The sequence below is a fragment of the Cupriavidus sp. C2SS-8b genome, assembly GCF_057073745.1.
In genome coordinates this window covers 1,361,591-1,471,101 of the sequence record NZ_CP172717.1, presented here as the reverse complement: position 1 = coordinate 1,471,101, position 109,511 = coordinate 1,361,591, and the positions used below count along the sequence as shown (strand labels likewise).

Sequence of the window (109,511 nt, the reverse complement as noted above, 5' to 3'; positions counted from 1 at the left end):
GGTGCTGCGCTCGATGGTGATGGCGCCGACGGCGTTGACGCCGGCTTTGAGCAGCAACTGCGCGGCGGCATTGAGCAGCACGCCGGTCAAGATAAAGGCAAAAGTCGATAGCGTCATGGCGCCCGGTTCAGTCCTTGGAGGGTTGCAGCCGGGCCTGTGCCGGCAGCGGGAAATTGGCAACGACGATGCGGCGCTTGTCCTCGGCGATCGTGTTCATGGGCACGCCGCGTGCGGTGAGGTCCCTGAACGTGTCGGCCGACATGATGGCGATGGCGTGGGGGCCTTGCTTCCAGCGCTCGACAAAGGCATCGACGGTCGGAATCCATTTCTGCGGTTCCCGGCCGACGCCAAACTCCAGCTCGTCGGGGTGCTCGACAAGGATGGTAGTCCGGCGCAGGTAAAACGGCAGCGTGTGGTCCAGCAGGCGCACGCTGTAGATCGGCATGTCGGGGGTCAACACCGCGTTGATCGCCGGCACCATGTCGGCGCCCGAAGCCGGGCGGCCCATGGCTTCATGCCCGCGGAAGGCCAGCGTCGCGCACAGGAACATGGCCACAGCATAGGCGACGATGCTTGGGAACACGCCGCGCGAGCGCACCAGGTGCCGTGCGAGCAACGTGCCCGCCAACATGCAGGCAAAGGCAAGGCCGATCCACAGCGCGAATTCGCGGTAGACCACGTTGGGCGTGCTGGGCTTGTCCAGGGTTGCCACATAAGGGGTGGCCAGCAAGCCAAGCACCGCCAGCACCAGCATGAAATTCACCTGCCGCAGCCACGAGCGTTCCGTGGCGGTGTCGAGCGCCACGCCGGCCAGGATGCCCAGCGCCGGGAAGATCGGCACGATATAGCCCGGCAGCTTCGAGCCCGACAGGCTGAAGAAGACGAAGATGGCAATGGCCCAGACGGCAGCCAGCATCGCCGGCTGGAATGGCCGCGGGGCGCTGCCGCGCGCCACGCCGGCGCGTTCGCGCACGGCCTGCCACATGCCCGGAAAGGCGCCCAGCCACGGCAGGAATCCGGCGACCAGCAGCGGCACGAAGTACCACAGCGGGCCCTTGCGCGAATGCACGGTCGAGGTATAGCGCTGCCAGTGCTCGTGGATAAAGAAGAAATTCAGGAATTCGGGGTTGCGCTCGGACACCAGCCAGAACCAGGGCACGGTGACCACCAGCATCAGCACGATGCCCGCCACCAGATGCAGGCGGCGCCACAGGCCGAAGTCGCGCGTGACGAGCGTGTAGACCACGAGCACCAGTCCCGGCAGCGCAATGCCGACCAGGCCCTTGGTCAGGATAGCCACGCCCATGGCGACCCAGCAGGCCAGCATCCAGTTGCGGCGCGCGGCCGGCGTGGCCTCCGGGTGCTGAGCCAGCAGCATGAAGGCGAGCACGCAGGCCATGGCGCCCGACAGCGTCATGTCGAGCGAATTGAAATGCGCGGCCACGTTCCACATCGGCGCGGCAACCAGCACCAGGCCGGTCAGCAGGGCCGCGCGCACGCCAAACCAGCGATGCGCGGCGAGCATGGAAACCAGCAGCCCGAGGGCGCCGGACAGCGCCACGCACAGCCGCGCCTGCCAGTCGCCAATCCCGAACAGCGAATAGGACAGCGCGGTCACCCAGAGATGGAAGGGCGGCTTTTCGAAATACTTGAGCGCCTGGTAGCGGATCGTGACCCAGTCGCTGGTGGCAAACATCTCCCTGGCAATTTCGGCGTAGCGGCCCTCGTCCGAGCGCAGCAGGTGGCGCATGTCGAGCGTGCCGAACCAGACCAGCAGGATGCCGAGGCTGATCGCGGCGATCACGCCAACTGACAGCCCGGCATAGCGCGCGGTCGATGAACTACGCATAGAACTCCCTGGAATGATCGACGGATAATGGCTTGCGTCGCGTGGCGCGACAGGCGAAGCCGACCGTTGCGGCCCCTGCGCTTGGCTGGCATCAGCGGTCGGCGCGGGCTCTGCATTCAGTCGCTTCCTTACTACGGTTGGTCCGGTCGAGGATCGCTCCGCCATACAGGCCTGTTGCAGGAGGCCAGGCATGGCGGGAAGTCGTCACAACGCTTGCGGGCGCCCACCGGTGGACAAGGGCCGGCAACAGGCCTCGTTTTCCGGATCAGATTGTGACGCAAGCGTATCTTGTTCGCGGTGCTCGTACCGTCCCTCTCGCGGGCGGCAATGGTAGCACGGGTGAGGGACCCATCCGCCTTCCGGAGCTATCCTGGGGCGCAAGCGACGGGAGACGGAACGCAGACCGGTCCTGTGCTGTCAGGCTGGCTGTGCAATGGGTGTGCGCCGGGCACTGCGTAAGCGGAGCGCCACCCCAAGGAGCAGGATGCCGCACACAATGGCCCACGAGCCGATCATCCAGAGTACGGCGAGCGCCCCGGCCAAGGGCCGCCACAGCACCAGGAATGCGAACGCGATGCTGACCACCCCGGTCAGGATCAGGGACCATTCGTTCGGGATCTCCTTGCGCAGGCGCACGGCCGCAACCATCTGCAGCACGCCCGTGGCCAAGGTCCACGCGGCAATATAGATCAGCAGGGACAACGCAGTAATAGTTGGGCTCAGCCAGGTGAGCGCGCCGACGCCGAGGCCGAGCAGGCCCTGCAGCGCCAGGATCCAGCGGTCGCTGCTCTCGCGGTGCTTGCCGGAGATCGCCATCAGCAGGGCCATCAGTCCGTCGGCTGCCACAAACGCGCCAAAGATGACGATCAGCGCTGCCAGCGTGGCGATGGGGGCGAAGAACGCGCAGATGCCGAAAATGAGCGCCAGCAGACCGCGAAGTGCAATCACCCACCATAATTTCGCGTAGTACTGAAGCATGGAATTCTCCTGCAAGGTACCGGAACGCCGGGCAGCCCCCTCAGGAACCGGACGGGACAGGCGGCAAGACCATTCTAGACAGGGAATCATGTGAAGACAAAGGCGCAACAGCTTCGGCGAAAGGGCGCTGCGGTGGCACTGGCGCTACTGTTGCCCGGTTACGCCTGGTCGCAGGAACGACCCGAATCCCATCAGGTCGCCCCGGCACCGCACGCTTCCTTGCCACCATCGCCCGGCGCCGCGCTCTGCGACGCGCCGTGGTTCCGCTCGGGTTCGCACGTGCAGATGGAGGGGGACGGCGCGCTGCCGATGTCGATCACCATGACCTTGCGCGACGTCGGGCGCAGTGCCTCGGGGTGCCACGCCCAACTCGAGATCAACTCGAAATCGGCCATGTCAGCGCTGATGGGCCCGCCGGTCGTCATGGACCAGGTGCATCAGCTCAATATTGACCGGCGCACGCCTGCCGACCAGACCAGCATTGAAAGCCAGCACGCCGTCATCAACGCGCGGGCGCGCTACGCGCGCATGTTTGGCGAGGCGGCGTTCAAAGGCCGTGGCGTGTTCAACTATGCCGGCATGAACCTGCGCGAAGGGGCCACGCTCGAAGGCGAGACGTTCGAATCGAGCCTGTCGCTCAAGGTCTATCCGCTCGGCTCCGACGAGGTGGTCAGCACCATGCACGTGCCGCACGCCTCCATCCATATCAGTTCGCGCCAGGTTGGCCGCCGGCAGATGATCAATACCGTCATGGGCCGCAAGGAATGCTTGCCGGTCACCTATGACAAGCGCACGTCCCTGGGGCCGCTGCTGGTGGGGGAGGAAGTCGTGCAGGTCGAACCCACGGTCATGCATATCACCGACTGGTACTGTCCGGCCGAGGCCTTCGTGTTGCGTACCGAAGTCATGCAGGACGGCAAGGTGCAGCGCATCGACGTGACGGCGATGGAGCAGGATACGCAGGCGCCGTAGCCTTTCCTGGCAGCATCACCCCCAGATGCAAAAAGCCCGCGCAAATGCACGGGCTTTATTGCGTGGCTGACCGGGTATCAGCTGGCCGGTGCCGCCGGAGCCGCCTTCTTCTTGGCCTTGGTCTTGGACTTCTTGGCCGGCTTCTTGGCGTCCGGCGCCGCAGCGTCGGTCAGGTCGCTGCGCGTGCTCTTGTTGGCGCCCTGGCTGTACGGATCAAACTTGTCACCGGACTTGGCGCCCTCGGTGTACGGGTCGAATTTCTGGCCGGACTTGGCGCCCTGCGTATACGGGTCGAACTTCTTGCCACCCGTTTGCGCCTGGGCGGCCACGGCAGCCGTGCCCAATGCGAGCACGATGGCAGTCGCAACGAACTTGTTCATGATTTCTCCTGAGTCCTGCCTGGGTTATGCCACCCCGTTGGGCGGTTTTTCTCGGTTGCCTCTCTGGCGGGGACAACCGGATTCAGTGTCGCCAAGCTATCGCCACGCTGTCAACTTGGTACCTACCCGGCGGTAAGCACTCATGGAAACCATGGATTGCCGTATCCGCGCACCTGCGCCTGATACGACGGCGTCACTCCGTGGTGGTGTCGGACGGGTGCTTCCATGCCTCCCGCACCTGGTTCGACGGGGCCAGGGCCAGGTTGATGTTGCGGCTGCCGATGGGCTGCTGGAACCAGCGCTTCTGCAGCGACGCGATGCCGGGACCAGCGAACGTGGTGGCCAGGGTCTGGTCGACGAACTGTTTCCACTCCGGATCGGCCTTCGACATCATCAGTGCGTTCTGCTCGGTGGAAAGCGCGGGGCCGACGATCACCCACTGAGCCGGGTCCTTGGCGCGTGCGCGCAGGCCGGCAAGCAGGACGTCGTCCATCACGAAGGCTTGCGCGCGACCCGATTCCAGCAGCAGGAACGATTCGCCATGGTCCTTCGCGTAGATGTCGCGGTAACCGTATTGTTGCTTCATGTGCCGCACATGGCGGTCGCCAGTCGAACCCGCGCTGGTGACCACGGTCTTGCCGCGCAGGTCATCGAAGGATTTGATGCCCGAGTCGGCCCGCACCAGCATGCGCACGGTCGAGACGTAATGCGACACGCTGAACGCGACCTGCTTCTGCCGCTCCAGCGAGTTGGTATTGGGGGCGCAGTCCAGGTCCACCAGGCCATTGACCATCGCGGGGAAGCGGTTCTGCGGCGTGAGCGGCATCCAGCGTACCTTCAGGTCCTTCAGCCCCAGCTTCTGGCGGGTTGCTTCGGCTACGCGCAGGCACAGGTCGACCGCATAGCCGGCCGGCTTGCCCTTGTCATCGGCGAACGAGAACGGCAGGGCGGACTCGCGATAGCCGAGCACGATGGTGCCGCTGTCGCGGATCTTGTCCAGGACCGGGCTTTCGGCGCGGGCGCCAAGTGGGGCGAGTGTGGCCAGCGACAGCAGCAGGGCGGCCAAGGGACGGAACAGCTTGCGAGGAGCGAACGAGCGGGCGAACAACATAGGGTGCGGGGAAGGCGTAGTCACGCCAGTTGCAGCAAAACCGGAAGGGTATACCCGCACTCTCGCCGGTGGAACGACAACTTTTTCATAAGCAAATGCTTCGCCGTTAAGACATTGGACTTCGCCATTCCGAAAAAGGCACACGCCGGTGATTTGTGTAACGATTACTCAGATTGTGACAAATAAGGCGCAAACGGATGCCGGGAAGGCGGTAAAATCGCGCCCATCGCATTTGTAACGTTCTTATAACAATCAATGAGCCCCCGTCCTTCGCGCCTCGCGTGCATTGACGCCCTCAAGGCCGTCAGCTCGCAACTGATCGTGCTCCATCACCTGGCGTTCTACGGTCCCATGTCCGACTCGGCCTATTCGCTGGCGCCGGATGTCTTTGACTGGCTGTCGCAATACGCCCGCATCGCGGTGCAGGTTTTCCTGGTGGTGAGCGGTTTTCTGGCGGCACGCAGCCTCGCGCCGCAGGGCAGGCTGGTGATACGGCAGCATCCGTTGACCGCGGTCTGGCGCCGCTACCAGAAGCTGGTCACGCCGTATGCGGCGGCGATCCTGGTCAGCATTGCGGGGGCTGCCATCGCGCGGACGTGGATGGTCCATGACTCGATCCCCGCGCCGCCGCACCTGATGCAGTTCCTTGCCCATGTGCTGCTGCTCCATAACGTGCTGGATGTCGATGCCCTGTCGGCGGGCGTCTGGTATGTGGCGATCGACCTGCAGCTGTTCGCGCTGCTGGTGACGGCGCTGTGGCTGGCGCGCACCGTCTCGGGCCGGGGCGCCCAGGCGGGCGTGGTCGTGGTGTCGGCGCTGGCGGTGGCCTCGTTGTTCTGGTTCAACCGCGATGCCGGGTGGGATATCTGGGCGGTGTATTTCTTCGGTGCCTATGGCATGGGCACGCTGGCGTACTGGGCTTCCAATTCCGAGCGATCGGCCATTCCGCTGCTGTTGCTGGGGGCGCTCGGGCTCGCGGCACTGATCGTCGATTTCCGGCTGCGGATCGCGGTGGCGCTGGCCACGGCTTTGCTGCTGGCCGTGGCCAGGCGCGGCGGCTGGCTTGAAAGCTGGCCGCGCGCGGCGGTGGTGGGCTTTTTTGGCCGGATCTCCTATTCGGTGTTCCTGGTGCATTTCCCGGTCTGCCTGATTGTGAACGCGGTGGTTTCCCACCTGGCGCCGGGCAACCCGGTGCTCAACGCGCTGGGCATGCTGTTCGCCTGGCTGGCGAGCAACGTTGCCGGAACCTTGTTTCACCGCTATGTAGAAAGCGCCAGTCCGTTCGCCGCGCTGCGTGCGCTCGTGCCGGGCGGCCGCCGTGGCGCGCCGAAGGAATCGACGACCTGACCCTGTCGCCGGATCGCCGCGCTTCCCGCGCGGACCGCAACGGAAATCAGCGGCACGTAGCCACCCCGGCACGTGCCGCTTGTTCGTGGTGCGTGCGCGCCGCGCACGGCGATGCCGTTTGATCGTCCATGGTGCGGCCGGAGACCGTTGCCCGCGTGCGACGGCCCACGCAAGGGATGGCAACGGGCATTGGGGATGGCATGGAGATTGCCTAGTATGGAAGCGTAAACCTGACCGTTTGGTCAGGATTCCATCATGGAATCGAGGGCTGTCATGTCCGACCATATCGTCCTGACTTCACACGCGCGCCGCGACAAACCGGCCGAGCCGATTCACTGGGGGGCGCCGACGGCAGCGGAACGCGGGCCGGTGATTGCCAGCCTGACGGACCCCGAGCGGCGCAATGTGATCGGCACGCATTCGGGCGCCTATGCCATCTACCGGGCGCTGGCAGTGGCGTCGGGCCGCCTGCAGCGCGACCACCGGCCGGACCTGACCGATACCGCGCCGGCCGAGGCGATCGGCCCGCACCCGCAGTGGGCGGACGCGGACAAGATTGTTTCGCTCGACCCGTGGGGCCACCTCGTTTCCAGCGCCTTTGCCGACCGTATCGCCGCGGGCGTGGACATCCGCCCGACCATCGCCGTGACGCGCGCGCACATCAACATGCCGGAGCTGGCCTCGGCGATTGCGGCGGGGCGGCTCAGGCCCGATGGCGACATTCTCCATGCCAATGGCGACGTGAAGGTCACCAAGGCGGCGGTGGATCCGGTCTGGTACCTGCCCGGGCTGGCGCGCCGTTTCGATATCAAGGAATCCGTGCTGCGGCGCAGCCTGTTCGAGCAGACCAGCGGCATGTTCCCGGAGCTGGTGACGCGGCCCGACCTGAAGGTCTTCCTGCCGCCGATCGGCGGCATGACGCTCTATTTCTTCGGCGATATCGCCAAGCTCGGCAAGCCCGACACCCACGTGGCCTGCCGCGTGCATGACGAGTGCAACGGCTCGGACGTGTTCGGCTCCGACATCTGCACGTGCCGCCCCTACCTCGCGCATGGCATTGAAGTCTGCATCGACATGGCCCAGCAAGGGGGCGTAGGCTTGGTGGTCTATAACCGGAAGGAAGGACGCGCGCTGGGCGAGGTGACCAAGTTCCTGGTCTATAACGCCCGCAAGCGCCAGGTCGGCGGCGACCGCGCCGAGACCTACTTCGCGCGCACCGAGTGCGTGGCCGGCGTGCAGGACATGCGCTTCCAGGAACTGATGCCGGATGTCTTCCACTGGCTCGGTATCCGGCGCATCGACCGCTGGGCGTCGATGAGCAATATGAAGCACGGTGCGCTGGTGGCCCAGGGCATCGAAGTGGTCGAGCAGGTGGCCATACCTGAAGCACTGATCCCGGCGGATGCACGCGTGGAAATAGACGCCAAGGTGGCGGCCGGCTATTTCACGCACTACACGCCGCCTGACGCCAACGAACTCGCCCTGGCAAAGGGCAGGGGGTTGAACGAATGAGCACGTATCCCGAAGCGGACCGGCCGGACGGATCGACCGACGGCCATGGCAGCGGCTGGTACAGTCCGGTGCCCGCGGGACATCCGGCTGCAGCACTGCTTTGTGCCGAAGCGGTCCGCACGCATTGCGCGGCCGTTACCGAGCACGTGGCGGCCGGCCAGTCCGAATTGTTCACCTGGCATCCCGATCGGGTCCATGCGATTGCGGACTATGTCGCCAGCACCATCCGCCAGCGCTATCCGGACCTGCGCGTGCCGTACCACAGCCGCTGGCGCCACTTTGAAAGCGGCGGCTCCGGCGAGCGGCTCGACCGCTGGCAGATCCTGTGCGAGCGGGCCGCGCTGAGCGGCCCCGAGCACCGCGAGGACCGCGCCCGGATCGGCATCGACCTGGTCATTCCCAGCGTGCTGCTGGATGCCGGTGCCGGCCCCGACTGGCGCTACCGCGATCCGGCCAGCGACCTGATCCTGACCCGCTCGGAAGGGCTCGGCGTGGCGAGCTTCGACCTGTTCGCGCGCGGCGGCTTTTCGGCCGAGCCGGGCGATCCGCTGCGCGCCGATGCCGAGCGGCTGATGCGCATCGACGCGTCGACCATCGCGACGGCCTTCCAGGTTGCACAGCACAATCCGCTGGTAGGCCTGGAGGGGCGCGCCGGGTTGCTGCGCCGCCTGGGCGAAGTCATGCAGGCCACGCCAGCGGTGTTCGGCTCGCCGGCGCGCCTGGGCAACCTGTTCGACTACCTGAAGGCCAATGCGGTCGATGACCGCATCGAGGCGAGCTTCATCCTGAAGACGCTGCTGGTGGCGCTCGGTCCGGTCTGGCCGGGGCGGGTGGTGCTGGAGGGGGTCTCGCTCGGCGATACCTGGCGGCACCCGGCCGCCCCCGGCGGGCTGGTGCCGTTCCACAAGCTGACCCAGTGGCTGACGTATTCGCTGCTGGAGCCGCTCGAGGACGCCGGCCTGATTGTCACGGGGCTGGAATCCCTGACCGGGCTGCCCGAGTACCGCAACGGCGGCCTGCTGTTCGACTTCGAACTGATGGTGCCGCGCGACCCGGGATTCGCAGCCGTGGCGCACGAGGTGCAGGAGCCGGTCATCGTCGAATGGCGCGCGCTCACGGTGACGGGGCTGGATCTTGTGGCCGATGGGGTGCGCCAGGCGCTCGGACTGACCGAGGCGGCGTTCCCGCTGGCGCGCGTGCTCGAAGGCGGCACCTGGGCCGCGGGACGGCGCATTGCCGCCAAGCGCAGGCCCGGCGGGCCGCCGCCCTTCGCGATCCTCAGCGACGGCACCGTGTTCTGAGCGCCGTGGTTACGCCGTAGCGCTTGCCCGCCGGCCGATGCCGCCGGCGGTGCAATCCCTGATTCCCCGCGATTCCCCGCCAGTCCGATTGCATAGGAGCGTCATCATGAACGACGTGTCTGCCGTCCCCGTGGCACCGGCCGAAGCCGCCAACGCCCCCGCCGTCACCGCCCCCGTACTGGTGGTGGACCACCCGCTGGTCCAGCACAAGGTCACGCTGGCGCGCAGCGAGGAAACCACGACGGACAACTTCCGCCGGCTCGTGCGCGAGATCAGCCAGCTCCTGACCTACGAGGCGACGCGCGACCTGCCGATGGAAACGATCGCCATCAAGACACCGATCGGCCCCACGCGGTCGCCGGTGCTGGCGGGCAAGAAGCTTTGCCTGGTGTCGATCCTGCGCGCGGGCAACGGTTTCCTGGATGGCATGCTCGAGCTGCTGCCCGCCGCGCGCGTGGGCCATATCGGCCTGTACCGCGACCCGGAAACGCTGGAGCCCGTCGAGTACTACTTCAAGATGCCCGAGGATATCCAGGAGCGGATCGTGATCGTGGTGGATCCGATGCTGGCCACCGGCAATTCGGCCATCGCGGCGCTGAACCGGCTCAAGGAGAGCGGCGTGACCATGCTCAAGTACGTCTGCCTGATTGCGTCGCGCCCGGGGCTGAACGCGCTGCAGGCCGCGCATCCGGACGTTGCCATCGTCACCGCGGCCATCGATGAGGAGCTGAACGAGCACGGCTATATCGTGCCCGGCCTTGGCGATGCCGGGGACCGCCTCTACGGCACGCGGTGATGGACGGGCCCGCGACGGCCACGGCGCGACGCCTGCCGCTGGCGCGCGAAGCAAGCGGCGGGCGCATCCGGCAGGAGAACGAGGCCATGATCCTGCGCGCAGCCGAGCACGTGTTCGCACGTGCCGGATTCGCGGGGGCCACCATGGCGGAGATCGCCGTGCGCGCCGGCGTGCCCAAATCCAACCTGCACTACTACTTCCGCACCAAGCAGGCGCTGTATCGCGCGGTACTGGCGCACACGCTGCAATTGTGGCTGTCCGAGACCGAAGCCATCCGCGCCGAGCTGCCGCCGCAGGTGGCGCTGGAAGCGTACATCCGCGCGAAGATGCGGCTGTCCGCCAGCCATCCCGATGCATCGCGCGTGTTCGCCAATGAATTGCTGCACGGCGCGCCGGAGATCGGCGAAGTGTTGCGCCATGCGCTGCGCGAACTCGTGGCGCACAAGGCCGCGGTCATCCGCCAGTGGATCGCCAATGGGCAGATGGCCAGCGTGGATCCGCAGCACCTGTTCTTCACCATCTGGGCGGCGACCCAGACCTACGCCGATTTCGAATCGCAGATTTGCGCGGTGCTGGGTGTGAGCCAGCTGGGCCGGCGCGATTTCGAGCTGGCCACCGAGCATCTGGTGACGCTGCTCTTGCGCGGTTGCGGGCTGGGGCCCGTGGCCGCGCCGCTTGTCCGGGACGTTCCCACACTGTAGCTGTAGGACTCAAAACGAGGGGGAGAGAACCATCCTATGCTGGAACTGATCCTGCGCCACTGCACGCTGCCTGACGGGCGCCATGACATCGATATCGGCGTCGACAACGGCCGCATCGTCGCGGTGGAACCGGCGCTCGCCGCGCAGGCCGCCACCGAGATCGATGCCGCGGGGCAGCTCGTGACGCCGCCGTTTGTCGATGCGCATTTCCATATGGATTCCACGCTGTCCTACGGGCTGCCGCGCGTGAACCAGTCCGGCACCTTGCTCGAAGGCATTGCGCTGTGGGGCGAGCTGAAGCCGCTGCTGACGCAGGAGGCGCTGGTCGAGCGCGCGCTGGCGTACTGCGACTGGGCGGTGGCCAAGGGGCTGCTGGCGATCCGTTCGCATGTCGATGTGTGCGACCCGCGCCTGCTTGCCGTGGAGGCGCTGTTGCACGTGCGCGAGCGCGTGCGTCCCTATCTCGATCTCCAGCTCGTGGCGTTCCCGCAGGATGGCGTGCTGCGCGCGCCGGGCGCGCTCGACAACCTGCGCCGCGCGCTCGACATGGGCGTGGAGGTGGTCGGCGGCATTCCGCATTTCGAGCGGACCATGGCGGACGGCGCGGCATCGGTGCGCGTGCTGTGCGAGTTGGCCGCCGAACGCGGCCTGCGCGTCGACATGCATTGCGACGAGAGCGACGACCCGATGTCGCGCCATATCGAAGCCCTCGCCAGCGAGACCGTGCGGCTGGGCCTGCATGGACGCGTCGCCGGCTCGCACCTGACGTCGATGCATTCGATGGACAACTACTATGTGTCCAAGCTTCTGCCGCTGATGCGCGAGGCGGGCGTCGCCGCGATCGCCAACCCGCTGATCAACATCACCTTGCAGGGCCGGCACGACACCTACCCGAAGCGGCGTGGCATGACGCGCGTGCCCGAATTGCTGGCGGCGGGCGTGCCGGTCGCGTTCGGGCATGACTGCGTGATGGACCCGTGGTACAGCCTGGGCAGCGCCGACATGCTCGAGGTCGCCCACATGGGCCTGCATGTGGGCCAGATGACCGGGCAGGAGGCCATGCGCAGCTGCTTTGCCGCCGTGACGACCACGCCGGCGCAGATACTAGGCCTCGATGGCTACGGTCTTGCGCCCGGTTGTCGCGCGGACCTTGTCCTGCTGCAGGCGCGCCATCCTGTCGAGGCCATCCGCTTGCGCGCGACGCGCCTGCTGGTCGTGCGCGGCGGCAAGACCGTGGCCAGCACGCCGCCGGCCACGGCGACGCTGCATCTGCCAGATCGACCGCCGCAGGTGGACTTCGTCGCCGGGCGCAGCGAGGCGGCGCGCGGTTGCTGACAGGCATAGATTTTTTACGAAAGAGTGTTGACAAGGCCTCTGCTGGTCAGCATAATTGCGTTCTTCGCATCGCAGCAGCAATGCAGCGAAACGAAGCCCAGATGGCGGAATTGGTAGACGCACTAGGTTCAGGTCCTAGCGGTGGCAACACTGTGGAGGTTCGAGTCCTCTTCTGGGCACCAAATTCAGAAAAGGCCCGCAGCAATGCGGGCCTTTTTCCGTTTACGGCCGGCTATCTGTGGCCGGCTGTCTACGGCTGGTTATTGGCCGGTGTCGCGGCGGATGCGGTCGCCGCGCCGGGCAGCGCGGCTGGCGCTCAATCTTCGATGGCCTCCGCAGGTTCATCGGCGCGCCGCACGCCATTGCGGCCATCGGTCTTGGCGCGGTACAACGCGGCATCGGCCGCGCCCTTCAGAACCCTTCAGTTCGACGGTCAGCGTTCCGCGGACAGCACATGGGCCGCATCCAGCAGGACACGGTATTCCGAGGTGTCATAGAGATTCTGTCGCGCCGCGGCGAAAGCGCCATACGTTCACCGAGGCTGTCCGGAACGCTGGCTCATCGGCTGCGTGGCAGCGGACATTCATCGCTTACCCGATGGCGGGCGGATGACCTATGCTCAAACAAATCGGGCAAGCATTGATAACGCCCGAAGGTGCTTGCCATGACCAAGGTCTTGTCATCATCGAGAGAGAGGGAGGCAGGGGCGTACCCCGCGTGGCACGACTGTGCCATCGCACAGCACGGGGCGCGCCATCATCCCTTGCAATGCTGCTGCTTGCTGGCCATGCTGATGTGTGCCGTGGCCAGGGCCGACGACGGTGCTCCGGGCGCCGATTCGATCCTGGGCTGGCAACATGTGCAAGCGGGCGACCTCAGTGGGATGACCGCTACCCGCGGTTCCGTTTCCTCGGTCGATCACAATGGGTCGCCTCCCGGTTACTCCCCGCGCATCGAGGTCACGACAGGTGCCGGGCCGGATGACGACGCGCCCGGTCTCGCGGCCATCGACGTCGATACCGAACGCCTGCGCTACGGCCCGCGGCGGATCCTGGTTCATGTCGACGACATCACCACCGCCAGCGGCTTCGTGGACAGCCGCGTGCGCACCATGGCGGTGGCACTCGACGCCGTCGTGCCGCATGCCGGCGGCCTGACCATCCAGCCGCGTGTGCAACTGGCCTATCAGCCGGGCACCGCGGCCACGGGGACGCAGGCACCGGACATGCTCGGCGATTCGAGTGCCACGGGCTTTGGCGTGCGCCTCTACGGTGCCCAACCGACCCGGCTCGCGGGCGTCTACCCGTTCGTTGAAGCCGACTGGTGGCAGGACAGCCGCAAGCAGACCATCAACATCAACGGCACGAAGATCGATACGGACCTGCTGCGCGGCCTGTTCTCGTTCAATATCGGCGCGCACGGCAATACCGCATCGGGCGTGAAGCTCTGGTTCAAGGTGAAGGCGGGGCGGAATGCCGGAGGCACCGTGGGCGCGCGCTATCGCTGGTAGCCATCATTGCCGCACAGGGTTTGAAAGTTTTTCGCGGAAGGGGCTTGCACAAAACCGAAACTGCGTTACAATCTATGTCTCGCGTGCGGCTGTAGCTCAGTTGGATAGAGTACTTGGCTACGAACCAAGGGGTCGTGGGTTCGAATCCTGCCAGCCGCGCCACCTATGCAGTACGAAAAGGGCTTCCGGAAACGGAAGCCCTTTTTCATTTCCGGCGCCTGCATTCGTTTCATGGTGTCATGCAACGCTTGTCCTGAGCCATGCCACGCGCGCGCGCAATCACGCCCAGCACATGGGCAATGAAAGCGGGGTCGTCGCCACCCGCTAGCAGGCACGCTTCGAAGTACTCGGCGATGTCGTCTTCGGTCTTCAGATGCTCGGCCGAATCCCACGGCCGGGTTTTGATTTTTTCCATGGCCCATTCCCGGTTCACGGTATGCCAACTGTGGTTCACAGATAATTGGTATCACGCTGGGCAGCCACACCGCAAGTTCTCATGTCGCCTGTCGGAATGACTCGGCCTCTTGGTTGATCTTGCAGGGTGGCCCGAGCATTTTTCAAAAAGCCTTCCACGCTTGCGCCGTCCTGCATGGTGCGTCTTTTGGCACTACAGTGAATGAACTTCGGCGATTCAGCCCGGGTTACCATTCAGCCAGTGACGAAGACCTCGCACCGATGCCCGCACCGACTCCATTGCCCTTCACGCCCACCCGCCTGACGTTGCGGGACGGCCGCCATATCCTGCTTCGTGAAATCTGCGAACTGGACCGCTCGGGATTGCTTGCCGCGTTTTCGCGGTTGTCGGCCGACTCCCGCTACACCCGCTTTATGGCGCCCATGCGGGAACTGCCCGAGGCCATGGTCGAGCACGCCACGCACCCGGAACCGGACCATGAATGCGCGCTCGTTGCCTGGAGCGAGGCGCGGGACGGGGAGGGCGGCGGCCGGCTGGTGGGCGGCGCGCGCTTCGTGGCCGCGCCGGGCAGCGATATCTGCGAGTTCGCCATCACGCTCGATGACGACTGGCATGGCGCGGGCCTGGCGCGCATCCTGATGTCGTCGCTGATCGAGACGGCGCGTGCGCGCGGCTATGCGCGCATGGAGGGGTTTGTGCTGGCCATGAACACGCCCATGCGGCGCCTGGCGCGTCGCCTTGGTTTTGCCGACGTCGCGTGCCCCGATGACGCGACCGTGCGCATCGTCACATTGCAGCTGGACCAGCAGGCCGATGCCGCAGACGCTGGATGAAGTGGGATGGTGACGGGGCCGTAGTGAACGGAGGGAGGTCGCGATGTCTGTATTGTTGCTCGGCAATATCGAGCCCGGCACGACCGAAGACGAGATCCGCGCATTCCTGGTCAAGTACGGATTGCCGGCTTTCGATGCCCTGGAGCACGTGCCCGGCGATGGCAGCAATCCCGCCGTCATGCTGACATTCAGCGCACTGGACCCGGCCACCCTGCGCAAGTTGCTGACGCGGATTCACGGCATGTTCTGGAAGCGCCGGCGCCTGAGCGCGCTGGCGATGACGGAGCGCTACATCTGAGCGATGCGCGGCGGCCGCCGCGCATCGCCATCATCGTCCTCGATGCTGCCGCACTGTCAGAGCTGCGCGGCGTGGTGCCGGATGTGGTCGGCGATAAAGGTGCTGATGAAGTAGTAGCCGTGGTCATAGCCGGCATGCCGGCGCAGCGTCAGCGGCTGGCCTGCCGCCGCGCAGGCGGCTTCGAACGCCTCGGGATGGAGCTGGCTTGCCAGGAACTGGTCCGCCAGGCCCTGGTCCACGAGGATGCCGGCCGGGAAGGGCGCTGCCTTCTGGGCCGCCATCAGCGCGCTGGCATCATGTTCGGCCCAGCGGCCGCGGTCCGTGCCGAGATAGCCGGTGAACGCCTTCTCTCCCCACGGGCACTGCGTCGGCGCGGCGATGGGCGCGAACGCCGACACCGAACGGAAGCGCTGCGGATGCCGCTGCGCCAGCACCAGCGCGCCGTGTCCGCCCATGGAGTGACCGAAGATGCCGACGCGCTCCGGATCGATCGGCAATTCGCGGCTCACGAGTTCGAACAGCTCCTGCGCGACGTAGCGTTCCATGCGCCAGTTCGTGTCCCACGGCGCCTCGGTCGCATCGACATAGAAGCCCGCGCCCACACCGAAGTCCCATGCATCCGCCTCGCCCGGCATTCCCGCGCCGCGCGGACTGGTGTCCGGCGCAACCAGGACCAGGCCGTGCTCGGCGGCAAAGCGCTGTGCACCGGCCTTGGTCATGAAGGTTTCCTCGGTGCAGGTCAGCCCCGCCAGGTAGAACAGCGCCGGCAGCCTGGCGCCGGACTGCGCCTGCGGCGGCAGGTACACCGAGAATTTCATCGGTAGTCCAATGGTCGCCGAGTCATGGCGGTAGAAGCGCTGCACGCCGCCATGGCAGCCGTGTTCAGACAACAGTTCCAGAGTCACGGCCGGCTCCTCAGTACAGCACCACCGAACGGATCGACTCGCCGCGCTTCATCAGGTCAAAGCCCTCGTTGATGCGGTCGAGCGGCAGCGTGTGCGTGATCAGGTCGTCGATATTGAGCTTGCCATCCATATACCAGTCGACGATCTTCGGCACGTCGGTGCGGCCGCGCGCGCCGCCGAAGGCCGAGCCTTTCCATTCGCGTCCGGTCACGAGCTGGAACGGGCGCGTGGAGATCTCCGCGCCGGCCTCGGCCACGCCGATGATGATCGACTTGCCCCAGCCTTTGTGGCAGCACTCCAGCGCCTGGCGCATGACCTGCGTGTTGCCGATGCATTCAAAGGAATAATCGGCGCCGCCGTCCGTCAGCTGGATGATGTGGTCGACGACGTTGCCCACGTCCTTCGGGTTGACGAAATGCGTCATGCCGAACTTGCGCGCCATCGCTTCACGCGCGGGGTTCAGGTCGACGCCGATGATCTTGTCGGCGCCGACCATCTTCGCGCCCTGAATCACGTTCAGGCCGATGCCGCCGAGGCCGAACACCACCACATTGGCACCCGCCTCGACCTTGGCCGTGAAGATGACCGCGCCCACGCCGGTCGTCACGCCGCAGCCGATGTAGCAGACCTTGTCGAACGGCGCGTCAGGGCGGATCTTCGCGAGCGCGATCTCCGGCACCACGATGTGGTTCGCGAACGTCGACGTGCCCATGTAGTGGAAGATCGGCTTGCCGTCGATCGAGAAGCGCGAGGTGCCGTCCGGCATCAGGCCCTTGCCCTGCGTGGAACGGATGGCCTGGCACAGGTTGGTCTTGCGCGACAGGCAGAACTTGCACTGGCGGCACTCCGGCGTGTACAGCGGGATCACGTGGTCGCCAGGCTTCAGCGAGGTCACGCCCGGCCCGACGTCGGTAACGATGCCGGCGCCCTCATGGCCCAGGATCGCCGGGAAGATGCCTTCCGGGTCCGCGCCCGACAGCGTGTAGTAATCGGTGTGGCAGATGCCTGTGGCCTTGATTTCCACCAGGACTTCACCGGCGCGGGGGCCTTCCAGGTCCACGTCTTCGATGGTCAGCGGGGCGCCGGCTTTCCAGGCGATAGCGGCTTTGGTCTTCATGGAATCCTCCGGGGGAAAGAGAAAGTGGTCGGCCCGCCTGGGCCGGAGGCATGACTATACGGCCTTACGGGGAGACACAGGCATCACTTCTTCGATGTGCCTGGCCGCTGATCGGCCGCATCGTGCGAGATGCCCTACGAAAGTGGGGTGAGCAATCGCCGGATCGTTCCGTTGCTTGCTTGCTGGAGACATTGGCGCTCGCGGTTGCATCCCGTCCCAATGACCCACCCGTCGCCCCCACATCGCAAATAGTAATGAAGACTCTGACCCTTAACCAACGGCTCTGGATCCCCTTTGGCCTGATCTGGATCGCCATGCTCGGCATCTGCACGTTCGAGGCGTTCGCCACGCGAGCGGAGATGTTCGCCGGCCGCCAACGCGAGATCCAGAGCGTCGCCGAGGCCTCGGTCAGCTTGATCGCGTCCATCGAGAAAGAGGCTGCCAGCCAGGGCATGTCCCTTGAAGACGCGCAGAAGCTGGCCAAAGAGCGCCTGCGCCCGCTGCGCTTCGGAACCGACGGCTATGTCTCGGTCACGGACTTCTCGGGCCGCTCGCTGATGCACCCGTTCAAGCCCGAGAACGAAGGCAAGAACCTGACCGGGATGAAGGATCCCAACGGCGTGGCCATCTACGTGGAAATCGCGAAGATCGCCAGCGGCCAGGGCTCGGGCTTCCTGAACTACATGTGGCCGAAGCCGGGCGCGAGCGCGCCGCTGCCCAAGGTCAGCTATATCAAGGCCTTCAAGACGTGGGAGTGGGCTGTTACCACCGGCGCCTATGTCGATGACATCGAGGCCGCGTTCCGGCAGGCACTGTTCCACTCCTTACTGATGCTCGTGATAGTGGGCGGCGCGGCGACCCTGCTGGCCGCGTGGCTGCTGCGCGGCGTGCGCCGCGACCTGGGCGGCGAGCCGGCCTATGCCGCATCGGTGGCCAACAGCATCGCGGACGGCGACTTCACGCGCCGGATCGACCTGCGCCAGGACGACAACTCGAGCCTGCTTTATGCCATGCAGCGCATGCAAGCCAGGCTGGCCGGCACCGTGAGCGGCATCCGCGCTTCGGTCGATTCGGTCGCCACGGCGACCGCGCAGATCGCCGCGGGCAATTCGGACTTGTCCTCGCGTACCGAGCAGCAGGCGGCCTCGCTGCAGCAGACGGCCGCCAGCATGGAAGAGCTGACGACGACCGTGCAGCACAACGCCGACAGCGCGCGCCAGGCGAGCGGACTGGCCGACAATGCGTCGGAGATCGCCAATCGCGGCGGCGAGGTGATGGACCAGGTCATCACCACCATGACGCAGATCGCGGACAGCTCCGGCCAGATTGCCGACATCATCGGCGTGATCGAGGGGATTGCGTTCCAGACCAATATCCTGGCGCTCAATGCCGCGGTGGAAGCGGCGCGCGCGGGCGAGCAGGGGCGCGGCTTTGCCGTGGTGGCGGGCGAGGTGCGCAGCCTGGCGCAGCGTTCGGCTGGCGCGGCCAAGGAAATCCGCACGCTGATCAGCACGTCGGTCGATCGTGTGCGCAGCGGTTCGGACCTGGTGACGCGCGCGGGCGCGACCATGACAGAGATCACGCAGTCGATCCGCCGCGTGACGGACATCATGGGCGAGATCGCGGCGGCGTCCGTGGAGCAACGCACGGGCATCGAGCAGGTCAACCAGTCGGTCGCGCAGATGGACCAGGTGACCCAGCAGAATGCCGCGCTGGTCGAGGAAGCCACGGCCGCGGCCCATTCGCTCGAAGAACAGGCAGCGGCGCTGCGCGAGTCCGTCGCGGCCTTCCGGATTGCGCAGCAGGACGGCGACAACGCCGCGGCGCTGCGCAGGCCGCTCCCGGCGCCGCGCCAGCCGGTCCGGCAGACGGCGCAGCCAGCGCGCGCTGCGGACAGCGCCGACCGCAGCGACAACTGGGAAACGTTCTGAACGCCGCGCGCTAGCGCGGCTGCGCGGCCGATGGCGACGCGGCGTTGCGCGTCGAGCCGGCCGAGGCGGGGCCCGCCTGCACGAGCTGCAGTTCATGCCGGCGCCCCAGCCACCAACCGAGGAAGGCCCACGCCAGGGCCAGCGCGGCCCCAGTCAGCGCGACCGTGGCGGCGTGGCCAGAGATGGCGTCGACCGCCGTCTTGACCCATGCGCTGACCGCGTCGCCGGCGCGGTACACCGCGGTATCGATGACGTTCTTGGCCTTGTACTTGGTTTCCGGATCCACCACCGTGAACAGCATCTCGCGGCCGGGGCGCAGCAGCGCGTATTCGCCCACGCGGCGCAGGATCATCACGCTCGCCAGCACGCTGAAGGTTGGGAACATGGCCAGCAGCAGGAACCCGGCAAACACGGCGAGCGGCACCATCGTCAGCAGCGCCGAAACCCCGTAGCGCCGCGCCACGCGACCTGAAAAGAACAGCTGGACGATGATCGTCAGGGCCTGCACGACGGCGTCGAGCGCGCTGAATACCTGCGTCTGCCGCGCGCGCTCCGGAAACGCCTCCGCCACCAGGCGTGCCTGCTCGAAATACAGGAAGGTGCTGGCCGTGGCCAGCAGGATTACGAACAGGCTGATGCCAAGCAGGTAGCGCGACCGCACCACCAGCGACAGGCCGGCCCACAGTCCGCCGCCGACGGGCTGCGCCGGATCCGCGGCCACGGCGTCGTCAGCTTTCGCCACACCAGCGCCGGCGCGGCGGCGCCAGCCGAACAGCCAGCCCACGCCGGGCAGCGTGGCGGCCAGCAGGCCCGCGGACAGCAGCATCAGCCCGGTGAGCCCGATATGCACCACCAGCCAGCCGCCCATCACCGGGCCGGCCAGGCCGCCCGCGCTGGCGCCGGCGGCCAGCAGCGCGAACAGCCGCCGGGCCTGCTCGGGCCGGAACACATCGGCCATCAGGCTCCATGCCACGGACACCACGAACAGGTTGAAGACCGACAGCCAGACATAGAACACGCGTGCCAGCCAGACGCTGTCCGGCACCGCGCGCGTGGCCACGGCAAAGCCGGCCAGGTTGGCAATGAAGAAGCCATAGACCCACGGCACGAAACGCCGGCGCGGCAACCACGCGCAGCACGCGCCATAGAGCGGAATGGCGGCCAGCATGACGACGAACGTGGCCGTGAACAGCCATTGCAGGTTCTTGACGCCGCCGGCAATGCCCATGGTCTCGCGCACCGGGCGCAGCATGAAATAGCTGGCAAACAGGCAGAAGAAGAACAGGAAGCCGGCGACGACGGCACCCGTTTCGCCGGGGTGGAGGCCAAGGCCATGGCGCAGCCGGGCAAGGGTCCCGGTGGCGGCCTGGCGTGGAGGGTGGTCCATGGGCTAGGCGAGCAACGCCGCGATGCGCTCGCGCTGGCCGGCATCCGGCATGCGTCCGAGCGCGGCGCCAAGGTTGTCCGCCATGTTCCTGGGCTTGGACGTGGCGGGAATGGCCGCGGTCACGGCCGGATGGCTGACCACGAACTTCAGGAAGAGCTGGCCCCAGGAATGGCAGTCGATTTCCCCGGCCCACGGTGGCAGCGGCCTGTCCTTGACCGCGCGGAACATGCGGCCGTCCTGGAACGGCCGGTTGATCAGCACCGCTACGCCGCGCGACTGGCACAGCGGCAGCAGCGTACGCTCCGCGCCGCGCTCGGCGAGCGAATAGTTGACCTGCACGAAGTCGACGCGTTCGCTGCGCACGATCTGCGCGAGCGTCTCGTGGGCGTCCTCGCGATAATGCGTGATGCCGAGGTAGCGGATCTTGCCCTGTTCCCTGAGTTGCCGCAGCCAGCGCAGGTTCTCGCGCCAGTCGATCAGGTTGTGGACCTGCAGCAGGTCGACCTTGTCGGTATGCAGGTCGGCCAGCGAACGTGCCCACTGTGCCTGGGCCGGTGCGCCGGCGGGGGCCGACACCTTGGTCGCCAGGAAGACCTTGCCGCGCGCGCCGGCGCTGCGCAGCAGGTCGCCCGTCACGGCCTCAGCGCTGCCGTAGCTCGGCGCGGTGTCGATGATCGAGCCCTGGTTCTGCAGCAGCAGGCCCATGACCTCGGCAAGCGGCGCGCGCTCGTCGGCACCGGTGCCGACGTTGAAGGTGTCGGCCGTGCCCATGCCGATGACAGGGAGCGCCTCAGTGCTGCCGGGGATGGTGCGCCGCATCGGCGCCGCGATCGTGGATGCCGCGGCAGTGCCGGCGCTGGCCGCAAAACATGGCACGGCGGCCAGCCCGGCAGCGATCGCAAGAAATGAGCGGCGGTCGATCGACATGGATGGATTTCCCGGCAAAAGGCACTCACTGACCATAATCCTCCGGCTTTGCCTTGTAAAGCATTCGGTCCTCCGTACGCGCCTCATCCCGGGTGGTGCCGGATTGCAAAAATTACCCACAGCCGGAACAATCCGCCCGATAAAGCGAGCCTGCCGCAATGGCGCCGGCGTGGCCAGGCGCGGTCGGGTTTGACCCTTCACCCGGAATTGAACTGGAGAGCCGCAACATGCGTACCGGGGTCGCGATCATCGGCGGGGCCCGTCCTTTCCTTCAACATTGGCTTCCCTGTGCGGGGTATCGACCACGATGACAAGTCTCCTGGGCGTGCTGTTTGACGGCCTGGCCTACGGCAGCCTGCTGTTCCTGATCAGCATCGGCCTGTCGGTGACCATGGGGCTGATGAACTTCGTCAACCTCGCGCATGGCGCCTTTGCCATGCTGGGCGGCTATGTCGCCGTGGTGCTGATGAACCGTGCCGGCGTGCCGTTCCTGCTGGCGCTGCCAGCCGCCTTCGCGGGCGCGGCGGCGGTGGGCTGGGTGCTGGAACGCACGTTGTATCGCCGCCTCTACCAGGCCAGCCATCTCGACCAGGTGCTGTTTTCCATCGGCCTGACCTTTATGGCGATGGCCGGCGCTACTTACCTGTTCGGCCCGGGCCAGCAACCCGTGGAACTGCCCGGGATGCTGCGCGGCCAGGTGCGCGTGGGTGGACTGGACTTGGGCGCATACCGCCTGTTCCTGATCGCCGTGGTGGTGGCGATTACCGCGGCGCTTGGCTGGCTGGTAGCGCGCACGCGTTTCGGCGCGCAGGTGCGGGCGGCCGTGGATAACCAGCAGGCGGCGCGCGGCCTCGGCATCAACGTGGGGCGCGTGTTCAGCCTGACCTTCGCACTGGGCTCCGGATTGGCGGGCCTCGGCGGCGGGCTTGGCGTGGATGTGCTGGGTCTGGATCCGGCGTTCCCGCTCAAGTACATGGTGTATTTCCTGCTCGTGGTTGCCGTGGGCGGTGCCGGGTCGATCCGCGGTTCGCTGCTCGCGGCGCTGGTGCTCGGCGTGGCGGACGTGGCCGGCAAGTACTACGTGCCGGCCGTCGGCGCGTTTGTGATCTACGCAATGATGGTGGTGCTGCTCGTCTTGTTCCCGGCCGGACTGTTCGGGAGGCGTGCATGAAGACGCTGATGCGATCGCTGCGGCCGGCTACGGCCTCCCGCGAGGCCGGCGCTCCGCCCACCCGCAAATTGCCGGACGGGCGCTGGCATCCGGCAGAGTACGTGTTCTGGCTGCTGCCCGTGGCGGCGTTCTTTGCGTTGCCGGACTACCTGATCCTCGGCAGCCAGATCCTGATCACCGGGCTCTTCGCGTTGTCGCTGGACCTGATCCTCGGCTATGCGGGCATCGTTTCGCTGGGGCACGCGGCATTTTTCGGCCTCGGTGCCTATACGGCCGGGCTGCTGGCCGCGCATGGCTGGGGCGAGCCACTCAGCGGCCTGCTGGCGGCCGCTGCCGTGGCGGGCGCGGGCGGCTGGCTCTGCAGCTTCCTGTGGTGCGCGGCGGTGACCTGACGCGGCTGATGGTGACGCTGGGCATCGGCCTGATGCTGTTCGAGGCAGCCAACAAGGCCGCCTTCGTCACGGGCGGCGTGGATGGCTTGTCCGGCGTGGCCATGGATCGCCTGTTCGGCGTATTCGAGTTCGACCTCTTCGGCAAGACCGCCTACCTGTACAGCCTGGCGGTGATGTTCGTGCTGTTCCTGCTGCTGCGGCGCCTGACGCAATCGCCGTTCGGCCTGTCGCTGCGTGGCGTGCGCGAAGGCGTGCGGCGCATGCCGGCGCTCGGTGCGGACGTGCCGCGCCGGCTGCGCGCGGTGTTCACGCTGTCGGCGGCGATTGCCGGCGTGGCCGGCGCGCTGCTGGCCCAGACCACGCAGTTTGTCGGCATGGACGTGCTGGGCTTTCCGCGCTCGGCCGAACTGCTGGTCATGCTGGTACTCGGCGGCGCCGGGCGGTTGTACGGCGCGCTGGCGGGCGCTGCGCTGTTCATGATTGCCCAGGACGTACTCGCGGGCATCAATCCGGTGTACTGGCAGTTCTGGATCGGCCTGATGCTGGTGGTGATGGTGCTGTTCGCGAAGGGAGGCGTCATGGGGGCGGTCGATGCGGCGCGTGCGCGGCTGGCCGCGCGCGCGCCGCAGCAGCCCGAAGGCGGTGCGCAATGACGGGGCTCTTGCGGACCGAAGGCCTGTCGCGCCAGTGGGGCGCGTTCGTGGCGAACAGCGACATCTCGCTCAGCTTCGCGCCCGGCGCGCGCCATGCGCTGATCGGCCCGAACGGCGCGGGCAAGACCACCTTCATCAACCTGCTGACCGGAGCGCTGGCGCCTACCTCCGGGCGCATCTGGCTTGGCGGGCAGGACATCACACGCTTGCCCCAGCATGCACGCGTGCGCCTAGGCATGACGCGGACCTTCCAGATCAACACGCTGTTCCCCGGGTTGACCGTGCTCGAATCGGTGGCGCTGACCGTGGCCGAGCGTACCGGCGCGGCGCGCGTGTGGTCGCGCACGGTGGCGTCGCAGCACGCGCTGGTGGACGAAGCCATGGCGGTGCTGGCCAGCCTGAGGCTCGAGAACGAGGCCGACATCGAGACGCGCCGCCTGCCGTATGGCAAGCAGCGGCTGCTGGAGATCGCACTGGCACTGGCCACGCGGCCATCGCTCCTGCTGCTCGATGAGCCCGCGGCGGGCATTCCGTCAGCGGAAAGCGCCGAGCTGTTCGCCGTCATTGCTGCGCTGCCGCGCGAGATCACGATCGTGTTCATCGAGCACGACATGGACCTGGTGTTCCGCTTTGCCGAACGCATCACGGTGCTGGTGGGCGGCAAAGTGCTCACCGAAGGCACGCCGGCCGAAATCGCCGCCGATCCGCGCGTGAAAGAGGTCTACCTTGGGGAGTCGGCACATGGCTGAGTTGCTGCGCGTGGAAGCGCTGAGCGCGGGCTACGGCGACGCCGTGGTCATCGACGGCATCGACCTCGCCCTGGATGCCGGGGACAGCCTGGCGCTGCTGGGCCGCAATGGCGTGGGCAAGACCACGCTACTCGCCACGCTGATGGGTTTCACGCGCGTGCGCCGCGGCACGCTGTGCTGGCAGGGGCGCGACCTGGCACGGCTGCCGCCGCACCAGCGCGCCCAGGCCGGCATTGGCTGGGTGCCGCAGGAGCGATGGGTGTTCCCGTCGCTGACGGTGGAAGAGAACCTCAGTGCCGTGTCGCGGCCGGGGCACTGGACGCTCGCGCGCATCTACGCGCTCTTTCCGCGCCTGCAGGAGCGCCGGCGCAACCTGGGCAGCCAGTTGTCGGGCGGCGAGCAGCAGATGCTGGCGATTGCGCGCGCGCTGATGCTCAATCCCGCCTTGCTGCTGCTTGATGAACCAATGGAGGGGCTGGCCCCGATCATCGTGCAGGAGCTGCAGCGCGTGATGGGCAAGCTGATCGGGCAGGGCGGGATGGCGGTGATCGTGGTCGAGCAGCACGCGCGGCTGGCGCTGGCCATGACACGGCGCGCCATGGTGCTAGACCGGGGCAGGGTGGCGCACGCGTCGGACAGCGCCGGCCTGCTGGCGGACAAGGAACGCCTGGACCGGTTGATGGGCGTTGGGTAGCGGCTTTGCGGGTGGCCCGGGCGGCCGGCGCAAATGTATCAAGGGCGTTCACGATGGTTTGCGGAAACCCGAACTGCCGCTATGCTCCGCAATCTGTGCCGGCCAGTTCCGTTCAGCGCCCCCGCAAGACCGTGACGCGGCAGCAGATCCGATCCCGAGACCCAATATGACGCTTTACCAGATTAAACCGAAGTTCCAGGCGTGGCTGCGGCCCAATGTGGAGCGGCTTGCCGCCGCGGGCGTGACGGCCAACCAGGTCACGCTGGCGGCGGCGGCCGGCTCGCTGGTCGTCGGCGCGCTGGCCGGCGGACTGGCCTGGCTGCCCGGCGTATTCCTGCTGATGCCGCTGTGGCTGTTCGCGCGGATGGCGCTGAACGCGATCGACGGCATGCTCGCGCGCGAACACGGACAGCAAAGCGTGCTGGGCGCGTACCTGAACGAACTCGGCGACATCGTTTCGGACCTGGCGCTGACCATCCCGTTCGCCTGGGCCATGCCGTCGTCGGGCGGCGAGGTCATGCTGTTCGCCATCCTGGCCGTGGTGTCCGAGTGCGCGGGCCTGATCGGTCCGCTGGCGGGCGCCACCCGGCGCTATGACGGCCCGCTCGGCAAGAGCGACCGCGCGCTGGTTCTCGGCGCGCTCGGCCTCTGGGTCGGCTGCGGCCTGGGCCTCGGGTCATACGGCCATTGGTTCTGGATCCTGCTGTCGCTGCTGTCCGTGGCGACCATCATCAACCGCGTTCGGCGCGGCGTGCTGGAGGCTCGCGAGAGCCAGGCCCGCCAGTCGGCTTCCTGACCTGTGGAGACGCGCCGCGTGGAACGTACCCCGATCGAATCGTGCTTTGCCACCCATGACGGGCAGGAACTGTTCTACCGGCACTGGCCAGCCGCGAGCGGAACGCCGCGCGGGGCCGTGCTGCTGTTCCATCGCGGCCACGAGCATTCCGGCCGCGTCGCGCACCTGGTCGATGAACTGAACCTGCCCGACCATGACTTCTTTGCCTGGGACGCGCGTGGCCACGGACGCTCGCCGGGCGAGCGCGGCTACAGCCCCGGGCTTGCCTGTTCGGTGCGCGACATCCAGACCTTTGTCGACCATATCGAAGCGGCGCACGGCATTGGCGTGGAACGCCTGGCCGTGGTGGCCCAGAGCGTCGGCGCGGTGCTGGCCGCGACCTGGGTGCATGACTACGCGCCGCGCATCCGCTGCCTGGTTGCCGCCTCGCCGGCGTTCAAGGTCAAGCTCTATGTGCCGTTCGCGCGTCCCGGCCTGAAGCTGATGCATCGGCTGCGCGGCAAGTTCTTCGTCAACAGCTACGTCAAGGCGAAGTTCCTGACGCATGATCCGCAACGGGTGGCCAGCTACGACGCCGATCCGCTGATCACCCGGCCGATCGCCGTCAACATGCTGCTCGATCTCTACGACGCCGGCGAGCGCGTGGTGGCCGATGCCGGCGCTATCACCGTTCCTACACAACTGCTGATTTCCGGCGCGGACTGGGTCGTGCATCGCGGTCCGCAGGACGCGTTCTTCGACCGCCTGGGCTCGCGCGTGAAGGAGCGCATCGTCCTCGACGGCTTCTATCACGACACGCTCGGCGAGCGCGACCGGGCATCCGCCGTGGCCGCGGCGCGCAAGTTCATCGTGCGCGAATTCGATACGCCGTCGGCGCCCGTGTCACTGCTGGAGGCCGACCGCCGCGGCCCCTTCAAGGATGAGTCCGACCGGCTGGCCGCGCCGCTGGCGGCGGCAAGCCCCGCCGGAATCTATTGGGGTACCGTGCGCGCCGGCCTGCACCTGGGCGGCATGCTGTCCGAAGGCGTCCGGCTGGGCCACCAGACCGGCTTCGATTCCGGCTCGACGCTCGACTACGTCTATCGCAACAAGGCCACGGGCCGCTTCGGCGTCGGCCAGCTCATGGACCGCAACTACCTGGACGCCATCGGCTGGCGCGGCATCCGACAGCGCAAGCTGCATGTGGAGGAACTGATCGGCGAGGCCATTCGCCGCCTGCACGCCGCGGGTGCGCCGGTGCGCATCGTCGACATCGCGGCAGGACATGGCCGCTATGTGCTGGAGGCGCTGACGTCGCAGCGCGGCAGCATCGACGGCAACGCGGTGGAGAGCATCCTGCTGCGCGACTACAGCGATATCAACATCGAACAGGGACGAAGCCTCATCCGCCGCAAAGGGCTCGATCCGATTGCGCGTTTCGAGAAGGGCGATGCCTTCGATGCCGACAGCCTCGCCGCGCTGGACCCGGCACCGACGCTGGCCATCGTCTCGGGCCTGTATGAGCTGTTCGGCGACAACGAGATGGTCGGGCGCTCGCTGCGCGGGCTGGCGCAGGCGGTGCGGCCGGGTGGCTATCTCGTCTACACGGGGCAGCCGTGGCACCCGCAGCTCGAGTTCATCGCGCGGGCGCTGACCAGCCACCGTGCCGGATCGGCGTGGGTGATGCGCCGCCGCTCGCAGGCCGAGATGGACGAGCTGGTCCGCGATGCCGGCTTCGAAAAGCTCGCCCAGCGCATCGACCCGTGGGGCATCTTCACGGTCAGCCTGGCACGAAGGAAAGGCGAGGGGCGCTGATGCAGGGCGACGGCGCACACCTTGGCCCCGCGGCGCTGGATCGGAGTCCGGTGCCCGCGCCCGGCCGGCCCTGGGCCCTGGCCGTGGGTCTGCTCGCCGGCATGGGTGTGCTGTTCTTCTCCAGCTACGGCCTGGCCAACTGGCTGGCCAGCCAGCATGCGGACGTGCCGTACTTCCACTTCGGCTGGGAACGCGGGATTCCGTTCCTGCCGTGGAGCATCGTGCCGTACTGGTCGATCGACCTGCTCTACGGACTCTCGTTCTTCCTCTGGTCGACGCGCGCGGACCTGCTGACCCACGTGAAGCGGCTGCTGGCGGCGCAGCTTGTCTCGGTTGCCTGCTTTATCGCATTTCCACTGCGCTTCGCCTTTGCACGTCCCGAGGCGGACGGGCTGCCGGGGCAGCTGTTCACGCTGCTCGGCGGATTTGACAAGCCGTTCAACCAGGCGCCGTCGCTGCATATCAGCCTGCTCGTGATCCTTTGGGTGGCCTATGCCGCGCACCTGCGGGGCGGCTGGCGCTGGCTGATGCACCTGTGGTTTGCGCTGATCGGTGTGTCGGTGCTGACGACCTACCAGCACCATTTCATCGATGTCCCGACTGGCTGGCTGGTCGGGTTGCTATGCGTATTTGCGTTTCCGCTTGCGCCGGCAGAGGCTGCCGGCTCACCGGATGCCCGGCTTGCGCGCCGCTACGGGATGGCTGCGGCGATGCTGGGGCTGGCCGCCGCCGCGGCCTTGAGCGTGTCGGTCGTGGCTGCTTTCATGCTGTCGTGGGCGGCCATTGCGCTGGGCTGCGTGGCCGTTATTTACCGTGCCGGCAGGCCGGGAGCATTCCAGAAGCGCGCCGATGGCACGCTCCCGATGTCGGCCTTGTGGGTGCTTTGGCCCTATGTGCTCGGGGCCTTCGCCAACTCGCGCTGGTGGACAAGGCGCCAGCCCGCCGTCAGCCGGCTGACCGACGGCGTCTGGATCGGCCGCCTGCCCGGTGAAGCAGAGCTGCGCGAATCCGGCGCCGATGCCGTGCTCGACCTGACGGCGGAATTGCCTCGGCTGGTGACAGGCGTCTTGTACCGGTGCGTGCCGGTGCTGGACCTGACCGTGCCATCGCAGGCGCAACTGCATGCCGGCGTCGAGGCCATCGAGCGCTGGCGGCAGGCAGGGCGCACGGTGCTGGTCAGTTGCGCGCTTGGCTACTCGCGCAGCGCGCTGGTCGCGGCCGCATGGCTTGGCGCGCACGCGCAGCTGCGTGATGCGCAGCAGGTGCTGGCCCTGTTGCGCCAAAGCCGGCCCGCAGTGGTGCTGGGCCCGCAGAGCGTGGCGGCCTTGACGCGCTTCCTGCAAACCACCGTAGCCGGCCCGCAGGTTTCCGACTCGCAAGGAGCCGACCATGCTGACTGAAGATTCCCGTCCCGATCCCGATCCCGATCCCAGTACCGAGGTCTGGGTGGCGCGTATCACCGCGGGCGCCATGCACGCCGCCGCCCGGCTGAATGGGGCCGGACTGGTCCTGGCGATGGCCAACCTGCTGCTTGCCGGACTGTTCGCGCCCGCCGCGCTGGTCTACCTGATCCTCGGGCTGGTGGTGGCGATCATGGGTGCCGCGCAACTCTGGCTGCTGGTCCGTATCGAGCTGGACCGCCGCCTGTTCGAGGCGCTTGCCGTCGCGGCCGATACCGCCGAACTGGGCGCGCTCGACCAGGCGCTGTCCGCCCTCGGCTGGCAGGCGCCCGGACGCGCGGGCCGCTCGCTGGCGGAGCGCTCGCGCGCGACGCTGCGTTTCCTGAAGTTCGCCGGCGCACTCGCAGCGACCCAGCTGCTGCTCGCGCTGCTTTTGCTGCTATTGAGATGACTTCCCCATGACGTGGCTTTCACGACTGGTGGCACGCGCCATCATCCTGTTTGCACAGATGCTGACCGGCATGCAGGCGCGCTGGAACGGCTGCCTGCCCGCAGCCGTGCAGCGGGTCTACTTTGCCAACCACAGCAGCCATGGCGACTTCGTGCTGATCTGGGGCTGCCTGCCACCGGACCTGCGCGCGGTGACCCGGCCCGTGGCCGGCGCGGACTACTGGGAAGCCTCGTCGGTGCGGCGCTTTATCGGGCGCGACGTGTTCCGTGCCCTGCTGATCGACCGCACCGGCGGCCGCGACGGCACCGGCCCCGACCCGGTGGCGCAGATGGAGCAGGCGCTACGCGCCGGCGCCTCGCTGATCCTGTTTCCCGAGGGCACGCGCAACACCACCGACGACCGGCTCCTGCCGTTCAAGAGCGGCGTGTTCCACCTGGCCCGGGCATGCCCGGACATCGAGTTCGTGCCGGTATGGATCGACAATCTCAACCGCGTCATGCCGAAGGGCGAGGTCATCCCCGTGCCGCTGCTCTGCACCGTGACCTTTGGCGCGCCGCTGCGGCTGCAGCCCGAAGAACCGAAAGAATCGTTCCTGTCCCGCTGTCGGCAGCAACTGCTCGCGCTGGCACCGGTGCTGGAGTAAGACCATGTCCAATATCCAGGTTATCCACGACACCCGCATGCTGTTTGGCGGGGTCCTTTGCGTCTTGCTGCTGGCCTCGCTGGTGACCGCGCTGCTGCGCTGGCGCGTGGCGGGCGGCGCGCCGCATACGGTGATCGACAACCTCGCCGCGCGGGTCTCGGCGTGGTGGTGGATGGTGGCGATCCTCGGCATTGCCTTCGCCATGGGGCGCACGGCGATCATCGTGCTCTTCGGCTTGTTGTCGTTCTACGCGCTGCGCGAATTCATCACGATCACGACGACCCGGCGCGGCGACCATCGCGCCATGGTGGCCGCGTTCTTCGTCTTCCTGCCGGGACAGTACGTGCTGGTCTACATCGGCTGGTACGGGCTGTTCTCGATCTTCATCCCGGTCTATGCCTTCCTGATCCTGCCGATCCTCTCGGCGCTGTCATCGGAGACCACGCGCTTTCTCGAACGGTGCGCGGGCGTGCAGTGGGCGGTGATGATCTGCGTGTTCTGCATCTCGCACGTCCCCGCGCTGCTTACGCTGCCGATTCCGGGCTACGAGGATCGCAACCTGCTGCTGATCGCGTTCCTCGTCATCGTGGTGCAGGGCAGCGATGTGCTCCAGTACGTCTGGGGCAAGCTGCTCGGCAAGCGCAAGATCGCGCCGCTGCTGTCGCCGTCGAAGACGGTCGAAGGCTTTGTCGGCGGCGTGGCCAGCGCGACGGCGCTGGGCGCATCGCTATGGTGGATCACGCCCTACGGCTCGCCGCTGACGGCCGGGGCAATCGCGCTGGTCATCGCGCTGATGGGCTTCCTAGGTGGCCTGGTCATGTCGGCGATCAAGCGCGACCGCGGCATCAAGGACTGGGGCCACATGATCGAGGGCCACGGCGGCATGCTCGACCGCCTGGACTCGGTGGTGTTCGCCGCCCCGGTGTTCTTCCATCTCACGCGCTACTGGTGGGTGCCCTGAGCGGCGCGAAGGTGGCACCGTGGGGCGGAGAGGGGCTTACTTGCCCGAGTCCTTCACGTCGGCGAACTTGTCGAACTCTATGTTGTACAACTCGCTGCCGCGCTTCTCCACCTTGCGGATGTAGACGGTCTGGACGACGTCGCGCGTGGCCGGATCGATCAGGATCGGCCCGCGCGGGCTCATGATCTTCATGCCCTTGAGCGCACCGATGATCTTGTCGCCATCGGCCGCGCCGTTGGTTTTCTTCAGCGCCTCGTAGATCGCGGCCATGCCGTCATAGGCCGCGACGGTCATGAAGTTGGGGCGGCCCGCGCCGGGGTTGGCAGCGGAATAGGCGCTCAGGAACGCCTTGTTCTCGCGCGAGTCGTGCGCCATCGAATAGTGGAACGAGGTGATGACGCCGAGCGTCGCATCCCCCATGGCGGGCAGCACGTGGTCGTCGGTCAGGTCGCCGGTGGCGATCACGCGGATGCCGGCCTCGGCCAGCCCGCGCTCGCGAAAGCCCTTCATGAAGGCCACGCCCTGTTCGCCGGCCGGCAGGAACAGGAAGACCGCTTCAGGCTTCGCGTCCTTGATGCGCTGGATGAACGGCGCGAACTCCGGGTTGCGCAGCGGCACGCGGATCGATTCGATGACCTGCCCGCCGCCGCCCATGAAGTTGGTCTTGAATGCGGTTTCCGCGTCGATGCCGGGCGCGTAGTCGGCCACCAGCGTGACCACCTTGCGCACATTGTTCTTTACGGCCCATGTCGCCATCGGCGCGGAGATCTGCGGCAGCGTCATCGATACGCGCGCAATGTAGTTCGACTTGGTGGTGATGACGGACGACGCCGCATTAAAGATCACCATCGCCTTCTTTGCCTGTTCGGCGACGGGCGCCACCGCCAGGGCTTCCGGTGTCAGGCCGAAACCGGCCAGGATGTCGACCTTGTCGCGCACCACCAGTTCCTGTGCGAGGCGCTTGGCGACGTCGGGCACCGGACCCGTAGTGTCCTTCATGATGACCTGCACCTTGCGGCCCGCGACGGTATCGCCATGGAGCGACTGGTAGGCCTTCACTCCGGCTTCCATCTGCTTGCCGTAGTCGGCGAAGCTGCCGGAGAAGGGGGCGATCAGGCCGATCCTGACGGGCTCGGCGGCGAGGGCGGAATGCGACACGGCTGCAAACATGGTGCAGGCGGCGATGAAGCGAAGCCGGCAGGCGAAGCTCATGACATGGTCTCCGGTATTTTCTGCTTGGATGGGTAACGCCGCAGGGAGTGTAGGAAAGCACATGATGGGCCGCAATGGGGAATTGAGCCTAATTCCTCGCGCGACGCGCAATCGTTCCCGCACCAGAGCCGTTGAACTGCCCTTGCCGCACCCTTACAATGGCAGCCGTGATTTCAACCTGGCTCAGTCTCTTCGCCAAGGTGTCGCTGGCAGCGGCGATGATCGTGCTGCAGGCGTTCACCCCGTTGCTGCATGCCCATCTCGGAAGTTCGCAAATCCATGGGTGGCACATTCATCTGTTGCCAGCACCCGCATTCAATTCTCATTTCACACCGCATGACACCGCGGGCGCATCGTCACTGACGACCGGCGAATCGCCGGAGATTGACGTCGAGCGCGGGATTCCAGCATCCCATCCGACGCAGCCAGAGGCCGGGGACGGGCAATGGATGCTTGTTGCGGTGCTTGCGGTGCTCGCGGGATTTGTGGCCCTGGCCATGCCGGTATTGCGGCATGTTGCTGCAAGTGTCGCTCCGACTGCCCCTCGATGGCGGCCGCCCAATAGTCCTCCGCCTGCACTGGCGCCTCCTCTGCACGCCTGAATTCCGCCCCTTCTCGCGCTGTTGGCCGCCAGGGCCGTCCGCGCCTGTTCCGGATTCACGGAGATAGTCATGAATTGTCTTTCTGCATCACGATGCGTGCTGGCGGCGCTCGGCCTTGGCCTTGGCACCGGAGCCGCATGTGCGGCCCCGACAGCGGCCGCGGCGTCGCGCCCGTCCGCGTCAGTCCCAGGGCCCGCAGCCCCCTTGCCGGCATCCGCGCCCGCGGCCCAGGCCGCCCCCCTGACTCTGCCGTTGACCGCGCCGCAGGCAAGTGCCCTGGGCGTTGGCTATGGCGCGGTACAACCGGCCTCGGCACTTCCGGTCCGTGCGACCGCCCGGGTGGTTCCCGCGCAAGGAACGCAATCGGTGGTGGCTGCTGCCTATCCCGGCATGGCGTCAAGCGTGCTGGTTACGCTCGGAACCCGGGTTCGAGCCGGCACGCCTCTGTTTCGTTTCGAAAGTGCCGAGTACTTCGAGGCACAGCGCGCGCTGACCGAGGCCGATTCACAGGCTGCCGTGGCAGCCGATGCGTTGCGCCGCGATACCGCCCTCTATGCCGAGGGCATCATTCCTGCCGCCCGCTTGCGCGCGACCGAAGCTCGCGCGCGGGAGGCGAGGGCGGCAGCCGGCGCGCGGTCGCGCGCGTTGGGCAGCGCAGGAATTCGCGCTTCCCAGGGAGCGGGTACTCCGGTGATGGTGGCGCCAGCCGATGGCACGGTGACGGCCATTGCCGTTGTGCCCGGCCAGCGCTTCGCCGTCGGCGAGGTGCTGATGCGCATCGCCCGGTCGGACCGCATGGAACTCGAGGCAGCGGTAGCCGCGCCGGCGCCCGGCATTCGCATTGGCGACAAGGCGAGCGTGTCCACGTATGGGGCGCACGGCACGGTGCTCGGTATGGCGCCGTCGATGGACGGCACCGGGGTGCTGCGCCTTCGCATCGGCCTGGAGACGGCGGGGACGTTGCAGATGGGCGCCCAGGTACCGGTACAGGTCGAGGCCAGCGGCGCGGAGGGCGCTGAGCTTGCCGCATGGCGTGTGCCCGCACGCGCTATGTTCCAGTGGCGCGGCAGTCCGGCCGTGTTCGTGGCGCGCAACGGCGCGGTCATGCTGCTGCCGGTCACCCGCCTGGCCGGCGACGATGACAGCGTGGTCGTCCATGGCGCTTTCCGGCAAGGAGAGCGCGTGGTGACGGCAGGTGTCGCGGCGCTCAAGGGCGCACTGCTCGGGGGGGAATGATGCTGTCCCGACTGATCGATTTCTCGCTGCGCCACCGGCTGGCGGTGCTTGCCGCGGCCGGCGCGGTTGCCGCCGCCGGGGTGCTGGCCTACCTGCACCTGCCGATCGATGCATTCCCCGATATCTCGCCCACGCAGGTCAAGGTCATCCTGAAGGTACCGGGCATGACGCCCGAAGAAGTGGAGCAGCGGGTCGTCACGCCGGTCGAGCTCGAGATGCTGGGAATCCCCAGCAAGCGCATCGTGCGCTCGATGGCCAAATACGGCATTGCGGATGTCACCATCGATTTTGAAGACGGTACCGATGTCTACTGGGCGCGCCAGCAGGTCAACGAACGCTTGTCCGGCGTGATGCGGGACCTGCCGCAGACCGCGGTCGGCGGGCTGGCACCGATCACGACGCCGCTTGGCGAGATGTTCATGTTCGTCGTGGACGGCGACGACTACTCGCTGGCCGAGCGGCGGCGCGTGCTCGACTGGGTGATTCGCCCCGCCCTGCGCACCATTGCGGGCGTGGCCGATGTCAATGCGCTGGGCGGAGAGGTCCGCAGCTATGAGGTGGTGCCGGATCCGGCGCGGCTCGCGGCACGCGGGGTGGCGCTTGCCGCGTTGCGCGAGGCCTTGCAGTCCAATACGCGCAATGACGGCGCGGGCCGGCTCGTCAGCGGCGAGGAAGCGCTGGCGGTTCGCGTGGATGCGGGTGTCACCGGCACGCAGGACATCGGGCAGGTGGTGGTAGCCGGCCCGAAGGACGGGCAGGGTTCGGTGGTCACGGTGGCAGACGTTGCCACGGTGCGCATGGGCAGTGCCACGCGCTACGGCGCGGTGTCCTATGACGGCAAGGGGGAAACCGTGGAGGGCCTGGTGCTGGGGCTGCGCGGCGCCAATGCGCGCGATGTGGTGGCGGCGGTATCGGCGCGGCTCGACGAATTGCAGCCGCAACTGCCCAAGGGCATGTCGGTCCGCGTTTTCTACAATCGCGGCGACCTGGTGAGCCGGGCGGCGGGAACGGTACTGCGGGCGCTGGCCGAAGCCGGCGTGCTGGTGGTCATTACCCTCTACGTGTTTCTCGGCGGCATTCGGCCGGCCGTGGTGGTGGCGCTTACGCTGCCGCTGACCATGCTGGCCACGTTCCTGCTGATGCGGCAGATCGGCCTGAGCGCGAACCTGATGAGCCTGGGAGGCCTGGCGGTGGCGATCGGCATGCTGGTCGACGCGGCAGTGGTGGTGGTGGAAAACGTGGAGAGCAGGCTCGCGGGACTTCCCGAGGCGGACGCCCCGGCGCGGCGGCGAGCCATCCACGAAGCGGTGAGCGCCGTGTCGGCACCGGTGCTCTCGGGGGTAGCGATCATCGCCATCGTCTTCCTGCCGCTGCTGTCGCTGCAGGGTCTGGAAGGCAAGCTGTTTTCGCCGGTGGCGCTGACCATCGTCCTGGCGCTGGCCGCATCGGCGGTGGCGGCCTTCACGGTGGTACCCGCCCTGTGCCAGTTGCTGATGCGCCCGGGCAAGCACGACGAGCCATGGCTGGTGCGGCGCCTGCATGCCATCTTCGCGCGGATGCAGGCCTGGTGCTTTGCGCACCAGCGCGTCGCGTTCGCGGCGGCGGGCCTGTCGCTGGCATTGGCCGTGGCGCTCTATCTGGTGACCGGCAAGACCTTCATGCCCACCATGGACGAGGGCGACATGATCGTCCAATTGCAGAAGGTGCCATCGGTGTCGCTGCCCGCGTCAGTCTCGCTGGATACGCGGGTGCAGCAGGATCTGCTGGCCAATGTGCCGGAAATCCGCGCCGTGGTGGCCCGATCCGGTTCCGATGACCTTGGCCTGGATCCGATGGGCTTCAATGAGACCGACACCTTCCTGGTGCTGCGGCCCAGTTCGGAATGGCGGGGCAGCAAGGAGGACATCGCGCATAGCATCCGGCAGCGCATGGAGCGATTCCCTGGTGTGCTGTACAGCTTTACCCAGCCGATCGAGATGCGGGTGTCGGAAATGCTGACCGGCACGCGGGGCGACGTTGCCATCAAGATCTTCGGCAACGATATCGCCCGGCTAAACGACGCTGCACAGGCCATTGCCGCGCGGATGCGGCGCATCGATGGCGTCGCTGAGGTCATCGCGCCGCGCAACGAGGGCATGGAGTACCTGTCGCTGCGGGTGAACCGGCTGGCGGCGGGGCAGGCGGGCCTGAGCGCGGAAGCCCTGCAGCAGGCGCTGCGCAGCCAGATCGAGGGCGAGATGCTGGGCGTGGTGCCCGAAGGCACAGTGCGCACGCCGCTGATCCTGCGCGGCGGCGATTCCGTGCGCGAGGCGCCGCAGGCGCTCGGCGCCTTGCCGGTACGCGCGCCGGACGGCACGGTCTGGCCTCTGGCAAGCCTGGCGCAGATCCGCCAGAGCGGCGGGCCGGTCCGTATCGACCACGAAGACGGCAGCCGTTTTGCCGTGGTCCAGGTCAACGTTGCCGGACGCGACCTGACTGGCTTTGTGCAAGAGGCGCAGGCTGCGGTCGCGGCGCTGCCTGGCGTGGACAGGAGTATGCGCGTGGTGTGGGGCGGACAGTTCGAGAATCAGCAGCGCGCGGCCGCGCGCCTTGCACTGGTGATTCCTGTCGCCCTGGCTGCCATTTTCGGGCTGCTTGTGCTGACGTTCCGTTCCGCGCGGCAGGCGGGTCTGGTGTTTGCAAATGTGCCGTTTGCACTGGTGGGCGGTATTGCCGCGCTGAAGCTGTCGGGCGAGTACCTGTCTGTGCCGGCTTCGGTAGGGTTCATCGCCCTGCTCGGCATTGCGGTGCTGAACGGCGTTGTGCTGGTCTCTTACTTCAATGCCTTGCTGCATGCCGGGGAACCGATGGACCGGGTGGTGCGCGACGGCGCGGGACGGCGGCTGCGTCCGGTGCTGATGACTGCGGCGATTACGGCGCTGGGCATGATCCCCTTGCTGTTCGCAACGGGTCCCGGTTCGGAAATCCAGCGGCCACTCGCCATCGTGGTCTGCGGCGGGCTGGTGACGTCGACGGCGCTGACGCTGTTGTTGCTGCCAATGCTGTTCGAGCGTTTCGGTCGCCCTCGCGCATCGGCCAACGTCAACGAGGAGGCGGTATGAGCCGGATGACCAAGGTATGCTGGCTGGCCGCGCTGGCGGCGTTTTCGACGGCGTCAGGCGCCGCAGACGCATCGGACTGGCTTCCGCCGGAACAAGCGGCGCGGGAGTCCGTTCTCGGACACCCGGCCAATACGGCCGCCATGGCGGCACAGGGCGGCCAGTACGCGCGGGCCGAGGCAATCCGCACCGGGCCCGCAGAGACCCAGTTTCGGCTTACGCCGCAGTATCGCCACGTACGCGATCCGTCCGACAATTTTGCCGAGGGCCAGGTTGGCGTCGAACGGCCGCTACGGCTATGGGGCAAGGCAGGCGCGGATGCCGCACTTGCCGATGCGACCATCCATAGCGCCGACATCGGCCTTCAGGACGCCCGCCATGAATTGTCCAGAGAACTGCTGAGCCTGTGGTTCGGCGCGCTTCGCGCGCGCACGGAGGTTCAGGCCCAGTCGAGCGCGCTGGAGCAAGCCATGGATCTCGTGCGCATCGTGCAGTCGCGGGTCCAGCATGGCGATGCCGCCGTGCTGGACCTGCAGCTCGCGACTTCCGACATGGAGCGCACCCGCGCGGCCGCAGTCGCGGCGCAGGCCGGTGAACGCGGCGCCGTTGCGGCGATGCGGGTCCGCCTGCCGCTGGTCAGGTTGCCGGATGCCTTGCCGCAGCGCCTGCCGGCGGCGATCGAGGGCGACCGTGACGGACTGCGCCAAAGCTATATCCAGGCGAGCCATGAGTTGCGCCTGGCACAGGCGGAAGGCGAACGGGTACAGCATCTGGCGCGCCGCGTTGGCCTGGAGCGTTATCCGGATCCGACGGTAGGCGCCTTTGTCTCGATTGAACGGGGCGGGGCAGAGCGGATCGCGGGCGTCAACCTGATCGTGCCGCTGGGCGGCACCTACCGCCGCGCAAACGCCCAGGCGGCTGCTGCCGATGCCACTCAGGCCGCGGCGCGATACAGGCAGGCGGAACTGAAAGCGGAGTCAGAGTTCGACATGCAGTGGGAACTGATGCGGGGAAACCGGCAAGCCGCGGACGCCATGCTGGCCGCTTCCGCGCAGCAGGAGTCGGCCTATGACAAGGTCAAGAGAGCCTATGCGATGGGGGAAGCCGGTGTTGCGGAAGTGCTGGCTGCCAAGCGGGCGCATGACGAGGTACGGCGCCAGGCCCGGCTGGCCATGATCGATGCGGCCCAGTCCATGTACCGTCTGCAACTGGACCTCCATCGAATGTGGGACTTTGACGATTGAGTCCCCCGCGGGCTGGCCGCGTCAGACCACGGTGGCCAGCGCCAGCGTCAGCAACAGGGCGATGACCGAGATCAGCGTTTCGCAGACCGACCAGGTCTTGAAGGTCTGGGTCACGGTCATGTTGAAGTACTCCTTGACCAGCCAGAAGCCGCCGTCGTTCACGTGCGACAGGATCAGCGAGCCGGCGCCTGTGGTCAGCACCAGCAGTTCGGGTCGGGTGCCCGGCACGCTGGCCGCGATCGGCGCGACGATGCCGGCGGCGGTGGTCATGGCGACGGTGGCCGAACCGGTGGCGATGCGGATCATGACGGCCACCAGCCAGCCCAGCAGCAGCACGGAAACGTGGGCGTTGGTGGCCACGTCGACGATCGCGTTGGACACGCCCGAGTCGCGCAGGATGCGGCCGAAGCCACCACCCGCGCCAACCACCAGCGTGATGATGGCCGTAGGGGCCACGCACTCGTTGGTGAACTTGAGGATCGCCTCGCGGTTGAAGCCGCGCGCCTTGCCGAAGGTGTAGAAGCTCACCAGCGCGGCGATCAGCAGCGCCATGACCGAGTTGCCGATCAGCTTGAGGAAGTCGTTGGCGAAGGTCTTGGGCGTGGTGAAGAGGTCGGCCCAGCTGCCGATCAGCATCAGGATCACGGGCAGCAGGATGGTGAACACCGTAATGCCGAAACCGGGCAACTGGTGCGAGGCCTTGACGCTTTCGTCTTCCTCGGTGAACTGCGCGGCCAGCGGGTTGACGTCGGGCAGCTTGACGTAGCGGTCCATCAGCTTGGCGAACAGCGGGCCGGCAATGGCGGCGGTCGGGATCCCCACGATCAGCGCGTACATGATGGTCTTGCCGATATCCGCGCCATATGCCGTCACGGCCAGGAGAGCGGCCGGGTGCGGCGGGATCAGGCCGTGCACGACGGACAGGCCGGCCACCATCGGGATGCCGACCAGCACCATCGACGTGCCGGTGCGCTTGGCCACGTTGAAGGCAATCGGGATCAGCAGCACGAAGCCGACCTCGAAGAAAACCGGCAAACCGACGATAAAGGCGATGGTCACCATTGCCCAGTGGACGTTCTTTTCGCCGAAGAAGTCGATCAGCGTGCGCGCGATGCGTTCGGCGCCGCCGGACTCGGCCATCATCTTGCCGAGCATGGTGCCCAGGCCGATCACCAGGGCAATATGGCCGAGCGTGCCGCCCACGCCGGCTTCGAACGACTTGATGATGTCGCCCATCGGCATGCCCACGGCGAAGCCGAGCAGGACCGAGACGACGACCAGGGTGATGAAGGGATTGAGCTTGAAGCGCGCGATCAGTATGACCAGGGCGATCACGGCGATCAGCGCGTACACCAACAGTGTGGTTCCGGTGACGGCACCCATGTTGTCTCCTTTGTGGAAAAAGGCCGCTTGTGGCGGCAATATTTGTAGTTCAGTTCATGTCCCGCCCGGGTTGCGGGCGGGGAAAAACGCAATCAGGCAATTAGCAGGCGATCGGCTCAGGCCGCCGGCTTCTTGTACGCAATGCAGTCCACTTCGACCTTGCAATCCACCACCATGCTGGACTGCACGCAGGCGCGCGCGGGCGGGTTGGCGCCGAAGTACTCCTTGAAAATCTTGTTGAACGCCGCGAAGTCGCGCGCGTCGTCCAGCCAGACGCCGCAACGCACCACGTGCTCGGGGCCATAGCCGGCCTCGGCCAGGATGGCCAGCACGTTCTTGATGGCCTGGTGGGTCTGCGCAATGATGCCGCCGTCGATCAGTTCGCCATTGACCATCGGCACCTGGCCGGAAACATAGAGCCAGCCGTCTGCCGCCACCGCACGGGCAAACGGCATGTGCTGGCCGCCCTGGCCGGTGCCGCCTTCTACGCCAAATCGCTTGATATCCATGAGAACTCCTGAAATCGGTGAAACAAAAAGGGGGGGAAGTCAGGCCGCAGGCCGGGCGCCGCGCGGCAGGAACCGGCCGGCGCGCACGCCGGTGGGCTGGCGCTGCTGCCACGACAGCTCGCCGTTGACCCAGACCGCGGCAATGCCTTCGGCGGGTTGCATCGGATCGGTAAAGCTGGCCGCGTCGCGGATGGTGTCGGCGTCGAACAGCACCAGGTCGGCCCAGTAGCCTTCGCGCACGAAGCCGCGGCCGCTCAGGCCGAAGCGCTCGGCCGACAGCCCGGTCATCTTGTTGACGGCCACCGCGAGCGGGAACAACTCGCGGTCGCGCGCATAGTGGCCAAGCACGCGCGGGAACGCGCCCCACAGGCGCGGATGCGGCAGCGGGTCGTTGGGCAGGCCGTCGGAGCCCACCACGGTGGCCGGATGGCTCAGGATGCGGTCGACATCGGCGTCTTCCATGCAGTGGTAGACGGCGCCGGCCGGCATCAGGCGGCGCGCGGCCTCGTGCAGGTCGACCTGCCATTCGGCCGCGATATCGGCTAGCAGGCGGCCGCCCATTTCCGGCGCGCCTTCGGACCACGTCACCATAATGTCGAAATCGCTGGTGACCTGCTTCAGGTCCAGCGTCGACGAACTTGCGGTGTAGGGATAGCAGTCGCAACCCACGGGCTGCCAGCGCTGCGCGGCGTCGAGCGCGCCGAGCACTTCCGAACTGCGGCCCCAGTTGGGCACGCCAGCGCATTTCAGGTGCGAGATCACCACGGGCACGCGCGCGTGGCGGCCAATGCGGAACGCCTCGTCCATCGCGTCAAGGATCTCGGCAAATTCGCTGCGCAGGTGCGTGGCGTAGAGCGCGCCGGCATTGGCGAGCGGCTCGGCCAGGGCCAGTACTTCCTCCGTGGTCGCCGAGAAGGCGTTGGCATAGGCCAGCCCGGTGGACAGGCCCAGCGCGCCATGCTGCAGGGCTTCTTCAAGCTGCGCGCGCATGGCCGAAATTTCGGCGGGTGTGGCGGCGCGGTCCAGCGTGTCCATCTGGTTGCTGCGCAGCGCGGTATGGCCGACGAGTGCCGCGACGTTGACGGCGGGCCGCGCGGCGTCGACGGCTTCCACATACGAGCGGAAGTCCGGATAGCGGAAGGCGTCGGCATGCCCGAGCAGGTTCATCGGGTCGGGGGGATCGCCCGACAGCACCACCGGTGCTGCGCTGATGCCGCAGTTGCCGACGATCACAGTAGTCACGCCTTGCGACAGCTTGGGCGTCATCTCGGGCTGGCGGACCACGTTGGTGTCGTCGTGCGTGTGCACGTCGATAAAGCCGGGCGACAGGACCAGGCCGTGGCCTTCGACCACGTGGGCGGCGGTGTCGGGGTCGATGGCCCCGGCTTCGTCGATGCGCGCAATCAGGCCGTCGCGCAGGGCCACGTCGGCCATGCGGGCCGCGGCGCCCGAGCCATCGAGCAGCGTGACGCAGCGGATCAGGGTATCGAACAGGTGGGGCATAGGTCAGTCTCCAAGCGGCTGGCGGCCGTCCGGGCCGGCGCCTGTGTCCTGGCCGCGCTCGCCGCCGGGGCCGCGGTGCGTGTCGAGCACGTATTTCAGGCGGCGCAGCCGTTCCTTGCTCTGGTCCGGCTGCAGCAGCGCGCACTGCGTGGCCAGCACGTCCAGCACCAGCAGCATCGCGTAGCGCGAGGCCGACGGCTTGAAGATGAAATCGGTCTCCAGCGTTCGCACGGGCAGCAGCACGTCCGCACGCGCGGCCAGCAGCGACCCCAGCGCGGTCACGGCCACGAGCGTGGCGCCGTACTCGCGCGCGATATCGCAGCTCGCCAGCATTTCCGGGACGCTGCCGCTGGCGGAAAACGCAAGCACCACGTCGTCGCGGCTGAGCGTTGCCGCCACCATCTTCTGCAGCAGCGCATCCTGGTAGCTCGCCACTGGCTGGCCAAGCCGCGCCAGGCGGTGGCGCGCCTCGTCGGCCATGAAGGACGAGCCGCCGCCCATGCCAAAAGCGTAGACCATGCGTGCGCCCAGCAACAGGCGCGCGGCCTGATCGATGCGGTCGGCATCGATCAGCTTGCGGTTGACTTCGAGCGCGCCCAGCACGTCGGCATGGATGCGGTCGGCCAGGGTGGCGGGGGTGTCGGCCAGCGCCGGCGCGCCATCCGGCTGCAGGAAACGCATGCCGACCGCGGTAGCCTGCGCCAGCCGCAGCTTGAGGTCGCGCACATCGCGGCAACCGATTGCCTTGGCAAAGCGCGTCACGCTGGCTTCGCTCACGCCGGCCTTGCGCGCCAGCTCATTGATGCTGGCCGCCGCCGCGCCGGCAAGGTCCTCCAGTACGACTTGCGCCACTTTCTGCTCGGCCAGCCGCAACGCGGGGCCGCGCTCGGCAATGCGGGTCAGGATGTCGAAGGGCGCGGTCATGGCTCGGAAAGGTCTTGGGGCTGGCGAAGGGCTATAACTGATAGTGCCCGTCCGGTTGCAAGCCATCAGGCTCACCATCCGCGAACGGTGTGTTACTTTATAACAAGGATGAAATATCGTAATTTCAGGGATATCATTACGTCAATCAGATTTTTTCAGGGTGATGACAGGCATGCGTGAAACAAAGTACCAAGCCGGCACGATCGATCCGCTCAACAAGGCGCTGGGCAGGCTGGAGGCCCCGCTTGCCCCCGAAGACGCCGGCCAGACCGGCTGGAGCCTGCTGCAGGAAGAGCTCAGCCTTCCGGCAGCGGTGCTTTACGAGGAGCGCCTGTCTCACAACCTGCAATGGATGCGCCGCTTCATGGATGAATACGGTGTGCAGCTTGCACCGCATGGCAAGACGACCATGGCGCCCAAGCTGTTCGCGCGCCAGCTTGGCGCCGGCGCCTGGGGCATTACGCTGGCGACGGCGCACCAGACCGCCGCGGCCCATGCCCACGGCGTGCGCCGCGTGCTGATGGCCAACCAGCTGGTGGGCCGCCGCAACATGGAGATCATTGCCGACCTGTTGCGCGATCCTGGCTTCGAATTTTTCTCGCTGGTCGATTCGGCTGACCTGGTGGACCAGCTCGGCGCATATTTCCGCGAACGCGGCCAGACGCTGCAGGTGCTGCTGGAGCTGGGCGTGGAGGGCGGACGCACCGGCGTGCGCGACGCTGCGCAGCAGGCCGACGTACTGGCGGCGCTGGCGCGCTGGCCGGACGCGCTGTCGCTGGCGGGCGTGGAGATCTATGAAGGCGTGCTGAAGGAGGAGGCGGAGATTCGCCGCTTCCTGCAGCGCACCGTGGCGGTCACGCGCGAGATCGCGCAGCAAGGCCGCTTTGGCCGCAGCCCGGTGGTGATGTCGGGAGCCGGCTCGGCCTGGTACGACGTGGTGGCGGAAGAATTCGCCCGCACCGATATCGGCACGCCGATCGAGGTGGTGCTGCGCCCCGGCTGCTACCTGACCCACGACGTGGGCGTCTACAAGGCCGCGCAGGAACGCATCCTGGCAAGCAACCCGGTGGCGCAGAAAATGCGCGAAGGCCTGCTGCCCGCGCTGCAATTGTGGGCCTATGTGCAATCGGTGCCCGAGCCCGACCGGGCCATCATCGGCATGGGCAAGCGCGACGCCGCGTTCGACGCCGGCATGCCGATTCCGGCGGTGATCTACCGCCCGGGCAGCGCCGCGCCGGTGGCCGTACCCGCGCATTGGGAAGTCACCGGCATGATGGACCAGCACGCGTACCTGCAGATCCGCGCGGGCGACGATATCCGGGTCGGCGACATGATCGCCTTCGACATCTCGCACCCGTGCCTGACTTTCGACAAGTGGCGCCATATTCCCGTGCTGAACGGCGATATGCGCGTCATCGACATTGTCCAGACCTTCTTCTGAGGCGAGCGCGCCATGAGCATCGATATCCTGGCCTATGGCGAGCCGCTGGTGGAGTTCAACCAGCAGCCCGACGATCCGACCCGCTACCTGCAGGGCTTTGGCGGCGACACTTCGAATTTCTGCATCGCTGCCGCGCGGCAGGGCGCGGCCACCGGCTATATCACCGCGGTCGGTGCCGACAGCTTCGGCGAACGCCTGATGGCGCTGTGGACGCAAGAGCGTGTGGACACGCGCCACGTTCGCGTCGATCCGGTCGCGCCGACCGGCGTGTATTTCGTGAGCCATGACAACCATGGCCACCGCTTCGACTACCTGCGCGAAGGTTCGGCCGCGGCTCGCTACCATCACGAACTGCTGCCGCTGGCCGCGATCGCACAGGCCAGGTTTTTGCACCTGTCGGGCATCAGCCTGGCTATCAGCACCAGCGCCTGCGATGCGGGACTGGCCGCGATGGAGCATGCGCGCAAGGCCGGCGTGAAGGTGTCGCTCGATACCAACCTGCGGCTGCGCCTGTGGTCGCTGGCGCGCGCGCGCGGCATCATGCGCGAGGCGTTTTCGCTCACCGACGTGTGCCTGCCGAGCTGGGACGACATTACCGTGCTGACGGGGCTCGATGACCGCGACGCCATCGTCGACTTCTTGCTCGGCTGCGGCGTCGGCCTGGTGGCCCTCAAGCTGGGCGAAGAGGGCGCCTACGTGGCCACGCCCGAATCGCGCACGCTGGTTCAGCCGTTTGCCGTCAAGCCGCTCGATGCCACTGGCGCCGGCGACTGCTTCGGCGGCAGCTTCATCGCACGGCTGGCCGCGGGCGCCGATCCGTTCGAGGCCGCGCGCTATGCGAACGTGGCCGCTGCGCTGTCCACCACGGGCTATGGCGCGGTGGCGCCGATTCCATCCGCGGAAACCGTGTTCGCCAGGCTGGCGCAGTCGGTGTCCGTGATTGCCTGATGCATTGATCGACTGATCCACGAATCTGCCTTCATGTCCGCAACCATCCAGACTGCCATGCAAGTTCAACCTTCCCCGCTGCTCGCGCGGCTGGCCAATGTGCCGGTCATTCCTGTACTGGAGTTCAGCTCTGTCGACGAGGCCCTGCACGTCAGCGAAGCGCTGGTGGCCGGCGGCCTGCCGCTGCTTGAAATCACGCTGCGCACGCCGGTGGCCATGGACGCCATGCGTGCCGTGGCGGCGAAGATACCGGGTGCGTGCGTGGGCGCCGGCACGGTACTGACCGTGGACCAGCTCCATGCCGTGCGCGATGCCGGCGCGCAGTTTGCCGTGTCGCCTGGCCTGACGCCCGCGCTGGCGGCAGGGGCGCAGGGCGCCGGCATTTCGCTGCTCCCCGGCGTGGCCACGGCCAGCGAGGCGATGGCCGCGCTGGAAGCCGGCTTCTCTTTCCTGAAGTTCTTCCCGGCACAGGCCGCCGGCGGCGTGCCGATGCTCAAGTCGCTGTACGGACCGCTGTCGCAGCTGCGTTTCTGCCCGACGGGCGGGATTGATGCGGCGCTGGCGCCGAGCTACCTCGCCTTGCCGAACGTGGCGTGCGTGGGCGGTTCCTGGGTGGTGCCCAAGGACGCCGTCGCCGCCGGCGACTGGGGCCGCATCCGCAAGCTGGCCGAACACGCCGCGTCACTGCGGCTGCCCTGAGATACCGGACGCCATCGCCGTCCGGCATGACGTCCGGTTGAAAAGCAAAACGGCACGCAATGCGTGCCGTTTTGTCTTGTGCGCCGAGCCCTTCCAAAAGGGCTTGGCCGCTTACTTGTGGCTGTCTGCCGCGCCTTCCAGTTTCTGGCCGCCGCGCTGGAGATCCTGGCCGAGTCCGGCCATGGTATTGCAGCCAGCCAGCAAGGTCGCGAGCAGTACGCACCAGATCCAACCTTTTTTCACGCCGGGCTCCTTTGAGTTCATGAATATTGCGCGGCAGATTTTACTCGCCAGCCGGGTTTGGCATCACATGTGATGTGTCGCAATTTGTAAATCGTACCCGGGCCGCCACACTCGATGGCATCATGCCGCCGGCCCGAGCAGCTCCCCGGCGCGCTGCTGGATCGCCCAGTGCGTCTGGGTCAGCCAGTTAGCCGGAAACGGCTGGGCCAGCAGATAGCCCTGGATGCTGTGGCAGCCCCAGCCATGCACCTGTTCCAGCTGCTTGCGTGTTTCCACGCCCTTGGCGCAGACCATGGCCCCGGCCTTGCGCGCTACCGCGCAGGCGGCCCGCAAGCCGGGCGCCGCATTGGCGGGCTGGTGGGCGTGGCCAAGGCTGCGCACGTCCAGCGTGACACGGTCGGGCCGCAGGCGGGCAAACGTTTCCAGGCTTTCCGGATGATCGTCGAAGTCGCCGAGCGAAAGTTGCAGGCCGCGCTCGCGCAGCGCTTCGAACCTGGCAATCAGTTCGGCATCGTCGGGAACGTTGGCGGACGGCACTTCGATGCAAAGCTGTTGCGGTGCGATGGCCCCGGTATCGAGCGTGCGCGCGAGCGCATCGACCATGTCCAGTTGATGCAGTTGCGCGCTGGAGGCCAGCAAGGTGAACTGCAGCGGGCCAATATCCGCCGCCGCGCGGGCCAGCGGAGCCAGGCTGCGAAGCAGCCAGTTGCCCACCGGTCCCATCAGCCCGAGACTATCCAGCGCTGGCAGGAAGTCCTGCGGCGCGACCCTGCCGAGTGCGGGATGGCGCCAGCGCAGCCGCACCGAGTAACCGCTGATCCGTGCGCCCTCGAAATCGGCGCGGGGCTGCAGGTGCAGGCCCAGTTCGCCGCGTTCCAGCGCGTACGGCAAGGCCGTGAGCACCTGATCCTCCGCGGGTGGCCCGGCCCGCGCGGCGCTGGCCAGCCCGTCTCCCCCCTGGCGGCAGATCCGCAGCATGGCGTCGATGGCATGCTGCAGGCTGCGTTCGGCGGCTACGTCGGGGTGGTCGAGCGACACGCCGACGCTGCAGGACAGGAACGGCTCGGCGCCGTCCAGCGTGAAAGGGCGGGCCAGTTCATCGGCCAGGCGCTGTCCCAAACGGACCGGATCCGGCGTTGTGGCCGGCAGCAAGGTAAGGACGGCAAGATCGGCCGAACCCAGCCAATACACGCGGGCTTGCGGATGAAGCCAGCGCGTCAGGCGCGCCAGCACGAGCTGGCGCAGCCGGGCCGCCCCTTTGGGGCCGAGCGATTCGCACGCGCTGGCAAAGCGATCGAGTCGAATGGCGAGAATGACCAGTTGCGCGCCGCCGGAAGATGCGCGGCAATCCGCCAGCGCAGCCACGAAGGCGGCCGGCTGGACCATGTCGTACGCATTGCCGGCACGTTGACCGGCGCTGTTGTCGGCGTCGTCTTGGCGCATGCGATCCATATGCCGGCGTCAGCCGGTGGTGTCTTCTTCGGGGCCTTCGGATGGCGGCACGCGCGAGGCCAGGACCTTGTCGATGCGCTTGCCGTCCATGTCCAGGATTTCAAAGCGCCAGTCCTGCCACTGGACGCTGTCCGCGGTTTGCGGCAACCGGCCGAGCAGCAGCAGGAGCATGCCGGAGAGCGTGTGGTAGCGCTCTTTCTCTTCCTCGGGCACCTGGCGCAGGCCGATGCGGTCCTTCAGTTCGGGAATGGGGATCAGGCCATCGAGCAGCCAGGAGCCGTCTTCACGCTGGATCGCCCATTCCTCGTCCACGCTATCGGGCTTGAATTCGCCGGTGATGGCTTCGATCAGGTCCTGCAGCGTGACCAGCCCGAGCACCTCGCCGTACTCGTCGATCACGAACGCAACCTGGCCGCCGGAGCCGCGGAAGTTCTCCAGCAGTTCCATGCCCGTGACGCTCTCGGGCACGAACACCGCCGGCTGCACCACGGTCATCAGGTCGGCTTCCTCGCCGCGCAGGCGGCGGGCCAGCAACTGGCGCGCACTCACCACGCCAACGATGTCGTGCATGCCGCCGCGCACGACCGGAAAGCGGGAATGGTCCGATTCCTCGATGCGCTTGAGGTTGTCTTCCAGCGGCACTTCGACGTCCAGGTAGACCACGTCCCCCCGCGGCACCATCAGCGAAGCCAGCTGGCGGTCATCGAGGCGGAACACATTGCGTACCATGGTGTGCTCGTGATGCTCGATGACGCCGGCCTCCGAGCCCTCGACCAGCAGTGCGTGGATTTCTTCCTCGGTCACGCCCGGACCGCGATTGGTATTGACGCCAAGCGCACGCAGGACCAGGCGTGTCGACCCGGACAGCAGCTTGACGAACGGCGTGCTGGCCACGGCGAGCCAGGCGATCGGCCGTGCCGCCAGCCGGGCGATGGCCTCGGGGGCCAGCTGTCCCAGGCGCTTGGGCACCAGTTCACCCAGCACGATCGAGAAATAGGTCAGGCCAGCCACGACGATGGCCGTGGCCACGTAGCCTGCAGTGGGCTGTGTCAGCCCGAAGCCCTGCAACCATACGCCCAGCGGCTGCGCCAGCGTGGATTCACCCACCACGCCGTTGAGCACGCCAATCGACGTAATGCCGATCTGGACGGTGGACAGGAAGCGGGTCGGGTCTTCGCCAAGCTTGACAGCCTCGATTGCTCCGCGGTCGCCTTCTTCAATCCGGCGCTGCAGACGCGCCTTGCGGGCGGTGACCAGCGCGATTTCGGACATGGCGAACAGACCGTTGAGCAGAATCAGCGCCAGCAGTATGGCAATTTCCATCAGGGTGCGCGCCCTTCGCGCGCGGGAATCAAAAGGTCAAGCATACCATTCGCCTGTTACAACCTGTCTCGGGGTGATGTGGACTGCGCCCATGCAGGTGTGGCAAAAATCGTGGCTATTTGCGATTTGTTACTGGCGCAAGCAAGCCGGTCCGTTATCCTCTGTCTGACAATAATCTCCACAAAAGGGAAAACATAATGTTCCGAGGACTTGCGCTGCTTTTGGCGAGCACGGCTTTGCTGGCCGGCTGTGTGGTTGCGCCATACGACGACGGTTACGGTGCCGGGCATGGTGGCTGCCCGCCTGGCCAGGCCAAGAAGGGAAATTGCAGGGTGGATCAGTACGGCAACCAGAGCTTCTGTCCGCCGGGTCAAGCCAAGAAGGGCAACTGCTGACGCGCGGTTGTCTCCCTGCGGTGGTCGGGCGTTGGGGCGTCGCGGACATGCCGCCTGACCCAGGGTGTCGGCTGATGAGGTGGTTCCGCATTGGCATCGGGCCTCCGTGAATCTTGCTGATTACCTTCAAGGTAGTCGCCGGGCAATGTGTCTCATGCTGTAATACGCGACATGGAGACGCTGACGCCCGGTTCCGAAACCGCCCTCGATTTTCCCGGCCTGCTGCGATACTGGCGCGGCAGGCGCGGCTATAGCCAGCTTGCGCTTTCGCTGGCAGCGGGGGTGTCGCAGCGCCACATCAGTTTCCTCGAGTCCGGCCGCTCCAGGCCTAGCCGCGAGATGGTGCTGGCGCTGGCCGAACGACTCGGCGTGCCGCTGCGCCAGCGCAACCGCATGTTGCTGGCGGGCGGGTTTGCTCCGGGATATAGCGAACACACGCTCGTCTCTCCGCCTCTGCAGATGGTTCAGCACGCCATTTCGCTGATTCTCGCGAAGCAGGAGCCGTTCCCTGCCGTGGTGCTCGACCGCTTCTGGAACCTGGTCGACGCCAACCCGGCTTATCGGCGCATGTTCGATGTGCTGCTCGACGGCAGAGTGCCTGCGGCGCTGGAGGAGGGCGGCGAGCGCATCAACCTGATGCTGACCGTGTTCGATCCGCACGGCTTGTGGCCGGTGATCGAGAACGCCCGGCAGGTTGGCCGCTACCTGCTGCGGCGGGTCTGGCAGGAACTCCAGGTCCAGGCGAATGACCAGTCCGCGCGCGAAATCTTCGCGCGCATCGCGGCCTGGCATCCGGATATGGTGAGCCCGGCCGGTGCGCTGCTGCCTGATGAGGACGCGGCCGAGGGACCGCCACCGCCAGTGCTGCCGGTCACGCTGCGTGCCGGAGCGTTCCGCGCCTCGTTGTTTTCCACCATTACGACGCTTGGCATTCCGCAGGACGTCACGCTGCAGGAAATGCGCATCGAGTGTTTTTTTCCGGCCGACGAGGCCACGCGCGAGGTGTTCGAGACGCTGGCGCACGATTCGCCTCCGCGGCGTCAGAAGCGGTAGCGCAGGTACACCGTGCTGAAGCCGGTGCCGGGATTCGGCTCCTTGATCCCGCCATTCGAGATGTGCTGGTAGCGGTAGCCGACCGCGAACTGCTGCGCCTTGCCGAACGCCACGCCGACACCCGCGTATTCCGAAAACTGGAAGGCGGTGGAATACGCGTGATCGTCGGAAGTTCGGGTCTCGGTCAACAGGCGCACGCCAAGCGACAGTTCCAGGAACGGCACCCAGCTATAGCGCTTCCACTGCAGCCTGGCCACCGGCGAGAAGCCGAATTCCCAGGGGTTGCGGGGGTTGTTGCTGCTGGTGCTATGCCAGCGTGCAACATTGACCTCCCAGAGCACGTCGGCCAGCAGGCCTTGCGGGTTGCCCCAGGCAAAGCCGGAGTCCCACAGGAAGGCGGCTTCGATTTTCTGGATGTCATGCTTGTTGTCGACCCCGTAGCCGATCTGGACCGCGGGGATCGGTGGGGCCGCTTGGGCCAGGCCGCTCCCCAAGGCTATGCCCGAGACGACGGCGACCAGGGCCGCCCGCCTCAAACATCGCGTCCGTGAAGTCTGGCGGAGCAGGGGTGCAGTCGCGGAACAGCCGGGCCGGGCGTCGGGCAGCGGTCGCATAGGTTGGCTCGTTATTGTCGGGGGAAGACCCGGACCGTGCCGCATGGGCGCGTCCGGGACCGGGCGGTGACGCGCACAGTCCCTTTTTCATCACACCTAAGGTAGTTGTAGTACACGGCGGGCCACGTTGCACGCCGAAGAAAAAAGCACAGTCGTGCTACCATCGCCCCGCCGGCACTTTGGGCCCCTTGTTATCGAAGCACGGGCGCAAGACGCCGGCACCGTTACGTCTTCAGGGCGGGGTGAAAGTCCCCACCGGCGGTATGCCGCAGCGTATGTTTCCGTACGATGCGGCGAGCCCGCGAGCGCCTGCACATTGCGTGCAGGGTCAGCAGACCTGGTGCGAGGCCAGGGCCGACGGTCATAGTCCGGATGAAAGAAGATGGGCGGAAGCCTGCCTGGCCGGCTCCGGTGCAGGGCATCGATGGTCATGCTTGCCGCGGCCGGACGCATGAGTCCGCGCACGGGTGCGTGCCGTCATGCCATGTGCCTGCCCGGGTTGCCTGCGTGCTTCCGTTGATCCTCCCCTGAAACGCCCACTGATCAGCAAGCAAGGAGCGTTTCATGTCAAACCTTTCCAACGAATCCGATTCCATCACGCTCGCGTCCGACGTGGACGAGCGCCCGTTGGCCCTGCGCATTGCTCAGGCGCTCGACGCCATGCGCGAAGGCCGCCCGGTTGTGCTGCTCGACGACGACGATCGGGAGAACGAGGCCGATCTCATCCTGGCCGCCGAGTGCCTGACGCCCTCCAACATGGCCATGATGATCCGCGAATGCAGCGGCATCGTGTGCCTGTGCCTGACTGCCGGCAAGGTGCGCGAGCTTGGGTTGCGCCCCATGGTGGAAAACAATCGCAGCCAGTACGGAACGGCGTTCACCGTGTCGATCGAGGCGCGCGAAGGCGTTACCACCGGCGTGAGCGCAGTGGACCGCATCACGACCATTCGCGCGGCAATCGCGGACGATGCCGGGCGCGATGCCGTGGTCAGCCCGGGCCACGTGTTCCCGCTGGTCGCCGTGGATGGCGGTGTCCTGGTGCGGCGGGGGCATACCGAAGGCTCGGTGGAACTGGCCCGGATGGCCGGCCTGTCCCCCGCCGCGGTCCTATGCGAATTGATGAATCCCGACGGCACCATGGCGCGCCGGCCCGAGGCGCTGGCGTTTGCTGAAATGTACCGGCTGCCGGTGCTCACGATCGCCGATCTGGTTGCCTGGCGCGAGATTCACGGCTGACGCGTGGTTGAATTCGCGTCGCGCGGGTCGGCAAGCGCGGCGGCATATGCGACAATGCGGCTCGTTTTTCCCGTCAATTCGAGGGTGATTCAATGATTTTCCGCATTGTCCGATGCGCTGCCGTGCTGTGCGGCTGCGCCATGGGCCTGAGCGCCCACGCTGAATCCGGGATGGGCTACGAGAGCCGTCCCGCCGCTGCCGCCGGCCTGTACCAGTGCCAGCTGGCGTCCGGAGACACGGTCTTCCGCGCCACGCCACGCGAAGGCTGTACCGTTGTCGCCGCGCCGGAAGCGGCGGCGCCGGATCCCCAGCGCTGGCTTCCTCTGATGGGCGCCAACGGCGTGATTTCGTACTTCGACCAGGTCGCCGTCAAGCGTGCCGGGCCGGAAGTCGGCGTGGTGGTGATGCGCAATGCGCCGACCGGGGTGATCCGTACCGCGAATGGCGAACCGATCCGGTCCTCGCTCAAGCGCATGGTACTCAACTGCGCATCGTCGATGGTGGCCGTGGTGGAGCAGACGCTCTACAGCAAACGCTTCGCCCGCGGCGAGGCGCTGTACACGATCCGCGCGGCGCAAGCTTCGCGGTTCCAGCCGGCGGCCACCGGGTCGGTGGCCTCGGAGCTGATGCGCCGGCTGTGCCGTTGACGACCTGGCGGCCCTTATTCAGCGACCTGGCGTGACTTCCACTGGCCGTCCTTCTGCTTGCAGAACCAGCCGCTCCAGTGCTCTTCGGCGGTGCCGCGCTTGAGGTCGGTCTTGAGTCGCCGGCACGACTGGCCCTGGTCGGTCTTGCTCGTGACCGGCGTCAGCGTGCCGTCGACGGGCAGCCGCTTGCCGCTGGCCGGAAACTCCCAGGTGATCGACTGACCGTCAGCGGTGTCGTTCAAAGCCTTGCCGATCGACTTGGCGAACGACGCCGCTTCATCCTTGTTCAGCTTGCCGATGATGGTGCCGGACAGGTAGTTGTCGAAGTACGCCTGGGCGGGAGCGGACACGGCGAACATCAGCGTGGCGCCCAGGGCGCTGACCAGGGCAACGGTGGGGAGGCGGCGGGCTTGCCGAGACAGCATGGTCGTTCCTTTTCGGTTCGTTGGCGCGGCGTGCCGTCGCGCGGGCCAGTGCATTGTAAGCCCAACCAGCGCGCCGATGACGGCACGCGGCGCCTCTCGCGCCGCATGCGCGGTGGCGTGGTTGACAGGCGATTTTCACTGGCCTAGCGTTGATTGTTGCCACTGGTGCTTGCCGCGATGTCATCCGCATTGACAGGCAACGGGGCACAACGCGCAATCAGCGCGAGAGGAGTCCCCATGAAGCTGCGCCACCTTACCCTCGGCCTGGCCTTCGCCGCCGCGTTCGGCGTCGTGCATGCCCAGTCCCCGGCTGCCAAGAGCGGAAAGTTCGATCCGTACACGGACGGCGCCAAAGCTGGCAAGTTCGACACCTACACCGACGGCGCCAAGACCGGCAAATTCGATGTCTATACCGAAGGCGCGAAGTCCGACAACGTGACCTCGCTGGCCCCCGGCGCGCGTACCGACCAGCTCCAGCCGATCGACGATGCCAAGCGGGTCGGCAAGGCAGACCCGTACACGGACGGTGCCAAGGCCGGCAAGGCTGACCCGTACACGGACGGCGCCAAGGCCGGCAAGTTCGACACCTACACCGACGGTGCGAAGCAGTAGCGCCTCGTAGCTGGCCGGTCCCACGCCGCGCGGTAGTTGCTGCTGTCTGCGCGGTGTGACGCGGACGTCCGCGGCAGCCGCGCGATGCGCCTTTGCCGCGGCAGGGTTTCATTTTGTTGCAAACCTTGCGTGATCGAAACGTGACTTTCTCGTCTCGAATTGTTAAGGTTTATTGCACTTCGCACCCAAAGCGAGACCGGGCCGGCTGGCTCGGTTTTTTTCGCGCCCGGGCCGGCCATGACCGTCATGTCAGGTCTGTCTCTTGCTTGGCGGACCCCTGAGTCGTCCGCCAGGCTGTCCGCCATTCCGGCCGCAAGAGCCGGTTGCACCGTCCACATTTCCAATCTGGGCATTCATGTCATCAAACGCCACGCTACGCCTGTCCGAACCTTTGCTTGCACGGCCTTCCGACCGTGCCCGCTGTCGCGGGGCATCGGCCAGCACGCGCGTGCGCGTGGCCCGGTGGCTGGGTGGCGGCGCGCTGGCCGTGCTTGCCATGACGGCACATGCCTTCGATTTCGATACGGTGGCGGCGCGGGCACGCCAGCTGGCGGCGTCTCCCTATAAGGCACCCGCACAGAACCTGCCGCGTGAACTGCGCGAGCTGTCCTACGATCAGTACCGCGAGATCGAATACAAGCCCGAGCGCTTTGCGTGGCGCAATACGCGCCTGCCGTTCGAGCTGTCGTTCTTCCATGAGGGCATGGTGTTCGACCAGCCCGTGCGCATCCACGAAGTCGTCAGCGGCAGCGTGCGCGAGTTCCGCTTCGATCCGGCCGCGTTCAACTACGGTCCGCACAAGGTCGATGCCGCGCGGCTCAAGGGTTTGGGCTTCGCCGGTTTCCGCGTGCTGTATCCGCTCAACCAGGGCAAGCGCAAGGACGAGCTGGCATCGTTCCTGGGCGCGAGCTACTTCCGAGCGCTCGGCAAGGATCAGTGGTACGGGCTCTCCGCGCGCGGACTTGCGGTGGACACCGGGCTCAATTCGGGCGAGGAGTTCCCGCGTTTCGTCGAGTACTGGATCGAGCGGCCCTCGGCTTCGGACAAGCAGCTGACGATCTATGCGCTGATGGATTCGCGCCGCATCAGCGGTGCCTACCGCTTCGTCATCAAGCCCGGCGAAGAGACCACGATGGAGGTCAAGTCGCGCCTGTTCCTGCGCGAGAACGTGACCAAGCTTGGCCTGGCGCCACTCACCAGCATGTACCTGTACGGCGAGAACCAGCCATCGTCGCAATCCGACTTCCGCCCGGAAGTCCACGACTCCGACGGGCTTTCGATTCATCTCGGCACCGGCGAATGGGTCTGGCGGCCGCTGGTCAATCCGAAGCGCCTGCTGGTCACGTCGTTTTCCGAGACCAATCCGCAGGGCTTCGGGCTGATGCAGCGCGACCGCAACTTTGCCAGCTACCAGGAGATCGGCGCGTGGTATGAGCGACGGCCGAGCGGCTGGGTCGAGCCCCGTGGGAACTGGGGCTCGGGCAGGGTGGAGCTGGTCCAGATCCCGACGCCCGACGAGACCAACGACAACATCGTCGCCTACTGGGTGCCCGACAACCCGCCCAAGCCCAGGCAGCCGTTCGACTACGAATACCGCCTGATGTGGCAGAAAGATGGCGAGCAGATGCCGCCGCTGTCGTGGGTCACGCAGACGCGCCTGGGGCAGGGTCTCACGCGCAAGCAGGACGACACAAGCTTCTCGCTGGTGGTGGATTTCGAAGGCCCCGCCTTCCGCAAGCTGCCGGCCGATGTGCGCATCGACCCGGTGGTGTCGGCCGATGCCAATGCCGAACTGATCAAGACGTCGGTGCAGCGCAATGACGCCACCGGCGGCTGGCGCATGACCATGGTGATGCGCCGCAAGGATGTCAACAAGCCGGTTGAGTTGCGCGGCTATCTTCGCAACGGCAATACAACCTTATCCGAGACGTGGAGCTACATCTTACCCCCAGGCTAAAGCAGCGACCGGCCCAGGCGGCGGCATGCGAGCGCTATGTCGACCGCCTGCCCGTATCCTCTGAGTTGCGCACGGAATTGCTGGCCGATCCGCCTGCGCCCATAACCGCCGCAACCGCCGCAACTGCAGCAACCGCCGGAATCTCCATCGATCCGCGCGATGCCCAGGCTGCGATCGAACAACTGCAATCCAGGCTATCGGCGCGCGAACCCGCCAAGGGTGACTCCCCCGCGCCAGGCGGACCGACCTACGCTTCCGTAGCGCGTCGTTTCTCGCTGGCCTACGGCAATCCGCAAGCCGCCGGCGAGCCCTTGCTCAAGCGCAGGCCCGACGGCACCGTCCATGTCGATACCGGACCCGAGCCGGAGCGCAGCTCGATGGTGCCGCGCCAGTGGCCGCCGCATATCGTCACGGGCTGGCTGCGCAACACCTGGCGCCGCATGCTGGGCCGCCCTCAGGTTCCTGAAACCTGGGACACCCTGCACGATGGTCCCGATGCCGAAGGCAAGTGGCATCCCGCCGGTTCGCACCGGCGCTGGTTCCTGCTGGGGCTGGTGGTCGCGCAGACGGTGCTGGCCACGTACTTCATGACCAAGGTGCTGCCATACCATGGCGCCGATCCGCTCGAGATCGCGATTCTGGTCTTGTTCGCAGTGCTGTTCTCGTGGGTCTCGGCCGGCTTCTGGACGGCCATGATGGGTTTCCTGGTGCTGGCCAAAGGCGGCGACCGGCACCTGATCTCGCGCTCGGCCGCGCCCGATGCACCGCTTGCGCCCGATGCGCGCACGGCGGTCATCATGCCGATCTGCAACGAGGACGTGACCCGCGTGTTCGCCGGCCTGCGCGCGACCTACGAATCGCTCGAGCGCACGGGCCACCTGGCCAATTTCGATTTCATCGTCCTGTCCGACAGCGGCAACCCGGACCTGCGCACGGCCGAGGTCGACGCGTGGATGGAAGTGTGCCGCGCGGTAGGCGGTTTCGGTCGCATCTTCTATCGCTGGCGCCGTCACCGCGTCAAGCGCAAGACCGGCAACGTGGCCGACTTCTGCCGTCGCTGGGGCAGCAAGTACCGCTATATGGTGGTGCTCGACGCCGACAGCGTGATGAGCGGCGATTGCCTGGCCACGCTGGTGCGCCTGATGGAGGCGAATCCGGGTGCAGGCATCATCCAGACCGCGCCACTGGCAGTGGGGCGAGAAACCCTCTATGCGCGCGTGCAGCAATTCTCCACGCGCGTGTACGGTCCGCTGTTCACGGCGGGCCTGCATTACTGGCAACTGGGCGAGTCGCACTACTGGGGCCACAACGCGATCATCCGCGTGAAGCCCTTCATGGAACACTGCGCGCTGGCGCCGCTGCCCGGGCGCGGGCCGCTGTCGGGCGAGATCCTGTCGCACGACTTTGTCGAAGCCGCACTGATGCGCCGCGCGGGCTGGGGCGTATGGATTGCGTACGACCTGCCGGGTTCTTACGAGGAGCTGCCGCCGAACCTGCTGGACGAGGTCAAGCGCGACCGCCGCTGGTGCCAGGGCAACCTGATGAACTTTCGCTTGTGGCTGAAGCAGGGCTTTCACGTGGTGCACCGTGCCGTGTTCCTGACCGGGATCATGGCCTACCTGTCGGCGCCGCTGTGGTTCTTGTTCCTGCTGTTGTCCACGGCGATGCTGGCCCGCCATGCGCTGGTGCCGCCTGAATATTTCACGCAGCCTTACCAGTTGTTCCCGACCTGGCCCGAATGGCATCCGGAGAAGGCGCTTGCGCTGTTCTCGGCCACTGCCACGCTGCTGTTCCTGCCCAAGGTGGCCAGTGTGCTGCTGCTGGTGCGGCAGGCCCGCCAGTATGGTGGCTTGCCGCGCCTGGTGCTTAGCATGCTGATTGAAGTCGTGCTGTCCGCCTTGCTGGCGCCGACCCGCATGCTGTTCCACACCAAGTTCGTGGTGGCGGCCTACAGCGGCTGGGGGATTTCCTGGAAATCGCCGCCGCGCGAAGACGCGGAGACCTCCTGGGGAGAAGCGCTGCGCCGGCATGGAGGGCACACGGTGCTCGGGCTCGCGTGGGGTGCGCTGGTGTACTGGCTGAATCCGTCCTTCGTGCTGTGGCTGCTGCCGATCGTGGGTTCGCTGGCATTGTCGATCCCGCTGTCGGTCATGCTGTCGCGGGTGTCGTTCGGCCGCGCATCGCGCGAGGCTGGGCTGTTCATGATTCCCGAGGAGGCCATGCCGCCAAGGGAAATCGTCGAAACCCAGCAACACGTGGAGCAAGTGGCCGAGACGCCCGACTTCGTGGATGCCGTGGTGGATCCGGTGACCAACGCGCTGATGTGCGCCACGGCTTCGGCCCGCGTCGTGCAACCCGAATCCGTGAAGGAGCGCCACGCGGCACTGGTACAGCACGCACTGACGGGCGGCCCGCGCGCGCTGACGGCGTCGCAGCGGCATATCCTGCTGGGCGATCCCTTCGCGCTGTCAAGGCTGCATGAACTGGTCTGGGGATCGCCGCTGGCCGATGCCGGGTGGAAGGATATCCGCCTGCTGGTCCGGCGCGCCCCGAACGTGCTGCCGCTGCGTCCGCGCGCCGCGTGATACGGAGCAGGGCGCGGTACGCTCGCGCGGCGCAACGAAGTTCCGCCGCGGTCCTCAGCGCAGGGCCGCGGTGCAGATCGGCGCGTTGATGTAGACGTCGCCCACGCGGCGTTCGCCGCGATCGTTCCGTGTCATGTAGCGGAACATCATGCTGACGCCAAGCTTGGTCAGGATTTCCACGTCGCGGTTGGCGCAGATATTGCGCTGCAGCGGCGCCGCGTAGTTGACCTCGAAGCTTGCAAGATCCAGCATCGGCCCACGGTAGTTGGTCAGCTCGAGCTGGAACAGGACGTGTTTGCCCGGCGTCGACTGGCAGCGGCGCAGCCGGGTTTCCGCATCAATTTCTATCGGCAGTGCATCGTTGAGCTGACGGCACGCGCGCGCCAGCACGCTGTCGGGCCGATTGGTATTGCGCAGCAGTTCGGGTACGCCCGCGGCGCCGGTATTCTGCCCGGTGGCAGCGCCCTTGAGCATGCGGGACAGTGCGTCGGCTTCATCGAATACGGGGGCGGGCGCCGGCGCCGTGGCCGAGGCGGGCGTGCGCAGCGGTGTCGGCGCGCTTTGCGCCGGCCCGGGCCGCAGCAGTACAGCCGCGAGAGCGGCTGTGACTAGCGTAGCGGTGAACGGCGTGTGTCGTAGTCTCATGCAGGATAACGTTGCCGGGGCAAGCCTGTCGCCCCTCTCTGCGCGGCCGCCGGTCTGTCGCATGGACAGGGCCAACAGGCCGCATTGTACCCTCCACCCCCATTCGCGTGAAAGCGGCGCCACACGTTAACTCGCGCGCGGCTTCGCAAAACTGCCAGTCAAGCCAATACTGCCAAGATTAGGATATTTGTCGAACCCGACGCTGGCGGGGCATGGCAAGGTGCCGCCAACGTCGGGCGGCAGATGTCACGGGCATCGAATTCTGTCATTCCAGCCAGGTTTGTCATGCTGTGCAACAATTCGCGGTCTGGCGGCTGGCTGGCACGCGCCGCCGCCGGCACGGACCTCCGGAACTCACACTGATGCCTCAATCCTCCAGCAGCCACAAGGCTGCGCGCTTTCCCGCCTGGCTGCTGATCTGTGCTTCGCTGACGGCCATTGCGCCGTTATCGATCGATATGTACCTGCCCAGCTTCCCGGCGCTGTCAGCGGACCTGCACGTGGATATCGGCCAGGTACAGCTGACGCTGGGCACGTTCCTGGTCGGGCTGGCACTCGGGCAGGCATTCTACGGACCGATCAGCGACCGCTTCGGGCGCAAGCCGCCGTTGTACGTCGGCCTGGCCCTGTACGCGCTGGCCGCGGCCGGCTGCGCCATGGCGCGCAGCGTCGAGTCGCTGATGCTCTGGCGTTTCCTGCAGGCGCTGGGCGGCTGCGCCGGCATGGTGATGGCCCGCGCGGTGATCCGCGACCGGCTCGAGGCCCACGAATCGGCCCGGGCCTTCTCGTCGCTGATGCTGGTGATGGGGCTGGCGCCGATCCTGGCGCCGATCATCGGCGGCGCCATCCTGACGACGCTGGGCTGGCGCGCCATCTTCTGGCTGCTGACGCTTGCGGGCGTGCTGATCCTGGCGCTGGTGCACTTCCGCATGGAAGAGTCGCTGCCGCGGGAACGCGCCGCGCCGCTGCATCCCGGTACGGTCGCTGCCAGCTATATCGAGCTGCTGCGCGACCGCGAGTTCCTGGGCTATTCGCTGGCAGCCGGATTCGGACAGGCCGGCATGTTCGCCTATATCGCGGGCTCGCCGTTCGTGCTGATCGAACTCCACGGCATCGACGCCTCGCATTATGGTTTTGTCTTCGGTGCCAATGCGTTCGGGCTGATCGCCATGTCGCAGCTGAATGCGCGCCTGGTGCAAGGGCGCACGCTTGACCAGGTGCTCGGCCGCGCGGTGCTGGCACCCTGCGCCGCGGGCCTGATGCTGGCGGCCGCGGCGCTGGCCGGCGTGCTGGTGCTGCCCGTGCTGCTGGCCGGGTTCTTCGTCTTTATCGGATCGCTGGGCTGCATCACGCCCAATGCGTCGGCGCTGGCGCTGACGCATCAGGGGCATCGCGCCGGCACGGCCTCCGCGCTGATGGGCACGCTGCAGTTTTCGCTCGGCACCGTCGCGGGCGCCGCCGTCAGCCTGTGGCACGATGGCACGGCACTGCCGCTGGCAGTGGTGATGGCCGTGTGCGGTGTCGGTGCGGTAGCGCTGCGCGCCTGGGGAAGCGCGCGGCCTTCCGCGGCGGCGGTAGCCTGAGCGTCAGGCCGCGGCGTTCTTCACGACCACCATCTGCGCCGGCATGAGCGCGGCGTAGCCTGCCTGGCCAAAGCTTTCGCGGATGATGCGATTGGTGTCGAAATACACCTGCCAGTAGTGGTCGTTGTGGCAGTACGGACGTACCGCCAGGACCGGCCCGACCAGCGTGAATTCCAGGATCTCGACGTCGACCGGAGGATCGGCCAGGACGTTCGGAATCGCGCCGATACGCGCCTTGAGCAGCGTCATCGCCGCGGCAGCGTCGGTGCTGCCGGCGAGCTGGGCCTTCAGTTCGACGCGGCGGAACGGGTTGATGCTGAAATTCTGGATGGTGTCCGAGAAGATCTTGTTATTGCCGATCACCGTCAGGACGTTGTCCGGCGTGTCGAGCGTCGTGGCGAACAAGCCGATCTCGCGCACCGTGCCGGTGACCCCGCCGATGGTCACGAAATCCCCGACCTTGAACGGCCGCAGCACGACCAGGAACGCGCCGGCCGCGAAGTTGGCCATCAGGCCCGACCAGGCCATGCCGATGGCCACGCCGGCTGCGGCAATCAATGCCGCGAAGGTCGTGGTCTGGATGCCGAAGTAGCCGAGGATGCCGATCACCAAGACCACATTCAGCGCGACCGTCACGATCGAGCCGACGTAGCGCAGCAGGGTCGGATCCACCTGCTGCTTGCCCAGCCCGCCCTGGACCATGCGCACCACCACGTGGATCAGCCAGCGGCCGATGATCCAGAAGGCCAGCGCGGCAAGGATCTTGACCCCGAACTCCGTGGCATAGGCAATCACCACGATCCTCAACTTCTCCAACGTTGACGCATCCATCGGCATTCCCCTGGTTTGATGGCCGGCAAAGGGCCGGCACGAAACGAAGAACTGCGAAGAACTGGCTGGCAAATCTTGCACGCTGGCGCGTCGGCAAGATGACGGGCACGGCAATTATTGCCATGCCGTCTGGGGAAGTTCAAGAAAAGAATTGTCAGGAACGGCGCCTGCGCGCGCGTTCCTGGCGGCGGGCTTACCAGTTGGTTTCGCGCTCGGGCGTGGCCGAGATGCGGTGCAGCGTCAGGTCGGCGCCGTTGAATTCGGCTTCCGCATCGAGGCGGATGCCGACCAGCTTCCTGAGCGTGCCATAGACGATGGTGCCGCCCGCCAGGGCGATCACGATGCCGAGCAGGGTACCGATGAGCTGCGCACCCAGCGAAACACCGCCGATCCCGCCCAGCGCATGCTGGCCGAAGATGCCGGCCGCAATGCCGCCCCAGGCGCCGCATAGCCCATGCAGCGGCCACACGCCGAGGACATCATCGATGTGCCACTTGTTTTGCGCGAGCGTGAACAGGTGGACGAACAACACACCGGCCACGGCGCCGGTGATCAGCGCGCCGAGCGGATGCATCAGGTCGGAACCCGCGCAGACGGCGACCAGGCCTGCCAGCGGGCCGTTGTAGGCGAAGCCCGGGTCGTTGCGGCCGGCCCACCAGGCGGCCAGCGTGCCGCCGGCCATGGCCATCAATGAATTGATGGCGACCAGCCCGCTGATCTTGTCCACGGTCTGGGCGCTCATGACATTGAAGCCGAACCAGCCCACCGCGAGCACCCATGCGCCGAGCGCCAGGAACGGAATGTTCGACGGCGGGTGCGCGCTGATGCGGCCATCCTTCTGGTAGCGGCCGCGGCGCGCGCCGAGCAGCAGTACTGCGGGCAGGGCGATCCAGCCGCCGACCGCATGGACCACGACCGAGCCGGCGAAATCATGGAACGGGGCGCCGGTCAGGCTGGTGATCCAGTCCTGGATGCCGAAACGATGGTTCCAGGCAATGCCTTCGAAGAACGGGTAGACAAAGCCCACCAGGACAAAGGTCGCGACCAGCTGCGGATTGAAACGCGAACGTTCCGCAATGCCGCCCGAGATAATCGCGGGAATGGCCGCGGCAAAGGTCGCCAGGAAAAAGAACTTGACCAGTTCGTAGCCGCTCTTCTGCGCCAGCGTATCGGCGCCTGCCATGAACTGCACGCCGTAGGCGACGGTATAGCCGACAAAGAAATAGGCAATGGTGGAAACCGCGAAGTCCACCAGGATCTTCACCAGCGCATTGACCTGGTTCTTCTTGCGCACCGTGCCCAATTCCAGGAAAGCGAAGCCGGCGTGCATGGCCAGCACCATGATTGCGCCAAGCAGGATAAACATGGCGTCGGTGCCAGTCTTCCAATTGTCCATAGGTCCCTCATGCTCAAAATGGGAGCATGGGTATGCAAAAACCATTCCAGAACTGGCTGCATACTGGTGCCATTTGCACCGCCATGGTGGAATTCGCACCGAATTCCCGCAGGGGCGGCCCGGGTTTCCAAGGGGGGAGGTGGTGCAGATCGTCGATAAGAAAGGAGCCACATCGCCGGTGCGCGCCAGAATGATGCAGCCCGCTGGCGCTTTTATGAACCTTGACGGTGCATTGCACCATAGCGGTGAATGGTGGGTGCTGCACCGCGATGCCTTGCTAAGCGGCGACAGGGCCGGCACTGTCCGCTTGCGCTCCAGTCCGAAATAACGGAGAGAAAGCGGCCGGAACAGAGGCGGAAATCTCCCGCTAACCGGCCTCAAGCAAGGATTTCCGGGTTTTTTCGTTGCATTGGTGCCACTGGGGATTGCCCAAGGCGCGAAGGGCAGATTAGACTGCGCCGATCGATGCAATGCCTGCTGGCAGATACATCGGTGACGACGACCAACAAGGGAAATCAGCCATGAATAAAGGTGAACTGGTATCGGCCATCGCCGCGGAAGCAGAACTGAGCAACGCCGCAGCCGAGCGTGCGCTCAACGCAGCGCTGGACAGTATCAAGAAGGCAGTGGCAAAGGGTGATTCGGTAACGCTGGTGGGTTTTGGCAGCTTCAGCTCGGGCAAACGCGCCGCACGCACGGGCCGCAACCCGCGCACGGGTGAAACGATCAAGATTCCGGCCGCGAAGACCGTCAAGTTTTCTGCTGGACAAGGTTTCAAGGACGCCGTGAACAAGAAGAAGTAAGCGGTTTGCGTCCGGAGTAGCGAGAGAGCGGCCTGTCGGGCCGCTTTTTTATGGTTCTTCGCCGATCTGCGTGACCGTATAGAAACAAAAAGGGCCAACGCGCCCACCACTGTTATCTTGGAGTTGCGACACAACAAGAATCAGGAAGGTGGAGGTTGGCCCTGCGCGATTGTATGGCCCAGCTCGGCTGCTGGGAAGGCTATCGCCTGCGCGATAGCTGGGAAGAGACCCGTAATGGGCAACGTATTTGCCTCATCCGGCTGGAACCTAAGGGGCGCCGGAGGCGGTGCTGCGATGGCTGTGGTCGAGGCGTTAGCAGTATCCACGATCGGGTAGAGCGACGCGTGCGGGATCTGCCTATGTTCGAGACTCCGGTGGAGTTGGTCGTGCCGCGACTTCGTCTAGCTTGCCGGCAATGTGGCCCGAAGCTGGAACGCCTGGACTGGCTCGCACCCTATGCGCGGGTGACAACGCGGCTAGCCGCCAGCGTAGCGCGACTGTGCAAGGTCATGTCGTTGCGCCATGTCGCTGCCTTCTATCAATTGGCCTGGACTACGGTCAAGCGCATCGACCTGCGTCATCTGGAACGGGAACTGGGGCCGGTCGACCTGAAAGGCGTCACCGTGATCGCGATGGACGAGTTTGCTATCCAGAAGGGCCATCGCTATGCCACGGTCATCGTTGAGCCGTCGAGCAAGCGGGTACTCTGGGTTGGGCGCGGACGCTCGCGAGAGGAAATCCGACCCTTCTTCGAGCTACTTGGCCCCGAAGGCTGCGCCAAGATTCGCGCCGCAGTGATGGACATGAATACCGCCTACGACCTTGAAGTGCAGATGCATTGCCCGCACGCACAGGTCGTCTATGACCTGTTCCATGTGGTGGCCAAGTACGGCCGTGAAGTCATCGATCGCGTTAGGGTGGATGAGGCCAATCGGCTACGCGGCGACAAGGCGGCCCGTAAGGTGGTGAAGTCTTCTCGCTGGTTGCTGTTGCGCAACCGCGAGAACGTTACCCGTGAGGCCGATCAGATCCGGCTTGATGAAATACTGGCGGCCAACCAAGCGCTGATGACCGTCTACGTGCTCAAGGACGATCTCAAGACACTTTGGACATACCGGCATCCCGGCTACGCCCGGCGCTTCTGGCAAGGGTGGTACGAGCGCGCCATGGCCAGCGGCATCGCACCTCTTTGCCTGTTCGCCAAACGCCTCAAGCCTTACCTGCCAGGCATCCTGGCTCATAGCCGCTGGCCGTTGGGAACCAATCTGGTGGAGGGCATCAATAACCGGATCAAGGTCATCAAACGGATGGCCTATGGCTTCCGTGATGACCATTACTTCTTCCTGAAGATCCGGGCGGCCTTCCCCGGAAATCGGTGAAGAACCTTTTTTATTGGCGGCGCGCGTGGCGCTCCGGCCATATCAGGTGGCGAATTGGGCCACATCCGCCCCGTCGCCCCCGAGCGCCGGTTTACGGGTTACACTGCCGCGCCTCGGCCCCCGCAACTTGCACCACCATCATGAACGACCAGTCCCACCAGCTTTCCATGACCGTGCTGATGACGCCGGACATGGCCAATTTCTCCGGCAATGTGCATGGCGGCACCATCCTCAAGTACCTTGACATGGTCGCCTATGCCTGCGCCAGCCGCTACGCCGGCCGGTACGTGGTCACGCTGTCGGTGGACCAGGTGGTGTTCCGCCAGCCCATCCACGTCGGTGAACTGGTGACCTTCCTGGCTGCGGTGAACTTCACCGGGCGCAGCTCCATGGAAATCGGCATCAAGGTGGTGACCGAGAATATCCGCAGCAAGCTGGTGCGCCACACCAACAGCTGCTATTTCACGATGGTGGCGGTCGACGACAACGGCGCCCCCGCCGAGGTGCCGCCGCTGGAGCCGCGCGACGAAGTCGAGCGCCAGCGCTTTGCGGCGGCCCAGCAGCGCCGCGAACTGCGCCAGGAAATGGAAAAGCGCCGCGACGCCATCAAAGTGACCGGGAGCTGATTTGGCCATGGCGCGCATGCTTTCCCTGCTTGCCGGTGCCTGCCTGATGGCGGGCGGCGCCCATGCGCTGGCCGAGGAAATCGGCAGTGTCAATACCAATTTCCGCATGACCGGCTCGGACAAGGTGGTCATCGAGGCGTATGACGACCCGATGGTGCAAGGCGTGACCTGCTACGTGTCACGCGCGCGGACCGGTGGCATCAAGGGGACGCTGGGCATGGCGGAAGACCCGCCCGAGGCGTCGATCGCGTGCCGGCAGGTGGGGCCGATCTCGTTCAAGGCGCCGCTGCGCCAGCAGGACGACGTGTTCTCGGAGCGCATGTCGATCCTGTTCAAGACCCTGCATGTGATCCGCGCCGTCGACCGCAAGCGCAATACGCTGGTCTACCTGACGTATTCCGACCGCATCGTCAGCGGCAGCCCGCAGAACAGCGTGACGGCCGTGCCGGTGCCCGCCGCGACCGCCATTCCGGTCAAGTAAGCGCGCGAACGCCCGGCTATCCGGGTTGCCGGGCCCCGGTCAGACGTCTGGCCCGAACAGCTTGCGCAGGTTCGACTTCAGGATCTTGCCATTCGCATTGCGCGGCAGCAGGTCGGGTAGCACCAGGATCCGTACCGGCACCTTGAACGCCGCCAGCCGTTCCGCGACAAACGCCTGCAGCTCGGCTTCGGTCGCGTGCAGGCCGCGCTTCAGGCTGACCACGGCCCCCGGTTCCTCGCCCAGCATCTTGTGCGGAATGCCGACCAGGGCGGCATCCATGACCGCCGGGTGCTCGTACAGCGTACTTTCCACCTCGATGCAGTAGATGTTCTCGCCGCCACGGATCAGCATGTCCTTCATCCGGTCGACGATGTAGAGATAGCCCTCGTCGTCGAGCCTGGCGATATCGCCGGTGCGCAGCCAGCCATCGGCAAAGGTCTGTGCGGTGGCCTCGGGCTTGTTCCAATAGCCGCGCACTACGTTCGCGCCGCGCACCATCAGCTCGCCGGCTTCACCAGCCGGTAGCGCGTGTCCGCGGCCATCCACGACCTTCATTTCGCCAATCGGCAGGGCCGGACCACTGCTGTCCGGACGCACGACGTATTCTTCCGCGCTATGGCTCGTGAACGTGGCGGACGTTTCGGTCATGCCCCAGCCGATCCCCGGCGCCGACTGCGGAACAGTTTCGCCGATGCGACGAACGAGTTCCGGCGAAGCCGGCGCGCCGCCATAGCTGATGCTCTCCAGCGACGACAGGTCGAAGCGCGCGCGCTCCGGGTGCTCCAGCAACTGCCAGGCGATGGTCGGCACGCCGCCGGCCGTGGTGCAACGCTCGCGCTCGATCAACTCGAGCGCGCGCAAGGCATCCCAGCGATGCATCAGCACGATCTTCCCGCCGCTCGCCAGCGCATTGTTCAGCACGGCCATGCAGCCGGTCACGTGGAAGAACGGCACGGACAGCAGCGCGGCCTTCTGTGGCGCAGCGGGGTCCGGGGCGGGAATCGGCTCGCCGCGGCGCAGCAAGTTGCGCAGCGGGCTGAACAGGCCAGCCACGGCGACGCTGGTGGCATTGCGATGGGTGCCAAGCGCGCCCTTGGGCTTGCCGGTGGTGCCCGAGGTATAGAAGATGGTTGCGTCGTCTTCCGGTGAGATGTCCACGTCGGGAAGCGGCAGCTCGGGCAGCGTCGCCCAGTTCGCAGTGGGACCGGTCACGCTTTCCAGCGGCACGATCTTCGGATCGCCATCGAGCGAGCCAGCGCGCGATACGTACACACGCTCCAGCGCAGGAAGATTGTTCACGTGTCCGACGAGTCGATCCAGCCGTTCCGCGTCGACGATGGCCACGCGGCTGCCTGAATCGGCCAGTCCATATTCAAGCTCGGCGCCGGTCCACCATGCATTCAGTGGCGTGACGATAGCGCCGGTCAGCAGCGCGCCGTAGAACGCGACCGGCCATTCGGGCAGGTTGCGCATGGCGACTGCGACGCGGTCGCCGGGGCGGACGCCATCACGCACGAGTGCCTGCGCGACATGCAATGCCGCGCGCCGGAAGGCTGTATAGGTGACGCGCTCGTCTTCGTACACCACGAAGGTGCGTTCGCTGAAGGCTTGCGTGGCCTGGAACAGGTCGCGCAGCGTGGGCGGCGCGTTTTTCCAGACGGTGGTGGGAATGCCGCGAATGACGCGCGTTTCCGTTTCGAACGGAGCGCCCGGGGCGGTAAGCCGGGCGTGGGCCGCGGCCAGTGACATGGCGGGCCAGTTGGCGGCCGGCTCGAAATTGCTGGACATGACTGCCTCCCGGACTGCAATGCAGGTTGGGGGACGGCGCAACACGCCGTCCTTCAAGGGAAATGCAGGAAATGCAGAATCGCCGGGCTAGCGCGCAATGCAGTCGCGCCGCCTTGCGTCAGGGCATCAGATCGTGACGCCGCCGTCGACGACCATGGCCTGGCCCGTCATGAACGTGCTCGCGGCGGAGGCCAGGAAAACGGCCGCGCCGGCGATCTCGACCGGTTCGCCGATACGGCGCAGCGGCGCACCCTGGGTCGATTGCTTGTAGCGCTCGGGGTCTTCCCACAGCGCGCGTGCGAAGTCGGTCTTGATCAGTCCGGGCGCGATGCAGTTCACGCGCACATTGTGCGGGCCGAATTCCACGGCGAGGTTGCGCGCGAGCTGGAAGTCGGCCGCCTTCGAGATGTTGTACACGCCGATGGTCGGCGAGCCGCGCAGGCCGCCGATGGACGAGACGATGATGATCGACCCGTCCCTGCGTTCGATCATCTGCGGCGCCACCATCTGGATCAGCCAGTGGTTCGAGATGACATTGTTGTCCAGCACCTTGCGGAACTGGTCGTCGGACACGCCGCTCATCGGACCGTAGTACGGGTTCGACGCCGCATTGCAGACCAGGACATCGATCTTGCCAAACGTGCGGTTGGTTTCATCGACGAGGCGCTGCAGGTCGTCCTTCGAAGAGATATTGGCCGGGATGGCGATCGCGGTGCCGGCGCCATGGCGACCATTGATCGCGTCGACCACTTCCTGGCACGCTTCGAGTTTGCGCGACGATATGACCACTTTGGCGCCCTGGACCGCCATCTGCTCCGCAATGGCACGGCCGATGCCGCGCGATGAGCCCGTCACGATCGCGACCTTGCCCGACAAATCGAACAATGACATGAAGTCTCCTGATTTCGGTGCGGCCCGTTCGGGGCCTGCCTGTGTTCTGTTGGACAGCGCCCCTCGGGGCCTGCCGGCACATTATGGTTGGGGCCTCTGGCCCAGTCCACAGGCAAGCGGCCGCCTGCGGGCCCATATCAGTATTCTTTCTGCGGGCAATGCGCGGCATGCATGAGCGCGTCCGTACAGCCTCGGGGTTCAGGCGTGCAGCAGCGTCGGCAGCACACGTTCGAGCCGATCGCGCACGCCAGCGTCGAGTTCGATCTGGAAGCGATTGACGAGCGCATCGATGACCTCGCCGGCCGAAGTCAGCGTCTGTCGCCGCAGGTTGCCCTTGGCGCCGCGTTCAGCCAGTTCGCCATTGGCGAGGGTCAGGCGCAAGTCGCCGTCGGTGCGGGCAAGCATCAGCCGCTGCGTAAAGATGCTGTCCGGATGCGTGCTGATGTACCAGTTGCGCGGGATGAAATCGATCCACGGCTGCGGCGACAAGTCGAAGCGGTAGACCTTGAGCCAGCCCTCCGTGCCGCGCACCTCCATATCCTGGCAATGGAACGCGCCGGGCATGGCGTCTTCCGGCGCCGCGGCCAGGCGGTACGGGAACGACCTGGCGGCCGGCGCGGACAGGGGGAGCGCCTGGAAAGGCGTGGGGCCGCCAAAGCCTACGTCGGCGAGATAGCTGCGATGCGCCACTTCCACGCGCAGCAGCATGTGAGAAGCAAGGGTTTGCACCGTGTCGGCCACGCCCCAGCGCACGCGCGCCGCCAGCGGCGTCACGGCGTAGCCCAGGGACGTCAGCGCGGCGGCGAGCAGCGTGTTGAGTTCGAAGCAATAGCCGCCGCGCCGGCGCGTGACGAGCTTGTCGAATATGGCGTCGATATCGATTCGCACCGGGCTGCCCAGCAGCGGGTCGATGTTCTCGAACGGGATGTGCGCGAGCTGGGCGGCAATCAGCGCGTTGAGTCCTTCCAGTGTGGGCGAAGGCGGGGCGCCGATGCCCAGGCGGGCAAGGTAGGCATCGAGGCGGGTGGGGTCGAGCATGATCATGTCGCGTACCAGTTTTAGTTGAGCGCTTCGAGTGCCGCAAGGTCCAGCCAGTCAACGCTGCCGTACCGCAAGCGCAGCAGGCCGCGCGGCCTCCAGGTGTGGCGCGAGGGATGTCTGACGGGCCGCGCGTGTCGCCGGAGAGGCTGAGCCCACGCCCATGTTGTCTCCTGTCTTGTTTTGTTCGGGTTGTCACGTATTGCGCGGCGGGTCCGACTGTCAAAAATCGGACAGGCGCAGCGGGACCACGCCCACTACTATAAATCCGAACCCGCAACACAGCCGAGGCGCCGGGGGCTGCCGCAGCCACCGGGCGCGCAAGGAGATGCCATGAAAACCCTGGTCGAACACCTGGCCAACTACGCCGCGTATCACCGCGACGCGCGCAACGTGGCCACGCATTTCATCGGTATCCCGATGATCGTGCTCGCCGTCACCACGTTGCTCGGGCGGCCCGCCATGCCGCTGGGGGACGGCTCGGCCTACCTGACGCCCGCCATGGTGGTGTACGTGCTGTCGTGCCTGTTTTACCTGCGTCTGTCGGCGGGGTTCGGCATCGCCATGGTGATCGTCCTGGCGCTGTTCGTGTATGCCGGCACGCATCTGGCGGCGCTGCCCACGGGGGCATGGCTTGCCGCCGGCGTGGGGCTGTTCGTCGCGGGCTGGATCATCCAGTTCATCGGCCACTACTATGAAGGCCGCAAGCCCGCCTTCGTCGATGACGTGGTCGGGCTCCTGGTCGGCCCATTGTTCCTGGTGGCGGAAACCGCGTTCGCGTGCGGTCTGGCAGCGGATACGCGCGACGCCATGCAGGCACGCGTGTCCTGACGCGGCAGCTTGCAGCGGTGTCGCTCAGGCCATGCCGGCCGGCAGCCGCAGGCGCGCGGCCAGCCCGCCCAGCGTGCTGGTGCCCAGCTCCAGCGATCCTTCTTACATGGCCGCAATCTCGGTAACGATGGCGAGGCCAAGCCCGCTGCCGGCGGCGCTTTCGTCGAGGCGCCCGAAACGGGCCGCGGCCAACCCGCCCGCCTCGGGCGGCATGCCGGGGCCATCGTCCTCCACCAGGATTTCAAGGGCCGCCGCGCCGGTATCCTCGCGCAGGTGGATGCGCACCTGCGAACGCGTCCACTGGCAGGCGTTGTCGAGCAGGTTCCCGAGCATCTCCACCAGATCCTGACGGTCGCCGGCGAAGTGTCCTTCGCCCTCCACGTCCATGTCGAGCTGGCGCGCATCATGCAGGCGCATCAGCGCGCGTGTCAGTTCGCGCACGGCGGGGCCTGCCTTGATGCGCTCGCCACGTGCGGCCGCGGCGCCCGCCGCGCGCGCGCCAGGTGGTGGTCGACCTGCCGACGCATGGCATCCACCTGGCGCGAAATGGCGGCGGCGGCCGGTTCGGGCAGGGTGACGGCTTCGTTGGCGAGCACCGCCAGCGGCGTCTTGACGGCATGGGCGAGGTCCGCCGCCTGCCGCCGCGACTGTTCCAGCGCCTGCGTGTTGTCATCGCTTGCCAACCGTTCGAGGAGTCCAGCCCATGTCGCGCCAACCGTTTCCCGCATCCCTGTCACCGTCGACACCAAAGCGCTCTGCGGACCGGCGCGTGGCACTCCTGGCGGCCGGCGCGCTGTTCTCGCTGCTCTGCGTTTCGAGCCTGTTCTGGATGCACGCCGACCTCGTGGCGATGCTGCGCGAGTGGTCGCGCGCCGATGCAAGCTTGTCGCTGATCGCCCTCGGCACCATGGTTGCCGGCGCGCTGATTGCAGCGTGGCTTGGCGAATAGTCCCTGAAAAATAGGGGTAACGGGCGTTGCCGGGGATTCCTGACGCCGCGAATTTCTTGCCGCCGAACATGCCTGACCGCGCGAAAGTGGGGGGACGTAGTGCTCCAACGCGTGCGCGCTGAGGTTAAGCCGCGACAAAACACCGGGTTTTCACGGGGTTTTTGGCGTTGCGCGCATGAAAACCCTTTGACACACGGATGTTTCCGCTATGATTCAGTGGCGCCGGCATGGGGTATTGGCAACGCGATGCGAAGCCGTCGAATGTCCGGCTCTGATCTGTTCAACTCTCGTAAATCGACATGGCGACCAAAGCGAAACCGACCGCGAAGACGACTCCAACCAAGCCCGCTGCCAAGAAGGCCGCGGCAACGAAGGCACCCGTGAAGGCTGCCGCCAAGAAGGCCGCGCCGGCCAAGAAGGCTGCTCCGGCTGCCGCGGTGACCCCGCGCCCGCTGAAGGACACCTTCAACAAGTCGAGCCTGGTCGCTCACCTGGTAGCCCAGACCGAGCTGGAACCCAAAACCGTGAAGACGGTGCTGGCCCATCTGGAAAACACCATCGTCAGCGCGCTGAACAAGAAGGGCGCAGGCGAATTCACGCTGCCGGGCCTGCTGAAGGTGACCGCGCAGCAAGTGCCGGCCAAGAAGAAGCGCTTCGGCAAGGATCCGTTCACCGGTGAAGAGCGTTGGTTCCCGGCCAAGCCGGCCAGCGTCAAGGTGAAGGTTCGCCCGCTGAAGAAGCTGAAGGACGCTGCCGCCTGATCGGCCAGTTGATCCGCATGAAAAAGGAGCCGCTAGCCGGCTCCTTTTTTATTTTGCCGGTCAGGCACCGCCCGGCACGGCCGGTCCGCCAGATTCGCTTCGACTTAACCCAGGTCAAACTGGCGCCAGAGAGGGCCGCCTAGAATCCAAAGCGTCATGGGTGCGGGGGCGCTCCCCATGGCAACTGGCTCCCGGTGTCTTCCCGGAAGCCCCGCCCGCTGCCAGCGATGGCCGCGGGCTTTCTTTTTTGTGCGCCGTGACCTGAGCACGGCGCGCGTCAGCCGCCCACGATCTGCTTGGCGTAGCTGGCGCGTTCCATCTCGCAGACTTCGACGCTGATCTGCACGCTCTGTCCTTCGGCGGTGGCGGGGCGTACCGCTTCGGCGATGACGTCGCAGACGGCCTGGCCCAGCGCGCGCCTGACCGCCAGTTCGCGGCCATCCAGGATGGACAGCCGTGCGTGCACGAAGGCGCGCTCGGCGGCCTGCACGCCCTGGCGGAATGTGGACAGCGTGATGCAGCGTGACTTGATATCGGCCTCGCCGAATTCGCCGGACGCCAGCAGCGCGGCGTTGGCCTCGTCGAGCAGTTCTTCGGGCGAACAGTTGAGGCGCGTGTTTTCGGTGATTTCGATGACGAGATGAGGCATGGCAACGTAGGTTTAGGCGGTACGGGCCGGGCCGCTGGAGACCCGGGGGCGAGTTGCCATGATAAGGGCATTCGGCCGTCATGCACGGTTGCCTGAGGTAAGCTTGCATCAGTGCCTGCGGCGTCGGATCGGACACAAGAACACCTATGGAAACCATCAGCTTCGAAATCTTTCTGCGCCTGTTTTTGGGGTTGCTCGCTGGCGCCGTGATCGGCCTGGACCGCAACCTGCGCGGCAAGGCCGCCGGCATGCGCACGCTGGGGCTGGTATCGCTGGGCGCGGCAACGGCGGTATGCCTGGTGACGCAGTCCGGACATCCGATGGACGCCGTCTCGCGTGTGCTGCAGGGCCTGCTGACAGGCATCGGCTTCCTGGGCGTGGGCGTGATTGCCCGACATGGCACGCACCAGCGCCCGCAGGGGCTGACCACTGCGGCGGCAATCTGGTTGGCTGCCATCCTCGGCGCGGCGGCGGGCGCGGGCTACTACGTGGTCGGGGGCCTGGCGCTGGTGCTCGGCATGGCATTGCTATGGATGGGCGGACGCCTGGAAACGCGGCTGCATCGCGTGCTGGATCCGATCAATGGCGACAAGCATGGTGTTCGCGACAACGGCGCGGGCAAGCAGCGCAGTACCGACGACCGCGGCGATCACGAAGACGATCTCTTTCCTTGAAGCATTGAGCGATCGGGAACCTTGCTCCGCGGCAAGTTGCCAGACCTGACAGGGACGGCGCTCTTCCCGAGGCACCGTTACCGGCCAAACGTCCACAGGAGCCCCCATGAAGCCGATTACGCTGTTTGGCGCACCGACGGATGTCGGCGCGAGTACCCGAGGCTGCACCATGGGTCCGGAAGCGCTGCGCATCGCCGACATCGTCCCGGCCCTCGCCAGGATGGGGTTGGATGTGCGCGATGACGGCAATATTGCCGGTCCGGTCAATCCGCTGGCAGCGCCGGTGCAGGGCTTGCGCCACCTCGATGAAGTGGTGGCATGGAACCGCGGCGTCTTTGAAGCCAGCACGCGCGTACTCGAAGCGGGCAGGATGCCGGTGCTGCTGGGCGGGGACCACTGCCTGGCGGTGGGGTCGGTGAGCGCCGTGGCGCGCCACTGTCGCCAGGCGGGCCGCAAGCTCGTGGTGCTCTGGCTCGACGCGCACGCCGATGCCAACATCGGATCCAGCACGCCGACCGGCAATATGCACGGCATGCCGGTGGCCTGCCTGTGCGGCGACGGCCCTGCGCCGCTGACCATGCTCGGCGGCCACGCGCCGGCGGTCTTGCCGCAGGAAATCCGGCAAGTAGGCATCCGCAGCGTCGACGCGCAGGAAAAGCTGCGGCTGCATGGGCTCGGCCTGAAGGTGTTCGACATGCGCTATATCGACGAGTACGGCATGCGCCAGACCATGGAGCAGGCACTGGCCGGCGTGGACGACGACACGCACCTCCATGTGAGCTTCGACGTGGATTTCATCGACTCCGCCATTGCGCCGGGCGTCGGCACGATGGTGCTGGGCGGGCCGACCTATCGCGAGACGCAGCTGTGCATGGAGATGATCGCCGATACGGGACGGTTGTCCTCGCTGGATGTGATGGAACTCAACCCTGCCTGCGATGTGCGCAACGAGACGGCAAGGCTGGTGGTGGACTTCCTGGAAAGCCTGTTCGGAAAATCCACGCTGCTGCGGGCACGCTGACGGCGCCTCGCGGCGATGCAACAAAAAGGGTGCCACGGCACCCTTTTTTCATCAGGCGGATGTCGCGCTTAGGCGTGCAGTGCCGCGGCGGCGGCCGTCTGCACAGGGGGATCGAAGCGGGCCGGTTCTTCGCGCGCCAGCCGCTGCAACTGCGCCAGCTTCGCCCGCAGGCCTGCGTCGAGCCGCGGCGGCGGCATTAGGGTGGACGGGCAGGCCACGCCAAGAATATCCAGTGCCTGCCGGAAGTTCGCGACCGTTAGGCCTTGGGCCGGGTCGACGCTGACCAGATGCTCGCGCTGCGCTTCGGTCATCGATTCGGCCGGTGCGCAGGACACGATCGCATAGGAAGACGGCAGCGCGCGGCGAGCAAAGTAGGCGTCAATCTCTGCGCCGTGACCGCCCGCCACTGGCGGCGTCATGCCTTCCACCTGCAGGTCCAGCTGTTGAAAGATGGCGGCCGGCGTGCCGCGTCGCCAGGCGTCCGACACCACCACGCGGGCCCCGGCCAGGCCGAAGAGCCGACGGATATAGCCCAGCGCGACGGGATCGAAGAAGTGGACATCGCGCAAGGTGCCCGAGTCGGGGACCCCGCCGAGCCGGGCCTGGGACCGGTCGGAATACAGTACGCCGGGTACGTCCAGCATGATGAGTCGTTCGGACATGATTTCCTTGGGGGCTACCCATCGGGTTGGTGTGAGCAAAGATTACTCGGCAACCCGCGGCCTGCGCGCAACTCGGCCCCCGCCAAATGAAACATATCTGTAACTTCCTAGCGGAAGTCGTAAATGCCCGTTACCTCTCAATGTCAAATGTTTCCGTCTGACACATCTTTGTGTCCGCGGCGTCCACCAGGCTAAAAGCGGAAGCGCGCCACATCCTGTTCCAGCCCGGCTGCGAGGGCGTCCAGGCGTTTCGCCTGTGCGGCAACGGTATCTACCAGCTCTGCGTTTTGTTGCGCGGTTTGTTCGAGCTGCCCGACCGAGTGTCCGGCCGTGCGTACGCCCATTGCCTGTTCGTCGGCCAGTCCGCACAGTTGGGTGGCCAGTTCGTGGCTGTGGCTCACGGCGGCGTCGATGCGCCCCATGGCGTTGACGACTTCCGCGGTCAACTGCGTACCGCGCTCGATCTCGCGCGTGGCGTTGCCGACGATGCCGCCGATTTCGCGGGCCGAGCTGGCGCTGCGCTGCGCCAATGCCCGGACTTCCTGTGCCACCACCGCGAAGCCGCGCCCGGCCGGGCCGGCGCGCGCCGCTTCAACGGCGGCATTCAGGGCAAGGATGTTGGTCTGGAACGCAATGCTCTCGATCAGCGTGACAACCTCGGCGATTTGCCGTGAATGCACGTGCACCGCTTCCATGGCGCCGCTCATCTCACGCACGACAGCCGAGCCGGAGTTCGCTGCTTCACGCGCTTGCTGCGCGACGCCGCTGGATTCGGTGGCCTGCGCGTGGGCCTGTTCGACCAGTCCGGCCAGGCGGCGTACGCTCCCGGCCGCCTCAGCCAGCGCGGCGGCCTGCTGGCTGGTGCGTGCCGCGAGGTCGTGGTTGCCGGCGGCAATGCCGGCGCTGGCGGCGGCGATGTCCGCGGCGGAATCGCGGATGCGCGCCAGCACGCCGGCCAACTGGTCGCGCATGCGCGAAAGCAGCCCCAGAACGCTGTGCGCGTCACCGTTGCGCAGACGGATGTCGCCGGTCAGATCGCCGGCCGCAATGCGCGTGGCGGCCCCCGCAGCGTCCGCCGGTTCGCCGCCAAGCTCGGTGGTGAGGCTGCGCGCGGCAAACCATGCCAGACCGGCGGCAGCGAACAGGCTAGCGCCCAGCAGGCCGATCATCAGCGCCTGCGCCGCAGCCTGGCGCGAGCCCACGCTTGCCATGGTGTCGGCGGCCTGTCGCTCCTGGCGCGCGCGGGTATCTTCCATCATGCCGCTGAGCTTTGTGAGTTGTTCGCCAACAAAATGGCCATCTACGGAAACCGCGCTGTCGAACTGCAACGGGTCCAACGGTTGCTGCCTGACCAGTGCAACGTAGGCCTGCAGCAGCTTGCCCGCCTGAACGCGTTCGGGCTGCAAGCGCTCGGCCTGTGCCGGTGCGGCGTGGCGGATGCCGTCGAGCGCCGCATCGAGCCGGCCCAGCGCGGCATCGATGTCGGCGGCGGCTTCATCGCGCTCTGTACCACTGGTCGCCATGGTGATCGACAGCTGGGCGCGGCCGAGCCGGGCCAGTGCCGACTGCGCGCGCTCGGCTGAGATCGCGCCGTGCATGTCCTGTCGATACAGGGCGTCACTGCGCTGGCGCAAGTCAATGAGATTCACAATGCCGGTCACGCCGACTGCGGCGCCGAACAAGTACACCAGCGCGAACGCTGAGCACAGTCGCGCCAGCAATGGCATGCGCGCAAACCGCGCTGCCCGGTGGACACGTCCTGTCGGGCGGGACAACTTGAGAGACTGCAGCACGAATACACTCCGGCGGGCGCGGTGCCCGCATGACCTGTCCGTCGGATCGCGCAAGTGCTACCGGCGTTGCCGCTGACACCGCAAATCCTGGACGTTGCTGACCCAGGCCGGGCGGTCGCGCTGATGGAAGAGTGGAGTGCGCGGGCCTCGGCCGGCACGGATAGTCGAACAGAAATGTGACGCGCGCGTGACAAGCTGGCGGCATGCCTCGATGTCGTATTGAGCGCAGCGCGTGGGAAGCCAAAAAATGGGCGCGGCGGCGGCCGCCAGGCATGAAGCCAAGCGGCGGCCAACGGCATTGCCGTACTCGACTTCAGGACGCTGGCAGACCGCCTGCCAGCATAACCGGCGTCAGGTCAGGGCCAGTTCGAGGGGCGGGTTGCCCGATTGCGGATTGGGGAGCCGCATGGAGCCGCCATCGTCATGGACGTCCAGGCGATAGCCATGCGCGTAGACCACCGTGATCGAAATGCCAGTCTCGGGACTGAGCCGCAAGGTCTTGCGCAGGCGCGACATCAGGCCGGCCAGTGCGCGCGACAAGGGCGGCAGTTCATGGTGCCAGATGGCCTGTTCGATGCGGCGGTTGGCCAGCACGCGCCCGGCGTTGGAGAACAGCAGCATGGCCAGGTCGAATTCCTTGGGCGTGAGGGTGATGCGTTCTCCGTTCAGCGTCGCGAAGCGGCCCACACTGTTGAGCTGGTACGGGCCCGCCCGCACCACCAGGCCCTGTCTCTGGCGGTCGCCCGTCGCGCGCCGGCGCAGCGCGGCCATGCGCGCCAGCAGCACGCGCGTGCTCAGCGGCCCGCAAAGGTAGTCATCGGCGCCGGCGTCCAGGGCCTCGACCAGTGCCTCCTCGCTGCCGCCGCCGCTACCCAGCATCATGATCGGCAGATCGCGCGAGCGAGCGCAGCGCACGGTGCGGATGACATCGATGGCTGCGGTGTCCGGCAGTTCGTCGTGGATCAGCAGCATATCGTACGAAGCTAGGCTGACGCCCTGGATGAGCGCGCGCGGCGAGGCAAAGACATTGCATCGGAAGCCTGAGCGGGCCAGCAGGTCCGGCACGGCTTTCAGCTGCGCTGACTGACCGCTCAGCAGCGCGATGTTCATGGGGTCAGGCATACGGTGGAGGCAGGAGTCTGGAGGTCGGGATCGGCGAAAGGCACTGATTCCAGAGCGTATAAAGGCAAACGGCGCATAACAATCGGACAAATCCGATTCCAGCCGGAAAATTGAGGTAGCGCAGAAGCGACGCTGGATTGCGTTGCGCGCTTTTCACGTGGGGGAGGCGGGCACACGGTGGGAGCGTCGGCGCCGCGGCCGGCACTTTGCTGTGCCAAAATAGGGCTTATCGTGATCCGGTTCCGCATGGTGAGAACCTGGGAAGCCTGCAGATGCTAAGCGCGAGCGTTGTCGCGACGGTCATCCTGATATTCCACATCATCGGCGTACTGGCCGCCTTGCACGCCGTCATGACGGTGCGTACGGCGCCGGGCGCGATCGCCTGGGCAGGGTCGCTGGTGATGATGCCGTATTTCGCGCTGGTGCCCTACCTGATCTTCGGCAGGAGCCGGTTCGCCGGTTACGTCAACGCGCGCCGGTTCAACGACGACCGGCTGCGGGAGATCCGCCATGGCATGACGCCCGCGGACCGCGAGGCGCGCAGCGCCTGCGTGGTGCATGCGCCGGAGCAGGTCTGCATGCGCGCGCTGCCGCGGCTGACCGGCATGCCTTGCCTGGCCAACAACGATGTGCGGCTGCTGGTCAATGGCGCGGACACGTTCGAAGCCATTTTTAAGGCGGTGGCGGCCGCCACGCAGGTGGTGATCGTCCAGTTCTTCATCGTCCACGACGACGTGCTTGGCCGGCGCCTCCAGGCGCTGCTGTGCGAGCGCGCGCAGGCGGGCGTCAAGGTCTACTTTCTCTATGACAGCATCGGATGCCACGCCCTGTCGCGCGGCTACGTGAAAACGTTGCTGGCCGCCGGCGTCGAGGCGCGTGCGTTCTCCACTCACCGTGGCTTTGTCAACCGCTTCCAGCTGAATTTCCGCAACCACCGCAAGCTTGTCATCGTCGATGGCGCACAGGCGTTCGTCGGCGGGCACAACGTTGGCGTGGAATATCTTGGCCTGCGGCCGCCGCTGGCGCCGTGGCGCGACACCCATATCAGCGTGCGTGGCAGTGCCGTGCTGGACCTGCAGATGGCGTTCGCCGAAGACTGGTACTGGGCCGCGCGCGAAGTGCCGTACTTGCTGATGCCGCCGCCGGACGAGGTCGGCCGCATGACCTGCCAGGTAGTGCCGACCGGTCCCGCCGATGCGCAGGAAACCTGTTCGCTGTTCTTTGTCGAGGCGATCCAGGCGGCGAAGCACAGGGTCTGGATCACGTCGCCTTACTTCGTCCCGGACGAGGCGGTCTTCGCCGTGCTGCGGCTGGCGGTTCTGCGCGGCGTGGATGTCCGCATCCTGATCCCGGCGCGGCCGGATCATCTCGTGGTCTTTGCCGCCTCCACGCTTTACGCGCACCAGGCGGTGACCGCCGGCATCAAGCTGTACCGCTACCAGCCGGGCTTCCTCCACCAGAAAGTCATCCTGATCGATGACGACGCCGCGGCAATTGGCACGGCGAACCTCGACAACCGCTCATTCCGGCTGAACTTCGAGTTGATGGTCATGACCGCCGACCGGTCGTTCGCCGGCCAGGTCGCCGAGATGCTGGAGGCCGATTTCGCCCAGGCGCGGCGGATCGGCGTCGAAGAATTCCTCAAGGCCCCCGCGCCGCTGCGCGTCGCGATGCATGTGGCGAAGCTGTTTGCGCCGATCCTCTAGCCGCAGCACCGGAACAGCTCCATTGCATCCTATTGTGTACACTGTTCACTATTGGCAGGGCAAGTTAAGAACAGCATGTACTGGGGAAAATCATGAGCCGGATTGCTTCACCTACGCCGGCCCGCTCGACGTATCGCCACGGCGACCTGCGCCGCGCGCTGCTGGAGGCCGGCACCGAGCTGGCGCGCGAAGGAGGACCGGACGCCATCGTCCTGCGCGAAGCGACGCGTCGCGTTGGCGTGGTGCCCAACGCGGCCTATCGGCATTTTTCCAGCCGGCAGGATTTGTTGCAGGCCGTGCGCGCGGCGGCGCTATCCGCGCTGGCCGTGGCCATGGAAGCCGAAATGGGCGATATCCGCCCGGACAGCAGTTCCGCAGCGCTGGCTCGCGCCAAGCTGCGTGCGGTCGGCACCGGCTATCTGCGTTTTGCCCTTGCCGAGCCTGGGTTGTTCCGAACGGCGTTTTCCATGCCGGACGATGTGGAGACCGATGCCGACCCGGCAAAAGCGGGCGACAGCGGGCTGAATCCCTTTGAGTTGTTATCGGCTGCGCTGGACCAGATGGTCGATGCGGGAATCCTGCCTGCCCGGCGCCGTCCAGGCGCCGAATACCTGGCCTGGTCAGCGGTGCACGGCCTGTCCATGCTGTTGCTCGATGGCCCCTTGCGCGGCAGGGAGCCGGCGCAAGCCGAGGTGCTAGGGCAGCGTTTGATCGATATGGTGGAACAAGGGCTCCAGGCGCCGGCCTGAACACACGAGATCAAAAAAATGCCACGATGGCGGGAACCATCGTGGCAGGGCAAGGAACCAGGAAGGGGGGCCCTGGCTCGTCGGGGCACCCGCGGGTTGGGTGCCTGGCAAATTTATTCCGTTAGTTCTCATTCGAAAATCGGATAAGTCCTAAATTGGTTCACGAATTGTGTCCCTGGACACAAAACCGGGAATCCGCGGGCAGGAAGAACGCTTGGGGAATCGACACGGGGCGCGGCCTGTCTAATAAGGACGAGGCGGACAATCCGGCCCGCAGCCAGTTGTTGGATGGATCATGCGATACATGGTCAACAGGCTTTTCGCAGCAGCAGCGGTCGCCGCGCTATTGGCAGGATGCGCGGTGTATCCGGACTATTACGACAGCACCTATCCCGCTTACCCCGCTTATTCGGCTGGCTCGCCGTACTACAGCGGATATCCCGTGACGCCTGGCTACCCTTATTACGGTCCGGGCTATGGTGGCTACTATGGCAGCTTTGCATACATCTACGGCGGCGGGCGATGCTGCTGGTATGGCGGCCACGGCGGCGGCTGGCACGGTCACGGTGGCGGCTGGCATGGTGGCGGCGGAGACTGGCATGGCGGCGGTGGAGGCTGGCAGGGCGGGGGCCGCGGGGGCGGGCGCGGCGGCGGTTCACACGGCGGACACGGGCACTGAGCCCAACGCGGACCGAGCGTGAGAAATGCTTACCCAGCCCGCCAGAAAAGGAGTGTTGCCATGAGCACACGAATGCCGACCAATGCGCCGAAGCCTGGCCGCAAGCATGACAAGCCCGCGCCTGCGATGCCTGACGACCAGATCGAGCGCGACCTGGACGAGGCCCTCAAAGAAACCTTTCCGGCCAGTGATCCGGTTGCGGTGGATGCCGAGGTGTTGCGACAGCAGAAGAAGCCGTCGCGGAGCAAGGCCTAAGGCAACTGCCGCAGCTGTCCGATGACGGACATCAAACGGCCATGCGCCACGATGACGCCGGATTCATCCTGCAGCGCCTCCTGATAACGCTTGCGGAACGCGCCATCTCCCTTTTCGCTGAACAGCCTTTCGGCGGCACGCGCGACGGCGCGGCAGGTTTCATCGTGGTGTTCGGGGGACTCCAGTTCTTCATCGATCTCGATGATCAGGCGCGACAGCGGGTCAAGCCAGCGAAAGAAACTGTCTTCTGTCACCCGCTGCACGAACAAGCCCGCGGGGATGGGGCCGTTCAGGCGCTCGTACTGGCCGCGGTCGTAGCCGATGACTTCCTTGTGGACCTGCAGCAGCGCCGCGCGCAGGGCCTGCAGGCCCGAGCGGCGTGTTTCCTGGGTCGCTAAAAATTGTTCGTTGGGCATGCCCTTCTCCATGTTCATGGCCCGTGGGCAGGCAAGCGGAGTGCATCCGAAGCGAAAGCCGCCGATGCCTGCAGAGAATTCAGAGCGCAGCGCGGACAGTTCCCTGTCGGTGCCCGGTTTGCCTGCCAGTATAGGCAGGCCGGTCAGCGCGCCGCGCTAGCGATATACCCGTATTGCAGCGCAAACAACAGGAGCATCGCCAGACTACGCGCCTTGACCGCCGGCCGCGTTTGTACTTATTGCAGTGCGGATTCCGACCCCCGGTGGCGTTGTCAACCAAACAGCCGCCAGGCCAGGCGTGCGGCCACGCGGGCGCCCTGTTGGTCGCGGTCATACTGCGGGTTGTATTCCGCCAGGTCGGCGACGCGCAGCTTGCCGCTGCGCCGGGCGAGCAGGGCCACTTCCTCCACCACGGATAGCGGCACGCCATAAGGGGCTGGTGCCGACACGCCCGGCATCACGGCCGCCGGCAGTGCGTCGAGGTCGATGGTCAGGTACACGTGGTCGGTGGCAGCGATGCGCGCTTCCAGCTCTGCCAGGCGCGATGGCAGGTGACGCTCCTGCATGTCGACGTCTTCCACATAGCAGACGCCCAACGCATCGGCGCGGCCGAAAAGCGCCGGCGTGTTGCTGAGGCGGCTGATGCCAAAGCAGACGTAGTCGAACGGCTGTCCGCGTTCTGCGCAGGCGTTGGCGATCTGGTCGAACGGCGTGCCGGAGCTTGCGGGCCGGCTGGTGCGCAGGTCGAAGTGGGCGTCGATATTGATGATGAGCACACGTCCGCCGTCGTCCTGTGCGTCCAGATGCGCGCGCAGCCCTTGCCACGTGCCCCAGGCCACTTCGTGGCCACCGCCCAGCACCAGCGGAAGGCCGCCGCGCGCCAGCACGGAGCGCACGGTTTGCGCCAGCGCGAGCTGGGCCGATTCCAGATCGCCGTCTTCACATCCGACATTGCCGGCGTCGTACAAGGCCGGCAGTCCGTGTGCCGGGACGTTGGCCAGCGCACGGCGGATGGCGTCCGGACCTTGCGCGGCACCGGGGCGGCCCTGGTTGCGCAGCACGCCGGCATCGCAACTGAAGCCCAGCAGCACCGGTGCGCCGCCCAGGGGTGTCAGGTCTGCCGTTTGCAATGCATGCACGATGCGGAACAGGCGCGTGGTGTCGCCACGCTCGCCGCTATCGACGCGGCCCTGCCAGAGATTCTGGGACACAGCCATCCTTACGCCCGCGTCAGCACGGCCTGCAGGAAGCCGCGTGTGCGTTCCTGCGTAGGCGCCGAGAAGATGACCGATGGCGGGCCGGCCTCGATGATGCCGCCGCCATCCATGACCACCACCACATCGGCCACTTCACGGGCGAAGCCCATTTCATGCGTGACCACCACCATGGTCATGCCTTCGGCGGCCAGCACCTTCATCACCTGCAGCACTTCGCCGACCAGTTCCGGGTCCAGTGCCGAGGTCGGCTCGTCGAACAGCATCACGCGCGGTTCCATCGCCAGTGCGCGGGCAATGGCCACGCGCTGCTTCTGGCCGCCCGACAGGCTGGCTGGCATGGCGTGGGCCTTGTGCGCAAGGCCGACCTTCTCAAGCAGGCTCATGGCCTTGCGCTCGGATTCCTCGCGCGAGACGCCGCGCAGCATGCGTGGGCCCACCGTGACGTTGTGCAGCACCGACAGGTGCGGGAACAGGTTGAACGACTGGAACACCATACCCACTTCCGTGCGCAGCTGATTCAGCTCGTGCTCGCCGATCAGCTGGCCGTCGGTCACCAGCCGCTTGCCGACGATGTCGATGGTGCCGGCTTCGGGTTGTTCCAGACCATTGCAGCAACGCAGGAAGGTGCTCTTGCCCGAGCCGCTGGGGCCGATCACGACCACGACCTGCGACGGCTCCACATCGAAGTCGATGCCGCGCAAGACCGTATGGCCGCCGAACGATTTGCCCAGGTTGCGGATCCGGATGATTGCGGAATCGCTCATTGCACCATGCCTCCCATGCGCAGCCGTTGTTCTGCGCGTTGCAGGATCAGCCCGGCCGCGCTTGTCAGGATCAGATAAACCAGTGCGATCGCCAGATAGACTTCCAGCGACCGGTACGACACGCTGATGATTTTCTGTCCCTCGTGCATCAGGTCGGCAATGGTCAGCAGCGACACCAGCGCCGAGTTCTTGATGAGTGCGATGAACTCGTTGCCCAGCGGCGGAATCATCCGCACGATGGCCTGCGGCAGGATCACCGCGCGCATGGCCTGGCCGGAAGACATGCCGATCGAGCGGGCCGCTTCCATCTGGCCCTTGTCCACGGACTGGATCGCGCCGCGCACGATCTCCGAGACATAGGCGCCGGAATAGATGCCCAGCCCGATCACGCCGCACACAAAAGCCGGCAGCAGGATGTTGAATTGCGGCAGCCCGAAGAACAGCAGGAACAGCTGCACCAGCAGCGGCGTGCCGCGGATGAACGTCACGTATGCCGTACAGATGCTATAGATGAAGCGACGCTTCGGGTCCAGGCGGCCGATGCCGACCAGCAGTCCCATGATGCAGCCAAGCACCAGCGCGCAGGCGGTCACCTCCACGGTGACGATAGCGCCGTGGAGGATGTCAGGCCAGCCGGCAAAGACAGGAGAAAAATCCAGTTCCATGATGATGATCCGCGCGGCCTATTTGGCGGCTGCGTTGGCGGTGGCGCCGAACCACTTCTGGGTCAGCTTGGCGTAGGTGCCATCGGCCTTTACCTTGGCCAGCGCGGCATTGAGGGCGCGGGTCAGTTCGGGCGTGTCCTTGCGCACGGCCATGCCGTATTCCTCGGTGGTCAGCGGCTGCTCGACCATGCGCAGGCCGCCGCGAGTCTTGACGTACTGCATCGCGGCCGGCTTGCCGGTCACAGCGGCGTCGGCACGGCCGATCTCGACCAGGTTGAACATCTCCTGGTTCTTCTCCACTTCCACGCGCTCCACCTTCGGATACGTGTCGCGCAGGAAGCTGACCGACTTGGTGCCCACCTGCACGCTGACTTTCTTGCCGTTCAGGTCGGCCGGGGTATGGATGGAGGTGTTGCTGCTCTTGACCAGCGCCACCAGGCCGCCGGTGTAGTAGGGCTCGGTAAAGTCCACCACCTTGCGACGCTCGGGGGTGATGTAGATGCCGGACACGGCCATGTCGAAGCGGCGCGAGACCAGCCCCGGAACCAGGCCCTTGAAGTCGATGTCGGTCCATTCCACTTTCTTGCCCATGACCTTGGCCATGGCCTCGACCAGTTCCACGTCAAAGCCGGTGCGCTTGCCGTTCTCGACGAATTCCATCGGCGGGAAAGTGGCGTCGGTGGCCACGCGCAGCACGGCGCTGTCCTCGGCGTGGGCGGCGGCACCGAAAGTCAGGCCGATCAGGGCCGTCAGGCCGGCCATCAGGCATTTGCGACGAAGGTTCATGGAGGTCTCCTTTTTCTCGGGAACAGGGGTCAACCGTCGCAGGGGTGTATCGACGGCGGCGGTAATAAGTTGCGTGGTGTTTTCAGTAAGACTGCAGCCGCGCGGAAATTCGCATGGCTGCTGCCACGGTCATGTCGATCAGCGCGGTCTCGCGCCCTTGCCGTCGCGTGGCCGGCACCATCAGCGTGATGGAGCCCATCGCGTCGGTCTTGCCGCGGCGCGAGAAGAGCGGGGCGCTCACGCCCCAGACTCCCGGATCCACCGCGCCTTCGCTGACGGCGTAGCCGGTCTGGCGAATCGCGCTCAGTTCGGCCAGGAGCCCTTCGGCTTCGTCCGGTGCGCACAGGGTATGGACAAGACGCTCGCGCGCTTCGTCGCGCATGAACGCCAGCAGCGACTTGGCCGATGCACCGGCGCGCAGCGGCACGCCGCGGCCCTTCTCGAACGAGCAGCGCAGCGACTGGCGGCTTTCCACCATCTCCAGGCACACGGCGTGATCCTTGACGGCGACGACCAGACCCACGCTTTCATCGGACTGTTGGGCCAGCAGCCGCATATCAGGCAGGGCTTCACGGGCCAGGTGAGAAGCCATGTCAAAGCCGAGCGCCAGTTGCAGGCTGATCGGGCCCGGCGCGTATTCGCCGTCGGACTCCAGCACAAAGCCCCAGCGCTTGAGCATCAGCAACTGGCGGTAGAGCGTGCTCTTGGGCAGTCCGGTCTTGGCAACGAGCTCGCGCACAGAGATCGGCGCGCCATGTTGGGCCAGCGCCGCGAGCACGAACAGGACGCGATCGGCGCCGCCCGCGGGCTGGCCGGATTCGCCAGGCGTGGAGGTCGGGGGCGTCACGGCGTCAGGGTTGTCGACAGCATTCAGCATAGGGACGAAGAATAGGACTTCATTCCCAAAAATCAAAACCATCAGTCCCAGGAAATGGGAATGATGCGATAGGGATAACCCTTAAGTTTGCACATTGACCGCGCTAAGTGCGCGCGGCGCCATGCGCCGCCGCCAGGCCAACGGAAGCGCCAATCGACTCACTTGGGTGATGACAGTTCGGTCCGCCAGGCGGCATAGTTTTCTCATTTCGCGGTTCCCCCTCAATACGGTCGCCGGAACGGCGCCAGGGCAGGGGGCGAGCTACAACCACGCAGCATGCAAGATGACAAGAGACGTTCGCCTGCGGGCTGCTTTGGCCAATGACCTGGCGATCATTGCGCATTTACTGACCCAATGTGGCGTGACGCTTACCGAGGCCAGCGACATGCCCCGGCTGTTCCATGTGGCGGAACTCAATGGCCAGATCATTGGCTGCGCGTACGGCGAACAATACGGCCGCACGCTGGCCGTGCATACCGTCGCGGTCCTGCCCGAATTTCGCGGACGACGGCTGGCCACGTATATCGTCAGCGCATTGCTGATGCGAGCGAGAGCCGGTGGCTGCCTCAATGCCGCCGTGCTGACGAACCAGCACCCGGGCTTCTTCGCGCGCCACGGCTTCACCCTGACCGCGGTCGACAGCCTGGTACGGGAAACGCAGTTGCCGCTGGCCGTGCTGCGCAGCTTCGGGGAGCGAAGCCATTACATGGCGCGGCAGCTGACCTGAGCCGGGTCGATGCGCGACGGTGACGGTGGCGGGCGCCTGCTAGACTTTCCACACCGCCCCCGCCCTTGTATTCCACCGTGAACCCCTCCAACCTGGAACGCCAGCTGTCATTCCTCCGCGAGATCGACAAGCTGAAGAGCGTCGTAAGGCTGTCGCCGCTGATTGACCAGTCGCGCCGCGAGAACAGTGCCGAGCATTCCTGGCATCTCGCCATGTACGCACTGGTCCTGTCAGAGCATGCGGCAGCGCCCGTCGATGTGTCTCGCGTCGTGAAGATGCTGCTGATCCATGACATCGTCGAAATCGATGCGGGCGATGTGCCGTTCCACGTCCCCTCGACCCATGCCGGCCAGGCGGAACGCGAGCAACTGGCGGCCGAGCGCATCTTCTCGTTGTTGCCGGAAGCACAGGCGGCGGAGTTTCGCGATCTCTGGTTCGAGTTCGAAGCCGGCGCAAGCGACGACGCCAGGTTCGCCAAGGCCTTGGACAGGTTTCAGCCGATGCTCCACAACGCGGCGACGGAAGGCGGTACCTGGGTCGAGTGCGAAGTCACCGAAGAGCAGGTTATTGCGCGCTGTCAGCCGCCGATCGAACGCGGCGCGCCGGCACTCTGGGACGCCGCTGCCAGGCTTGTACAGGAGCACTTCGGCAAGCCCGACGCTGAAGGAACCAGCGAAGGGTAACGCCGTTCTCCAGCTTCACGCATTCAGTAGCCGAAGAATTTCCTCGTGCACGCGGGCGTCGCCGCAAGCGACCACGGCTCCGCCATGTTGCGGGTCGCCGCCGGTCCAACTGGTCATGATCCCGCCGGCGCCTTCGATGATCGGGATCAGGGCCTGCACGTCATAAGGCTGCAGTCCCGCCTCGACCACGGCGTCGACCTGGCCCGCGGCAACCATGCAGTATCCGTAGCAATCCCCGCCGTATCGCTGCATCCTGGCTGCCCGCGCCACGCGCTGGAAAGCGTCCCATTGCGCGCCGGCCTCGAACATGTCGGGCGTGGTACAGAGCAGCCTGGCCTCCGACAGCGATTGGCAGGGCCGCACGCGCAATAGCTTGCCATTCAGCCAGGCCTGGTTGCCGTCGCCCGAGAAGCGCTCGCGCGTGAACGGCTGGTCCATGATGCCCAGTACCGGATGCTGGCCATCATTGAGTGCGATCAGCGTTCCCCAAAGCGGCAGGCCGGTGATAAAGGCGCGGGTCCCGTCGATCGGATCCAGTACCCACGAGAACGGCTCAGTCCCGGCCACGCGCTGTTCCTCTTCGCCAAGGATGCCGTGGTTGGGATAGGCACTTCGGATCAGGTCGCGCATGGCGCGCTCGGCTTCCCGGTCCGCGACGGTAACGGGATCGAAGCGTGCGGCGCCTTTGTCCACCACTTCCAGCGGTGCACGAAAATGAGCGAGCGTGACAGCGCTGGCTGCATCGGCCAGGCGGCCGGCGAAGGCGAGAAACTCGGCGTGCTGATTTGCGTGCATGGGGCGTGGCGATTTAAAGGTGTGGCATAGGGAGAACGTGCCCGCGATTGTAGTCGCTGGTGTCGTTTCGCTCTCTTCCGTTCCTGCCCTAATCTGGAGGATTAAAAGCCTTCTCATCGTTGGTAGCAATGGCCGGCACATGCCGGCTATGTCACACGAATGCCGTCGACGAGCCATTTCAATGAATTTCATAGTTGCAATTATGAAATCCGATGATGAAATCGTCATCTCGCGTCGGCACTGCAATCCCAAATAAAAACAATGGTTTATGCATGCCGCACAGCGTTGGTGCGCTTCTTGCGATGTCGTGTACGGAATGGGGCGAAGGAAATCGCGCCCGCAAATCTCGTATTGAAACCGCCGTTGCGATGGCGGCAAGCGTTTGAGGAGGAGTGCACGGTGACGTATTACGGAAAGATCGAAGCAGGCGGGGAGCGCGAGGCCACCGCCGAGGGCCGCAAGCTGCAGGGTCAGGCACGGGGCGAAGGCGGACATCGCGCCGAGGCGCTTCCCAGGCGTTCCCATTGGGCCTGGGCCGTCGCAAAGGGACACCACGACTGGATGGATTCGCACACGCCCTTTGCTAGTCACGAATAACGCTCCCTTCGCTTTGGCCCGCCGACAGGTGGAGGCTGCGTCTTCCTAACTGCTTTCTATTCGCCCCATGAACTACACCCCAATCAAATCCCTGCTGATTGCCAACCGTTCCGAGATCGCGATCCGCGTGATGCGCGCCGCGGCCGAGATGAATATCCGCACCGTGGCGATCTATTCGAAGGAAGACCGCCTCGCGCTCCATCGCTTCAAGGCAGACGAAAGCTATCTGGTTGGCGAGGGCAAGAAGCCACTGGCAGCCTACCTCGACATTGACGACATCCTGCGCATCGCCCGGCAGGCGAAGGTGGACGCCATCCACCCGGGCTATGGCTTCCTCTCGGAGAACCCGGATTTCGCACAAGCGGTGATGGACGCCGGCATCCGCTGGATCGGCCCGTCGCCGGACGTCATGCGCAAGCTGGGGAACAAGGTGGCGGCCCGCAATGCGGCGATCGAGGCGGGCGTGCCGGTGATGCCCGCGACCGATCCGTTGCCGCATGACCTGGACGAGTGCAAGCGCCTGGCGGCCGGAATCGGCTACCCGCTGATGCTGAAGGCGAGCTGGGGTGGCGGCGGGCGCGGCATGCGCATGCTGGAGAACGAGCAGGACCTGGAGACCTTGCTGCCGGCCGCACGCCGCGAGGCGTTGGCCGCATTCGGCAACGATGAGGTCTATGTCGAGAAACTGGTGCGCAACGCGCGCCATGTGGAAGTGCAGGCGCTGGGCGATACGCACGGCAACCTGGTTCACCTGTACGAACGCGACTGCACCGTGCAGCGCCGCAACCAGAAGGTGGTCGAGCGCGCACCGGCGCCGTACCTCGACGACGCTGGCCGGGCCGAGCTGTGCGACGCGGCCATGCGCCTGATGCGCGCGGTCGGCTACACGCATGCCGGCACGATCGAATTCCTGATGGATGCCGATTCGGGCCAGTTCTATTTCATCGAAGTCAACCCGCGCATCCAGGTCGAGCACACGGTCACCGAGATGGTCACCGGGGTCGATATCGTCAAGGCGCAGATCCGCATTACCGAGGGCGGCCATATCGGCATGACGGAGAACACGCGCGATGCCGACGGCAAGATCATCGTGCGCGCGGCCGGCGTGCCGGAGCAGGCGGGCATCGCGCTGAACGGACATGCCCTGCAATGCCGGATCACGACCGAAGACCCGGAAAACGGCTTCCTGCCGGACTATGGCCGGCTCTCCGCCTATCGTAGCGCCGCGGGCTTTGGCGTCCGCCTGGACGCCGGTACGGCCTACGGCGGTGCCGTGATTACGCCTTACTACGATTCGCTGCTGGTCAAGGTCACCACCTGGGCGCCGACTGCCCCCGAGTCGATCCGGCGCATGGATCGCGCGTTGCGCGAATTCCGCATCCGCGGCGTCGCGTGCAACCTGCAGTTCCTCGAGAACGTCATCAACCATCCGGCTTTCCGCTCGGGCGAGGTCACGACGCGCTTTATCGACAAGACGCCGGAACTGCTGGCCTTCGCCAAGCGGCAGGACCGTGCGACCAAGCTGCTGCGCTATCTCGGCGATGTGTGCGTCAACGGGCATCCGGAAATCAACGGCCGCACGCTGCCGCCGCTGCCGTTGCCGAGCCCGGTGCTGCCCGCGATGGATACCACCGGCCCGCTGCCGACCGGCACGCGCGACGTCCTGCGCGAGCTCGGCGCGGAAAAGTTCTCGCAGTGGATGCTGGAGCAAAAGCGCGTGCTGCTGACCGACACGACCATGCGCGATGCGCACCAGTCGCTGTTCGCCACGCGCATGCGTACCGCGGATATGCTGCCGATCGCACCGTTCTATGCGCGCGAATTGCCGCAACTGTTCTCGATGGAGTGCTGGGGCGGCGCCACCTTTGACGTGGCGCTGCGCTTCCTGAAGGAAGACCCGTGGCAGCGCCTCGAGCAACTGCGCGAGCGCGTGCCCAACATCCTGTTCCAGATGCTGCTGCGCGGCTCGAACGCGGTCGGGTACACCAACTACGCGGACAACGTGGTGAAGTTTTTCGTCCGCCAGGCCGCCAGTTCCGGCGTGGACGTGTTCCGCGTGTTCGATTCGTTGAACTGGGTGCGAAACATGCGCGTGGCCATCGACGCCGTGGGCGAGAGCGGGGCGCTGTGCGAAGGCGCGATCTGCTACACGGGCGACATTTTCGACGGCTCGCGTCCCAAGTACGACTTGAAGTACTACGTCGGGATCGCTCGCGAGTTGCAGGCTGCCGGTGTGCACGTGCTGGGCATCAAGGACATGGCAGGCATCTGCCGTCCGCAGGCTGCGGCCGCGCTGGTGAAGGCGCTCAAGGACGAGACGGGCCTGCCGGTGCATTTCCACACGCACGATACCAGCGGTATTTCGGCAGCCTCCGCCCTTGCGGCCATCGGCGCCGGCTGTGATGCGGTCGATGGCGCGCTTGATGCCATGAGCGGGCTCACCTCGCAACCGAACCTGTCGAGCATCGCCGCGGCGCTGGCCGGCAGCGAGCGCGACCCGGGACTCGACCTGGAGCGCCTGCACGAAGCGTCGATGTACTGGGAGGGTGTGCGTCGTTACTACGCACCGTTCGAATCGGAGATCCGCGCCGGCACCGCCGATGTCTACCGCCACGAGATGCCCGGTGGCCAGTACACGAACCTGCGCGAGCAAGCCCGCTCGCTCGGCATCGAGCATCGCTGGACCGAGGTGTCGCGCGCGTATGCCGATGTCAACAAGATGTTTGGCGACATCGTGAAGGTGACGCCGACGTCCAAGGTAGTGGGCGACATGGCGCTGATGATGGTGGCCAACGACATGAGTGCCGCCGATGTCTGCGATCCGGCGAAGGAGATTGCGTTCCCCGAGTCGGTGGTGTCGCTGTTCAAGGGCGAGCTGGGCTTCCCGCCCGACGGCTTCCCCGCGGAACTCTCGCGCAAGGTTCTGCGCGGCGAACCGCCTGCGCCTTACCGCCCGGGCGACCAGATTCCGGCGGTCGATCTCGACGCGGCGCGTGCCGAGGCTGAAGCGGCGTGCGAACAGTCGCTCGACGACAAGCAGCTGGCTTCGTACCTGATGTACCCCAAGCAGGCGGTCGCCTACCATGCGCACGTGCGGACCTTTAGCGATACGTCGGTCGTGCCGACACCGGCTTTCCTGTATGGCCTGCAGCCCCAGGAAGAGGTCGCCATCGATATCGCGGCGGGCAAGACCTTGCTGGTCTCGCTGCAGGGCACGCATCCCGATGCCGAGGAGGGCAATATCAAGGTTCAGTTCGAGCTGAACGGCCAATCCCGCACGGCGCTGATCGAACAGCGCAGCGCCGCGCAAACCGGTCCGGCGCGCCAGAGCAAGAACGTCGCCGATCCCGACAATCCGCTGCATATCGCCGCGCCGATGCCGGGCTCGATTGTGACGGTAGCAGTCCAGCCGGGGCAGAAGGTCGCGGCTGGCACGACGCTGCTGGCGCTGGAGGCGATGAAGATGGAAACCCATATCGCGGCCGAGCGCGACTGCGAGATTGCCGCCGTGCATGTGAAGCAGGGCGATCGGGTGGCGGCGAAGGAGTTGCTGATCGAATTGAAAGGTATGGATTGAGGTTGGGTGATTGGCCGGCGTCCGCGCTGGTCGTTCGCCATAGGTGTTGAACTGAATAGGGCAATCTCGCGATTGCTCTATTTTTTGAGGTTCTTCGGTGAATTGTGGGGACGTCGTTCTTGGCATGCGCGGCTGTTTCGCCGGCGTAGCCGGCGAGTCACTTTCTGTCCGAGCGACAGAAAGTAACCAAAGAACGCGTTTACTTGCCCTAACGGGCGAATATTGATCGTAGCGTGCGAAGAATTTCGTACGGGTACTCGCTTCAGAGTCTGCCCGGCTGCCTGCCGCGTGGAGCGCATCCGTCTGCAGGCTCTCCGACAATGATTGAACCAGCCCCGAACCTGTCCGTGGCCCGACACTGTCACCGTTATCGCATCATCGCCTTCGGCTGCTGCGCGGCTCAGTAGTTGGCGGGCGGGACGACATCAACGACGCAGACGCTGGTGTGTCCGTTTCTTCTTTTTTCTTCTCTTCCCCCGGTTTTCACTGAGTGCGCGCAGCGCAGCCGTAGGCGTCCTAACCCGACCTTCCGGCGCGCCGCTGAATCGCCCGGCATGTCGCCTTTTTCAGACGGAATCTGGCGCCGCCGACATCCGGTTTTGCCTGATCAGGACACGGACTTTCCAATTCGCGACTTCCGGGTCGCGGCCGCGTCAGGCAACGGCGCTGTTCCGTAGGATTGCCCCGTCGTAGCGAGGAAGGCTGGACAAATCAAACAGACAAGGGCAGAGGAGACAAGGTAATGAGGAAGACGATGATCGGCCTGGCGGCGGCATGCGCCTGCGGAGCGGTGCAGGCGCAATCCAGCGTGACGTTGTATGGCGTGGTCGACGTGAACGTCGAATACGTCAACCACGTCGGAGCGGTGCCGTCGGCAAGCAATAACTTCAATCCAGGGCAGGGCGGCAAGGTGATCCGCGAGGACGCTGGCGGCTACTCGGGTTCTCGCTGGGGCCTGCGTGGCACGGAAGACCTGGGCGGGGGATTGAAGTCGATTTTCGTCCTGGAGAGTGGCTTCAATTCCGATACCGGCACCATGCAGCAGGGGGGACGGCTGTTTGGCCGCCAGGCCTTCGTTGGCGTGACTGCGCCCTATGGCCAGTTCACCTTTGGCCGGCAGTACCATTCCATGTTCTCCACGCTGGCCAACTTCGTGCCAGCGCGCTACGCCACGCAGTATGAACCCGTTGGCGTGATCGCCGGCGGCAACTTCCGCGAGGACAACACCGCGAAGTACACGGGCACGTTCGGCGGCCTGACCGTCATGGCAAACTGGTCGTTCGGCGTTGGCACGGCACTGCCGCAAGTCGTCGCGACAGTTCCGGGCGCGGGCGGCAATGGCGAGGTGCCAGGCCAGTTCCGTCGCGACTCGGCCTATGGTGCCGGCCTGAGCTACCTGTCCGGCCCGTTCGGCGTAGGGGTCGCCTATGACCAGTGGAATCCGACGATGGCGACCGGCAACGGTGCTTTCAAGAAGGCGGCGGTCATGGGCAGCTTTGCCTTCAATGACACGGCAAAGATCATGGGTGGCTACCGCTGGGGCCAGAACAAGAACCAGAACGGTACGCTGATTCTGCGCGACGACTTCTACTGGATCGGCGGTCAATACCGCTTGTCCTCCGCGCTGGACTTCACGCTCGAGTATGACTATCAGAACGTGAAGAATATCGGCGGCAACACCGGCGTGGCCAATCCGTGGCAGATCGCGCTGATCGCCGACTATTCGTTCTCGAAGCGTACTGACGTGTACCTGACTGCGGCGTACTCCAGGAATGCCGGCCTGGCCATGGAATCGGCCGCAAGCAACTATGCCACCAGCCTGACACTGAACAGCTACGCGCTGCCGAATGGCAAGACGTCGATGGTCGGCGCTGCCGTGGGCATTCGCCACATCTTCTGAATCAGCAGGGAGCAGAGCAGGGCTCCCGCAGCACATATGAGCGCCAGCGCGCTCTGCCGAGTTTCGTGGCAGGGCGCGCTGGCGCTTTTTGCTTTGGCGCCGGCAAGAGCAACAGGGTCGACATTTCCGTTCCAAGCGATGCCTGCGTACGCAGGCCCATGCGCCCGCATGTCACAAAAGGAAAAGCTCGCGACGTCATCGGCAAAGCGAAAACTTGCGCCAGGCCAGAAGATTGGTTGTCGCTTTGGCGAGCCTGAACGGCAAGCCGCAGGTGAACGGTCAAACCAGATAAAGAACAGGAGACGACATGGCGAAAGCCGTGAAATTTTACGAAACAGGCGGACCCGAGGTCCTGCGCTTCGAGAACGTCAGCGTGGGCGAGCCGGGGCCGGGGGAAGTCCGCGTGCGTCATGTGGCCGTAGGGCTGAATTTCGCCGACACCTACTTTCGCAGCGGCACTTACCAGGTGCCACTACCCAGTGGCCTTGGCAATGAAGCCTCCGGCGTGATCGAAGCCGTCGGCGCCGGTGTCACGCACCTGGCGGTCGGCGATCGCGTGACCTATACCGGCTTCACCAACACGCTGGGCGCCTACAGCACGGAGCGGATCATCGCTGCCGCACCGCTGATCAAGCTGCCGCAGTCCATCAGTTGCGAAGTCGCGGCGGCCATGACCATGCGGGGCTTGTCGGCGGCCTACCTGATGCGCCGGATCTACCCGTTCAAGGCGGGCGATGCCATCCTGCTGCATGCGGCGGCAGGCGGTGCCGGGCTGATCATTTCGCAATGGGCCAAGCTGCAGGGACTGACGGTGATCGGAACAGTTTCCACCGACGCCAAGGCCGAACTGGCGCGCGCCCATGGCTGCGACCACACCATCAATTACAGCCATGAGGACGTGGCGAAGCGCGTGCGCGAACTGACGGACGGCGTGGGCGTGAACGTGGTCTTCGACAGCGTCGGCAAGGATACCTTCATGTCCTCGCTGGACTCGCTCAAGCGCCGCGGCCTGCTGGTGTGCGTGGGCTTCGCCTCGGGCCCGGTCACGGGGTTCGATCCGGCCATCCTGGCCCGCAAGGGCTCGGCATTCCTGACGCGCCCGGGCTTGGCCGACTATATCGCCGACCCTGCCGAAAAGGCGGAACTGGTCGACGAGCTGTTCGGCCACGTGGCCGCAGGCCGCATCCGCATCGGGATCAACCAGCGCTATGCGCTGGAGGACGCCGCGCAGGCACATCGTGACCTCGAGGCCCGCAAGACTACGGGCTCTTCCATCTTCGTCATCTGACAGCACGCTGTTGTCTGTTTCGACTTTTTCAGCCTTTGCATTGCAACCCGGATATCCATCACCATGAACTTCCTTGACGGCCACCTGTATCCCGAGAACCAGCAGCCCCTGATCATCACCGCCGCGCCCTATGCGCCGGGCTGGATTCCCTCCGACTTCCCGGAGGATATCCCCGTCACGATGGAGGACCAGATCCAGAAGGCGGTGGATTGCTACGAAGCCGGTGCGCGCGTGCTGCACCTGCATGTGCGCGAAGCCGACGGCAAGGGCAGCAAGCGCCTGTCCACGTTCAACGAGCTGATCGCCGGCGTGCGCAAAGCCTGTCCGGAAATGGTCATCCAGGTGGGCGGCTCGATCAGCTTCGCTCCCGAAGAGGGCCAGGCCGCCAAATGGCTGGACGATGACACGCGCCATATGCTGGCCGAACTCGATCCGAAACCCGACCAGGTGACGGTGACCGTCAATACGGCGCAGATGAACGTGACGGAGCACGCCGGCGTCGACGACTTCAAGGGGGTATCGCGTGGCTTCCCGCACCTCTACGACACCTACAAGGACATGGTCGTGCCCTCGAACCCCAGCTGGGCCGAGGAGCATATCCGGCGCCTGACCGCCGCCGGAATCCAGAGCGAATTCCAGTGCTACAACATCAACAGCTTCGAAACGATCGAGCGGATGATTCGCCGCGGCGTCTACAAGGGGCCGCTGGTGATGAACTGGGTGGCGATCAGCGGCGGCATGGACCAAGCGAACATCTACAACCTGGCCAACATGCTCCGTGCCGTGCCGGATGGCGCCGTGCTGACGGTGGAGAGTTCGGTGCTGAATGTGCTGCCCATCAACATGATCGGCATGGCCCTGGGCCTGCACGTGCGGTGCGGCATCGAAGACGTGCTGTGGAACCAGACCCGCACGGGAAAGATGAGCACGGTCGAGCAGATCAAGCAACTGGTGCGCATCGCCGGCGAATTCGGCCGGCCTATCGCGACCGCGCAGCAGACGCGGGAAATCCTGAAGCTCGGCGTCTTCTACGACACCGTGGAAGAAACGCTTCAGGCCAACGGCTTCGCGCCCAATCGCAATGGTGGCCACCAGGGATTCCTGCGCAAGCAGGAAAACATGGCGGCCTGAGGTAAAGCGAGCGGGCCAGACCGATTGGCTACAGACCGGGTACATGGAGGATGACAATGGCATTTCGATTGAAGAAGCTGGTTGCGGCCACACTGGGCGCGGGTGCGTTGCTGACGTTGTGCGCTTCAGCGCAGGCGCAGGATGGCGCCTGGCCTTCGCGCCCGATCCAGATGATCGTGGCGTCGTCGGCAGGATCGGGAACCGATGCCCTGGCACGCGTGATGGCGCAACGCCTGTCGGTGGCCCTTAAGCAGCCGGTCGTGGTCGACAACCGGCCGGGCGCCGGTGGCGTGATTGGCACCAGCGCGGTGATCAAGGCGCCGGCTGATGGATACACGATCCTCTACACCACGGCAACGAACATGGTCATCGCCCCGGCGGTACTGAAGACCATTCCTTATGATCCGAAGAAGAGCCTGGTGCCCATTGCCGAGACGGCCGAGGGTGGCGTGATGCTGCTGGTCAACAGTGACCTTCCGGTCCACAGCCTGCCGGACCTCGTCAAGCTGCTGAAGGCCAATCCGGACAAGTACACCTACGGTACCTGGTCGGCGGGGTCTTCGGGGCAACTGATGATGGAGTGGCTCAAGAAGCAGACGGGCATGGTAACCGCTCACGTCCCGTACCGGACTTCGAATCAGCTGTTGACGGACCTTTCCGCCGGGGTGTTGACGATCGGCTGGACCGACCCCGGCGCACCCGTCCCCTTCCTTCGTTCAGGAAAGGTCCGCGCCATCGCCATTGCAGGCAACTCGCGCGCGCCCCAGTTCCCAGACGTCAAGACCATGACGGAACAGGGCTATAAGTTCGATGCCGTGGGCTGGTTCGGCATGTTCGCGCCTGCGGGAACCGATCCGGCGATCGTGAAGCGGCTGGCCGATGAAGTCAACAAGGTCCAGAAATCCCCTGAGCTCGCCACCATGATGCACACCATGAACTTCGCGCCGCCGCCCGTGAAAACCACGGTGCAGTTCGGCGACATCGTCGGCCGCGACATGCAGGTCTGGGCGAAGATCGCGGCCGATGCGGGGATCCGGCTCGATTGATCAGCCGTGCTCTGTCCGTGTCGACGTTCAGGGCTGCAGGGTGACATGGGCGGACAAGTGTCCGCCCTGTTCGCGCTTCCGCTTAACGTTGCCGTGCGACTATTCCGTATCGCACCGGACCACGACCGTGCCCAGCTTGGTGCCGGCTTCGACCGCCAGATGCGCCTTCACCGTATCGCGCAAGTCGAAGACGCTGTCTACAGCATGAATGGCGTCGGGGACGTCGTTCATCCATCGCCTCAGTCCTTCCTGGGCAATCCGGCGCATCTCGTAGGGCAATCCCGGCAGATAGAGGCCCTGCAGGCAGAGATTCTTGCGGATCAGCGTGACCAATGGAAGTTCCGGGAGCGGTGCGCCGCTGGCATACGAGATCCACTGGGCCTGATTGGCGGCGACCTCGAGGCAAAGCCTTGCATTGTCCACCGCATTGACATCGACGATGTGGTCAACGCCGTGTCCCTCGGTGGCATCCAGGATCCGCTGCGCGGCTTCAGCTGCCGTGTAGTCAACCACTACGTCAGCGCCACCGAGTCTGGCATGGGCCGCCTTGGGCCCCGCACTGGTGGTGGCAATGACATGCGCACCGCCCCACTTGGCGAGCTGCACCGCATAGTGCCCGACAGCCCCGGCACCGCCAGTCACGAGGACGAACTTGCCCCGGATCGCTCCACGCTGGAACAGGCTGACATAGGCGGTCATTGCGGGGATGCCCAGGCAGGCGCCCTGGGCGAAGTCGAGATGCGCGGGCAGCGGTGACGTCAACGCGTGCGGCAGGCAGATGTACTGGGCTGCCGTGCCAAAGGCGCGCCCGCGCTGTCCGAAATGCACCCAGACACGCGATCCCAGCAGCTTGCGATCGACGCCATCCCCGATCCTGTCGATCACGCCCGCGCCATCGCTGTTCGGAATGATGCGCGGGAATTCCATGCCGCCATGCATGCGCCCCGCACGACGGTTGGCGTCGGCCGGGTTGACGCCCGACGCGTGGAGCCGCACGCGGACTTCGCCAGGCGCGGGTTGGGGGGTGGGGAGGTCGCCGAAGATCAGTACCTCGGCCGCCGCCCCCTGTCTTTCATACCAGATCGCCTTCACGATGCGCCGGTCAAATTCAGCAGGGAAGCCGCATGGCGCTCCCCGCCAGCACATCAGTAGGGGATATCGCCGATGATGCCGGCGCGCTCCAGCTTGCGAGGTGCCGGGAAGTAGTCGTTGAGGGCGTAGTGCTGCGTGCAGCGGTTGTCCCAGATCGCAACGTCGCCTTCCTGCCAGGACCAGCGTACCTGGTACTCGGGAATGGTGGCGCGGCTGTTCAGGTATTGCAGGAGCAGCGGGCCGCCGGGCGACTTGTCGATGCCGTAGCGGACGTTTTCCGGGGTGCTGTAGTTGGTGAAGTGCGTCGTGAACGACGCGCCGACGAACAGGATCTTCTCGCCGGTTTCCGGATGGGTGCGTACCACCGGATGCTCCACCGGCGGATGGTCCTTGGCCAGTTTGGCGCGGTTCTCCGGCGTCATGACGGCACCGAAGCTGTGCTCGATGCTGGCCCTGGCGCGCAGGCCGTCGATTTTCTTCTTGATCTCCTCCGGCAGTTCCTCGTACGCCTTCACCATGTTGACCCAGATGGTGTCGCCGCCGATTTCGGGGCACTCGATACAGCGCAGCACGGCCCCCATGGCCGGGTTGGGACGCCAGAGGCCGTCGCAGTGATAGCTGTTCTCGTAGCTGTGCGGGTTGTCGCTGCGGTAGACCTTCACCAGCCCCGGGTGTTCGGGAACACTGCCGGCAACAGGGTGGTCTTCCAGTTCGCCGAAGCAGCGCGCGAAGGCCACGTGGTCAGCGCGCGTGATTTCCTGCTTGCGAAAGAACAGGACCCGGTGCTTGAGCAGCGCCGCCTTGATCTCGGCGAAGAGCGCCGGATCGCGCGCCGCGTCGCCGAGGTTGACGCCAGAAATCTCGGCCCCGATGGCGGGGGTGATTTGCCTGATCTTCATTTCCAGTCTCCTACGGTGCCGACCGCATGCAAGGGAGGCTGCATCGCGTTCGACCGGTTCTTGATTTGCACTCCCGGATGATCCGTCGTGGCGACATTTTCCGCTTGGCCTTGCACGCCGTGAACTTGGCTTTCTACGACACGCATGGCGCTCGAAGCGCACGGGTTATCGTCAATTGACAATACGTGACAGCCATTTATCATGAGCCGTCAACTTTCTGCGTGGTCCCTGATGTCGTTACTTGTCCGCGCCGCGGCCCTCACCAACTACAGCGAGGTGGCTCGTGCCGCCGGGTTGAATCCGGAGCGGATGATGATGGACGCAGGGATCAGTCCAAGCGTGCTGCACGAGCCGGACCTGATGATTCCGGTCGAGCGTTTCGGGCGCCTGCTCCAGGCATCCGCGACCCTGTCGGGCAATGAGAGTTTCGGGCTGTGCATGGCCGAATCGCGCCTGTTGTCCAATCTCGGCGCGGTGGGCATGCTGGTCCGCGACCAGGCCACGCTGCGCGACGCGCTCGGCATGTTGATGCGCTACCAGCCGATGCTCAATGGTGCGCAGTCGCTCGGGGTCGAGGAATGTGGCGAACTGGTCATCATTCGTGAAGCGCTGATCGCCGGCAACCCCAATCAGCCGACCCGCCAGCGGGTGGAACTGGCGCTTGGGGTCATGGTGCGGCTGATACGCCAGCTCCTCCGGCCGGACTGGCAGCCGCAACGCGTGTGCTTCGAGCACGCCGCGCCGGTCGATCTCAGTGCCCACCAGCGGTTTTTCGGCCCTTACGTCCAGTTCGACTGTGACTTCAACGGCATTGTCTGCGCAAAGGCCGATCTGGACGCGCGCAATCCCTGGGCCGATCCGGCCATGGTGCGCTACGCACAGCGGCTGATCGACGATTCCGGCGTGCCGCAGCAGTCAACCATGCTGGAAGACGTACGGCGCACAATTCCGCTGCTATTGCCCAGCGGGCGCTGCAGCATCGAGCAGGTGGCCGAACACATGGGCGTGGTATGCCGCACGGTCCAGCGCCGGCTGGCGGAGCAGGGCCGGAGCTTCTCGTCGATCGTCAACGACATCCGCATCGAGCTTGCGACGCGCCATGTCATCGAGAGCGATCGACCGTTGACCGAGGTGGCGACGCTGCTCGGCTTTTCCGCACCGAGTGGGTTCTCGCGCTGGTATCACACGCAGTTCGGTTGCAGCCCGAAGGAAAGCCGGGCCGCAAGCGGCGCCGCGCGCCGGCAGGCCGGGGCTTCGGGGGAGAGCAGGGCATAGCCGGGGCGCCGGCAACAGTTGTTCTCCGCCGCTAGGAGCGAGGCGGACGTTTCCCTCTGCCTCGGGCCTTTGGCGCCGGCGTCCTTGACGTGACGCCAGGCCCTTCGACTGCGGCAGCGGCCGTCTCCAGATGCGCCACGAGCAACTGCGCCGTGGGCGATAGCAGCGAGAACTGCCGGAAGCAGATGGCGAACCGGCGCCGCGCCCAACCGTCCCGCAGGGGAACCACGCGGACGTTCAACGCCGATGCGATGGGACGGGCGATCTCCGCCGGGAGAATGGCGATGCCCAGGTTGGCGCGCACGCAGCGCAGCGCGGCATCGAAGGTCGATACCACCGCGCGATAGCGGATCTGGCGATTCAGGATGGCTGCGTGGCGCGTCAGCATGGTCTGCACGGCTGTCTGCGCCGGCATGCCAACGTGGTCGTATTCCAGTGTCTGCGCGAAATCGCAAGACTCCGCCTTGGCCAGAGGGTGTGAAACCTGGACCACCGCGGCAAGGTGATCGCTGCGATAGGGCCGCGTCTCGAAACCTTCCAGATCGGCCGCATCCCAGCAGATGCCAAGCGGCGCGGACCCTTCGCGCAGCGACCGCACGATCTCCGTGCTAAGCCCCTCCTCGATGCTGACCCCGACATCCCGATGTGCCGGCATCTGCAGGAAGGCGGCAATGTCGTCCGGCAGGGACTCGGCCATGGAAGAGACCGTGGCAAGAAGACGGACCTGGCCACGTATGCCCGAACCGTAGTCCGCCATGTCGCGCGCGACCCGGTCCGCGGCCGCCAACATGGCGCGCGCGTGGGCCAGGACCATGTCTCCCGCCGCGGTGGGGATGACGCCGCGCCGCCGGCGTTCCAGCAGCGTGGCGCCTACGGTTTCCTCCAGTTGTGCCAGCCGCTTGCTGATGGCTGATGCGACGATGTTCTGCTGCTCGCCGGCACGGGCCATGTTCTGCGTCTCGCAGACGGCGACGAATAAGCGGAGGGTGGTCAGGTCGAGGTCTCGCATGGGGGGCTGCCGAGATTTTCCAAGCCGGAATCTTAATCCTGTTCCAGCGCCGAAATGGCGTATTTCCGGAATGCCCGGAGACTTTCCGTTTGGGAACGACGACGTGCACGAATGATCGCTGTTCTTTGGCTGTGGCAAGCCATAAAGTTGTTCCGTCGCCCGTGCACTGCGCGGCTCCGTCCCACGTTTCCCCAGTCCTTGTGCCATGACAGCCAACTATCCCACCCGCGCCGTGATCCGCGAAGTCGGTCTCCGTGACGGCCTCCAAAGCATCCGGACCATCCTGACAACGGAGCAGAAGAAGACCTGGATCCGCGATGCCCACGCCGCTGGCCAGCGGGAGATTGAAGTCGGTTCCTTCGTCCCGGCGCGCTTGCTGCCGCAGTTGGCCGACACCGCCGAACTGGTGGCGTTTGCCAGGGGTTTGCCTGAACTGTTCGTTTCCGTGCTGGTGCCAAACCTGCGCGGGGCCGAGAACGCCATCGCGAGCGGTGCCGACCTGCTGATCGTGCCGCTGTCCGCCAGTCATGCACACAGCGTGGCCAACCTGCGCAAGACGCCTGACGAAGTGGTCGCGGAAGTGGCACGTATCCGCGCCGCGCGCGATGCCGCCGGCTCGAAGGCCCTGATCGAAGGCGGTGTGGGTACCGCGTTCGGCTGCACGCTCCAGGGCCGGGTCGACCCGGAGGAGGTGCTACGGCTGATGCAGGCCCTGCTCGATGCCGGTGCCGACCGCGTTAGTCTTGCCGACACCGTTGGCTATGCCGATCCGGCCATGGTGAGCGAGCTGTTCTCGCGCGCCATCGCCATCGCCGGCGACCGCTTCTGGTGCGGTCATTTCCACGACACGCGCGGCCTGGGACTCGCCAACGTCTTTGCCGCGCTCCAGTCGGGCGTCACCCGCTTCGACGCTTGCCTCGCCGGCATCGGAGGCTGCCCGCATGCGCCCGGTGCCAGCGGCAACGTGGCGAGCGAAGACCTCGCCTACATGCTCGGCAGCATGGGCATCGACACTGGCATCGACATCGGCAAGCTGCTGGCCCTGCGCGAACGGGTGGCCGGCTGGCTGGCCGGCGAGACGCTGCACGGCACGCTCTGGCGTACCGGCCTGCCGAGGACATACGCCGCCGCGCCCGTTCTTGCGCCGGCCTGAAGGAGGGAGACAAAGCAATGCAACACGACATGAAGCCCGCCGTCCAGCAAGACGCCGATCATTTGCCGCTCGCCGGTGTCCGCGTGGTCGAATTCACGCACATGGTGATGGGCCCGACCTGCGGGATGATCCTGGCCGACCTCGGGGCCGAGGTCATCAAGGTCGAACCGCCCGGCGGCGACAAGACACGTAACCTCCCGGGCCTCGGCATCGGCTTCTTTCGCGCCTTCAACCGCAACAAGAAAAGCGTGGTGATCGATATCACCACGGAAGAAGGCCGTGCCGCCGCCGCCGAACTCGCCGGCCAGTGCGATGTGCTGCTGGAGAACTTCCGCCCTGGCCTGATGCAGAAGCTCGGGCTCGACTTCGCGACGTTGTCGGAGCGGTACCCGCACCTGATCTATGTCTCGCACAAGGGCTTCCTGCCGGGGCCTTACGAAAACCGCCTGGCGCTGGACGAAGTCGTGCAGATGATGGGCGGCCTGTCGTACATGACTGGCCCGCAAGGGCGGCCGCTGCGTGCCGGTACTTCAGTCAACGACATCATGGGCGGCATGTTCGGCGCCATCGGCGTGCTAGCCGCGCTGCGCGAGCGCGATGCCACCGGCAAGGGCCAGGAGATCCAGAGCGCGTTGTTCGAGAACTGCGTGTTCCTTGCTTCGCAGCACATGCAGCAGTTCGACATGACCGGCGAAGTGCCGCCGCCGATGCCGTCGCGCGTGTCGGCCTGGAGTGTGTACGACGTCTTCACCCTGGCCGGCGGCGAACAACTCTTCATTGGCGCGGTCAGCGACAAGCAGTTCGTCACGCTGTGCAAGGTACTTGGGCACCCGGAACTGGCAGCCCGACCCGAGTACGCGGACAACGCGTCGCGCGTGGCCGTGCGGCCGGGCTTGCTGGAAGAGCTGGGTGCCATCCTGCAGCACCACGCCCCTGCTGAGTTGTCGCCCAGGCTTGAAGCGGCGGGCATCCCGTACGCGCCGATCATGCGTCCAGATCAGTTGCTCGACGACCCGCACCTGACGGCCAGCGGCGGCCTGGTGCCGATGCAGGTGGACGATGGCTCCATCGCGCCGACGGTGCTGCTGCCGTTGACGATGGGCGGGCGTCGTCCCGGCGTGCGCCGGCCGCTGCCGAGGGCGGGGGAGCACAACGAGGAGGTTCTTGGGGCGCTGGGCAGTGCGGCGCCCCAACGCTGAGCAAACAGCCTTTCCGCGCGATAAAACAAAAGGAGACAACGATGTACAACACCCCCAACCGCATCCGGCGCATGGTGCTCCGCTTGCTTGCCGTGGCCGCCGCATCGGCGAGCCTGACCAGTACGTTTGCCATGGCGCAGAGCGGCAAGCCGGTGCGGCTGATCCTGCCGATCAGCGCCGGGTCCGGCGTCGACACTATCGCCCGTGCTGCGGCCCCGGCACTCGGCAAGACCCTGGGCCAGCCCGTGGTCATCGAGAACCTGCCGGGCGCGGGCGGCATCACGGGGGCATCGGCCGTGGTCAAGGCGTCCCCCGATGGCACCACGCTCGGCCTGGTCTCCAACAACCACGTGATCAATCCGAGCATCTTCAAGTCGATGCCGTTCGACGCAATCAAGGACGTGACGCCGATCAGCGTGCTGGGCGCCACGCCGCTGGTCCTGGTCGTGAATCCGAAGATTCCGGCGAAAGACGTCAAGGAGCTGGTGGCGCTGATGAAGGCGAAGCCGGACAGCTTCAACTTCGCATCGTCCGGCAACGGCACCATCATCCACCTTGCGGGGGAAATGTTCCTGAGCGAGGCCGGCGTCAAGGCACACCACGTTCCTTACAAGGGCACCGGTCCCATGATTACCGACCTGCTCGGGGGACAGGTCGACCTGGGCGTGGTCGCGCTGAACGCCGTGCAGCCCTACCTGAAGTCCGGCCAGTTGCGCGCCATCGGTCTCGGCGGCGAGGTCCGGTCGCCGGCGGCGCCCGATATCCCGACCATCGCCGAGCAGGGCCTGCCGCACTACAACGTCGAAGGCTGGTTCGCCGTGATCGGCCCCGCGGGCATGAAGCCGGCTGACGTGAAGCGCGTGCACGACGCCTTCGCCACCGCCTTTACCAGCCCGGAAGTGGTCGAAGCCATGAAGCGGCAAGCGACCAGCGTCAAGCCCGGCACGCCGGAGGAAGCGGCGAAGTACTTCCGCAGCGAAGCCGAGCGCTATGCCCGCCTCGTCAAGAAGGCGAACGTCAGCCTTGAGTAAAGGCGGCCCCTGTTCATGCCGGCGTGCGGGATTCTAAAAGGTCTTTAGACAGAATCGGCTTCGTAAAAGCAAAGCCCCGGAAGACCTGGTCTGCCGGGGCTTGCGTCTCAGCGCTTCCGTTCAGTCGGCCGCCATTACTCGTTCACCGCCAGCCCGGCATCCGGCACCTCGACCACCGGCGCCTTCTTGCCACCGCGCGCGCGCCATGCGGACCACGTGACCGCGATCACCAGCAGCGCGGAGATCACCACGAACACGCAGCTGATCGGCCGTTCCACGAACACCGCCAGGTCGCCGCGCGACAGCAGCAACGCGCGGCGGAAGTTCTCCTCGACCATCGGCCCGAGCACGAAGCCCAGCAGGATCGGCGCCACCGAGAAGTTCAGGTACATCAGCAACGCCCCGATCAGGCCAAAGGCCAGGACTTCCCAGATCTGGAACAGGCTGCTTTGCGTGCTGAACACGCCCACGGCGATAAAGAACATGGCCGACGGGAACAGGTAGCGGTAGGGCACCTGCAGCAGCTTCACCCACACGCCGATCATCGGCACGTTCAGGATCATCAGGATGACGTTGCCGATCCAGAAGCTGGCAATCAGGCCCCAGAAGATGTCCGGGTGATCGCTGATCAGCTGCGGGCCCGGGGCGATGCCCTGGATCATCAGCGCGCCCAGGATCAGTGCCATCACCGCATCGCCGGGAATGCCGAGGCTCATCGTCGGGATGAAGTCCACCTGCGTCTTCGAATGCGACGATGCCTCCGGCGCGGCCACGCCGGCGATCATGCCCGTGCCGAATTTCTCGGGCGACTTCGAGATCTTGCGCTCCAGCGCATAGGCCACGAAGGTCGTGATCGTCGGGCCGGTACCTGGCATGGCGCCGAACAGCGTACCCACGCCGGTGCCCCGCACCATCGGCCAGAACGCCTGCTTCAGCTCGGCCAGGCTCGGACGCATGTCGCGGATGCGCAGCTTGGCGTTGCTGGTCACCGTCTTCATGCGGTTGACGTTGAGGATGAAGTCCGCCACGCCGAACAGGCCCATGGCGATGGCAACCAGTTCGAGTCCGTCGCTCAGTTCGGGAATGCCCATCGCAAAGCGGAACGTGCCGGTATTGACGTCCGTCCCCACCACGCCGCAGAGCAAGCCGAACAACGTCATCGCCACGCCCTTGAGCGGCGACCCGCGCGACATCGTCGACCCCGCCAGCAGCCCGAGCAGCATGATGGAGAAAATCTCCGCGGGGCCGAACTTGAACGCGATAGCGGTCAGCAACGGCGATGCGAAGATCATCACCAGGATGCCCACCGACGCGGCAAAGAACGAGCAGATCATGGTGATGCCCAGCGCCGTGCCGCCCTTGCCGGCACGCGTCATCGGATACCCGTCGAGGCACGTCACGGCGTGCGGCGGATGCGAGGGCAGGTTGAGCAGGATGGCGCCAATCGCGCCGCCATATTGCGAGCCATAGAAGATGCCGGCCAGCATCAGGATGGCGGGCACCGGATGCATCGCGTACGTCAGCGGCAACAGGATCGAAATGGCGGAGAGCGCGCCCATGCCGGGCAGCACGCCGATCAGGTTGCCGACCAGCACGCCGAAAAACGACCACATCAGGTTGCTGCCCTGGAACGCGACGCCGAAGCCGAACCAGAGGTCATGCAGAGCATTCGATACCATGGCTTCACCTTCCCCAGATAAACAGCGGCAGCTGGATCTGCAGCAGCCAGGAGAACACCACGGCCGCGATCACGCACATCGCCACGGCCAGGCCGGCAGCCTGCTTGACGTTGTTGCTGCGGTCACCGAGCGCCGAAATGAAGACGATGGCAAAGGTCGCCGGAATCATGCCGCCATAGACGCCGAACAGCAGGAACGCGAGCGTGCCCAGCACGATGCAGACCGTGCCGCGCAGGTCGGGCGCCGCATGGCTGTGCCCATGTCCCGACGCCTGTTCGGCTTGCGCCGATGGCGCAGGCTCATTGCGGGCGGACATGGCGATCAGCACGCCAACCAAGGTCAGCAGCGTGCCAATGGCCACGGGGAAGAAGCCCGGGCCCATATGGCTGAGCGTGCCAGTGTGGTACTGCAGTCCGGCAAGTACCGCTGCCAGCCCGGTCAGCACCATCAGGGCGCCGCCGTAATAGTCCTTCTTGAAGCGTAGGGCCTGGCTCATTGGTCGGCCCCCCGGCAGCCCTGCGGTGGGCGCTGCATAGTGTGATCGCACATCGTGTGTCTCCTTCGGTGCCCGCGCATGCGGGTCAGGCAAATCTACAAGCGATGTCTTGCAATGGGCTTTCAGGCGGCTTGCGGGAACCTTACGAAATACATCACGACGTGATGTATTTGGCGCGGGAGAGGGCGGCCTCGGTGTAATCCCCTGTATTGAATGTAAGGCGGCGATAGTTGTATTAAGGAAGGGACAGGCATGGCGCCGGATAGGGAGACGGCACGTCTTTGGTGGTACCGGTGGCGTGCAAGCCGATCGGAAAAATGTGCTTCCGGAGGGGGCCGCCGATCAAAATGCTTAACCGTACCGTAATGATCGGGCGTTGCTGGTTGATTGATGCCGGCCCGCGCGGTTCCTAGAGTTGTGTGCAAATGACCGGCTCCGCGACATGCGGTGCCTAAAACGCCAACCGGAGACAACCATGATCATCTACGGCACCGCATTACTGGCCATCTGCCATCTGGTGGGCCTGTATCTCGGCGACTTGCTGGGCGCCGCCATCGGCGTGAAGTCCAACGTCGGCGGCGTGGGCATCGCCATGCTGCTGCTGATATTCCTGCGGCTTTACCTGCATGACCGGGGCCTGATGCCGAAAGAGACGGAGGCCGGTGTGGGCTTCTGGGGAGCGATGTATATCCCCGTGGTCGTGGCGATGGCCGCGCAGCAGAATGTGGTGGCCGCGCTGCGTGGCGGCCCGGTCGCATTGCTGGCGGCCATCCTGTCGGCGGCGGCCTGTGCCTGCCTGATTGCGCTGCTCAGCCGCTCCGGCGACCACGAGCCGCTGCCGCCGCTGCCGGCCGAAGCCGTTTCCCGATAAGCCAGGAGATCGCCATGACTATCGCTTCCCCGGCCACGATGTTCGACAACGTCCTGCTCCACAACGGCCTGGTAACGGCATTTGCCACCGTAGGCATCGTGATGTGGGTGTCTTCGCAGATATCGAAGCGGCTCACGAAAGGGCGCCTGCATGCCTCGGCCATCGCCATCATGATCGGCCTGGCGCTGGCGTACTACGGCGGCGTGGTGACCGGCAAGGAAAAAGGACTGGCCGACTTCGCGCTGTTCTCGGGCATCGGCCTGATGGGCGGTGCCATGCTGCGGGACTTTGCCATCGTCGCCACCGCCTTCGAGGTGCAGGTGCGCGAGGCCCGCAAGGCGGGCATGGTGGGTGCCGTGTCGCTGTTGCTCGGGAC

At 66.0% G+C, this 109,511-nt stretch carries 106 protein-coding genes, 2 tRNA genes, 2 pseudogenes and 1 riboswitch (2 of these 111 running past the window's edge); of the genes and pseudogenes, 66 read left to right on the top strand and 44 right to left on the bottom strand.

The features are described 5' to 3' along the window. The 3 genes from ACIGJB_RS23720 to ACIGJB_RS23710 form a co-directional block, all read right to left on the bottom strand. Positions 1–117: the beginning of a DMT family transporter gene (locus ACIGJB_RS23720; RefSeq protein ID WP_483732434.1), read on the bottom strand. It extends 255 nt beyond the left edge of the window; 117 of the gene's 372 nt are visible here — the first part of the coding sequence; the start codon lies at positions 115–117; its stop codon lies off the left edge, out of view. A 10-nt stretch (positions 118–127) separates the two neighbouring features. Further along, positions 128–1,849: a glycosyltransferase family 39 protein gene (locus ACIGJB_RS23715; RefSeq protein WP_483732433.1), complete on the bottom strand. Its 1,722-nt coding sequence runs from the start codon at positions 1,847–1,849 to the stop codon at positions 128–130. A gap of 417 nt (positions 1,850–2,266) precedes the next feature. Further along, positions 2,267–2,827, bottom strand: a complete 561-nt coding sequence (locus ACIGJB_RS23710; RefSeq protein ID WP_483732432.1) for an HdeD family acid-resistance protein — start codon at positions 2,825–2,827, stop codon at positions 2,267–2,269. A gap of 219 nt (positions 2,828–3,046) precedes the next feature. On the opposite strand from ACIGJB_RS23710, the gene ACIGJB_RS23705 reads away from it, so the two are divergent. Beyond that, positions 3,047–3,799: a hypothetical protein gene (locus tag ACIGJB_RS23705; protein WP_483732431.1), complete on the top strand. Its 753-nt coding sequence runs from the start codon at positions 3,047–3,049 to the stop codon at positions 3,797–3,799. 77 nt (positions 3,800–3,876) lie between these two features. Here ACIGJB_RS23705 and ACIGJB_RS23700 read toward each other — a convergent pair whose 3' ends face one another. Both ACIGJB_RS23700 and ACIGJB_RS23695 read right to left on the bottom strand, forming a co-directional pair. Further along, positions 3,877–4,179, bottom strand: coding sequence for an amino acid ABC transporter permease (locus ACIGJB_RS23700; RefSeq protein ID WP_483732430.1), 303 nt, complete (start codon positions 4,177–4,179; stop codon positions 3,877–3,879). 193 nt (positions 4,180–4,372) lie between these two features. Beyond that, entirely contained in the window at positions 4,373–5,290 is a 918-nt protein-coding gene (locus tag ACIGJB_RS23695) for an amino acid ABC transporter substrate-binding protein (RefSeq protein WP_483732429.1), read from the bottom strand. Positions 5,291–5,545: 255 nt separating this feature from the next. On the opposite strand from ACIGJB_RS23695, the gene ACIGJB_RS23690 reads away from it, so the two are divergent. The 9 genes from ACIGJB_RS23690 (at position 5,546) to ACIGJB_RS23650 (ending at position 13,954) form a co-directional block, all read left to right on the top strand. Beyond that, positions 5,546–6,637 carry an acyltransferase family protein gene (locus ACIGJB_RS23690; RefSeq protein ID WP_483732428.1) on the top strand — a complete coding sequence of 364 codons (1,092 nt, stop codon included), beginning with the start codon at positions 5,546–5,548 and terminating at the stop codon, positions 6,635–6,637. A 273-nt stretch (positions 6,638–6,910) separates the two neighbouring features. Continuing rightward, on the top strand, positions 6,911–8,149 hold the full coding sequence (locus tag ACIGJB_RS23685; RefSeq protein ID WP_483734646.1) for a GTP cyclohydrolase II: 1,239 nt from the start codon (positions 6,911–6,913) through the stop codon (positions 8,147–8,149). Then, positions 8,146–9,450 carry a URC4/urg3 family protein gene (locus tag ACIGJB_RS23680; RefSeq protein ID WP_483732427.1) on the top strand — a complete coding sequence of 435 codons (1,305 nt, stop codon included), beginning with the start codon at positions 8,146–8,148 and terminating at the stop codon, positions 9,448–9,450. Before ACIGJB_RS23685 ends, ACIGJB_RS23680 begins: the two co-directional genes overlap by 4 nt. A gap of 106 nt (positions 9,451–9,556) precedes the next feature. Then, positions 9,557–10,246, top strand: a complete 690-nt coding sequence (gene upp / locus ACIGJB_RS23675; RefSeq protein WP_483711784.1) for a uracil phosphoribosyltransferase — start codon at positions 9,557–9,559, stop codon at positions 10,244–10,246. Then, the gene (locus ACIGJB_RS23670) at positions 10,246–10,947 is read left to right on the top strand and encodes a TetR family transcriptional regulator C-terminal domain-containing protein (protein WP_483732426.1); all 702 of its coding nucleotides are present in this window, start codon (positions 10,246–10,248) and stop codon (positions 10,945–10,947) included. Before upp ends, ACIGJB_RS23670 begins: the two co-directional genes overlap by 1 nt. A gap of 36 nt (positions 10,948–10,983) precedes the next feature. Then, positions 10,984–12,282 carry an amidohydrolase family protein gene (locus ACIGJB_RS23665; RefSeq protein ID WP_483732425.1) on the top strand — a complete coding sequence of 433 codons (1,299 nt, stop codon included), beginning with the start codon at positions 10,984–10,986 and terminating at the stop codon, positions 12,280–12,282. 95 nt (positions 12,283–12,377) lie between these two features. Beyond that, positions 12,378–12,464: transfer RNA gene (locus ACIGJB_RS23660), tRNA-Leu, on the top strand. Positions 12,465–12,946: 482 nt separating this feature from the next. Next, on the top strand, positions 12,947–13,792 hold the full coding sequence (locus ACIGJB_RS23655; RefSeq protein ID WP_483732424.1) for a hydrolase: 846 nt from the start codon (positions 12,947–12,949) through the stop codon (positions 13,790–13,792). 85 nt (positions 13,793–13,877) lie between these two features. Continuing rightward, a tRNA-Arg gene (locus ACIGJB_RS23650) sits at positions 13,878–13,954 on the top strand. Between the two features lie 82 nt (positions 13,955–14,036). Here the strand turns inward: ACIGJB_RS23650 and ACIGJB_RS23645 are convergent. Continuing rightward, positions 14,037–14,207 (bottom strand): annotated as a pseudogene (locus ACIGJB_RS23645) (helix-turn-helix domain-containing transcriptional regulator); the annotation flags it as partial. A 260-nt stretch (positions 14,208–14,467) separates the two neighbouring features. Between ACIGJB_RS23645 and ACIGJB_RS23640 the strand changes: the two are divergent. Both ACIGJB_RS23640 and ACIGJB_RS23635 read left to right on the top strand, forming a co-directional pair. Then, entirely contained in the window at positions 14,468–15,040 is a 573-nt protein-coding gene (locus ACIGJB_RS23640; RefSeq protein WP_483732423.1) for an N-acetyltransferase family protein, read from the top strand. Between the two features lie 43 nt (positions 15,041–15,083). Further along, on the top strand, positions 15,084–15,338 hold the full coding sequence (locus ACIGJB_RS23635; protein ID WP_483711778.1) for an RNA-binding protein: 255 nt from the start codon (positions 15,084–15,086) through the stop codon (positions 15,336–15,338). Between the two features lie 56 nt (positions 15,339–15,394). Here the strand turns inward: ACIGJB_RS23635 and fghA are convergent, their stop codons facing one another. After that, positions 15,395–16,237 (bottom strand): S-formylglutathione hydrolase, encoded by an 843-nt coding sequence (fghA, locus tag ACIGJB_RS23630; RefSeq protein WP_483734645.1) that lies wholly within the window; start codon positions 16,235–16,237, stop codon positions 15,395–15,397. Between the two features lie 16 nt (positions 16,238–16,253). Continuing rightward, positions 16,254–17,360, bottom strand: coding sequence for an S-(hydroxymethyl)glutathione dehydrogenase/class III alcohol dehydrogenase (locus tag ACIGJB_RS23625; protein ID WP_483732422.1), 1,107 nt, complete (start codon positions 17,358–17,360; stop codon positions 16,254–16,256). A 254-nt stretch (positions 17,361–17,614) separates the two neighbouring features. On the opposite strand from ACIGJB_RS23625, the gene ACIGJB_RS23620 reads away from it, so the two are divergent. Further along, positions 17,615–19,291 carry a methyl-accepting chemotaxis protein gene (locus ACIGJB_RS23620; RefSeq protein WP_483732421.1) on the top strand — a complete coding sequence of 559 codons (1,677 nt, stop codon included), beginning with the start codon at positions 17,615–17,617 and terminating at the stop codon, positions 19,289–19,291. Positions 19,292–19,301: 10 nt separating this feature from the next. Here the strand turns inward: ACIGJB_RS23620 and ACIGJB_RS23615 are convergent, their stop codons facing one another. Both ACIGJB_RS23615 and ACIGJB_RS23610 read right to left on the bottom strand, forming a co-directional pair. Further along, entirely contained in the window at positions 19,302–20,678 is a 1,377-nt protein-coding gene (locus ACIGJB_RS23615; protein WP_483732420.1) for an NTP/NDP exchange transporter, read from the bottom strand. Positions 20,679–20,681: 3 nt separating this feature from the next. After that, positions 20,682–21,605 carry an aldo/keto reductase gene (locus tag ACIGJB_RS23610; RefSeq protein WP_483732419.1) on the bottom strand — a complete coding sequence of 308 codons (924 nt, stop codon included), beginning with the start codon at positions 21,603–21,605 and terminating at the stop codon, positions 20,682–20,684. A gap of 307 nt (positions 21,606–21,912) precedes the next feature. On the opposite strand from ACIGJB_RS23610, the gene ACIGJB_RS23605 reads away from it, so the two are divergent. The 10 genes and pseudogenes from ACIGJB_RS23605 to ACIGJB_RS23560 all read left to right on the top strand — a co-directional run bounded on the left by ACIGJB_RS23605 (position 21,913) and on the right by ACIGJB_RS23560 (position 31,309). Further along, a complete protein-coding gene (locus tag ACIGJB_RS23605; protein ID WP_483732418.1) occupies positions 21,913–22,776 on the top strand; it encodes a branched-chain amino acid ABC transporter permease in 864 nt (287 codons plus the stop codon). An 8-nt stretch (positions 22,777–22,784) separates the two neighbouring features. After that, a pseudogene (locus tag ACIGJB_RS23600) lies at positions 22,785–23,821 on the top strand (branched-chain amino acid ABC transporter permease). Beyond that, the gene (locus ACIGJB_RS23595; RefSeq protein ID WP_483732417.1) at positions 23,818–24,570 is read left to right on the top strand and encodes an ABC transporter ATP-binding protein; all 753 of its coding nucleotides are present in this window, start codon (positions 23,818–23,820) and stop codon (positions 24,568–24,570) included. The pseudogene ACIGJB_RS23600 and the gene ACIGJB_RS23595 overlap by 4 nt, the downstream one beginning before the upstream one ends. After that, positions 24,563–25,264, top strand: a complete 702-nt coding sequence (locus tag ACIGJB_RS23590) for an ABC transporter ATP-binding protein (protein ID WP_483732416.1) — start codon at positions 24,563–24,565, stop codon at positions 25,262–25,264. Before ACIGJB_RS23595 ends, ACIGJB_RS23590 begins: the two co-directional genes overlap by 8 nt. Before the next feature lie 166 nt (positions 25,265–25,430). Beyond that, positions 25,431–26,060, top strand: a complete 630-nt coding sequence (locus tag ACIGJB_RS23585; RefSeq protein WP_483732415.1) for a CDP-alcohol phosphatidyltransferase family protein — start codon at positions 25,431–25,433, stop codon at positions 26,058–26,060. 18 nt (positions 26,061–26,078) lie between these two features. Then, positions 26,079–27,854, top strand: coding sequence for a bifunctional alpha/beta hydrolase/class I SAM-dependent methyltransferase (locus ACIGJB_RS23580; RefSeq protein ID WP_483732414.1), 1,776 nt, complete (start codon positions 26,079–26,081; stop codon positions 27,852–27,854). After that, complete coding sequence (locus ACIGJB_RS23575) at positions 27,854–29,254, top strand: phosphatase PAP2/dual specificity phosphatase family protein (RefSeq protein ID WP_483732413.1); 1,401 nt, start codon at positions 27,854–27,856, stop codon at positions 29,252–29,254. Before ACIGJB_RS23580 ends, ACIGJB_RS23575 begins: the two co-directional genes overlap by 1 nt. Then, entirely contained in the window at positions 29,244–29,705 is a 462-nt protein-coding gene (locus ACIGJB_RS23570) for a hypothetical protein (protein ID WP_483732412.1), read from the top strand. The genes ACIGJB_RS23575 and ACIGJB_RS23570 overlap by 11 nt, the downstream gene beginning before the upstream one ends. A 7-nt stretch (positions 29,706–29,712) precedes the next feature. After that, the gene (locus ACIGJB_RS23565) at positions 29,713–30,348 is read left to right on the top strand and encodes a lysophospholipid acyltransferase family protein (RefSeq protein WP_483732411.1); all 636 of its coding nucleotides are present in this window, start codon (positions 29,713–29,715) and stop codon (positions 30,346–30,348) included. A gap of 4 nt (positions 30,349–30,352) precedes the next feature. Then, positions 30,353–31,309, top strand: a complete 957-nt coding sequence (locus ACIGJB_RS23560) for a phosphatidate cytidylyltransferase (RefSeq protein WP_483732410.1) — start codon at positions 30,353–30,355, stop codon at positions 31,307–31,309. A gap of 36 nt (positions 31,310–31,345) precedes the next feature. Here the strand turns inward: ACIGJB_RS23560 and ACIGJB_RS23555 are convergent, their stop codons facing one another. Further along, complete coding sequence (locus tag ACIGJB_RS23555) at positions 31,346–32,479, bottom strand: ABC transporter substrate-binding protein (RefSeq protein ID WP_483734644.1); 1,134 nt, start codon at positions 32,477–32,479, stop codon at positions 31,346–31,348. Positions 32,480–32,679: 200 nt separating this feature from the next. On the opposite strand from ACIGJB_RS23555, the gene ACIGJB_RS23550 reads away from it, so the two are divergent. From ACIGJB_RS23550 to ACIGJB_RS23535, 4 genes are all read left to right on the top strand, one after another. Further along, the gene (locus ACIGJB_RS23550) at positions 32,680–33,123 is read left to right on the top strand and encodes a hypothetical protein (RefSeq protein ID WP_483732409.1); all 444 of its coding nucleotides are present in this window, start codon (positions 32,680–32,682) and stop codon (positions 33,121–33,123) included. Positions 33,124–33,192: 69 nt separating this feature from the next. Further along, the gene (locus tag ACIGJB_RS23545; protein ID WP_483732408.1) at positions 33,193–34,359 is read left to right on the top strand and encodes an efflux RND transporter periplasmic adaptor subunit; all 1,167 of its coding nucleotides are present in this window, start codon (positions 33,193–33,195) and stop codon (positions 34,357–34,359) included. Continuing rightward, complete coding sequence (locus ACIGJB_RS23540; protein WP_483734643.1) at positions 34,359–37,460, top strand: efflux RND transporter permease subunit; 3,102 nt, start codon at positions 34,359–34,361, stop codon at positions 37,458–37,460. Before ACIGJB_RS23545 ends, ACIGJB_RS23540 begins: the two co-directional genes overlap by 1 nt. Then, complete coding sequence (locus ACIGJB_RS23535; RefSeq protein WP_483732407.1) at positions 37,457–38,701, top strand: TolC family protein; 1,245 nt, start codon at positions 37,457–37,459, stop codon at positions 38,699–38,701. Before ACIGJB_RS23540 ends, ACIGJB_RS23535 begins: the two co-directional genes overlap by 4 nt. Positions 38,702–38,722: 21 nt before the next feature. Here ACIGJB_RS23535 and ACIGJB_RS23530 read toward each other — a convergent pair whose 3' ends face one another. From ACIGJB_RS23530 to ACIGJB_RS23515, 4 genes are all read right to left on the bottom strand, one after another. Beyond that, entirely contained in the window at positions 38,723–40,084 is a 1,362-nt protein-coding gene (locus ACIGJB_RS23530) for a GntP family permease (RefSeq protein WP_483732406.1), read from the bottom strand. Positions 40,085–40,200: 116 nt separating this feature from the next. Beyond that, positions 40,201–40,593, bottom strand: coding sequence for a RidA family protein (locus ACIGJB_RS23525; RefSeq protein WP_483711761.1), 393 nt, complete (start codon positions 40,591–40,593; stop codon positions 40,201–40,203). A 39-nt stretch (positions 40,594–40,632) separates the two neighbouring features. Continuing rightward, positions 40,633–42,096 (bottom strand): N-acyl-D-amino-acid deacylase family protein, encoded by a 1,464-nt coding sequence (locus ACIGJB_RS23520; protein ID WP_483732405.1) that lies wholly within the window; start codon positions 42,094–42,096, stop codon positions 40,633–40,635. A gap of 3 nt (positions 42,097–42,099) precedes the next feature. Further along, on the bottom strand, positions 42,100–43,020 hold the full coding sequence (locus ACIGJB_RS23515) for a MurR/RpiR family transcriptional regulator (RefSeq protein WP_483732404.1): 921 nt from the start codon (positions 43,018–43,020) through the stop codon (positions 42,100–42,102). A 172-nt stretch (positions 43,021–43,192) separates the two neighbouring features. On the opposite strand from ACIGJB_RS23515, the gene ACIGJB_RS23510 reads away from it, so the two are divergent. The 3 genes from ACIGJB_RS23510 to eda are packed head-to-tail and all read left to right on the top strand — an operon-like array spanning position 43,193 to position 46,108. Beyond that, positions 43,193–44,461: an amino acid deaminase gene (locus ACIGJB_RS23510; RefSeq protein WP_483732403.1), complete on the top strand. Its 1,269-nt coding sequence runs from the start codon at positions 43,193–43,195 to the stop codon at positions 44,459–44,461. Between the two features lie 12 nt (positions 44,462–44,473). Beyond that, positions 44,474–45,409 carry a sugar kinase gene (locus ACIGJB_RS23505; protein WP_483732402.1) on the top strand — a complete coding sequence of 312 codons (936 nt, stop codon included), beginning with the start codon at positions 44,474–44,476 and terminating at the stop codon, positions 45,407–45,409. 57 nt (positions 45,410–45,466) lie between these two features. After that, on the top strand, positions 45,467–46,108 hold the full coding sequence (gene eda, locus ACIGJB_RS23500) for a bifunctional 4-hydroxy-2-oxoglutarate aldolase/2-dehydro-3-deoxy-phosphogluconate aldolase (RefSeq protein WP_483734642.1): 642 nt from the start codon (positions 45,467–45,469) through the stop codon (positions 46,106–46,108). A 111-nt stretch (positions 46,109–46,219) separates the two neighbouring features. Here the strand turns inward: eda and ACIGJB_RS23495 are convergent, their stop codons facing one another. The 3 genes from ACIGJB_RS23495 to ACIGJB_RS23485 all read right to left on the bottom strand — a co-directional run bounded on the left by ACIGJB_RS23495 (position 46,220) and on the right by ACIGJB_RS23485 (position 49,126). Then, entirely contained in the window at positions 46,220–46,351 is a 132-nt protein-coding gene (locus tag ACIGJB_RS23495) for an entericidin A/B family lipoprotein (protein ID WP_483732401.1), read from the bottom strand. A 120-nt stretch (positions 46,352–46,471) separates the two neighbouring features. Beyond that, the gene (locus ACIGJB_RS23490) at positions 46,472–47,794 is read right to left on the bottom strand and encodes an EAL domain-containing protein (protein ID WP_483732400.1); all 1,323 of its coding nucleotides are present in this window, start codon (positions 47,792–47,794) and stop codon (positions 46,472–46,474) included. Between the two features lie 18 nt (positions 47,795–47,812). Then, positions 47,813–49,126, bottom strand: a complete 1,314-nt coding sequence (locus ACIGJB_RS23485) for a hemolysin family protein (RefSeq protein ID WP_483732399.1) — start codon at positions 49,124–49,126, stop codon at positions 47,813–47,815. A gap of 197 nt (positions 49,127–49,323) precedes the next feature. Between ACIGJB_RS23485 and ACIGJB_RS23480 the strand changes: the two genes are divergently transcribed. Then, positions 49,324–49,521, top strand: coding sequence for a hypothetical protein (locus tag ACIGJB_RS23480; protein WP_483711753.1), 198 nt, complete (start codon positions 49,324–49,326; stop codon positions 49,519–49,521). Positions 49,522–49,692: 171 nt separating this feature from the next. Beyond that, on the top strand, positions 49,693–50,574 hold the full coding sequence (locus ACIGJB_RS23475) for a helix-turn-helix domain-containing protein (RefSeq protein ID WP_483732398.1): 882 nt from the start codon (positions 49,693–49,695) through the stop codon (positions 50,572–50,574). Here the strand turns inward: ACIGJB_RS23475 and ACIGJB_RS23470 are convergent. Further along, on the bottom strand, positions 50,562–51,110 hold the full coding sequence (locus tag ACIGJB_RS23470) for an acyloxyacyl hydrolase (protein ID WP_483732397.1): 549 nt from the start codon (positions 51,108–51,110) through the stop codon (positions 50,562–50,564). The genes ACIGJB_RS23475 and ACIGJB_RS23470 overlap by 13 nt on opposite strands. A 302-nt stretch (positions 51,111–51,412) precedes the next feature. Then, positions 51,413–51,576, top strand: a riboswitch (FMN riboswitch). A 176-nt stretch (positions 51,577–51,752) separates the two neighbouring features. Between ACIGJB_RS23470 and ribB the strand changes: the two genes are divergently transcribed. Next, positions 51,753–52,424, top strand: a complete 672-nt coding sequence (gene ribB / locus ACIGJB_RS23465) for a 3,4-dihydroxy-2-butanone-4-phosphate synthase (protein ID WP_483732396.1) — start codon at positions 51,753–51,755, stop codon at positions 52,422–52,424. Positions 52,425–52,516: 92 nt separating this feature from the next. Beyond that, a complete protein-coding gene (locus ACIGJB_RS23460) occupies positions 52,517–53,071 on the top strand; it encodes a surface-adhesin E family protein (RefSeq protein ID WP_483732395.1) in 555 nt (184 codons plus the stop codon). A gap of 14 nt (positions 53,072–53,085) precedes the next feature. Here the strand turns inward: ACIGJB_RS23460 and ACIGJB_RS23455 are convergent, their stop codons facing one another. Next, on the bottom strand, positions 53,086–53,496 hold the full coding sequence (locus tag ACIGJB_RS23455; RefSeq protein ID WP_483732394.1) for an RT0821/Lpp0805 family surface protein: 411 nt from the start codon (positions 53,494–53,496) through the stop codon (positions 53,086–53,088). Between the two features lie 237 nt (positions 53,497–53,733). Here ACIGJB_RS23455 and ACIGJB_RS23450 point away from each other — a divergent pair, with 237 nt between their 5' ends. The 3 genes from ACIGJB_RS23450 (at position 53,734) to mdoH (ending at position 58,650) form a co-directional block, all read left to right on the top strand. Beyond that, entirely contained in the window at positions 53,734–54,108 is a 375-nt protein-coding gene (locus ACIGJB_RS23450) for a hypothetical protein (protein WP_483732393.1), read from the top strand. 355 nt (positions 54,109–54,463) lie between these two features. Next, positions 54,464–56,065, top strand: a complete 1,602-nt coding sequence (locus tag ACIGJB_RS23445) for a glucan biosynthesis protein G (protein ID WP_483732392.1) — start codon at positions 54,464–54,466, stop codon at positions 56,063–56,065. Beyond that, entirely contained in the window at positions 56,038–58,650 is a 2,613-nt protein-coding gene (gene mdoH / locus ACIGJB_RS23440) for a glucans biosynthesis glucosyltransferase MdoH (RefSeq protein ID WP_483732391.1), read from the top strand. Before ACIGJB_RS23445 ends, mdoH begins: the two co-directional genes overlap by 28 nt. Positions 58,651–58,704: 54 nt before the next feature. On the opposite strand, the gene ACIGJB_RS23435 is transcribed toward mdoH, so the two are convergent. After that, entirely contained in the window at positions 58,705–59,295 is a 591-nt protein-coding gene (locus ACIGJB_RS23435; protein ID WP_483732390.1) for a hypothetical protein, read from the bottom strand. Positions 59,296–59,657: 362 nt separating this feature from the next. Between ACIGJB_RS23435 and ACIGJB_RS23430 the strand changes: the two genes are divergently transcribed. Then, a complete protein-coding gene (locus ACIGJB_RS23430) occupies positions 59,658–60,878 on the top strand; it encodes a Bcr/CflA family multidrug efflux MFS transporter (protein ID WP_483732389.1) in 1,221 nt (406 codons plus the stop codon). Positions 60,879–60,881: 3 nt separating this feature from the next. Here ACIGJB_RS23430 and ACIGJB_RS23425 read toward each other — a convergent pair whose 3' ends face one another. Further along, positions 60,882–61,709, bottom strand: coding sequence for a mechanosensitive ion channel family protein (locus ACIGJB_RS23425; protein ID WP_483732388.1), 828 nt, complete (start codon positions 61,707–61,709; stop codon positions 60,882–60,884). A 193-nt stretch (positions 61,710–61,902) separates the two neighbouring features. Then, on the bottom strand, positions 61,903–63,105 hold the full coding sequence (locus tag ACIGJB_RS23420; RefSeq protein WP_483732387.1) for an ammonium transporter: 1,203 nt from the start codon (positions 63,103–63,105) through the stop codon (positions 61,903–61,905). A 521-nt stretch (positions 63,106–63,626) separates the two neighbouring features. On the opposite strand from ACIGJB_RS23420, the gene ACIGJB_RS23415 reads away from it, so the two are divergent. From ACIGJB_RS23415 to ACIGJB_RS23400, 4 genes are all read left to right on the top strand, one after another. Continuing rightward, positions 63,627–63,908, top strand: coding sequence for an HU family DNA-binding protein (locus tag ACIGJB_RS23415; RefSeq protein ID WP_008651272.1), 282 nt, complete (start codon positions 63,627–63,629; stop codon positions 63,906–63,908). Positions 63,909–64,081: 173 nt separating this feature from the next. After that, a complete protein-coding gene (locus tag ACIGJB_RS23410; protein ID WP_483729871.1) occupies positions 64,082–65,287 on the top strand; it encodes an ISL3 family transposase in 1,206 nt (401 codons plus the stop codon). Positions 65,288–65,427: 140 nt separating this feature from the next. After that, positions 65,428–65,913, top strand: a complete 486-nt coding sequence (locus ACIGJB_RS23405; RefSeq protein ID WP_483711740.1) for an acyl-CoA thioesterase — start codon at positions 65,428–65,430, stop codon at positions 65,911–65,913. 7 nt (positions 65,914–65,920) lie between these two features. Then, a complete protein-coding gene (locus ACIGJB_RS23400; RefSeq protein ID WP_483732386.1) occupies positions 65,921–66,394 on the top strand; it encodes a CreA family protein in 474 nt (157 codons plus the stop codon). Positions 66,395–66,433: 39 nt separating this feature from the next. Here ACIGJB_RS23400 and ACIGJB_RS23395 read toward each other — a convergent pair whose 3' ends face one another. The 3 genes from ACIGJB_RS23395 to ACIGJB_RS23385 all read right to left on the bottom strand — a co-directional run bounded on the left by ACIGJB_RS23395 (position 66,434) and on the right by ACIGJB_RS23385 (position 70,117). Beyond that, entirely contained in the window at positions 66,434–68,182 is a 1,749-nt protein-coding gene (locus ACIGJB_RS23395) for a class I adenylate-forming enzyme family protein (RefSeq protein WP_483732385.1), read from the bottom strand. A 126-nt stretch (positions 68,183–68,308) separates the two neighbouring features. Beyond that, positions 68,309–69,073 (bottom strand): SDR family oxidoreductase, encoded by a 765-nt coding sequence (locus tag ACIGJB_RS23390; protein WP_483732384.1) that lies wholly within the window; start codon positions 69,071–69,073, stop codon positions 68,309–68,311. Positions 69,074–69,271: 198 nt separating this feature from the next. Further along, positions 69,272–70,117, bottom strand: coding sequence for an arylamine N-acetyltransferase family protein (locus tag ACIGJB_RS23385; RefSeq protein WP_483732383.1), 846 nt, complete (start codon positions 70,115–70,117; stop codon positions 69,272–69,274). A gap of 327 nt (positions 70,118–70,444) precedes the next feature. Here ACIGJB_RS23385 and ACIGJB_RS23380 point away from each other — a divergent pair, with 327 nt between their 5' ends. Continuing rightward, positions 70,445–70,942, top strand: coding sequence for an Mpo1 family 2-hydroxy fatty acid dioxygenase (locus tag ACIGJB_RS23380; protein WP_483732382.1), 498 nt, complete (start codon positions 70,445–70,447; stop codon positions 70,940–70,942). Between the two features lie 102 nt (positions 70,943–71,044). Here the strand turns inward: ACIGJB_RS23380 and ACIGJB_RS23375 are convergent, their stop codons facing one another. Together ACIGJB_RS23375 and ACIGJB_RS23370 are read right to left on the bottom strand one after the other, a co-directional pair. Further along, on the bottom strand, positions 71,045–71,383 hold the full coding sequence (locus ACIGJB_RS23375) for an ATP-binding protein (RefSeq protein ID WP_483732381.1): 339 nt from the start codon (positions 71,381–71,383) through the stop codon (positions 71,045–71,047). Continuing rightward, positions 71,371–71,670, bottom strand: a complete 300-nt coding sequence (locus ACIGJB_RS23370; RefSeq protein WP_483732380.1) for a hypothetical protein — start codon at positions 71,668–71,670, stop codon at positions 71,371–71,373. The genes ACIGJB_RS23375 and ACIGJB_RS23370 overlap by 13 nt, the downstream gene beginning before the upstream one ends. A 41-nt stretch (positions 71,671–71,711) precedes the next feature. On the opposite strand from ACIGJB_RS23370, the gene ACIGJB_RS23365 reads away from it, so the two are divergent. Both ACIGJB_RS23365 and ACIGJB_RS23360 read left to right on the top strand, forming a co-directional pair. Then, positions 71,712–71,891: a hypothetical protein gene (locus tag ACIGJB_RS23365; protein WP_483732379.1), complete on the top strand. Its 180-nt coding sequence runs from the start codon at positions 71,712–71,714 to the stop codon at positions 71,889–71,891. 299 nt (positions 71,892–72,190) lie between these two features. After that, on the top strand, positions 72,191–72,652 hold the full coding sequence (locus tag ACIGJB_RS23360; protein WP_483734641.1) for an HU family DNA-binding protein: 462 nt from the start codon (positions 72,191–72,193) through the stop codon (positions 72,650–72,652). Between the two features lie 277 nt (positions 72,653–72,929). Here the strand turns inward: ACIGJB_RS23360 and ACIGJB_RS23355 are convergent, their stop codons facing one another. Beyond that, positions 72,930–73,301, bottom strand: coding sequence for a 5-carboxymethyl-2-hydroxymuconate Delta-isomerase (locus ACIGJB_RS23355; protein ID WP_483734640.1), 372 nt, complete (start codon positions 73,299–73,301; stop codon positions 72,930–72,932). A gap of 146 nt (positions 73,302–73,447) precedes the next feature. Between ACIGJB_RS23355 and ACIGJB_RS23350 the strand changes: the two genes are divergently transcribed. Together ACIGJB_RS23350 and rocF are read left to right on the top strand one after the other, a co-directional pair. Next, on the top strand, positions 73,448–73,975 hold the full coding sequence (locus ACIGJB_RS23350) for an MgtC/SapB family protein (protein ID WP_483734639.1): 528 nt from the start codon (positions 73,448–73,450) through the stop codon (positions 73,973–73,975). A gap of 106 nt (positions 73,976–74,081) precedes the next feature. After that, positions 74,082–74,996: an arginase gene (gene rocF, locus ACIGJB_RS23345; RefSeq protein ID WP_483734638.1), complete on the top strand. Its 915-nt coding sequence runs from the start codon at positions 74,082–74,084 to the stop codon at positions 74,994–74,996. Positions 74,997–75,064: 68 nt separating this feature from the next. On the opposite strand, the gene ACIGJB_RS23340 is transcribed toward rocF, so the two are convergent. From ACIGJB_RS23340 to ACIGJB_RS23330, 3 genes are all read right to left on the bottom strand, one after another. Further along, positions 75,065–75,658, bottom strand: a complete 594-nt coding sequence (locus ACIGJB_RS23340) for an HAD domain-containing protein (RefSeq protein ID WP_483734637.1) — start codon at positions 75,656–75,658, stop codon at positions 75,065–75,067. A gap of 191 nt (positions 75,659–75,849) precedes the next feature. Then, a complete protein-coding gene (locus ACIGJB_RS23335) occupies positions 75,850–77,385 on the bottom strand; it encodes a methyl-accepting chemotaxis protein (RefSeq protein WP_483734636.1) in 1,536 nt (511 codons plus the stop codon). A gap of 417 nt (positions 77,386–77,802) precedes the next feature. Next, entirely contained in the window at positions 77,803–78,561 is a 759-nt protein-coding gene (locus tag ACIGJB_RS23330) for a response regulator transcription factor (protein ID WP_483734635.1), read from the bottom strand. 284 nt (positions 78,562–78,845) lie between these two features. On the opposite strand from ACIGJB_RS23330, the gene cls reads away from it, so the two are divergent. From cls to ACIGJB_RS23310, 4 genes are all read left to right on the top strand, one after another. Then, a complete protein-coding gene (cls, locus tag ACIGJB_RS23325; RefSeq protein WP_483734634.1) occupies positions 78,846–80,279 on the top strand; it encodes a cardiolipin synthase in 1,434 nt (477 codons plus the stop codon). Between the two features lie 92 nt (positions 80,280–80,371). Further along, complete coding sequence (locus ACIGJB_RS23320) at positions 80,372–81,028, top strand: TetR/AcrR family transcriptional regulator (RefSeq protein WP_483734633.1); 657 nt, start codon at positions 80,372–80,374, stop codon at positions 81,026–81,028. A gap of 304 nt (positions 81,029–81,332) precedes the next feature. Then, positions 81,333–81,707 (top strand): hypothetical protein, encoded by a 375-nt coding sequence (locus tag ACIGJB_RS23315; protein ID WP_483734632.1) that lies wholly within the window; start codon positions 81,333–81,335, stop codon positions 81,705–81,707. A gap of 60 nt (positions 81,708–81,767) precedes the next feature. Then, the gene (locus ACIGJB_RS23310) at positions 81,768–81,962 is read left to right on the top strand and encodes a hypothetical protein (protein ID WP_483734631.1); all 195 of its coding nucleotides are present in this window, start codon (positions 81,768–81,770) and stop codon (positions 81,960–81,962) included. Here the strand turns inward: ACIGJB_RS23310 and ACIGJB_RS23305 are convergent. The 6 genes from ACIGJB_RS23305 to ACIGJB_RS23280 form a co-directional block, all read right to left on the bottom strand. Continuing rightward, a complete protein-coding gene (locus ACIGJB_RS23305; protein ID WP_483734630.1) occupies positions 81,959–82,378 on the bottom strand; it encodes a hypothetical protein in 420 nt (139 codons plus the stop codon). The genes ACIGJB_RS23310 and ACIGJB_RS23305 overlap by 4 nt on opposite strands. Before the next feature lie 272 nt (positions 82,379–82,650). Beyond that, positions 82,651–83,595 (bottom strand): formimidoylglutamase, encoded by a 945-nt coding sequence (gene hutG / locus ACIGJB_RS23300; RefSeq protein WP_483734629.1) that lies wholly within the window; start codon positions 83,593–83,595, stop codon positions 82,651–82,653. Between the two features lie 2 nt (positions 83,596–83,597). Beyond that, the gene (locus ACIGJB_RS23295) at positions 83,598–84,359 is read right to left on the bottom strand and encodes an amino acid ABC transporter ATP-binding protein (RefSeq protein ID WP_483734628.1); all 762 of its coding nucleotides are present in this window, start codon (positions 84,357–84,359) and stop codon (positions 83,598–83,600) included. After that, positions 84,356–85,024 carry an amino acid ABC transporter permease gene (locus ACIGJB_RS23290; protein ID WP_483734627.1) on the bottom strand — a complete coding sequence of 223 codons (669 nt, stop codon included), beginning with the start codon at positions 85,022–85,024 and terminating at the stop codon, positions 84,356–84,358. The genes ACIGJB_RS23295 and ACIGJB_RS23290 overlap by 4 nt, the downstream gene beginning before the upstream one ends. A gap of 18 nt (positions 85,025–85,042) precedes the next feature. Then, complete coding sequence (locus ACIGJB_RS23285; RefSeq protein ID WP_483734626.1) at positions 85,043–85,810, bottom strand: glutamine ABC transporter substrate-binding protein; 768 nt, start codon at positions 85,808–85,810, stop codon at positions 85,043–85,045. 82 nt (positions 85,811–85,892) lie between these two features. After that, positions 85,893–86,687, bottom strand: a complete 795-nt coding sequence (locus ACIGJB_RS23280; RefSeq protein ID WP_483734625.1) for an IclR family transcriptional regulator — start codon at positions 86,685–86,687, stop codon at positions 85,893–85,895. A 283-nt stretch (positions 86,688–86,970) separates the two neighbouring features. On the opposite strand from ACIGJB_RS23280, the gene ACIGJB_RS23275 reads away from it, so the two are divergent. Both ACIGJB_RS23275 and ACIGJB_RS23270 read left to right on the top strand, forming a co-directional pair. Beyond that, positions 86,971–87,414 carry a GNAT family N-acetyltransferase gene (locus tag ACIGJB_RS23275; protein WP_483734624.1) on the top strand — a complete coding sequence of 148 codons (444 nt, stop codon included), beginning with the start codon at positions 86,971–86,973 and terminating at the stop codon, positions 87,412–87,414. A gap of 77 nt (positions 87,415–87,491) precedes the next feature. After that, entirely contained in the window at positions 87,492–88,097 is a 606-nt protein-coding gene (locus tag ACIGJB_RS23270; protein WP_483734623.1) for an HD domain-containing protein, read from the top strand. Between the two features lie 15 nt (positions 88,098–88,112). Here ACIGJB_RS23270 and hisN read toward each other — a convergent pair whose 3' ends face one another. Beyond that, positions 88,113–88,892, bottom strand: a complete 780-nt coding sequence (gene hisN / locus ACIGJB_RS23265; protein WP_483734622.1) for a histidinol-phosphatase — start codon at positions 88,890–88,892, stop codon at positions 88,113–88,115. 212 nt (positions 88,893–89,104) lie between these two features. On the opposite strand from hisN, the gene ACIGJB_RS23260 reads away from it, so the two are divergent. From ACIGJB_RS23260 to ACIGJB_RS23230, 7 genes are all read left to right on the top strand, one after another. Continuing rightward, positions 89,105–89,278, top strand: coding sequence for a hypothetical protein (locus ACIGJB_RS23260; protein ID WP_483734621.1), 174 nt, complete (start codon positions 89,105–89,107; stop codon positions 89,276–89,278). A gap of 13 nt (positions 89,279–89,291) precedes the next feature. After that, positions 89,292–89,489 (top strand): hypothetical protein, encoded by a 198-nt coding sequence (locus tag ACIGJB_RS23255; protein WP_483734620.1) that lies wholly within the window; start codon positions 89,292–89,294, stop codon positions 89,487–89,489. Between the two features lie 67 nt (positions 89,490–89,556). Next, entirely contained in the window at positions 89,557–93,066 is a 3,510-nt protein-coding gene (locus tag ACIGJB_RS23250) for a pyruvate carboxylase (RefSeq protein WP_483734619.1), read from the top strand. 742 nt (positions 93,067–93,808) lie between these two features. Continuing rightward, the gene (locus tag ACIGJB_RS23245; RefSeq protein WP_483734618.1) at positions 93,809–94,966 is read left to right on the top strand and encodes a porin; all 1,158 of its coding nucleotides are present in this window, start codon (positions 93,809–93,811) and stop codon (positions 94,964–94,966) included. A 307-nt stretch (positions 94,967–95,273) separates the two neighbouring features. Further along, entirely contained in the window at positions 95,274–96,254 is a 981-nt protein-coding gene (locus tag ACIGJB_RS23240) for a quinone oxidoreductase family protein (protein WP_483734617.1), read from the top strand. A 63-nt stretch (positions 96,255–96,317) separates the two neighbouring features. Then, a complete protein-coding gene (locus ACIGJB_RS23235) occupies positions 96,318–97,385 on the top strand; it encodes a beta-keto acid cleavage family enzyme (protein WP_483734616.1) in 1,068 nt (355 codons plus the stop codon). A gap of 56 nt (positions 97,386–97,441) precedes the next feature. Continuing rightward, positions 97,442–98,431, top strand: coding sequence for a Bug family tripartite tricarboxylate transporter substrate binding protein (locus ACIGJB_RS23230; RefSeq protein WP_483734615.1), 990 nt, complete (start codon positions 97,442–97,444; stop codon positions 98,429–98,431). A gap of 99 nt (positions 98,432–98,530) precedes the next feature. Here the strand turns inward: ACIGJB_RS23230 and ACIGJB_RS23225 are convergent, their stop codons facing one another. Then, positions 98,531–99,523 carry an NADPH:quinone reductase gene (locus ACIGJB_RS23225; protein WP_483734614.1) on the bottom strand — a complete coding sequence of 331 codons (993 nt, stop codon included), beginning with the start codon at positions 99,521–99,523 and terminating at the stop codon, positions 98,531–98,533. 53 nt (positions 99,524–99,576) lie between these two features. Beyond that, positions 99,577–100,422 (bottom strand): TauD/TfdA dioxygenase family protein, encoded by an 846-nt coding sequence (locus ACIGJB_RS23220; RefSeq protein WP_483734613.1) that lies wholly within the window; start codon positions 100,420–100,422, stop codon positions 99,577–99,579. 231 nt (positions 100,423–100,653) lie between these two features. Here ACIGJB_RS23220 and ACIGJB_RS23215 point away from each other — a divergent pair, with 231 nt between their 5' ends. Next, on the top strand, positions 100,654–101,697 hold the full coding sequence (locus tag ACIGJB_RS23215; RefSeq protein WP_483734772.1) for an AraC family transcriptional regulator: 1,044 nt from the start codon (positions 100,654–100,656) through the stop codon (positions 101,695–101,697). A 31-nt stretch (positions 101,698–101,728) separates the two neighbouring features. Here the strand turns inward: ACIGJB_RS23215 and ACIGJB_RS23210 are convergent, their stop codons facing one another. Beyond that, entirely contained in the window at positions 101,729–102,706 is a 978-nt protein-coding gene (locus tag ACIGJB_RS23210; protein ID WP_483734612.1) for a LysR family transcriptional regulator, read from the bottom strand. 205 nt (positions 102,707–102,911) lie between these two features. Here ACIGJB_RS23210 and ACIGJB_RS23205 point away from each other — a divergent pair, with 205 nt between their 5' ends. From ACIGJB_RS23205 to ACIGJB_RS23195, 3 genes are read left to right on the top strand one after another with little or no spacing between them, the layout of a single operon-like run. Next, the gene (locus ACIGJB_RS23205) at positions 102,912–103,859 is read left to right on the top strand and encodes a hydroxymethylglutaryl-CoA lyase (protein ID WP_483734611.1); all 948 of its coding nucleotides are present in this window, start codon (positions 102,912–102,914) and stop codon (positions 103,857–103,859) included. Positions 103,860–103,876: 17 nt separating this feature from the next. Beyond that, a complete protein-coding gene (locus ACIGJB_RS23200) occupies positions 103,877–105,058 on the top strand; it encodes a CaiB/BaiF CoA transferase family protein (protein WP_483734610.1) in 1,182 nt (393 codons plus the stop codon). Positions 105,059–105,099: 41 nt separating this feature from the next. Beyond that, complete coding sequence (locus ACIGJB_RS23195; protein WP_483734609.1) at positions 105,100–106,089, top strand: tripartite tricarboxylate transporter substrate binding protein; 990 nt, start codon at positions 105,100–105,102, stop codon at positions 106,087–106,089. Positions 106,090–106,223: 134 nt separating this feature from the next. On the opposite strand, the gene ACIGJB_RS23190 is transcribed toward ACIGJB_RS23195, so the two are convergent. Together ACIGJB_RS23190 and ACIGJB_RS23185 are read right to left on the bottom strand one after the other, a co-directional pair. Then, on the bottom strand, positions 106,224–107,768 hold the full coding sequence (locus tag ACIGJB_RS23190) for a tripartite tricarboxylate transporter permease (RefSeq protein ID WP_483734608.1): 1,545 nt from the start codon (positions 107,766–107,768) through the stop codon (positions 106,224–106,226). Between the two features lie 4 nt (positions 107,769–107,772). Further along, the gene (locus ACIGJB_RS23185; protein WP_483734607.1) at positions 107,773–108,264 is read right to left on the bottom strand and encodes a tripartite tricarboxylate transporter TctB family protein; all 492 of its coding nucleotides are present in this window, start codon (positions 108,262–108,264) and stop codon (positions 107,773–107,775) included. Positions 108,265–108,739: 475 nt separating this feature from the next. Between ACIGJB_RS23185 and madL the strand changes: the two genes are divergently transcribed. Both madL and madM read left to right on the top strand, forming a co-directional pair. Further along, positions 108,740–109,135 (top strand): malonate transporter subunit MadL, encoded by a 396-nt coding sequence (gene madL, locus ACIGJB_RS23180; protein WP_483734606.1) that lies wholly within the window; start codon positions 108,740–108,742, stop codon positions 109,133–109,135. A gap of 14 nt (positions 109,136–109,149) precedes the next feature. Then, positions 109,150–109,511: the beginning of a malonate transporter subunit MadM gene (gene madM / locus ACIGJB_RS23175; RefSeq protein ID WP_483711697.1), read on the top strand. Its footprint extends 421 nt past the window's final position; the window shows 362 of its 783 coding nt (coding positions 1–362); it begins with the start codon at positions 109,150–109,152; its stop codon lies off the right edge, out of view.

Bases quoted from the DNA above. Each gene is read 5' to 3' on its own strand.
- ACIGJB_RS23390 (WP_483732384.1), bottom strand. From the start codon at position 69,073: ATGTCATTGTTCGATTTGTCGGGCAAGGTCGCGATCGTGACGGGCTCA.
- ACIGJB_RS23460 (WP_483732395.1), top strand. From the start codon at position 52,517: ATGATTTTCCGCATTGTCCGATGCGCTGCCGTGCTGTGCGGCTGCGCC.
- ACIGJB_RS23295 (WP_483734628.1), bottom strand. From the start codon at position 84,359: ATGAGCGATTCCGCAATCATCCGGATCCGCAACCTGGGCAAATCGTTC.
- ACIGJB_RS23285 (WP_483734626.1), bottom strand. From the start codon at position 85,810: ATGAACCTTCGTCGCAAATGCCTGATGGCCGGCCTGACGGCCCTGATC.
- ACIGJB_RS23290 (WP_483734627.1), bottom strand. From the start codon at position 85,024: ATGGAACTGGATTTTTCTCCTGTCTTTGCCGGCTGGCCTGACATCCTC.
- ACIGJB_RS23230 (WP_483734615.1), top strand. From the start codon at position 97,442: ATGGCATTTCGATTGAAGAAGCTGGTTGCGGCCACACTGGGCGCGGGT.
- ACIGJB_RS23310 (WP_483734631.1), top strand. From the start codon at position 81,768: ATGAGCACACGAATGCCGACCAATGCGCCGAAGCCTGGCCGCAAGCAT.
- ACIGJB_RS23670 (WP_483732426.1), top strand. From the start codon at position 10,246: ATGGACGGGCCCGCGACGGCCACGGCGCGACGCCTGCCGCTGGCGCGC.
- ACIGJB_RS23185 (WP_483734607.1), bottom strand. From the start codon at position 108,264: ATGAGCCAGGCCCTACGCTTCAAGAAGGACTATTACGGCGGCGCCCTG.
- ACIGJB_RS23430 (WP_483732389.1), top strand. From the start codon at position 59,658: ATGCCTCAATCCTCCAGCAGCCACAAGGCTGCGCGCTTTCCCGCCTGG.
- ACIGJB_RS23505 (WP_483732402.1), top strand. From the start codon at position 44,474: ATGAGCATCGATATCCTGGCCTATGGCGAGCCGCTGGTGGAGTTCAAC.
- ACIGJB_RS23590 (WP_483732416.1), top strand. From the start codon at position 24,563: ATGGCTGAGTTGCTGCGCGTGGAAGCGCTGAGCGCGGGCTACGGCGAC.
- ACIGJB_RS23395 (WP_483732385.1), bottom strand. From the start codon at position 68,182: ATGTCCAGCAATTTCGAGCCGGCCGCCAACTGGCCCGCCATGTCACTG.
- ACIGJB_RS23715 (WP_483732433.1), bottom strand. From the start codon at position 1,849: ATGCGTAGTTCATCGACCGCGCGCTATGCCGGGCTGTCAGTTGGCGTG.
- ACIGJB_RS23530 (WP_483732406.1), bottom strand. From the start codon at position 40,084: ATGGGTGCCGTCACCGGAACCACACTGTTGGTGTACGCGCTGATCGCC.
- ACIGJB_RS23535 (WP_483732407.1), top strand. From the start codon at position 37,457: ATGAGCCGGATGACCAAGGTATGCTGGCTGGCCGCGCTGGCGGCGTTT.
- ACIGJB_RS23695 (WP_483732429.1), bottom strand. From the start codon at position 5,290: ATGTTGTTCGCCCGCTCGTTCGCTCCTCGCAAGCTGTTCCGTCCCTTG.
- ACIGJB_RS23610 (WP_483732419.1), bottom strand. From the start codon at position 21,605: ATGTCGATCGACCGCCGCTCATTTCTTGCGATCGCTGCCGGGCTGGCC.
- ACIGJB_RS23320 (WP_483734633.1), top strand. From the start codon at position 80,372: ATGAGCCGGATTGCTTCACCTACGCCGGCCCGCTCGACGTATCGCCAC.
- ACIGJB_RS23575 (WP_483732413.1), top strand. From the start codon at position 27,854: ATGCAGGGCGACGGCGCACACCTTGGCCCCGCGGCGCTGGATCGGAGT.
- ACIGJB_RS23370 (WP_483732380.1), bottom strand. From the start codon at position 71,670: ATGCGGGAAACGGTTGGCGCGACATGGGCTGGACTCCTCGAACGGTTG.
- ACIGJB_RS23455 (WP_483732394.1), bottom strand. From the start codon at position 53,496: ATGCTGTCTCGGCAAGCCCGCCGCCTCCCCACCGTTGCCCTGGTCAGC.
- ACIGJB_RS23400 (WP_483732386.1), top strand. From the start codon at position 65,921: ATGGCGCGCATGCTTTCCCTGCTTGCCGGTGCCTGCCTGATGGCGGGC.
- ACIGJB_RS23355 (WP_483734640.1), bottom strand. From the start codon at position 73,301: ATGCCTCATCTCGTCATCGAAATCACCGAAAACACGCGCCTCAACTGT.
- ACIGJB_RS23420 (WP_483732387.1), bottom strand. From the start codon at position 63,105: ATGGACAATTGGAAGACTGGCACCGACGCCATGTTTATCCTGCTTGGC.
- ACIGJB_RS23595 (WP_483732417.1), top strand. From the start codon at position 23,818: ATGACGGGGCTCTTGCGGACCGAAGGCCTGTCGCGCCAGTGGGGCGCG.
- ACIGJB_RS23235 (WP_483734616.1), top strand. From the start codon at position 96,318: ATGAACTTCCTTGACGGCCACCTGTATCCCGAGAACCAGCAGCCCCTG.
- ACIGJB_RS23215 (WP_483734772.1), top strand. From the start codon at position 100,654: ATGTCGTTACTTGTCCGCGCCGCGGCCCTCACCAACTACAGCGAGGTG.
- ACIGJB_RS23485 (WP_483732399.1), bottom strand. From the start codon at position 49,126: ATGGAAATTGCCATACTGCTGGCGCTGATTCTGCTCAACGGTCTGTTC.
- ACIGJB_RS23305 (WP_483734630.1), bottom strand. From the start codon at position 82,378: ATGCCCAACGAACAATTTTTAGCGACCCAGGAAACACGCCGCTCGGGC.
- ACIGJB_RS23665 (WP_483732425.1), top strand. From the start codon at position 10,984: ATGCTGGAACTGATCCTGCGCCACTGCACGCTGCCTGACGGGCGCCAT.
- ACIGJB_RS23680 (WP_483732427.1), top strand. From the start codon at position 8,146: ATGAGCACGTATCCCGAAGCGGACCGGCCGGACGGATCGACCGACGGC.
- ACIGJB_RS23195 (WP_483734609.1), top strand. From the start codon at position 105,100: ATGTACAACACCCCCAACCGCATCCGGCGCATGGTGCTCCGCTTGCTT.
- rocF (WP_483734638.1), top strand. From the start codon at position 74,082: ATGAAGCCGATTACGCTGTTTGGCGCACCGACGGATGTCGGCGCGAGT.
- ACIGJB_RS23475 (WP_483732398.1), top strand. From the start codon at position 49,693: ATGGAGACGCTGACGCCCGGTTCCGAAACCGCCCTCGATTTTCCCGGC.
- upp (WP_483711784.1), top strand. From the start codon at position 9,557: ATGAACGACGTGTCTGCCGTCCCCGTGGCACCGGCCGAAGCCGCCAAC.
- ACIGJB_RS23515 (WP_483732404.1), bottom strand. From the start codon at position 43,020: ATGACCGCGCCCTTCGACATCCTGACCCGCATTGCCGAGCGCGGCCCC.
- ACIGJB_RS23565 (WP_483732411.1), top strand. From the start codon at position 29,713: ATGACGTGGCTTTCACGACTGGTGGCACGCGCCATCATCCTGTTTGCA.
- ACIGJB_RS23350 (WP_483734639.1), top strand. From the start codon at position 73,448: ATGGAAACCATCAGCTTCGAAATCTTTCTGCGCCTGTTTTTGGGGTTG.
- ACIGJB_RS23250 (WP_483734619.1), top strand. From the start codon at position 89,557: ATGAACTACACCCCAATCAAATCCCTGCTGATTGCCAACCGTTCCGAG.
- ACIGJB_RS23545 (WP_483732408.1), top strand. From the start codon at position 33,193: ATGAATTGTCTTTCTGCATCACGATGCGTGCTGGCGGCGCTCGGCCTT.
- ACIGJB_RS23585 (WP_483732415.1), top strand. From the start codon at position 25,431: ATGACGCTTTACCAGATTAAACCGAAGTTCCAGGCGTGGCTGCGGCCC.
- ACIGJB_RS23700 (WP_483732430.1), bottom strand. From the start codon at position 4,179: ATGAACAAGTTCGTTGCGACTGCCATCGTGCTCGCATTGGGCACGGCT.
- cls (WP_483734634.1), top strand. From the start codon at position 78,846: ATGCTAAGCGCGAGCGTTGTCGCGACGGTCATCCTGATATTCCACATC.
- ACIGJB_RS23385 (WP_483732383.1), bottom strand. From the start codon at position 70,117: ATGATCATGCTCGACCCCACCCGCCTCGATGCCTACCTTGCCCGCCTG.
- ACIGJB_RS23405 (WP_483711740.1), top strand. From the start codon at position 65,428: ATGAACGACCAGTCCCACCAGCTTTCCATGACCGTGCTGATGACGCCG.
- ACIGJB_RS23615 (WP_483732420.1), bottom strand. From the start codon at position 20,678: ATGGACCACCCTCCACGCCAGGCCGCCACCGGGACCCTTGCCCGGCTG.
- ACIGJB_RS23425 (WP_483732388.1), bottom strand. From the start codon at position 61,709: ATGGATGCGTCAACGTTGGAGAAGTTGAGGATCGTGGTGATTGCCTAT.
- ribB (WP_483732396.1), top strand. From the start codon at position 51,753: ATGTCAAACCTTTCCAACGAATCCGATTCCATCACGCTCGCGTCCGAC.
- ACIGJB_RS23655 (WP_483732424.1), top strand. From the start codon at position 12,947: ATGACCAAGGTCTTGTCATCATCGAGAGAGAGGGAGGCAGGGGCGTAC.
- ACIGJB_RS23190 (WP_483734608.1), bottom strand. From the start codon at position 107,768: ATGGTATCGAATGCTCTGCATGACCTCTGGTTCGGCTTCGGCGTCGCG.
- ACIGJB_RS23435 (WP_483732390.1), bottom strand. From the start codon at position 59,295: ATGAGACTACGACACACGCCGTTCACCGCTACGCTAGTCACAGCCGCT.
- ACIGJB_RS23525 (WP_483711761.1), bottom strand. From the start codon at position 40,593: ATGGATATCAAGCGATTTGGCGTAGAAGGCGGCACCGGCCAGGGCGGC.
- ACIGJB_RS23445 (WP_483732392.1), top strand. From the start codon at position 54,464: ATGTCATCAAACGCCACGCTACGCCTGTCCGAACCTTTGCTTGCACGG.
- ACIGJB_RS23690 (WP_483732428.1), top strand. From the start codon at position 5,546: ATGAGCCCCCGTCCTTCGCGCCTCGCGTGCATTGACGCCCTCAAGGCC.
- ACIGJB_RS23205 (WP_483734611.1), top strand. From the start codon at position 102,912: ATGACAGCCAACTATCCCACCCGCGCCGTGATCCGCGAAGTCGGTCTC.
- ACIGJB_RS23200 (WP_483734610.1), top strand. From the start codon at position 103,877: ATGCAACACGACATGAAGCCCGCCGTCCAGCAAGACGCCGATCATTTG.
- ACIGJB_RS23560 (WP_483732410.1), top strand. From the start codon at position 30,353: ATGTCCAATATCCAGGTTATCCACGACACCCGCATGCTGTTTGGCGGG.
- ACIGJB_RS23280 (WP_483734625.1), bottom strand. From the start codon at position 86,687: ATGCTGAATGCTGTCGACAACCCTGACGCCGTGACGCCCCCGACCTCC.
- ACIGJB_RS23685 (WP_483734646.1), top strand. From the start codon at position 6,911: ATGTCCGACCATATCGTCCTGACTTCACACGCGCGCCGCGACAAACCG.
- ACIGJB_RS23260 (WP_483734621.1), top strand. From the start codon at position 89,105: ATGATGAAATCGTCATCTCGCGTCGGCACTGCAATCCCAAATAAAAAC.
- ACIGJB_RS23625 (WP_483732422.1), bottom strand. From the start codon at position 17,360: ATGAAGACCAAAGCCGCTATCGCCTGGAAAGCCGGCGCCCCGCTGACC.
- eda (WP_483734642.1), top strand. From the start codon at position 45,467: ATGCAAGTTCAACCTTCCCCGCTGCTCGCGCGGCTGGCCAATGTGCCG.
- ACIGJB_RS23335 (WP_483734636.1), bottom strand. From the start codon at position 77,385: ATGCCATTGCTGGCGCGACTGTGCTCAGCGTTCGCGCTGGTGTACTTG.
- ACIGJB_RS23330 (WP_483734635.1), bottom strand. From the start codon at position 78,561: ATGAACATCGCGCTGCTGAGCGGTCAGTCAGCGCAGCTGAAAGCCGTG.
- ACIGJB_RS23550 (WP_483732409.1), top strand. From the start codon at position 32,680: ATGGCAGCCGTGATTTCAACCTGGCTCAGTCTCTTCGCCAAGGTGTCG.
- ACIGJB_RS23410 (WP_483729871.1), top strand. From the start codon at position 64,082: ATGGCCCAGCTCGGCTGCTGGGAAGGCTATCGCCTGCGCGATAGCTGG.
- ACIGJB_RS23510 (WP_483732403.1), top strand. From the start codon at position 43,193: ATGCGTGAAACAAAGTACCAAGCCGGCACGATCGATCCGCTCAACAAG.
- ACIGJB_RS23540 (WP_483734643.1), top strand. From the start codon at position 34,359: ATGCTGTCCCGACTGATCGATTTCTCGCTGCGCCACCGGCTGGCGGTG.
- ACIGJB_RS23210 (WP_483734612.1), bottom strand. From the start codon at position 102,706: ATGCGAGACCTCGACCTGACCACCCTCCGCTTATTCGTCGCCGTCTGC.
- ACIGJB_RS23450 (WP_483732393.1), top strand. From the start codon at position 53,734: ATGAAGCTGCGCCACCTTACCCTCGGCCTGGCCTTCGCCGCCGCGTTC.
- ACIGJB_RS23360 (WP_483734641.1), top strand. From the start codon at position 72,191: ATGGCGACCAAAGCGAAACCGACCGCGAAGACGACTCCAACCAAGCCC.
- ACIGJB_RS23570 (WP_483732412.1), top strand. From the start codon at position 29,244: ATGCTGACTGAAGATTCCCGTCCCGATCCCGATCCCGATCCCAGTACC.
- ACIGJB_RS23635 (WP_483711778.1), top strand. From the start codon at position 15,084: ATGTCTGTATTGTTGCTCGGCAATATCGAGCCCGGCACGACCGAAGAC.
- ACIGJB_RS23380 (WP_483732382.1), top strand. From the start codon at position 70,445: ATGAAAACCCTGGTCGAACACCTGGCCAACTACGCCGCGTATCACCGC.
- ACIGJB_RS23605 (WP_483732418.1), top strand. From the start codon at position 21,913: ATGACAAGTCTCCTGGGCGTGCTGTTTGACGGCCTGGCCTACGGCAGC.
- ACIGJB_RS23415 (WP_008651272.1), top strand. From the start codon at position 63,627: ATGAATAAAGGTGAACTGGTATCGGCCATCGCCGCGGAAGCAGAACTG.
- ACIGJB_RS23275 (WP_483734624.1), top strand. From the start codon at position 86,971: ATGACAAGAGACGTTCGCCTGCGGGCTGCTTTGGCCAATGACCTGGCG.
- ACIGJB_RS23555 (WP_483734644.1), bottom strand. From the start codon at position 32,479: ATGTTTGCAGCCGTGTCGCATTCCGCCCTCGCCGCCGAGCCCGTCAGG.
- hisN (WP_483734622.1), bottom strand. From the start codon at position 88,892: ATGCACGCAAATCAGCACGCCGAGTTTCTCGCCTTCGCCGGCCGCCTG.
- ACIGJB_RS23710 (WP_483732432.1), bottom strand. From the start codon at position 2,827: ATGCTTCAGTACTACGCGAAATTATGGTGGGTGATTGCACTTCGCGGT.
- ACIGJB_RS23480 (WP_483711753.1), top strand. From the start codon at position 49,324: ATGTTCCGAGGACTTGCGCTGCTTTTGGCGAGCACGGCTTTGCTGGCC.
- ACIGJB_RS23220 (WP_483734613.1), bottom strand. From the start codon at position 100,422: ATGAAGATCAGGCAAATCACCCCCGCCATCGGGGCCGAGATTTCTGGC.
- ACIGJB_RS23520 (WP_483732405.1), bottom strand. From the start codon at position 42,096: ATGCCCCACCTGTTCGATACCCTGATCCGCTGCGTCACGCTGCTCGAT.
- ACIGJB_RS23240 (WP_483734617.1), top strand. From the start codon at position 95,274: ATGGCGAAAGCCGTGAAATTTTACGAAACAGGCGGACCCGAGGTCCTG.
- ACIGJB_RS23315 (WP_483734632.1), top strand. From the start codon at position 81,333: ATGGTCAACAGGCTTTTCGCAGCAGCAGCGGTCGCCGCGCTATTGGCA.
- ACIGJB_RS23640 (WP_483732423.1), top strand. From the start codon at position 14,468: ATGCCCGCACCGACTCCATTGCCCTTCACGCCCACCCGCCTGACGTTG.
- madL (WP_483734606.1), top strand. From the start codon at position 108,740: ATGATCATCTACGGCACCGCATTACTGGCCATCTGCCATCTGGTGGGC.
- ACIGJB_RS23340 (WP_483734637.1), bottom strand. From the start codon at position 75,658: ATGTCCGAACGACTCATCATGCTGGACGTACCCGGCGTACTGTATTCC.
- ACIGJB_RS23620 (WP_483732421.1), top strand. From the start codon at position 17,615: ATGAAGACTCTGACCCTTAACCAACGGCTCTGGATCCCCTTTGGCCTG.
- ACIGJB_RS23490 (WP_483732400.1), bottom strand. From the start codon at position 47,794: ATGCGCCAAGACGACGCCGACAACAGCGCCGGTCAACGTGCCGGCAAT.
- ACIGJB_RS23245 (WP_483734618.1), top strand. From the start codon at position 93,809: ATGAGGAAGACGATGATCGGCCTGGCGGCGGCATGCGCCTGCGGAGCG.
- hutG (WP_483734629.1), bottom strand. From the start codon at position 83,595: ATGGCTGTGTCCCAGAATCTCTGGCAGGGCCGCGTCGATAGCGGCGAG.